Source organism: Rubellimicrobium aerolatum, assembly GCF_017872975.1.
GTDB lineage: Bacteria > Pseudomonadota > Alphaproteobacteria > Rhodobacterales > Rhodobacteraceae > Rubellimicrobium > Rubellimicrobium aerolatum.
Window position 1 is genome coordinate 385,879 of the sequence record NZ_JAGGJP010000001.1, and the last position, 90,467, is coordinate 476,345.

Here is a 90,467-nt window from a genome sequence, read left to right on the forward strand (position 1 = left end):
TGCTTGGGACCGGAGGAAGGGGGGGCTCGGACAGACTAAATCCCCGCGAAGCCTCCGGGTTCACTCCCAGGCTCGCGGGGACCAGGCGCGCGCGCGAGCGGGAGCACCGGCCGCCATTGGGCGGGCTGGGTCTCAGTGGCATCGAGGGAGAACGCCCGTGGGGCGCCTCGGCCTCCCTGGCCGGGTATCTGGCCGCTCCTGGCCCATCGCGTTCGTTCGAGCCCTCCTTGCGGATGGGCGTCCCTTCGTCCTTGTCTCTCCTTTCCGCCCCCTGCCGTCGGGGCCGGCGTCTCCGCCCCTGGGGAGCGCCGGGCCGTGCGGCGGGGAAGCCGCTGCGTGTGGTCGTGCGGGGGAGAGAATGCCAGCTAGGCGTTAACGCCGTCCGACAGCAACGAACGCTCAGCCCGCAGTTCGCGCAACGCCCCCGCCCGCCGTGCCACGCGCGCGAGGGCGGGGCGAGTCGGATCGGAGGCTCAGCGCGGGGCTGGGCGCCGGGGGGACGGGCCGCCCGCTCCGCCGGCGCGGCCGTGGCGGGCGGAGGCCCGCCCGGCGGGACAGCACGGGGCCGCACCGGGCGCGCGCCCCGCCACCGCGCGCGCTCCTGGCCTTCTTTGGCTCCAAGTATCCCGGGGGGAGGCTCCGCAGGAGACGGGGGGCAGAGCCCCCCTCGGCGGTGGACGCGGGGACTCAGGCGTCGGGCTTCAGGGCCTCCGCCTCGATCTCGATGCGGTGGCGGAGGTCGATCAGGCCGGCCTCGATCATGGTGGCGGCGGGCGGGTGGGCGGCGAAGGCGGCGCGGAGGAGCGGCCAGCAGGGCTCGAAGTCGGCGCGGTCGGGCAGGATGTAGCGGACCCGCACCACGTCGGCGAGGGCGCAGCCCGCCTCGCGCAGCGCCGCCTCCAGGATGCGGAGCGCGAGGGCGCACTGGTCCTCCACGCGCGCGGGGATCGCGCCGGTGGCGGGGTCGGTGCCGGTGGTGCCGGAGACCAGGACCCAGGGGCCCGCCACCACGGCGCGGCAGTAGCCCACGCGCCCCTCCCAGGGGCCACCGGAGGGGATGCGTCGGATCGGAGGCATGGGCGGATCTCCGGGGGATGGCTCAGGCGTGGCGGGCTCCGGCCCGCCAGCGGCCTTCGGCCTTCTGCATGAGCTTGGCCCAAAGGTCCCGGACGGTCTTGCCGAGGCGGCGGCGCGGCAGGCCCATGACCTCGCGGTAGAGCGGCAGCCCCAGTCGGTCCAAGCCCATCCGCCCCGAGGCCGCCTCGCGCGCCAACCGGCGGAAGAGCCGCCGGAAGCCCGTCCGCTTCTCGGCGGGCAAGTGCCAGACGGTCAGGGCCTCGTCGGCGGGACGGGCGTCGTGGACGCGCAGGGTCGTCCAGATGCGGCGCACGAAGGGGTTGGCGGTGCCCAGCCGGTAGCCGTTGGCGGCGTAGATGCAGCTCAGGAAGTGCGCCTCCTCGCGGATCTCCACGGGCTCGCCGGCGGCGATGGGGGCCCAGAAGGCGTCGATCTGGCCGGCGATGCGGAGGATCTCGGCACGGGTCGCCGCGAAGATCTCGCCGCCGCAGTAGCGCAGCGAGTCCGGCCCCTGCCCCGTCACCCGCCGCAGGTAGGCGGCCATGCCCTCGCCCGAGCAGCCGTTGATCGGGGCGGCCTCGGAGCCGTCGTCGAGGAGCAGGGTCAGGACGCCATGGGCCTCGATGGCTTGGGCCATGGCGCCGACCGGCCGGGGCCAGACGCAGTCGGAGTCGAGCACGACGTAGCGGTCGTGCACGGGGTCGGCGGCGATGCGATCGAGGATGTCGAGGATGTAGAGCTGGTTCCCCCAGGAGCGGACGTCGGGCCTTTCGATCCGGTGGGCGATGGGCAGGCGGACCACCTCCACGTCGAGCCGGGCAAGGTAGGCGGCGACATCTACGCCGTCGATGCGCGGCGGCGCGGCTGGAGGCGAAGAAGACGCAGACGCAGCGCCAGTAGATCGCCTGGGTCCGGGGGTCGTCCGAGCGGGTCCCGACCTGGGGGAAGAAGGTGGCGGTGGCGGGGTCGTCGGCCACGAACCAGGTGCAGATGGCGGTTCCCGCCGCGAGCGCATCCCGCGGCCTCGTCTCTGGCGACATGTGAGCTTCGTCCCCCAATCGCTTGCGCGGCCGACGGGTTTCCGGCGCCGCCAGCGCGGACTCCCTAGCGGGCGCGGGCGCGGGAGTCGAGGGCCGGGCGGGCGGCGAAGGCGGGATCGGGGGCCTGCCCAGGGGAGCGGCATCCGCATGGAAAAAGGGCGGCGAAGCCCTGCCCCGCCGCCCCGATGCTATCCGCCGGCCGGACCCTCAGCCCGCCGAGGCCACGCCCTTCTTGGCGGCCGGGTCGGTGTGGATCATCAGCGGCTTGCCGATGGGGGCCACCGCCTCCTCGTTGACCACGACCTCGCGGACCGAGGTCAGGCCCGGCAGGTCGAACATGGTGTCGAGGAGGATGTCCTCCATGATCGAGCGCAGGCCCCGCGCGCCGGTCTTGCGCTCGATGGCGCGCTTGGCGATCGCCTTGAGCGCGTCCTCGGTGAAGGTGAGCTTGGTGTCCTCCAGCTCGAAGAGGCGCTGGTACTGCTTGACCAGGGCGTTCTTGGGCTCGGTCAGGATCTTGACCAGCGCCGCCTCGTCGAGGTCGGTCAGCGTCGCGATCACGGGGAGACGGCCCACGAACTCGGGGATGAGGCCGAACTTGAGCAGGTCCTCGGGCTCCAGGTCCTTGAAGATCTCGCCCACGTTGCGCTCGTCCACGTCGCGGACCTTGGCGTTGAAGCCCATGCCCTGGCCCTTGGCGCGCTGGCCGATGATCTTTTCGAGGCCGGCGAAGGCGCCGCCGCAGATGAACAGGATGTTGGTGGTGTCCACCTGCAGGAATTCCTGCTGGGGATGCTTGCGGCCGCCCTGGGGGGGGACGCTGGCGACGGTGCCTTCCATGATCTTGAGGAGGGCCTGCTGCACCCCCTCGCCCGACACGTCGCGCGTGATCGACGGGTTGTCGGACTTGCGGGTGATCTTGTCCACCTCGTCGATGTAGACGATGCCGCGCTGCGCCCGCTCCACGTTGTATTCGGAGGCTTGGAGCAGCTTGAGGATGATGTTCTCCACGTCCTCGCCGACGTAGCCGGCCTCGGTGAGGGTCGTGGCGTCGGCCATCGTGAAGGGCACGTCGAGGATGCGGGCCAGCGTCTGCGCGAGCAGCGTCTTGCCGCAGCCGGTCGGGCCGATCAGCAGGATGTTGGACTTCGCCAGCTCGATGTCCTGGGACTTCTGGGCATGGGACAGCCGCTTGTAGTGGTTGTGCACGGCGACCGAGAGCACGCGCTTGGCGTGGATCTGGCCGATCACGTAGTCGTCGAGCACGTCGCAGATCTCGCGCGGCGTGGGCACGCCGTCGGCGGACTTCAGGCCGGAGGTCTTGGTCTCCTCCCGGATGATGTCCATGCACAGCTCGACGCATTCATCGCAGATGAACACGGTCGGACCGGCGATGAGCTTGCGCACCTCGTGCTGGCTCTTTCCGCAGAAGGAGCAGTAGAGCGTGTTCTTGCCGTCGCTGCCGGATGCGTTCGCCATGTGACTCCTCTGGCCCCGGGGGCCCTCCGCTTGCCCCTGGGGGCTCGTCCTTGCCCCGCGTGGGGGTTCGCCGGCGCCCGGCCGAGCCGCCGTCCGTCGGACAGGTTAGGCCACGCGTCCCGGCTCCACAACTCCGAAATCCACCCCCGGGTCCTTGGCCGGGGGCGGCCGTTCGCCTCAGGCGGCTGCCGCCTCGGTTCCCTGGGCGGGGTCGCGCGAGGTGAGGATGTCGTCGATCAGGCCCCAGGCCTTGGCCTCCTCGGGGTCCATGAAGTTGTCGCGGTCGAGCGCGGCCTCCACGGCCTCGATGGTCTGGCCGGTGTGCTTGACGTAGATCTCGTTCAGGCGCTTCTTGAGCGCCTCGGTGCGGCGGGCGTGGATCAGGATGTCGGTCGCCTGCCCCTGGTAGCCGCCCGACGGCTGGTGGACCATGATCTCGCTGTTCGGGAGCGAGAAGCGCATACCCTTCTCGCCCGCCGTCAGCAGGAGCGAGCCCATGGACGCGGCCTGCCCCACGACCAGCGTCGAGACCTTGGGCCGGATATACTGCATCGTGTCGTAGATGGAGAGGCCCGACGTCACCACCCCGCCCGGGGAGTTGATGTACATCGAGATCTCCTTCTTGGGATTCTCGGCCTCCAGGTGGAGGAGCTGGGCCACGATGAGCTGGGCCATCATGTCCTGCACGGGGCCGGAGACGAAGATCACCCGCTCCTTCAGGAGCCGGGAGAAGATGTCGTAGGCGCGCTCGCCGCGGCTCGTCTGCTCCACGACCATGGGAACGAGGTTCATGTAGTGTTCGACGGGATCGCGCATCGGCTGGGCCTCTCCTGGGGACGAACCCTTATCTACGGCCCGCGTCCCAGGGCCGCAAGGGAGGCCGGCGCGCGCGATGCCGTGAAGGTTGACGCCGCCGGCCGTCCGGGCGGGGCCGGGCCTTGGGGCGAAGCCGTCAGGCGGCCTCGACCTCGCCCTGCGGCGCGGGGAGGGTGACGGGGAAGGTCACGGACAGGCGGTGCACGCCGTCCCGCGCCTCGGTCTCGGCGGGACCGCCGACCTGCGCGGCGAAGGCCTGGATGAGGTGCTGCCCCAGCCCGCGCCCCGGCTGGTCCTCGGGCGCGGGGGCGCCGCCGAGGCTGTTGGCGATGGCGAGGGTCGCCCGGTCGCCCTCGCGGTGGAGCGTCACCGAGAGGGAGGGCCGCCCCTCGGCGGACCCGGCGCGCGCGAGGCCGTTCGAGACCGCCTCGGCGGCGAGGAAGGCGAGCGGCACCACCTTGTCGGGGTCGAGCACCAGGTCCTCGATGTCGAGCGTCGCCTCGACCCGGCCGGGGGCGGCGCGCAGCTCCTGCTCGACGATGGCGCGGAGCACGGGGGCGGCGTTCACGTCGCCCATGTCGGGGCTGGTGTAGAGCGTGCGGTAGATCGCGGCGAGCGTCAGCACCCGGTCCTGGAGCCGCCGCAGGATCGACCGCGCGCGCGGGTCGGGCAGCCGCCGCATCTGCATGGAGACGATGGACGAGATGAGCTGGAGGTTGTTCTTCACCCGGTGGTGCACCTCGCGCAGGAGCACGCCCCTCTCGCGGTAGGCGTTCTCCATGCGCGCCTCGTCGTGGAGGATGGAATGGGCCATCTGGCGGAAGGCGTCCTCGATCTCGCGCAGCTCGTGGGGGGCGGCGGGGCTGAAGCCGCGGTCGGGGAGGCTGCGGTCGCGACCGAAGCCGCGCATCCGCTGGCCGAGGTCGCCGACGCGGCGGATCACCAGCCGGTGGATGGCCCAGAAGGCGACGAGGAGGCTCGTGCCCCACATCAGGAGCGGGAACAGGAGCGGCGAGTCCCAGGCGCGGCCGATCCCCTGCCCCGCCTGCTCCGGCGACCAGATCGCCATGGCGTAGGCGACGCCGGGGACGATCGGCGCGACGGTGTAGACCTGCATCTCGCCCCGGGCGCTGCGCCCCTCGAAGGCGCGGGGGCGCGGGCTGGCCTGGGCGGGGAGCGGCGGGCCAGGGATCAGGAGATCCGAGAGCGGCGCCTCGGGCTCGGCGTTGGCCTGGACGGTCAGCACCTCGCCCGCCGCGTTGAAGGTGAGGAGCCGCAGGGGGCGCAGCTCGGGCACGTCCACGGGCGGCGTGGCGACCTGATCGCGCGGGATGGAGAGCGCGATGAAGCCGGGGAAGCCCCCGTCCTCGCCCGCGCCGGGCGCGACGGGGACGAGGGCCACGAGGACCGGCGCCCCGGAGACGAGCCCCCGGTCGCGGGCGTAGACCAGCGGCCGGGGGTCGTCGCGCAGGGCGCGCAGGTCGAGGTCGGCGGGCATGGGCAGCGGTCGGCCCGCCGAGGAGCAGGTGATCGGCCCCTCGAAGGGCAGGAGCCCGACGAAGGCGTAGAGCTCGCGCGAGCGGGCGAAGCGGGCGAGGTAGCCCGAGCAGGTCTCGGGGTCGTCGAGGAGGTCGGCCACCACGCCCAGCGCCTCGCCCGCGCCCAAGGCCTGCTCGATGGCCTGGCCCACGCCCTGCGCGCCCTGCTCGGTCAGCGCGAGGAGCGACAGCTCGGCGCGGGCCACCGTCTCGCGCTGGAACTCGCGCGTCTGCCAGAGCGCGATCATCCCGAGCGGCAGCAGCGCGATCGACAGGAAGGCGGCGACGCGCGGGGCCAGCCCGTCGAGGCGCGGGAGGAACCAGGGACGGGCGCGCGGCATCACAGGTGCGGCCCACCCTGGGCTGCGATCACGGCCAGGGTGGCGCCGTCGGTCAGCTCCAGCCGTTCGTTGGCGTCGAGCTGGAGGATCTGGGCGAGCCGGGCGCGGGCGCGGTTGGCGCGGCTCTTGACCGTGCCGACGGCGACGCCGGTCATCTCGGCCGCCTGCTCGTAGGAGAAGCCGGAGGCACCGACCAGGGCCAGGGCCTCGCGCTGCTCGTCGGGGAGCTGCTGGAAGGCGCGGATGAAGTCGGCCATCTGGAGGCGGCCATCGTGGGCGGGCTTCTCGGCCAGGGTCGCCACGAGGGCGCCGTCGCTGTCGGACACCTCGCGCACGGTGCGGCGGCGGGTGGAGTAGAAGGTGTTCCGCAGGATGGTGAACAGCCAGGCGCGCAGGTTGGTGCCCGGCATGAAGCGGTCGAGATGGGACCAGGCCTTCACCACGGTATCCTGCACGAGGTCGTCGGCCTGCGAGGCGTTCCGCGTCAGCGAGAGCGCGAAGGCGCGCATGGCGGGCAGATGCGTCACCAGCTCGTCCCGGGGGTCGGGATGCGGCTGGCCGGCGGCCTTGGCCGGCGACTCCGGGCCGGGCGGGCCGGGGCGGGAGGCGGGCGATCCGGCAGGACGGCCGGCGGCGGGGCCGGTCACCCTGGGCATCGCGCGGCCGGGCTGGAGGGCGCGCCGCGCCGCGCCGCGCGGGAACGGCCGCGTGGCGGCGCGTCCTCGGCCGGCGCGCGAGAGGCGCGGCGCGGGCCCGCGGCGACCGCCGCGTCCCGCCGCCCGTGAGTCGGATGCCCGTCCATGCCGAGGTGAAACCTTTCCCTCTTCCCTTTCCAGACCTAAATCCCAGGTCTAATGTTTGGTTCCAACGCAACGCAGGGACGTCCCATCACATGAGCACGAACGCCGCGCCCGACCTGTCCGCCATGATCGGGTCGGAGCTGCCCTATCTGCGCCGCTACGCCCGCGCCCTCACCGGGAGCCAGTCGAGCGGGGACGCCTACGCCCTGGCGACCCTGGAGGCGATCCTGGAGGAGCCCGCCCTCTTCGAGACCGGCGTCGCCCCGCGCGTGGCGCTGTTCACGGTCTTCCACACCATCTGGCAAAGCTCGGGCGCCCCGGTGGACGAGGGGGAGACCGGGCTCGCCAAGGCGGCGCAGCAGCATCTCGCCCGGCTCGCGCCCAATACGCGCGAGGCGCTGCTGCTGGCCACGATCGAGGACTTCAGGCCCGAGGAGATCGCCAGCATCATGCGGACGGACGTGGACGAGGTGATGCACCTCATCGGCCGCGCCCGCGCCGACATGGAGGACAGCGTGTCCGGCCGCGTGATGATCATCGAGGACGAGGCGATCATCGCGCTCGACCTCCAGAGCATCGTGGCGGACATGGGCCACGCGATCACCGGGGTCGCCCGGACGCGCGACGCCGCCGTGGCGCTGGCGGGGATCGAGCGGCCGGACCTGATCCTCGCGGACATCCAGCTCGCCGACAAGTCGTCGGGGATCGACGCGGTGAACGACATCCTGGCGGCGGGCGGGGACATCCCGGTGATCTTCATCACCGCCTTCCCCGAGCGGCTGCTCACCGGGGAGCGGCCGGAGCCCGCCTTCCTGATCTCCAAGCCCTATCGGGAGGATCAGGTGCGGTCGGCGATCTCGCAGGCCATGTTCTTCTCCTCGACGGAGACGCTGCACGCCTGAGGCGCCGGCGCGGGCATGGGGCGGCCCGGAGGGAGACCTCCGGGCCGTCGCCGTTTCAGCTCCCGAAGACGGTCAGCTCGGGCAGGCCGGTGAGGGGGGCGCCCAGCGCCCGCATGGCCTCCAGGCTGATCTGGGAGCCCGAGCCGGGCTCGCCGCCCGAAGGGCGCAACTCCAGCGACACGGACTGGCCGTTGTATTCGACGCGGCCGGGGGTCGGGGCGTCCACGAGGGCCGTCTCCAGCCAGAGGCCGGGGTTGGTGGGCGAGCCCAGCGAGGCGACGGTGGTGCCGAGCGCGCCAGTGGGGCTGACGGAGGCCGGGAGCGGCGCGAGGGGTTCCGCCGGCGCGTCGCCCAGCGCCGGGGGCGGCGCGAGGGGGTCGAGCGGCGAGGTGGTGACCGGCGCGGGCGCGGGCAGCGCGACCGGCGTCGCCCCGAGATTCGCGGGGCGGGCGGCGGGCGTGACCGAGGCGGTCACCTGCGGGGCGGGCGAGGGCGCCTCCACGGACGCGCAGGCGGCGACGGACAGGAGGGCGAGGAGGGGGAGGATGCGGGTGCTCATGCGGGGGAGGCTAGCCGAAGGGCCGTGGCGCGCGCAACGGTCGCTTGCGGGAGGGGGCGCGGCGGCCTAGGTGGGGAGCATGGACGCGCCGCCCCTCGTCGATCCCTTTGGCCGGACGATCCGATACCTGCGGGTCTCGGTCACCGACCGCTGCGACTTCCGCTGCGTCTACTGCATGGCCGAGGAGATGACGTTCCTGCCCAAGCGCGAGGTGCTCTCGCTCGAGGAGCTGGAGCGGCTGTGTTCGGCCTTCGTGCGGCACGGGGTCGAGAAGCTGCGGATCACCGGCGGCGAGCCGCTGGTGCGGCGCGGGGTGATGACCTTCTTCGAGGCGATGGGGCGGCACCTGGGGACGGGCGCGCTGCGCGAGCTGACGCTGACGACGAACGGGAGCCAGTTGTCGCGCTTCGCGGGCGACCTGGCGCGGGTGGGGGTGCGGCGGGTGAACGTGTCGCTCGACACGCTGGACCCGGCGCGGTTCCGGCGGCTGACGCGGCGGGGCGACCTGGGGCAGGTGCTGGACGGGATCGCGGCGGCGCGGGCGGCCGGGCTGCGGGTCAAGATCAACGCCGTGGCGCTGAAGGGCGACACGGAGGAGGAGATGTTCGACCTCCTCGCGTGGTGCGCGCGCGAGGGGCACGACCTGACCTTCATCGAGGTCATGCCGATGGGCGACATCGGCAACGAGATGCGGCTCGACCAGTTCTGGAGCCTGCGCGACCTGCGGGCGCGGCTGGCCGGGCGGTTCACGCTGACCGACCTGACGGAGCGGACGGGAGGGCCGGCGCGCTATGTCCGGCTGGAGGAGACGGGACAGAAGGTGGGGTTCATCACGCCGCTGAGCCACAACTTCTGCGAAAGCTGCAACCGGGTTCGGCTGACCTGCACGGGGCAGCTCCACACCTGCCTCGGGCAGGAGGGGGCGTCGGACCTGCGGGGCGTGCTGCGGGAGGGCGCGGACGACGCCGCGCTGGACGAGGCGATCCGGGCGGCGATCCGGCTCAAGCCGAAGGGGCACGACTTCGACTACTCGCGCGGGGTCGGCGGTCGGGTGTCGCGCCACATGAGCCACACGGGCGGCTGATCCGGTGCCCGCGCCCCTGCCCCGCTGGACCGCCCTCCTGCGCCTTTACGGATTTGGCGCGGACCTGCTGGCCGGGCGGGCCTGGGCGCGGGTGGACGCGCGGCTCGGGGCGCAGGGCGTGGCCGAGGCGCGGCGGCGGGAGCGGCGGGGCGAGCCCACGCGCGCGCGGCCGCCGGGGCGGCTGGTGTGGTTCCACGCGGCGAGCGTGGGCGAGAGCCTGTCGGTGCTGCCGCTGGTGCGGCTGGTCGCGCGCGAGGCCGCGGTGCTGGTGACGACGGGGACGGCGACCTCGGCCGAGGTGCTGGCGCGGCGGCTGCCGCCGGGGGCGATGCACCAGTTCGCGCCTCTGGATTCGAGTGGGGCGGTGGGGCGGTTCCTCGATCACTGGCGGCCCGATCTGGCGGTCGTGGTGGAAAGCGAGATCTGGCCGCAGACGCTGCGGATGACGGCGGCGCGGGGGGTCCCGCTGGTGCTGATGAACGCGCGCCTGTCGGAGCGGACCCTGACGCGATGGGCGCGGGCGCCGCGCAGCGCGCGGGCGGTGCTCGGGCTGTTCGACCGGATCGTGACGCAGACGGAGGCCACGCGCGAGGCGCTGGTGGCCTTGGGCGCGGACCCGGCGCGGACGGTGGTGGGCGGCAACATGAAGGCCTCGGCGGGCGCGCCGCCGGGCAACCCTGCCGAGCAGATGCGGCTGGCGGCGGTGCTGGGCAACGCGCCGGTCTGGGCCGCCGTGTCCACCCATCCGGGCGAGGAGGAGGCCGCGCTGGCGGCCCATGCGCTGCTGCGGGCGCGGCATCCCGACGCGCGGCTGATCCTCGTCCCGCGCCATCCGGAGCGGGGGGACGAGGTGGCCGCCTTGACTGACCGGCAGGGAATGGGCTGGACGCGGCGGAGCGCGGGGGGGCGGCCGACGGAGCCGGTCTATCTCGCCGACACGCTGGGGGAGACGGGGTTGTGGTTCCGCCTCGCGCCGCTGGCGTTCCTAGGGGGGTCCTTCGTGCCGGTCGGAGGGCACAACCCCTGGGAAGCCGCGCATTGCGGGGCGGCTCTGCTGATGGGGCCGCTGCGCGAAACGGTGAAGGGCGACGTGGCGGCCTTGGAGACGGCGGGGGCGGCGCGGACGGTGCGGGATGCGGAGGAGCTGGGGGCCGTGGCCTCGGAGCTGCTGGCGAAGCCGATGGAGCTGGCGGCGATGCGGGAAGCGGGGCTGGCGCTGGCCTCGGCGCAGGTGGGGCGGAGCGAGGCCTTCGCGCGGGATCTGCTGGAACTGCTGCCGGCATGAGGAACCTGCGCGACGTGGGACGGGTCGAGGTGGTCGCGCCCTGCTTCAAGCGGCGGCTATCGGGGGTGACCTCCACGGTGTTCCGGCTGGTGCCAGTGCAGGCGCGGGACATGGAGGTGGCGGTCGCGGGGCCGGCGGTGCCGGAGGGTATTCCGCAGGTGCGGCTGCGCGACCTTGTGCTGATGCCACGCCGGGGGCCGGGCGGCCCGCGCGTCTGGCACGCCCGGCGCAACTTCGAGATGCTGGGCGGGCTGGCGCTGCGGACTTTGGGGAAGGACTTGCGGCTGGTCTTCACCTCGGCTTCGCAGCGACGGCACACGCGCTTTACGAAGTGGCTGATCCGGCGGATGGACGCGGTGGTGTCCACGTCCGCCAAGACGGCGGCCTATCTGGAGCGGCCCTCGGTCGTGGTGCATCACGGGATCGACGCGGAGGCGTTCCGGCCGGTGGCGGACCGGGCGGCCTTGCGGGTGGCGCTGGGGCTGCCGGCGGAGGGACCGCTGGTGGGGTGCTTCGGGCGCATCCGGGCGCAGAAGGGGACAGACCTCTTCGTGGAGGCGATGATCGCGGTGCTGCGGGACAGGCCGGACGGCGGGGCGATCCTGCTGGGCCGGGCCACGCGCGAGCACCGGGACTTCCAGCGGGATCTGGAGGCGAAGGTCGCGGCGGCGGGGCTGGCGGGGCGCATCCGCTTCCTGGGCGAGGCGCCGGTGGGGGAGATGGCGCGGTGGTATGGGGCGCTGGACCTCTTCGTCGCGCCGCAGCGCTGGGAGGGGTTCGGGGTGACGCCCATCGAGGCGATGGCCTGCGGCGTGCCGGTGGTGGCGACTCGGGTGGGGGCCTTCGAGGAGCAGGTGGTGGACGGGGCGACGGGGCTCCTGATCCCGGCCGAGTTGGAGGCGATGACCGAGGCCGTGCGCGAGGCGCTGGCGGACCCGGCGCGGCTGGCCCGCTGGGGCGAGGCCGCGCGGGCGCGGGTGGTGGCGGAGTTCCGGCTGGAGGACGAGGCGGCGCGGCTCAACGCGCTGTATCGGGAGCTGCTGGAACGGGGGCGTCTGGCGGATGGGGCCGTGGTGGGGTGAATCCCCACCCTACGAAGGCTGCGCAGGGCGGGCTTCAACCTGCCACCGGCGCGACCATGGCGAGCTGAAGCCCGGCCTAGGGCGTGGCCCCTACCCTGCCAGCGGCATCCGTGCCTCGGCCATGCCGGCGAGCCAGGAGCAGCCGGCGGGGATCGCCTCGTCGTTGAAGTCGTATTCGGGGTGGTGGACCGGCGCGGTGGGGCCGTTGCCGAGGAGGATGTAGGCGCCGGGGCGCTCCTCCAGCATGTAGGCGAAGTCCTCGCCGCCCATGACCAGGGGGGCCTCGTCGCAGGATCCGGAGACGGCGCGGGCAACCTCGGCGGCGAAGTCGGTCTGGTCGGGGTGGTTGACCATCACCGGGTAGCCGCGCCGGTAGTCCACATGGGCCGAGGCGCCGTAGGCCATGCAGGTCGCCTCCGCGAGCGCCTTGAGCCGCGCCTCGGCCATGTCCCGGTTCTCGCGCGACAGGGTGCGGACGGTGCCGCGCAGGGTCACGCGCGAGGGGATGACGTTGAAGGCCTTGGAGGAGGACTCGATGGAGGTGACGGAGATGACGACCTGCGACACGGGGTCGGCGTTGCGGCTGACGATGCTTTGCAGCGCGAGGACGAGGTGGCTGGCGGTGAGGGTCGGGTCGATGACCTCCTGCGGCTTGGCGGCGTGGCCGCCCTTGCCCTCGACGGTGATCTCGAACTGGTCGGTGGCGGCGAAGAAGGTGCCGGGGCGGATGGAGAAGCCGCCGACCGGGCGGCCTGGCCAGTTGTGGAGGCCGTAGACCTCGGTGATGCCCCAACGGTCCATCAGGCCGTCGGCGCACATCTCGCGCCCGCCGCCGCCGCCTTCCTCGGCGGGCTGGAAGATCACGACGACAGTGCCGTCGAAGTTGCGCGTCTCGCAGAGGTATTTCGCCGCGCCGAGCAGCATGGCGGTGTGCCCGTCGTGGCCGCAGGCGTGCATCGCGCCGGGGGTCCTGGAGGCATGGGGGGCGTTCGTCGCCTCCTGGATCGGCAGCGCGTCCATGTCGGCGCGCAGGCCGACGACCCGGCCCGAGCCCGACTGCCGCCCCCGGATGACGCCGACGACGCCGGTGCGGCCCAGGCCCGTCGCCACCTCGTCGCAGCCGAAGGCGCGCAGGCGCTCGGCCACCAGGGCCGAGGTGCGGTGCGTGTCGAACAGGATCTCCGGGTGCTCGTGGAGGTCGCGGCGCCAGGCGGCGATCTCGGGCTGCATCTCGGCGAAGCGGTTCTTGGGGGGCATGGTCGGGCACTCTCTCTGATCGGACGAGTGTCGCGCGGGGCGCGGTCGGGGGCAAGCCCGGCGGCCGTGGCGTCACGGGCCGCGAAAGGGGGGTTGCGGCAGGGCGGCGCGATGGTAGCGTTTCCGGCAACGAGCGGCCCGTTTCCGGCCCAAGAACAGCACGCAACGGGGAGTTGCCGCAGATGCCCGAGGGGGCTCCGTCCGCCCTGCCCATTCCGCCCGTGCTTGAGGTCCGAGATCTCCGCACCGTGTTCCGCACGCGCGCCGGGGATGTCCACGCCGTCAACGGCGTGTCCTTCGCGGTGCGCGAGGGGGAGCTGCTGGGCGTGGTGGGCGAGTCCGGCTCGGGCAAGTCGGTCACGATGATGTCGCTCCTGGGGCTCCTGCCCTCGCCGCCCGCCGAGGTCTCGGGCGGACCGGTGCGGTTCGAGGGGAAGGACCTGCTGCAGGCCGGGCCGGAGGAGCTGCGGGCGGTGCGCGGCGGGCGGATCGGCTTCGTGTTCCAGGACCCGATGACCTCGCTGAACCCGGTCTTCACCGTGGGCTTCCAGATCATGGAGCCGCTGCGGAAGCACCTGGGCATGGGCAAGCGGCAGGCGCGGGCACGGGCAGCGGAGCTGCTGGCGCTGGTGGGCATCCCGGACGCGGGGCGCAGGCTTGATGACTACCCCCACCAGTTCTCGGGCGGGATGCGGCAGCGGGTGATGATCGCGATCGCGCTGGCCTGCGAGCCCAGGGTGCTGATCGCGGACGAGCCGACGACGGCCCTGGACGTGACGATCCAGGCGCAGATCCTGGAGCTGATGGCCGAGCTGCGGCAGCGGCTGGGAATGGCGGTGGTCTGGATCACGCACGACCTGGGCGTGATCGCCGGGATCGCCGACCGGGTGCTGGTGATGTATGGCGGGCAGGTGGTGGAGCACGCGCCGGTGGAGGCGCTGTTCGCCAACCCGCGCCACCCCTACACGCGGGCGCTGCTGACCACGGTGCCGCGCGTCCGGGGGGAGCGGGTGAAGCGCCTTCACGTGATCGAGGGCCAGCCGCCGATCCTGGAGGCCCATCCCGACGCCTGCACGTTCCGCGACCGCTGCCCGCACGCCTTCGACGTGTGCCACCGGCTGAATCCGCAGCGCTATCCGGTGGGCGAGGATCACGACGCCGCCTGCTTCCTGAACGACCCCGGCCTCGCGCCGCCGCGCCCCAGCCTGGAGGTGGTGCATGGCTGACGCATCCGCGCCGCTCGTGTCGGTGCGCGACCTGAAGGTGCACTTCCCGATCCACGCGGGCCTCTTGCGGCGGCGCGTGGGCGCGGTGAAGGCGGTGGACGGGATCGGCTTCGACATCCGGCCCGGCGAGACGCTGGGGCTGGTGGGCGAGTCCGGCTGCGGCAAGTCCACGGCGGGGCGGGCGGTGCTGCGGCTCCTGGACGTCACCGAGGGGTCGATCCGCGTCGAGGGAACGGAGATCGCGCGGATGCCGCAGGGAGAGCTGCGCCGGCTGCGGCCCCGGATGCAGATGGTGTTCCAGGACCCGCAGGCGAGCCTCGACCCCCGGATGACCGTGGAGGCGATCATCCGCGAGCCGCTCGACGAGCATACGCGCCTGACCCGGGCCGAGAAGCGCGAGCGGGTGGCCGAGCTGATGGACGCGGTGGTGCTGAATCGGGGCTTCGCGACGCGCTTTCCCCACGCCTTCTCGGGCGGGCAGCGGCAGCGCATCGGCATCGCCCGGGCCCTGGCGCTGAACCCCCGCTTCGTCGTCTGCGACGAGCCCATCGCCGCGTTGGACGTGTCGATCCAGGCGCAGGTGGTGAACCTGCTGGAGGACCTGCAGGAGCGGCTGGGGCTCACCTACCTGTTCATCAGCCACGACCTGTCGATGGTGCGGCACATCGCGACGCGGGTAGCGGTCATGTACCTGGGCCGCATCGTCGAGATGCAGGCGCGCGAGGGACTGTTCGCGGAGCCGCTGCACCCCTACACGCGGGCGCTGCTGTCCGCCGTCAACGAGCCCGACCCGGTGGCGGCACGGACCCGGCGGCGGATCGTGCTGAAGGGCGACGTGCCCTCGCCCGCCAACCCGCCCCGGGGGTGCAACTTCTGCACGCGCTGCCCGGATGCGATGCCGGTCTGCCGTGAGGTGGACCCCGCGACGCTGGAGGTGGGGCCCGGCCGCTGGGTGGCCTGCCATCTCCACGATCCCGCCGTGATGCGCGGGCAACCGACCCGGCCCTTCGGGGCGGAGGGTCCCACGCGGCGGGCCAGCCCGACCGCCTACGACACACCAGCAAGGAGCGCGACATGAGACTGAAAGCGGCCCTCTTGGCGACGGCGTCGCTGGCCCTGGCCGGCCAGGCGCTGGCCCAGGCCACCACGCGGGGCGAGGACGGGCACCTCGACATCCTGTTCTGGCAGGCGGTGTCGGTCCTGAACCCCTATCTCTCCGGAGGAACCAAGGACATCGAGGCCACGGCCCTCGTGCTCGAGCCGCTGGCCCGCTACGACGAGAACGCCAACCTGCTGCCCTGGCTTGCCGAGGAGATCCCGTCGCTGGAGAACGGCGGCGTGGCCGAGGACCTGACGGCGATCACCTGGCGACTGAAGGAGGGGATCGTCTGGGCCGACGGCACGCCCCTGACCGCCGAGGACGTGGTGTTCACCTGGCGCTACTGCACCGCCGAGGGGATGGGCTGCGCCCAGGAGGGCAAGTTCGAGGGCATCTCGAACGTCGAGGCCGTCGACGAGCGCACGGTGAGGATCACATTCGCCGCGCCCACGCCCTTCCCCTGGGTGGCGTTCGTTGGCGGCCAGTCCCCGATCATCCAGGCCGCGCAGTTCGCCGACTGCCTGGGCGCCGCGGCGGCCCAATGCACCGAGGCCAACACCAAGCCCATCGGCACCGGCCCCTTCCGCGTGACCGAGTTCCTGCCGAACGACGTGGTGAGCTACGAGGCCAATCCCGAGTTCCGCGACCCGGCCAAGCCCGCCTTCGCGACCGTGACGCTCAAGGGCGGCGGCGACGCGGCGGCGGCGGCGCGCGCCGTGCTGGAGACGGGCGAGTTCGACTACGGCTGGAACCTGCTGCTCGCGCCCGACGTGCTGGCGTCGATGGAGGCGGCGGGCAACGGGCAGGTGGTCTCGGCCTTCGGGACCAACGTGGAGCGGATCGAGGTCAACCTGACCGACCCCTCGCCCGACCTGCCGGAGGGCGAGCGCTCGACCCTGGCGCATCCCCACCCGTTCCTGTCGATCCCGGAGGTGCGCGAGGCGCTGTCGCTCGCCATCGACCGGCAGACGCTCGTGGAGGTGGGCTACGGCGAGACCGGGCGGCCGACCTGCAACCTCGTGCCCGCGCCCGAGATCTACAAGTCCGACGACGCCGAATGCGCCACGGGCTATGACCCCGAGCGGGCGATGCAGCTTCTGGAGCAGGCGGGCTTCACCGACGCGGACGGCGACGGCGTGCGCGAGAACGCGGAGGGCGTGCGGCTGTCGATGCTCTACCAGACCTCGACCAACCCGGTGCGGCAGGATTTCCAGGCGCTCATCAAGGAATGGTGGGAGGAGATCGGCTTCGAGGTGGAGCTGCGGAACATCGACGCCGCCGTCTACTTCGGCGGCGACCCGGCGAGCCCCGACACGATCGAGAAGTTCTACGCCGACGTGGAGATGTACGCGAACACCTTCGAGGGCACCGACCCGACGAGCTACCTCGCGGCCTACACCTGCGACAAGATCCCCTCGCCCGAGAACAACTGGCAGGGGCAGAACATGAACCGCGTCTGCGACCCGGCCTACGAGGAGCTGCTGGCGCAGTTCCAGGCGACCGCCGACCAGGAGGAGCGGTCGCGCCTCGCCAAGGCGCTGAACGCCTACCTGACGATCGAGAACGATATCATCATCGGCCTCGTGGACCGGGGCCGGGTGTCGGCGCACGCCAACTCCCTGGGCGGCGTGAAGCTGAACACCTGGGACGCGGAGCTCTGGAACGTGGCCGACTGGCACCGCCTGGACAACTGAGCCACCGGAGGCCCGGACTGCCGGGCCTCTTCCCGGAGGCGGCGCGTCGCGCGCCGTCTCCCGTCCCCGACAGGGAGCCCGGAGGCCATGCTCGCCTTCACGATCCGCCGCCTGCTGCTCGCGGTCCCGACGCTGGTCGTGATCGGGCTGGTGGTCTTCCTCCTCCTCGACATGGCGCCGGGGGACCCGCTCGCCGACCAGCCGCTGACGATCCCGCCCGAGGTGCGCGAGGAGATGCGGCGCGCGCTGGGGCTCGACCAGCCGTCCTGGGTGCGATTCGGGCTCTGGCTCTACCAGTTCTTCGTGGTGGAGCCGCAGGTCGCGGTGGACCACCTGTTCGGCACCAGCTTCAGCGAGGGCAAGGCGCGCGTGATCTCGTGGCAGTTCAAGCAGCCGGTGATGGACATCATCGCGCAGCGGCTGCCGCAGACGCTCTGGGTCGTGGGATCGGCCTACGTGGTGGGCGTGCTGATCGCCATCCCCATCGGCATCGTCTCGGCGGTGCGGCAGTATTCGGTGCTGGACCAGATCGGCACCTTCGTCTCGATGGTCGGCTTCTCGGTGCCGACCTTCTTCACCGGCGTCCTGCTGATCGTGGTCTTCTCGGTGAACCTCGGCTGGTTCCCGTCGATCTACGACACGCAATTGCAGGTCACGGACTGGGGGTCGTTCCTCCAGCAGCTCCGGCAGATGGCGCTGCCGGTCTTCGTTCTGGCGCTGTTCAACGCGGCGCAGATCAGCCGCTACATGCGGGCGTCGATGCTCGACAACCTGTCGCAGGATTACGTGCGGACGGCGCGGGCCAAGGGCATGGACGAACGGACGGTGGTGCTGCGCCACGTGCTGCGAAACTCGATGATCCCGGTCGTCACGGTGATCGCGCTGGGGGTGCCGTCGGTCTTTGGTGGCGCCATCATCACCGAGCAGGTGTTCAAGGTGAACGGGCTCGGGCAGCTCCTCATCACGGCGATCAACGCCAACGACCTGCCGATGGTGCAGACGCTGACCTTCATCTTCGCGGTGCTGATCGTGCTCTTCAACCTGATCGCCGACGTGCTCTACGGCGTCCTCGACCCTCGGATCCGCTATGACTGACGAGACCTCCGCCGCCCCGGCCACCGGCCCGGCCTCGGCCACGCAGATGCCCGCGCCCGGCCCCGACACGCGGCTTGCTCTGGCGGGGCAGAGCCCCTGGCGCGACGTCGGACGGCAGTTCCGCAGCCACAAGGGGGCGGTGCTGGGACTGGCGTTCCTGATCCTCGTGACGCTGTTCTGCGCCTTCGGGCCGTGGCTCTGGCCGGTGGACCCGGGCGACCTCGACGTGCGGAACAAGGACCTGCGGCCGATCTATCACGCGCTCTGGGACCGCGAGGCGCGGGTCGCCTGGGCGCATCCGCTGGGCTCGGACAACCTCGGGCGCGACCTCCTGGCCTCGCTGATTGCCGGGGGGCGGGTGAGCCTCGCGGTCGGGTGGACGGCGATGCTGCTGGCGCTGGTGATCGGGACGGGGGTCGGCGTGCTCGCGGGCTACTTCCGGCGGCTCGACGGGACGCTGATGCGCCTGACGGACCTCGTGCTGGCGCTGCCGCTGCTGCCTCTGCTCCTCGTGATGATGCTGCTGTTCCGCGACTCGCTGCGCGCCGCCTTCGGGCCCGAGACGGGGATCTTTCTCCTCATCGTCGCGGCCATCGGCGTCACCTCCTGGATGCACACCGCGCGGATCGTGCGGGGCGACGTGCTGGCGCTCAAGGAGCGGGAGTTCGTGCTGGCCGCCCGGTCCATCGGAACGCCGGCCCGCCGCATGATCCCGCGCCATATCCTGCCCAACGTCATGTCGCCGATCATGGTCTCGGCGACGCTGGGGCTCGCCTCGGCGATCATCACCGAAAGCGCACTGTCGTTCCTGGGCCTCGGGTTCCCGAGCGACTTCCCGACCTGGGGCAAGCTGCTGTTCGACCAGACCGACCGCATGGCCGACTTCCCGGAACGGGTGCTCTGGCCGGGCCTTGCCATCTCGCTCACCGTGCTGTCGGTGAACTACATCGGCGACGGATTGCGCGACGCGCTCGACCCCCGAATCCGGGGGCGCTAGAGACGAAAAGGCCCGCCGGAGGAGCGGGCCTTCGAACGATCAGATCGCCACCACGTCCAGCGGCGGGAAGCCGTTGAAGCAGACCGACGAGTAGGTCGAGGTGTAGGCCCCGGTGTTGCGGATCAGCACCCGGTCCCCGGCCTTGAGCGCCAGCGGAAGCTGCATCGGCCGCTTCTCGTACAGCACGTCAGCCGAGTCGCAGGACGGCCCGGCGACGATGCAGGGCCCCGTGGGCTCGCCGTCGTGCGGCGTCACGAACTGGTAACGGATCGCCTCCCCCTCCGTCTCGGCGAGGCCCGAGAAGCGGCCGATGGAGAGGTAGACCCAGCGATGCAGGTCGCGGTCGGACTTGCGCGAGGTGAGCACCACCTCGGCCACGATCATGCCCGCCTCGGCCACGAGGCCACGGCCGGGCTCCGCCATCAGGCGCGGCACGTCGCCGAAGCGCGCCGTCACCATCGCCATCACGCCCGCCGCGTAGTCGGTCGGGGCCTGGATCTCCTCGCCGTAGAAGGCCGGGAAGCCGCCGCCGATGTTCAGGAGCGTGAGCCCATGGCCGGCCGCCTGCGCCTCGGCCCAGAGATCGGCCACGGCGTCGAGCGTCGGCTCCCACATCTCGGCCTTGCGGGTCTGCGAGCCGACATGGAACGAGAAGCCCACCGGGTCGAGGCCAAGCTCCTTGGCATGGTCGAGCAGCCGCAGCGCCGTGTCGCGGTCGCAGCCGAACTTGCGGGTGAGCGGCCAGTCGGCCATCGACACCTCGACGATGACGCGGATGTAGACCTGCGCGCCCGGCGCATGGGCGGCGATCTTCTCCAGCTCCTCCTCGGCGTCGGCGGCGAAGAGCGTGATGCCCGCCGCGTGCGCCCAAGCGATGTCGCCCACCCGCTTGATTGTGTTACCGTAGGAGATCTGATGGGGCTGCGCGCCTTGGGCGAAGCACATCTCGATCTCCCCGCGCGAGGCGGAGTCGAAATGCGCGCCAAGCTTGACGAGGCGGCCAAGGATCGCCGGATGCGGGTTGGCCTTGACGGCGTAATGGATGTCGGCGTGGCCGAGGCCTGCCTTGAGCGCGCGATACTGCGTCTCCATCCGGTCCACGTCGAGCACCAGCGTCGGGCGGTCGAACTCCGCCGTGGCGCAGAACGCCTCAAGACGGCTGTCGTCGAAGGAACGGACGTCAAGGGTGTGCGACGGGGCCACGGCCCCCGCGTGCAGAACAGTCATCGGTCATCTCCGACAGAACAAGAAGGCCCCTCGCGGGGGCCAGGTGATTCCAAGGGAGACGTTACCGTCGCTACGTAAACACGTAAGCTGTGCTGTCCGGCCAGAGGCGCGTGCGTTGGCGTCTATGGACCCCATGTGGGGCATATCGGGATTCGGATCAAGGACTAATTCCACCGGCGCCCAACTTTTTCGCGAGCCGCCTGTGGGACGTTAACGATTTGGCAGGACTTGTGAATCCCGCGTTGCGATCACGGACTATCTTGCCCTTTGACGGCGGTGGCCAGCCGTGGAACCTTGCCGCGCATGGCCCGGCTTCTCCTCCTCAACAAACCCTTCGGGGTGCTGTCGCAGTTCACCGACACCCGCAGCCCCTCGCCCCGCCCGACGCTCTCGGGCCTCGGCCTGCCGGCGGGCGTCTACCCTGCGGGCCGGCTCGACCGCGACAGCGAGGGGCTCCTGCTCCTCACCGACGACGGGCGGACGCAGGCGCATATCAGCGACCCTCGGCACAAGATGGAAAAGACCTACTGGGCGCAGGTGGAGGGCGATCCGAGCGAGGCCCATCTGGAGCCGCTGCGCCGGGGCGTGACGCTGGCCGACGGCCCGACGCGCCCTGCCAAGGTCCGGCGGATCGCCCTGCCCGCGCTCTGGCCGCGCGACCCGCCGATCCGCGTCCGCCAGACGGTGCCGGACGCTTGGCTGGAGATCGTCATCACCGAAGGCCGCAACCGCCAGGTCCGCCGCATGACCGCCGCGGTCGGCCTGCCGACGCTGCGGCTTGTGCGCTGGCGCATCGGCGACTGGACCGTGGACGGCCTCGCGCCGGGCGAGTGGCGGGAGGCCTGACCCTTCTGCCTTTCTTTGGCTCCAAATATCCCGGGGGGTGAGGAGCGCAGCGACGAGGGGGGCAGCGCCCCCCTCCCTTCACGCCAGAAGCTTGGGCAGCAGCTCGTCCAGCGACTTCTTGGCGTCGCCATAGAACATCCGCGTGTTCTCTTTGAAGAACAGCGGATTCTCGATTCCCGAATACCCGGTCCCCTGCCCACGCTTCGACACGATCACGTGGCGCGCCTTCCAGACCTCCAGCACCGGCATCCCGGCGATGGGGGAGTTCGGGTCTTCCTGCGCCGCCGGATTCACGATGTCGTTCGAGCCGATGACGATGGCGACGTCCGTCGAGGGGAAATCGTCATTGATCTCGTCCATCTCCATGACGATGTCGTAGGGCACCTTCGCTTCGGCCAGCAGCACGTTCATGTGCCCCGGAAGCCGTCCCGCGACCGGGTGGATGGCGAAGCGCACGGTCTTGCCCTGAGCGCGCAGCCGCTTGGTGAGCTCGGACACCGATTGCTGCGCCTGCGCCACCGCCATGCCGTAGCCCGGGATGATGACGACGCTCTGCGCGTCGTCCAGCAGCGCCGCCACGCCGTCGGCGTCGATGGCCACCTGCTCGCCGGTGATCTCCATGGCGGGGCCGGTGGTGCCGCCGAAGCCGCCCAGGATCACGCTGACGAAGCTGCGGTTCATCGCCTTGCACATGATGTAGCTCAGGATCGCGCCCGAGGAGCCGACCAGCGCCCCCGTCACGATCAGCAGATCGTTCGACAGCGTGAAGCCGATCGCCGCCGCCGCCCAGCCCGAGTAGCTGTTGAGCATCGACACCACGACCGGCATGTCCGCGCCGCCGATCCCCATCACCAGATGGTAGCCGATGAACAGCGCGCAAAGCGTCATCAGCAGCAGCCAAAGGAACCAGCCGTTCGAGAGGTAGAGGAGCAGGAACAGCAGCGACAGCCCCGCCGCGCCGGCGTTCAGCATATGCCCGCCCGGCAGCTTCTCGGCCTTGCCGGTGATGCGCCCCGCCAGCTTGCCGAAGGCCACCACCGAGCCGGTGAAGGTCACGGCACCGATGAACACGCCCAGGAACAGCTCCACGAGGAAGATGTTCACCTCCGCGCCGGCCTTGTGGGCAAGCACGGCGGCGAAGCCGGTCAGCCCCTCCCGCGCCTCGGGCGCGAGCGCGGCGACCCGGCCCAGCTCGATATGACCGTTGAAGCCGATCAGCACGGCCGCAAGGCCCACGAAGGAATGTAGCGCCGCCACGAGTTGCGGCATCTCGGTCATCTGCACGCGCTTGGCGACCAGTGCGCCGGCGACGGAGCCGATGGCGACCATCAGGATCACCACCCAAAGGCGATCCACGTCCGGCCCGAACACGGTGGCCAGCACCGCCAGCGCCATGCCCGCGATGCCATACCAGACGGCGCGCTTGGCGCTTTCCTGCCCCGAGAGACCGCCCAACGACAGGATGAAGAGGATGGCGGCGGCGACATAGGCCGCGCCGACGAGTCCGATGCTCATCTCAGGACCTCTGGAACATGGCGAGCATCCGGCGCGTGACCAGGAAGCCGCCCACGATGTTGATGGTGGCGATCAGGATGGAGAGCGCCGCGAGAAGGACGATGAGCCAGGACCCCGAGCCCACCTGCAGCAGCGCCCCCAGGATCACGATCCCCGAGATGGCGTTCGTCACCGCCATGAGCGGCGTGTGCAGCGAATGCGACACCCCCCAGATCACCTGGAAGCCCACGAAGCAGGCCAGCGCGAAGACGATGAAGTGCGACATGAACGACGCGGGCGCATAGATCCCGACAAGCCCCAGCAGCACCGTGCCCGCGACCAGCAGCGCCACCTGCCGCCGCGTCTCGCCCTTGAAGGCGAGGGCCTCCTGCTCGCGCCGCTCGGCGGGCGTCAGCTCCTTGGGCTTGGGCTTGGCGACCGCCGCGGCGATGGCCTTCACCTTGGGCGGCGGCGGCGGCCAGGTGATGGCCCCGCCATGGACCACCGTCGCGCCCCGGATGACGTCGTCCTCCATGTCGTGGACGATCAGGCCATCCTTGGCCGGCGTCAGGTCCGTCAGCATGTGGCGGATGTTGGTCGAATAGAGCGTCGAGGCCTGCGCCGCCATGCGCGAGGGGAAGTCGGTGTAGCCGACGATCGTGACGCCGTTCGGGGTAACGAACTTCTCGTCCGGGACGGTCAACTCGCAGTTGCCGCCCCGCTCGGCGGCGAGGTCCACGATCACCGAGCCCGGCTTCATCGCCACGACCATGTCGCGGGTCCAGAGCACCGGCGCGGGCCGGCCGGGGATCAGCGCCGTGGTGATGACGATGTCCATTTGGGGGGCCAGCTCGCGGAACTTGGCGAGCTGCTTCTCGCGGAACTCCGGGCTCGACGGCGCGGCGTAGCCACCTGTCGCGGCCCCGTCCTGCGTGGCCTCGAACTCCAGGAACACGAAGCTCGCGCCCATGGACTCGATCTGCTCGGCCACCTCGGGCCTCACGTCGAAGGCATGGACCACCGCGCCCAGCGAGACCGCCGTGCCGATGGCGGCGAGGCCCGCCACGCCTGCGCCGACCACGAGCACCTGCGCTGGCGGCACCTTGCCCGCCGCCGTCACCTGCCCCGTGAAGAAGCGGCCGAAGTTCGCCCCCGCCTCGATCACCGCGCGGTAGCCGGCGATGTTCGCCATCGACGACAGCGCATCCATCTTCTGCGCGCGGCTGATGCGGGGCACCATGTCCATCGCGATCACCGTCGCCCCGGTGGCGCGCGCGGCCTCCAGCAGCTCGGGGCTGGACGACGGATAGAAGAAGGAGACGAGCGTCTGCCCCTCGCGCAGCAGCGCCACCTCGTCGGGCTCGGGCGGGCGGACCTTCACCACCACGTCCGAGGCCTGCGCCAGCGCGGCGGCGTCCGTGACGACCTCCACCCCCGCCGCGCGATACATCTCGTCCGAGAAGCCCGATGCCTCGCCAGCCCCGGCCTCGATCAGGCACACGTGCCCCAGCTTGCGGATGTCCCCCGCCGAGGCCGGGGTCATCGCCACCCGCGCCTCGCCCCCCGCGGTCTCCCGCAACGCGCCGATCCTCATGGGCTGTCCCCTCCCCGTTTTGCGGCTGCGGCAACGCATAGCGCAGGGGAAGGCGACTTCACAAGCGCGGGAGGAGGCGACCTTCGGATCAGAGCCAGCGCCGCGTCGCCTCGCGGTAACGAGCGAAGGCCTGCGGGAAGCGGCGGGCGAGCGCCTCCTCCTCGGGCCGGATGAAGCGCCGCTCGATCACCCAGGCGTAGAGCGGCACGAGGGCCAGCGCCGGCGCGGAGCCCAGGCGCAGCACCCAGCCCAGCAGAAGCATCACGAAGCCCAGGTAGATCGGGTTCCGAGACCGGCCGAAGACGCCATTGGTGACGAGGTGCGCCGCCTCGCGCCGGGGCAGGACGGCGGTGCGCGCCTGCCGCATCTGCACCACGGCCACCGCGACGAGGAGCGCCCCGCCGCCGATCAGCAGCCCCGCCGCGAGGTCCACGGCCGCCCCTTCCAGCCGCAGGGACCAGGGGTCCAGACGGGACAGGACGAGGACCGCGAGAGCGAACAGGAGGAGCCAGACGGGCGGCAGGTCGAGGCGGCGCATGAGGGCAGGTTGCCCCGCCGTTGGGTCGTCTGTCCATCCCTCGCCCCCGCCACGCGGCCCGGCTAGGATCGCACCCGAAGGAGACCGCGCCATGACCGACTTCAATGCCACCCGCGCCCTGTTCGACCTGCCGCCGGGGCTCGTCTATCTCGACGGCAACTCGCTGGGCCCGCTCCCCAAGGCCGCGCCCGCGCGGATGGAGCGGGCGATGCGCGACGAATGGGGCGGGATGCTGATCGGCGGCTGGAACAGGGCCGGCTGGATGGCGCAGCCGCGCAGCCAAGGCGACCGCATCGGCCGGCTGATCGGGGCCGTGCCGGGGCACACCGTCGTCGGCGACACCCTGTCGATCAAGGTCTTCCAGGCGCTCTCGGCGGCGGTGGCGCTGCGGCCCAATCGCCGGGTGATCCTGTCCGACAGCGGCAACTTCCCGTCCGACCTCTACATGGCCGAGGGGCTGATCCGCATGTTGGGCGGCTCCCATGAGCTGCGGCTGGCCGACCCCGAGGCGCTGGAGGAGGCGATCACCGAGGAGGTGGCCGTCCTTCTCGTGACCGAGGTGGACTACCGCACCGGCCGGCGGCACGACATGGCGCGGCTGACCGCCAAGGCCCACGCCCTCGGCGCGCTGGCGATCTGGGACCTCGCCCATTCAGCGGGGGCGTTGCCGGTGGACGTGGCGGGCGGCGGGGCCGACTTCGCCGTGGGCTGCACCTACAAGTATCTCAATGGCGGCCCCGGCGCGCCGGCCTTCATCTATGTGGCCCCGCGCCACGCCGAGGGGGCCCCGCCCGCGCTGTCGGGCTGGCTCGGCCACCGCGCGCCCTTCGACTTCGAGCTGTCCTACCGCCCCGGCGAGGGGATAGACCGGATGCGCGTCGGAACGCCGCCCGTGCTCGCCATGGCGGCGCTCGACGCCGCGCTCGACATCTGGGACGGCGTGGACATGGCGGCGCTGCGGCAGGAGTCGCTGCGGCTGACCGACCGCTTCATCGCCGGAGTGGAGGCCGCCTGCCCCGACCTGACCCTCGCCACCCCGCGCGAGCACGACCGGCGCGGCAGCCAGGTGAGCTTCCGCCACCCGGAGGGCTACGCCATCATGCAGGCGCTCATCGCGCGGGGCGTGGTGGGCGACTTCCGCGCGCCCGACATCCTGCGATTCGGCTTCACGCCGCTCTACATCGGCGGGACGGAAGTGAACCGCGCGGTGGAGGTCATCGCCGAGGTGATGGAGCGGCGGCTCTGGGACCGGGCCGAGCATCGCCGGCGCGCGGCGGTGACGTGAGGATGGCAGGCTGAAGCACGCCCTCCGGGTTGCGTGCAGCCAGCGGAGGGAGGGGTTTCACCCCACCAGGCGACCGGGCCGCCCCTGACCCGGAGACGTGGTGGGGTGGAGGCCCAACCTAGGACAGCCACCCCCGGTAGTCGCTCACCAGAAGCCGCAGCGGGGCCTCGTCCTCCTCGACCTCCGCGAAGCGGCCGATCGGCTCCCGGAACACGTTGTCCGTCTCGTCGTCGTTGACGGTGGAAACCTCGCCGATCAGCACCGTCCCGCCCTCGCCCCAGAAGGCGTGCCAGTCGCCGGGCAGCAGCGTCACGCTTTCGCCCGGCTCCAGCCGCAGCCGGTCGCCCGGACCGTAGGGGCGCGGCACCCCGTCGCAGAACACCGTCCCGCCGTGGTTCTCGGAGAACCGCCCCTCCTCGTCCGAGCCGAAGAGCTCCACCACCAGCGTCGCGCCGCCGCGGTTGATGATGTCTTCGGCCTTGATGACATGGGTGTGGTGGGGCGAGAGCTGGCCCTCGTGCGAGATCAGCAGCTTCTCGGCGTAGCACATCCCCCGGCCCTTCTGGAGATCCGCCAGCCGCCCGTTCCGCAGCGTGAACAGGAACAGCCCCATCTCGTCGTAGCGGCCCGCGCCATAGTCGGTGATGTCCCAGCCGCAGCGGGCGTCGATGACCGCCCGCGCCTCGTCCTTGCGCCCGACGAACTCCTCGGGCGTCCAGTTCGCGAAAGGCGGCAGCACGAAGCCGTGGGAGCGGATGAAGCCCTCCGATTCGCGGATGATGTCGTTGACGCGGCTGCGCTTCATGGTCCGTCCCCCCTGGTTCGGGCGCGACTATACCGCCGGCGCGGCCCCCCTCAACCCCGCGCGCCCCAGGAAGCGGAGCGACAGGAGGACGGCCGAGCCCACCAGCGCCACGGCGTAGCCCATCCAGACCCCGGGCGCCCCCTGCTCCAGCCCGCGCGCGAGCACCCAGCCAAGCGGCAGGCCGACCGTCCAGTAGGCGACCATCGACACGGTGGCCGGAAAAGCGGTGTCCGACAGCCCGCGCAGCGCCCCCAGCATGACCGACTGCACCGCGTCGGCGACCTGCATCGGCGCGAATACGGCGAAGATGGCGGCGGCGGCCAGGATCACCGCCGGGTCGCCGGTGATGGCCGCCGCGATGGCGCGGCCGCCCCACCACATGATCGCGCCCATCCCCGCCATCGCCACCACGACAAGGCCCAGCGCCGCCAGCGCCACCGCCCGCATCGCGTCGGGGCGGCCCGCCCCCTGTTCCTGCGCGACGCGGATCGCCACCGCGCCCGAGAAGGCCATGGGCAGCACATAGACCACTCCGCCCACCGACAGCGCCACCTGGTTCCCCGCCAGCGCCACCGTCCCGAAGGTGCCGATCATCAGCGTCGCCACCGCCATCGCCCCGGTCTCGGCGACGTTGAGCAGGCCCAGCGGCGCCCCCTCCCGCGCGCAGGCGGCGATCTCGCCGGCCACGAGGCGGCGGCGCAGGCGCAGGCGGCGCATCGCCCTGGCGCGGGTCCAGTAGGCCCAGGCCGCCGCGCAGGCCAGCGCCTCGGCCAGCAGCGTCGCGATCCCGGCGCCGGCGAGGCCCAGCGCCGGCAGCGGCCCTGGGCCGTGGATCAGCAAGGCGTTCAGCGGCACCTTGGCCCCCAGCGACACCGCCGCGACGGCGACGCCCAGCCAGGGCCGGCCCACCGCCTCGAAGGTGCAGCGGAACACCAGCGCGATCCCCAACGGCACCATGGCGAGCGACATCGCCGCCCAGTAGAGCGGAGTCGCCGCGATCACCTCGGCCGGCTGCCCGATCCCCGGCAGCGCCAGTCAGAAGAGTCCCATCGCCCCGGCGCCCGCCCCGCCCACCAGCGCCCCGAGCGCGAGACCGTTCCGCAGGATCTCGCAGATGCGGCGGCCCCGGCGCGCGCCCCGCGCCTGCCCCACGCGCACCGCCACCGCCGACAGCGTGCCATAGAGCGCCGAGGTCACGATCAGCCCCGCCGCCGCCGCGAGGCCCGCCGCCGCCAGCGGCACCGCGCCCAAGGGGCCCAGCATCACCGAATCGACCACGCCGTGCAGGGTCGAGGCGGCCAAGCCGATCATGATCGGCACCGCCAGGGCAAGGATGCCCGGCACCTCAGGGATGACCCGACCGCCCAACTCGGAACCCCGTCGCATCGGCAACGGGTCCAGCCTACCACGGATCGCGCCGCGCTCCTAACGTTGCGTCAACCGACAATTGTGGCCCCGTTCAGGCCCGGCGCAGCGCCCGCAGGTCCCGCGCCGCCCAGGCATGGACCGCCGCGCCGAAGGCCTGGAACAGCGGCCGCGAGACAGGGTCGTTGGCGGCGTTCCATTCCGGGTGCCACTGCACCGACAGCGTGAAGCCCGCCGCGCCGCGCACGTGGATCGCCTCGGGCGTGCCGTCGGGCGCGATCCCGTCCACGACGATGCGCGGCCCCGGCCGCTTGATCCCCTGGCCGTGGAGCGTGTTGGTCATCACCTCGCGCGTCCCCATCAGCCGGTGGAACGGCCCGCCCTCGGTGAAGGTCACCTTGTGGCGGAGCGCGAACTTCTCCTCCAGCGTCCCGTCGGGCGGCATCCGGTGGTTGTCGCGCCCCGGCAGGTCGCGGATCTCGGGGTGGAGCGTGCCACCCATCGCCACGTTCACCTCCTGGAAGCCCCGGCAGACGCCCAGGAAGGGCTGCCCCCGCTCCACGCAGGCGCGGATCAGCGGCAGCGTCACCGCATCGCGCGAGCGGTCGAAGCTCCCGTGCGCGGGGGTCTCCTCCTCGCCGTATTCCTCCGGGTGGACGTTGGGCCGCCCCCCGGTCAGCAGGAAGCCGTCGCAGGCCTCCAGCAGCTCCTCGACCCCCACCAGCGACGGGTCCGAGGGGATCAGCAGCGGCAGGCAGTCGGCCACATGGGCCACGGCCACCGAGTTGATCGCCGCGCCCGCATGGGCCGGATACTGATCGTTGAGGAGATGGCTGTTCGAGATGATGCCGACGACGGGGCGGGCCATGGCGGGAGGTCCTCCGGGGGTCCTTGGGCCTAGTTAAGGGCTGCGCCCGGTTAAGGAAAGGTTACCGAACGCACCGAAGCTGTGCCGGATGGCCGCTGACCGCCCCCTATGCCCTCCCGATGGACGGGCCGCCCATGCGGCGGGCAGCCGGCGCAGGCGGCCCCTTGTCCGAAAGGCCACGCCCCGGGCCGCAGCGCGCCGTCGTCCGATTGACCCGGACCCCCGCCGTCCCCATGCTCGGTCCGCGCCACCGCCCTGCCGTGCCGCGCGAACAACGAACGGGAGGCCCGACGCCCTTGCTGATCTCCGACGACTACAGGACCGAGAACCTTCGGCTCCACGCCAAGCACGTCTCCTACGGCGCCCACGGGAGCCGCTGGGCCCCGCGCGTGCGCGCCCTCTATGAGCGGGCGGGCTGCCGCGACGCGCTCGACTACGGCTGCGGCAAGGGCACGCTCGCCCAGGCGCTCCCCGACCTGCCCTTCGCCGAATACGACCCGGCGATTCCCGGCAAGGACCGTCTGCCCGAACCCGCCGACCTCGTGACCTGCACCGACGTGCTCGAGCACATCGAGCCCGATAACCTCGATTCGGTGCTCGGACACCTGGCGTCGCTGGCGCGCAAGGCCGCCTTCTTCAACATCTCGACGCGGCTGGCGGCCAAGGTGCTGGACAGCGGCCGCAACGCCCACCTGATCGTCAAGGATTCGGACTGGTGGCGGGCGCGGATCGAGCCGCTCTTCGACATCGAGGAATGGGAGATCGGCACGGACGAGGTGAACTGCGAGTTGCGGCCCAAGGACAGCGCCGCCTGGACCGGCGAGCCCTCCGGCACGGCGGGCGCCTAGCCCGCCGCCACCGCCTTCCGCTCCGCCCGACGCCGGTGCAGCACCGGCTCGGTGTAGCCCGAAGGCTGGATGCGGCCCTTGAAGATCAGGTCGCAGGCCGCCTGGAACGCCACCGAATCGAAGTTCGGCGCCATCGGCCGATACAGCGGGTCGCCGGCGTTCTGGCGGTCCACCACCTCGGCCATGCGGCGCAGCGCGGCATGGACGCGCGGCTCGTCCACCACGCCGTGATGCAGCCAGTTGGCAAGCGCCTGGCTGGAGATGCGGCAGGTCGCGCGATCCTCCATCAGCCCCACGTCGTGGATGTCGGGCACCTTGGAGCAGCCGATTCCCTGGTCCACCCAGCGCACGACATAGCCCAGGATGCCCTGGACGTTGTTCTCGACCTCGGCCGTCACCTCGGCGTCCGACAGGTTGCGCCCCGCCAGCACGGGAATCGTCAGCAGCTCGCGCAGCGTGCCCCGCGCGCCGCCCGCCGCGATCTCCTCCTGCCGGGCGGCCACGTCGATCGCGTGGTAATGCGTCGCGTGCAGCGTCGCGGCGGTGGGCGACGGCACCCAGGCGCAGTTCGCCCCCGCTTTGGGATGCGCCACCTTCTCGCGCAGCATCGCGCCCATGAGGTCGGGCATCGCCCACATCCCCTTGCCGATCTGCGCCCGGCCCCGCAGCCCGCAGGCCAGCCCGATGTCGACGTTCCGCTCCTCGTAGGACCGGATCCAGGCCTGGGCCTTCATGTCGCCCTTGGGCACCATCGGCCCGGCCTCCATCGAGGTGTGGATCTCGTCCCCCGTGCGGTCGAGGAAGCCCGTGTTGATGAAGGCCACCCGCTCCCGCGCGACGCGGATGCACTCGCGCAGGTTGACGCTCGTCCGCCGCTCCTCGTCCATGATGCCGAGCTTGACGGTCAGGCGCGGCAGGCCCAGCGCCGCCTCCACCCGGTCGAAGATCTCGCAGGCGAAGGCCACTTCCTCCGGCCCGTGCATCTTCGGCTTCACGACATAGACCGAAGCAGTGACGGTGTTGCGCGGCCCCCCCTCGGCCTTCAGGTCGTGCATCGCGCAGAGCACCGTCACCATGGCGTCCATAAGCCCCTCGCCCGCCTCGTGCCCCTCGCGGTCGAGGATGGCGGGCGTGGTCATCAGGTGGCCGACGTTCCGCACCAGCAGCAGCGAGCGCCCCTTGACCCGCAGGGGCCGCCCGTCCGCGCCGCTGTAATCGACATCCGGGTTCATGCGGCGCGTGATCGTCCGCCCGCCCTTCTCGAAGGTTTCCTCCAGGTCGCCGCGCATCAGGCCCAGCCAGTTGCCGTAGGCCAGCACCTTGTCGGCGGCGTCCACGCAGGCGACCGAATCCTCGCAATCCATGATGGTGGACAGCGCCGCTTCCAGCCAGACATCCGACAGCCCCGCCGGGTCGTCGCGGCCGATGGGCGTGGTCCGGTCCACCAGCAGCTCGATCAGCAGCCCATGGACGCGCAGGAGCACCTGCCACTCCGCGAGGTCGCCGCCCTTCCAGCCCGCGAACTGCCCCGGATCGGCCAGCGCCACGCGCCGGGCCTCGCCGCCGTCGCCCGCGACCTCCAGCGCCAGCGCGCCCTCCTCCACGGCGATCCGCCGCACGTCGCGCCAGGAGGCCCCGGCCAGCGGGGCCACGCGGTCGAGGTGGTCCTTGGCCCAGGCCACCACCTGCGCCCCCCGCGACGGATCGTAGGGCCCGCGCGGCGGCAGCGCCCCCAGCGCGTCCGTCCCATACAGCGCGTCATACAGCGACCCCCACCGCGCGTTCGCGGCGTTGAGGGCAAAGCGCGCGTTCGTCACAGGCACCACGAGTTGCGGCCCGGCGATCCGGGCGATCTCCGGGTCGGTCTCCGGCGTCTCGATGGCGAAGTCCGGCCCCTCGGGGACCAGATAGCCGATCTCGCGCAGGAAGGTCTCGTAGTCCTCGGGGTCGTGCTCGGCCCCGCCTTGCGCGATGTGCCAGTCGTCGATCTGGCTCTGGAGCTGCTCGCGCCGCGCCAGCAGCGCGCGGTTGCGAGGCCCGAGGTCGTGGATCAGGCCCGACAGCCCGTCCCAGAAGGCCGCCACCTCCACGCCCGTGCCGGGCAGGGCGCGCTCCTCCACGAAGCGGGCCAGCGCCTCGTCCACGCCCAATCCGGACCGTTCGACACGCTGTCCCATCCCCCTGCCCCCGTCTAAGCTGTTTTCCGCCACAGCCGTAGATCAGGTTCGGCGCGCAGGCAACATCAGCCCAATTGGTTAACCGACCCCCTCCGATTTGGCTTGACCCCACCCAGCAGCGGCAATACTTAGTAATATGACTAACAATCAGGGGCTCGACGTCGTCTTCCAGACCCTCGCCGATCCGACCCGCCGCGCGATCCTCGCCCGCCTCGCGCGCGGGCCTGCGACGGTGACCGACCTCGCCGCGCCCTCCGGGCTGGCGCTGCCCACCGTGCTCCAGCACCTCCGCAAGCTGGAGGAGGCGGGCCTGATCGAGACGACCAAACAGGGCCGCACGCGGACCTGCGCGCTTCGGGCGGGCGCCCTCGCCCCGGCGCGAAGCTGGATGGAGGAGCAACGCCTCCTCTGGGAGGGCCGGCACGACCGGCTCGACGACTATCTCGCCAGCCTCACCGACACGCCCAAGGAGTCCCCCTCATGAGCAACGACCTGCACCTCCACCGCGTCCTCAAGGCCCCCCGCTCCCTCGTCTGGCGCTGCTGGACGGAAGCCGAGCACATTCCCCACTGGTTCGCGCCCAAGCCCGTCGTGACGCGCGTCGTCGGCCTCGACCTGCGCCCCGGCGGCGTCTTCCACGTCGCCATGTCCATGGACGGCCAGGACTTCCCCAGCGCCGCCGGCTGCTTCCTAGAAGTCGTCCCCGAGGAGCGGCTGACCTGGACCTCCGCGCTCGGCCCCGACTTCCGGCCCGTGGAGGCGGCAGGGCAGCCCTTCCTCTTCACCGCGACCCTGACCTTCGCCGACCACCCGGAGGGCACCGATTACCGCGTCGTCGCCCGCCACAAGGACCCGGCCTCGGCCTCCGCGCACGAGGAGATGGGCTTCAGCCAGGGCTGGGGCACCGTGGCTGACCAGCTCGGCGCCCACGCGGCGGGCCTGGCCGCCCGAACGACAGAGCGCGCCTAGACGGCACGCGCGGGTCCGGCCGCGCGCCCTTTCTCGCGGCGGCAGCGGTCCGAGCAGTAGACCACCTCCGCCCAGACCTTCGCCCAGGCCTTGCGCCAGGCGAAGGGCCGCCCGCAGGTCGGGCAGGTCTTGACCGGCAGGTCGGCCTTCTTCCGCATTCTCGGCATCGCGCCCTCGTGCAGGAAGGGGCGGCCCGACGCCGCCCCCGGTCCTCGTCGAATTCGACTTTGCGTCACTCGTTCTCGGAGCCGGCGGCCGGCGCGGCGGCATCGGATTCGTCCGTCACCGGATTCAGCGGCTCGGCCGCCTGGCTCTCGCCCGGATCGGTGTCGGCCGGGTTGCCGGCGCCGCTGTCGGGCGCGACCACCGTCTCGGGCGCGACCGTGACGGCGGTCGGATCGGCGGCCGGCGCGGTCCCGGCGTTGGCGTCGTCCTCGGCGAAGTCGTTGGCGCTCGGCCCCGCCGTGTCGGCGGCGGCGGGCTCGACCGCGCCCGTGGCGTCGTTCACCTGCGCCGCCGCCCCCTCGGGATCGCCGCCGCGCCCGAAGGCCCAGAAGGCCAGCAGCCCCAGCAGGATCAGGGCGAACAGCACCACGGCGAACATCCCCCGGAGTGGCCCCCGGTGCCGATGGGCCTGCTTGTCGATGTTGGTGTTCGGTGCGGACATGGGTGCCTTCCTTCTTCGCGCCCCGCTTGCGGGCCGGTTCCAGGGCTCCTAACGTCCGAGCCCTGCGATTTGTTCACCCGAGGAGAGCGGCATGGCCGACGGCGCGACGGACCCCCGCACGATCCACCTCAAGGACTACGCCCCCTTCCCCTGGACCATCGACGGCGTGGACCTCACCTTCGCCCTCGCCCCCCGCGCCACGCGCGCGACCTCGCGCATCCGCTTCCGCCCCAACCCGGCGGCGACGGCCACTGGCCCCTTCTTCCTCCACGGGGAGGACCTGCGCCTGATCGAGGCCCGCATCGACGGCCAGCCCGTGACCCCCACCGTCACCGAGGATGGCCTCACCTGCGACGTGCCCCCCGGCCCCTTCACCTGGGAAGCGGTGGTGGAGATCGACCCCGAGTCCAACACCCGCCTCGAAGGGCTCTACCTGTCCGGGGGGATGTACTGCACCCAGTGCGAGGCCGAGGGCTTCCGCCGCATCACCTACTACCCCGACCGCCCCGACGTGATGGCCACCTTCACCGTCCGCATCGAGAGCGCCCTCCCCGTCCTCCTGTCCAACGGCGACGCCGGCGCGACCGGCCCCGGCTTCGCCGTCTGGCACGACCCCTGGCCCAAGCCCTCCTACCTGTTCGCCCTGGTCGCGGGCGATCTCATCCCCCACCGCGACACCTTCACCACGATGTCCGGCCGCGAGGTCGCCCTCGCCGTCTGGGTCCGCCCCGGCGACGAAGGCAAATGCGCCTGGGCCATGGAATCGCTCAAGGCCTCCATGCGCTGGGACGAGGACACCTACGGCCGCGAATACGACCTGTCGGTGTTCAACATCGTCGCCGTGGACGACTTCAACATGGGCGCGATGGAGAACAAGGGGCTGAACGTCTTCAACAGCTCCGCCGTCCTCGCCAGCCCGGAAACCGCGACCGACGCGAACTACGAACGCATCGAGGCCATCGTCGCCCACGAATACTTCCACAACTGGACCGGCAACCGGATCACCTGCCGCGACTGGTTCCAGCTCTCGCTCAAGGAGGGGCTGACCGTCTTCCGCGACGCGCAGTTCACCGGCGACCTGCGCGGGCGGGGCGTCAAGCGCATCCACGACGCGGCCTTCCTCCGCTCCGCCCAGTTCCGCGAGGACAACGGCCCCCTCGCCCACCCCATCCGGCCCGAGAGCTTCGTGGAGATCAACAACTTCTACACCCTGACCGTCTACGAGAAGGGGGCCGAGGTCATCGCGATGCTCAAGCGCCTCGTGGGCGACGACGGGTATCGCCGCGCGCTCGACCTCTACTTCGCCCGCCACGACGGCCAAGCCGCCACCATCGAGGACTGGCTCCAGGTCTTCGAGGACGCCACGGGCCGCGACCTCTCGCAGTTCAAGCTCTGGTATTCCCAGGCCGGCACCCCGCGCGTCCGCGTCGAGGAGTCCTTCGAGAACGGCACTTATCGGCTCGACCTCACCCAGACCCTCCCCCCCAGCCCCGGCCAGCCCGACAAGGCCCCGATGGTCATCCCCGTCGCCGTGGGCCTCCTCAACCCCAACGGCGACGAGGTGGTGCCGACCACCATGCTGGAGCTGACCCAGCCCCGCCAGAGCTTCACCTTCGAGGGGCTGGCCACCAGGCCCATCCCCTCGATCCTGCGCGACTTCTCCGCCCCCGTGATCCTCGAACGCGACGCGCCCGAGGGGGAGGCGGCCTTCCTCCTCGCCCACGACACCGACGAGTTCAACCGCTGGGAGGCCGGCCAGACCCTCGCCCGCCGCGCCATCCGCGCCGCGCTCGACGGCCGCGCCATCGACCCGGCTTGGACGGATTCGCTCCGCGCCGTGCTGCGCGACGACGCGCTCGACCCGGCCACCCGCGCCGTCCTCCTCGCCCGCCCCTCGCAGGAGGAGACGGCCCAGGCGCTCCACGCCGAGGGCCGCACCCCCGACCCCCTCGCGATCTTCCAGGCCCACGAGACGGTGGACCTCCACCTCGCGGAAGGGCTCCACGACCTCCTCCCCGGACTCCACGCCCAGGGGCAGGTGCCCGGCCCCTACTCCCCCGACCCCGGATCGGTCGGCCGCCGCTCGCTCGGCAACGCCGCGCTCTCGCTCCTCTCCCGGCTCGACGGCGGCGCGGCGGCGCGGGCTCAGTTCGCCGGGGCCACGGACATGACCCAAACCGTCGCGGCGCTCGCCGCCCTCCTCGCCGTCCAGCAGGGCGAGGCGGAGCTGCAGGCCTTCCACGACCGCTGGTCCGGCGACCGGCTGGTGATGGACAAGTGGTTCGCGCTCCAGGTCTCGCTCGCCCGACCCGAGGCGGCGGTGGCGACGGCCGACCGGCTGACCGGGCATCCGCTCTTCGACTGGAAGAACCCCAACCGCTTCCGCTCCGTCCTCGGCGCGCTGGCCGGCAACCCGGCGGGCTTCCACGATCCCACGGGCGCGGGCTACCGTCTGCTGGCCGACTGGCTCATCAAGCTCGACGGCGCGAACCCGCAATCCGCCGCCCGCAGCTCCACCGCCTTCAGCACCTGGAGACGGCTCGACGACGCCCGCCAGGCCCTCATCGAATCCGAGCTCAGGCGCATCCTCGCCGCCCCCGGCCTGTCGCGCGACCTGTCCGAGATGGTGTCCCGGATGCTGGGCTAGGCGGGGCTAGGCGAGGATCGTCCGCGTTCTGCCACAATTTCGGGCGAGGGTTGCCGAAGTCTCCGTCCCGCGATACCTGTCCCCTCACACGAATGTGGGCCGTCCCGGTCACGGGGGAACCACGTCCTTCCGCTCGGTGACCGTGAGAATGAGAGAACGCATCGACCCCCTCATCGAGGAACGCGCGCCCTGGCTGGCCAGCGGGTCCCCGCTGGTCCGGCCCACCCGGGCCCTTCTCGACAAGGCGCTCCAGTATGGCCGCACCGTCGAGCTGGGCGAACGCTACGATCCCCTGCCTGTGGCCGAGATCATGGACGACCTGGGCCGGATGCTCGCGCGCGAGGTCACGGTCTCGGGCCTGTCGAACGTCCCCCGCCACGGCCCGGCGCTGATCGTGGCGAACCACCCGACCGGCATCGCCGACGGCATCATCCTGTGGCACGCCCTGCGCGGCATCCGGCCCGATCTCTACATCTACACCAATCGCGACATCCTGCGCGTGCTGCCGCAGTTCGCCGACCTCATCATCCCCGTCGAATGGCGGGTCGAGAAGCGCACCCACGCCAAGGCGCGCGAGACGATGGCGCTGACCAAGAAGGCCGTGGACGAAGGCCGGCTCGGCGTGATCTTCCCGAGCGGCCGGCTTGCCAAGCGCGAGGGGCTGCGCCTCCACGAACGCCCCTGGATGGCCTCGGCTGCGATGCTCGCCCGCAAGTTCGACCTGCCGGTGATTCCCGTGAACATCCGCGCCCGCAACTCGGTGCTGTTCTACCTCTTCGACCTGATCCACCCGACGCTACGCGACATCACCCTGTTCCACGAGATGCTGAACAAGGCCAGGCAGCCCTATGTCGTGACGGTGGGCGAGGAGATCAGCCCGTCCTCCCTCCCCGCCTCCTCCGAGGAGGGGATCGAGATGCTGCGCCGCGCCACGCTCGCGCTCGGCGGCCGCGAGGACCGCACGATCAGCATGATCTCGGCCACCCGCAAGCCGGCGCTGCGCTTCTGACGGAAAGGGGCCCCGAACGGGACCCCGGCCAAGCCCTCCCAGACTTCCGCCTCAGCGCATCGCCAGCGTCACGCTCCGATGCGCCGGCGCCTTGGCGACGACGCCCGGCGCCTCCACCTCGGGCCGGGCCTCGGGCCGCAGCGCGGCATGGACCGCCCCCGACCTTTCGCAGTAGCTCTGCCCGCTCACCCAGTCGCGGATGCTCTCGCGCTTCTCGGCGCTTGCCATCGGCCCCCAGTCGGCGGCGATGCCGCCTCCGTCCGCCGCCACCACGCCGTCGCGCGCCACCGTCCGCGACATGATGCGGATGGCGCATTGGAGGTTCGCCTCGCCGTCCCGCAGCGCCTCGGCGCTGGTCGCCTCGCAGCCATGATGCCGCGCCGTCGCCGGCGAGATCTGGAGGAGTCCCTGCCACGCCCCGCCGCCGCCCTGGGCGCGCGGATCGAAGTTGCTCTCGTAGCGGGCCAGCGCCGAGACGGTCCCCACCCAGAACGCCGCCCGCAGATGCGCGGGGGCCCTCTCGTAGCCGGGGCACCACTGGCCGATGTCGGCGGGCACCATCTCGCGCAGGTCGCGCGGGGCCGCCTCGACAGCCTTCATCGCCGCCACCGACCACGCCGCGCCCTGTCCCTTGCCATCCCAGCGCGCCTCGGCGGTGAACACGGGCCGCGCCTCGGGGCGCAGCGCGGGCGCGAAGGCGGCGGGCACGACAGGGGCGGCCTTGGGGGCCAGCGGCTCGGCAGCAGCCGCCAGCCCCGCGATCACGGCGAAGGTTCCCCCCAGGGTCCATCGTGCCACGTGCAGCAACGCCAACATGACGGAAACCTCCCGATTCGCCAATTCGATATTTCTTGTTCCAGATCAGCTACTTGGGCGCCAAGCCTCACCTCACGGCGAAACCGTCGGCCGGCAGTAGCTCTGGCTTGACACCCAATCGGCCATCTGTTCGCGCTTGGAGGCCGAGGCGAAAGGCCCCCAGTCGGCGGCGAATCCCCCGCCGCCCGCCGCCACCACGCCGTCGCGCGTCACCGTGCGGGCGGCGATCTTCACCGCGCATTGCAGGTTCGCCGCCCCGTCGGTCAGCTCCTGCCCCGAATCCGCGTCGCAGCCGTGGCTGCGCGCCGTGCCGGGCGCGATCTGCACGAGGCCGAACCACTTCCCGCCCCCGCCCACCGCCTGCGGGTTCCAGGTGCTCTCGAAGCGGGCCAGCGCCGACAGCAGCCCCGCCCAGAAGGCGGCGCGCTGGCTGGTGTCCGCTTGCGCGTAGCCCGGGCACCAGGTCCCGATGTCCCCCGGCACCTCCGACAGCAGCGCGACCCCCTGGGTCTTGAGCGCGTCGATGGTCGCCTCGGTCCAGGCATCGGTGTGGGCGCCCTGCGAATCCCAGGCCATCGCCGGCAGCATCTCGGGCATCGGGGCCTTGGCGACCGGCGGCTCCGCGCAGGCTCCCAAGAGCGTGAGGGCTAGGAACGCGGCCCCGACCCCCAGCGTTGCGGTTCTGACACGGGTCTGATTTCGTTCATCTTGCATGGGCGCATGACGAACAGCGTTCGCGCCGTGCGTAAACCTGCATCGGCGCTTGACGCCGATTTCGGCAGATTCCGGCCCGAGTCACGGGGGCGCGATAAGCGGACTGTCGCCGGTCCAGGCCTCGGTCCCGCCCGATTCCGGTGCCGCTTGCGGATTCCGGCCTATCCTCCTACGACGCTTGGCGATTCTCCAGGGAGGCTTTCCGATGCTCGATCTCTCCGCCCCCGCGCCCAAGGCCAAGGTCATCGAAGGCGTGACCGGCCCCTGGGAGATGGTGATCGGCCTGGAGGTCCACGCCCAGGTCGCCACGAACGCCAAGCTCTTCTCCGGCGCCTCGACCCAGGTCGGCGCGGAGCCCAACTCCCAGGTGTCCTTCATCGACGCCGGGATGCCGGGGATGCTCCCCGTCCTGAACGAGGGCTGCGTGGCGCAGGCCGTCCGCACGGGCCTCGGGCTCAAGGCGAAGATCAACCTCCGCTCCGCCTTCGACCGCAAGAACTACTTCTACCCGGACCTGCCGCAGGGCTACCAGATCAGCCAGCTCTTCCACCCCCTCGTGGGCGAGGGCGAGGTGCGGGTCGAGGTCTCGGGCGGCACCCGCGTCGTCCGGATCGAACGCATCCACCTCGAACAGGACGCCGGCAAGTCGATCCACGACATGGACCCGGCCATGTCCTTCGTGGACCTCAACCGCACCGGCGTCGCGCTCATGGAGATCGTGAGCCGCCCCGACATCCGCTCCCCCGAGGAGGCGGCGGCCTACGTCTCCAAGCTGCGCCAGATCCTGCGCTATCTCGGCACCTGCGACGGCGACATGCAGCACGGCAACCTCCGCGCCGACGTGAACGTGTCCGTCTGCCGCCCCGGCGCCTGGGAGGCCTTCATGGCCGGCGACCCCTCCGGTCTCGGCACCCGCTGCGAGATCAAGAACATGAACTCGCTGCGCTTCATCCAGGCCGCCATCGAGCACGAGGCCCGCCGCCAGATCGCCATCCTGGAGGACGGCGGCACGATCACGCAGGAAACCCGCCTCTACGACCCCGCCCGCGACGAGACGCGCTCCATGCGGAGCAAGGAGGAGGCGCACGACTACCGCTACTTCCCCGACCCCGACCTCCTGCCGCTGGAGATCGATCCGGCCTGGGTGGACGACCTCGCCGCCGCCCTTCCCGAGCTGCCCGACGCCAAGAAGGCCCGCTTCATCGCCGATTTCGGCCTCTCCGACTACGACGCGAGCGTGCTCACCGCCGACACCGCCGACGCCGCCTTCTTCGAGGCGGTGGCGCAGGGGCGCGACGGCAAGATGGCGGCGAACTGGGTCATCAACGACCTGTTCGGCCGGCTGAAGAAGGACGGGCGCGAGCTGGCCGATTCCCCCGTCTCGCCCGCCCAGCTCGGCGGCATCATCGACCTGATCCAGTCCGGCGACATCTCGGGCAAGATCGCCAAGGACCTGTTCGAGATCGTCTACACCGAGGGCGGCGACCCGGCGGCGATCGTGGAATCGCGCGGGATGCGGCAGGTCACCGACACCGGCGCCATCGAGGCCGCCGTCGATCAGGTGATCGCCGACAACCCCGCGCAGGTGGAAAAGGCCCGCGCGAACCCCAAGCTCGCCGGCTGGTTCGTGGGCCAGGTGATGAAGGCGACCGGCGGCAAGGCCAACCCGGCCGCCGTCAACGCGCTGGTCAACGCGCGCCTCGGCCTCTGACGGGGGTTGGACGAACCGTCCCGCCCCGCTAGGTTCCGGGGCGACTTGAGGGTTCGACCAGAATGCACAGCCACGACTACCGCGTCGTCCCGGCCCCCCGCCGGGGCCTCAAGGCCAAGGGCCTTCGCCGGCCCGAGGAGCGGTTCGCCAACGCCCTCGAGACCGAGATGAACCGCCTCGCCCGCGAGGGCTGGGAATACGTCCGCACCGACACCCTCCCCCACGAGCACAAGCGCGGCTGGTTCAGCCGTCCGGTGACCGAGATGCGGACGGTCCTCGTCTTCCGCCGCCCCCGGCCCGTCGCCGTCCAGCCCGCTACAGTCCAGACCGGCACCGCCCTGCCAAGCTTCGCCCCGCCCCCCTTCGTCGCCCCGGCAAGGGCCGCCGCGCCCGAACCGATGGCCCCGCCGATGGCCCCCTCCGCCCCGCGCCGCGCGCCCCCGCCGCTCTCCGCCGACCCAGGGCGCCCCGCCGCGCCGGCCCTCCACGTGGTCGATCCGCCCGCCGCCCCCGGCGACCCCCGGCAGGCGGCCGAGTAACGCGCCGAACCCGGCCTACCCCCCCACCTCCAGCGCCAGCGCGTGGATGCGCCCGATCAGCTCCGGCCCCAGCGCCGCATGGATCGCCCGGTGCCGCTCCAGCCGCGTCATCGCCCCCAGCGCCGGCGCGTCGATGCGGATGCGCCAATGCGTCCCACCGCCTTCCCGCCAGCCCGCGTGACCCCTATGTCCCTCGCTCTCGTCCAGCACCTCCAGCCGCGCGGGCTGGAACGCCCCCTCCAGCCGTTGGCGCATTTCCTCCGCCAGCATCATCTTTTTTCCCGAGCCCCCTTCAATCCGCCGTCCCGATAGCTAAACTCGCGCGTCCGGAACGGAAAGAGCAGGACAGCGAGCGTTCGTGAGCATGGCAAAGACTGACCCTTTCGGCTTCGACATGTCCGTGTCGTCCGCCAAGAAGAAGAACCCGCGCGGCCGCCGGGGCATGACGGGCGCGTCGGAGACATCGACGCGCAAGTGCGACCACGCCGGCTGCGCCGAGAAGGGCGTGTTCCGCGCGCCCAAGTCGCCCGACTCGCTCGACGACTACTGGTGGTTCTGCAAGGACCATGTCCGCGAATACAATCTCAAGTGGAACTTCTTCCACGGCGTGACCGAGCAGGACTTCCTCGACCAGGTCCAGAGCGACCGGGTCTGGGGCCGCGAGACCAAGCCCTTCGGCAAGCGATCGGAGGAGCAGCGCGCCTGGGCCCGGCTCGGCATCGACGATCCGCACCAGGTCCTGGGCGAGAACGCGACCCGCAGCCCCGGCCGTGCCGAGGTCGCCGGCACCCGCCGCCTCCCCGCGCCCGAGCGGCGGGCCTGCGAGATCCTCGACGTGCGCGACACGGCGACGAAGGCCGAGATCCGCAAGGCCTACAAGGCGCTGGTCAAGGTGCTGCACCCCGACATGAACGGCGGCGACCGCTCCCAGGAGGAGCAGCTCTCCGAGGTCGTCTGGGCCTGGGACCAGATCAAGGACAGCCGCAACTTCAAGGAGTGAGACGACGCCCGCCAGCCGGGCGGGCGTCGTCCAACGCCGCACTCGTCACGCGCCGGGCCCGGAGCCCGCGCGACCCGCCCGCACCGGGCGAGGCTGCCCAAGACACGAAGGACCGGCCGGGAAGTTTCACCCGGCCCCGACTTTCACCCGGCCCCGACTTTCGCCTAGCCCCGACTTTCGCCTAGCGCTCGACCACCGAGCCCACGGCGACCACCGGCCCCGTCGCCACCCCGGTGGGCGAGCCGCCGACGGGCTCCACCGACAGCGCGAGCGTGGAGTCCTCGAATCCCCCCGCCAGCGCCGGGACGACCTCGATGGCCCCCGTCTCCGCGCGGGGGATCACGCCCAGCGAGGTCACCACCTCCCCCTGGATCAGCCACAGCTCCAGGTCTCGCCCCTCGGGCACGGCGCCCGCCGTGCGCCGCAGCTCCAGCCGGCGGGCGTCCTCGTCGTAGCGGGCCTCCACCACCAGCGATCCGTCCTGCGCCACGATTCGCGCGTCGTAGTCGAACGGCCCCGGCCGCAGCAGCCCCGGATCGAGCGCCAGCACCGCCAGCCCCGCCGCCACGACCCCGCCCAGCAGCCACGACAGGGACCGGGGCCAGGGCCGCCGCCGGGCCGGTTCGGGCCAAAGCCGCCGCTCCACCGCCGCCCGCAGCCGCGCGGGTGGCGCGACCGCCGGGATCTCGTCGGCCAGCGCCGCCAGACCCTCGCTCCAGTCCCGCACGAGGTCCCGGAACGCTGGATCGCGCCCCAGCCGCGCCTCGGCGGCCGCCAGCTCCGGCGCGTCCAGCAGCCCCAGCACGTATTCCGCCGCCAGCGCGGCGTCGTCCTCCGCGCTCATGACGCCATGCACTCCCGCAGCTTGAGAAGCCCGCGCCGCAGCCAGGTCCGCACCGTGTTCAGCGGCACCCCATAGCGCCGCGACAGGTCGGCATAGGCCTCGCCGCCCAGGTAGGCCCGGCGGATCGCGTCCGCGCGGTCGGGCGGCAGCGTCCCCAGGCAGGCCCCGATTCGTCCCCGCTCGGCGGCGGCCAGCATCGCCTCCTCGGGGTTGGGCGCCCCGTCCGCCACCTCCGCCGCCTCGTGGATGGGGGCGGCCCGGCTCGCCCGCCGGGCGCGCAGCCGGTCGATGGCGTGGTTGCGCGCCACCGTGATGAGCCAGGTCATCGGACTCAGCCCGTTCACCCGATAGCGGTCGGCGTTCCGCCACAGCTTCACGTAGATCTCCTGGAGCGCGTCCTCGGCCTCGGACCGATCGTTCAACACACGCAGCGCCACGCCGAACAGTTTCGCCGACGTGGCGTCATAAAGCGCCGACAGCGCCCGCCGGTCGCCCAGCGCCATGCGCGCGATCATGTCCTCGATGTCCGTCAGCCGCGTCATGCGTCCCCCCCGGCCGCCACAATGCCCGCTTCGGCGGATTTGGCAACGCCCCGGCGGCCCCCTTGCGGCGGGAAGGGATCGGAATAAGAAAGCCAGTGCCCGCGAGGGCCAGACCAGGCCCGGCGGACGACCGAGGAGACAGCCGCATGACCGACCCGACCGCCCGCCCCACCGAGGAGATCTCCGTCCGGGACGTCTTCGGCATCGACACCGACATGAAGGTGAGGGCCTTCGCCGACCGCGCCGACCGCGTGCCCGAGATCGACCCCACCTACAAGTTCGACCCCGACACCACCCTCGCGATCCTCGCGGGCTTTGCCTACAACCGCCGGGTGATGATCCAGGGCTACCACGGCACCGGCAAGTCCACCCACATCGAGCAGGTGGCCGCCCATCTCAACTGGCCCACGGTGCGCGTGAACCTCGACAGCCACATCAGCCGGATCGACCTGATCGGCAAGGACGCGATCAAGCTGCGCGAGGGCGTCCAGGTGACCGAGTTCCAGGAGGGCATCCTCCCCTGGGCGCTCCGCAACCCCTGCGCCATCGTCTTCGACGAATACGACGCGGGCCGCCCCGACGTGATGTTCGTGATCCAGCGCGTGCTGGAGACGGACGGCAAGCTCACGCTCATGGACCAGAACGTCATCCTGACGCCGCATCCGTCCTTCCGCCTGTTCGCCACCGCGAACACCGTGGGCCTGGGCGACACGACCGGCCTCTACCACGGCACGCAGCAGATCAACCAAGCGCAGATGGACCGCTGGTCCCTGGTGGCGACGCTCAACTACCTCAGCCACGACGCCGAGGCCGCCATCGTGCTGGCCAAGAACCCGCACTACAACACCGACAAGGGCCGCAAGGTCATCAACCAGATGGTGACGGTGGCCGACCTCACCCGCACCGCCTTCATGAACGGCGACCTGTCCACCGTCATGTCGCCCCGGACCGTCATCAACTGGGCCCAGAACGCCGAGATCTTCCGCAACGTCGGCTACGCCTTCCGCCTGTCCTTCCTGAACAAATGCGACGAGCTCGAGCGCCAGACCGTGGCCGAGTTCTACCAGCGCTGCTTCGCCGAGGAACTGCCCGAAAGCGCCGTCGCCATGGCGATGCGGTGATCCGCCGGGCGCTCCTCCTCGGGGCGCCCCTCGCGGCGGCGGCCCTCGCGGCGGCGGCCCTCGCGGCCGCCCCCGTGCAGGCAGAGGATCGCGTCCTCGCCCAGAGTCCCGCCCGCTGCGCCGCCTTCTGGCAGGGCTACGCCGACGTGCTGGGCGACGAGGGCGAGCGGGCTCTGGCCGACCGCTTCCGCGCCGCCTCCATCCGCCTGATCGGCGAGGCCGCGACCGACGCCACCATCGCCGAGCGCCGCCCCTGGATGCGCGACCTGCTCGACGCCTACATCCACGCCGGCGACGACCAGAGCCGCGACCTCTTCCGCCGCCTCGTCGCCGACTGCGGGAGGCTCGAGGCCGACCTGCCCTATCTCCGCTGACGCCGCAGCGCCAAGGCCCCGGCGCCCAGCGCCGCCGCATAGAGCGGCAACCCCCCGGGCAGCGGCACCGGCGCGGGCGCCACGTCCGTCACCACCGTGAAGTCGTCCACGCGCCCACCTATGCAGCCAATGAAGAAGTATTCCCCGCACTGGTAGGCGTAGCCGTCCGCTGGCAGGCCACCCACCGGCTGCAGGAGGAGCCGCACCCGCAGGGCGGAGAGCTGCGTGAACTCGTCCCCGAAGACATAGGTGTCGTCGTATTCGGCCAGCCCCGCCCCCAGCTCCGCCACCGCGACCGCAACCCCGTCGCGATAGCCGGTGAGCAGCAGGTAGCCGAAGTCATAGGGCTCGCCGCCCGGGCAGGTCTCGGCGCGGACGCACAGGTCCGCGAGCTGCTCCCGCTCCTTCTCATCGCATCCTGGGCAGGGGGCGCGGATCGTGTTGTTGTAGCCCCGCAGGTCGATGGAGACCGGCGTGAAGGCCGTGCCCGGATCGGCGACGAACACCGTCCCCGCCGAGAACCCGTCGTCCCCCAGGACGAGGTAGGGCGCGATATGGTCGTAGCGGTAGCGGTTCTGGTCCTCGTAGCGGACGTTGCCCACCTTGCCGCCGGTGGGCTGGTAGTCGAAATCGCCCAGCTCGTCGAAGGTGATCGTCACCGTCGCCGCCTGTCCCACGGCGGGCGCCACCAGCAGCGCGGCGAGGATGGGGCCGAGACGGGCCATGGCGTTCTCCTTTGCACGGAACTCCGCGCGGACTGTCGAATCACCCCATCCCGAAGTCAATCGTCGCCGGATCGATCAATCGTTAACGAATCGTGCACGCAACGTTCGTAGCTGTCGGAGATCGTCAATCCTTTCGTGCGAATCTCCTCGCACGGGCGGCAACAGGGCCGTCGAGAAAACGAACAGGAGGACGGACCATGCAACGACCGAACGCCGCACGACCCGCCCCCCTGGGGCACTCGCTAAGAAACCTGCTGCGCCGGGCGCTGTCGCACCCGGCCGGGACCGCCTCGGCCTCAGGCCGCCGCGCGCGCCGCCTTCAGGACGGACGCATACCAGCTCACCTGGTCCATCATGTCCTTGAGCGAGCCGCCGATCACCCCGTCCAGCGCCTCCATGGGCTCGGGGTTCGGGTTGTAGGCGCTCACGCGGTAGAAGTCGGACCCGCCGATATGGACGCCCGCGCGCACCGGGACCATCTGCAGCTCCACGGCGATCAGCCGCAGGTGCTCGATGGCGCGCGCCGCGCCGACGCTGCCGTAGCCGACGACGCCCATCGGCTTGCGGCCCCAGTTCACGTAATCCTGGTCCAGCGCGTTCTTGAGCGCGCCGGTGATCGAGCGGTTGTATTCGGCGACGATGAACACGTAGCCGTCGAAGCCGGCGATGGTCTCCTGCCAGCGCACCGCGCGGGGGTCCTCGCTCGGCACGTAGGCGTTGGACGCGACCTCGTTGAAGAACGGCAGGTCGAAGTCCTTGAGGTCGACCAGCTCGACCTCGACGTCGCCGCGCGCCCGGATCTTCTCCAGCGCCCACTGCGCGGGCTTGTCGGCCCAGCGCGCGTCGCGGGTCGAACCGATGATGAGGGCGATCTTGGGCTTGTCGGCCATGGGGGTCACTCCGGGAAAGACGTTGCCGCCCTGACTTGCGGCGGCGACGGCCGGACCGCAAGCGCCGCGCCCGCGCGCCGCCGCACAGCGCCTGCGCGGAACGCGCCTCCCGCCCTTGCCGGGGCGGGGTGCGGGTGCTTTATCTCCCCCATGTCCAAGCCCAGCGACAATCCCGCCGATCCCTTCAAGAAGGCCCTGGCCGAGGCCGCCAAGGTCATGGCCGACGACCCCGAGCTGACGGTCAGCTATTCCGTGGACCCGCCGGGCCTCACGTCCGACACGATGCGCCTGCCGCAGGTCTCGCGCCGCCTCACGAAGGACGAGGTGCTGCTCGCTCGCGGCACCGCCGACGGCCTCGCCCTGCGCCGCCGCCTGCACGACCCGGCCCTGGCCGACCGCTACCGGCCCCAGGGCCAGATGGCGCGCGACCTCATGGACGCCATGGAGACCGCCCGCGTCGAGGCGCTGGGGGCCGAGCACATGCCCGGCACCGCCGGCAACATCGACGCCCGCATCGCCTCGGACGCCAAGCGCAAGGGCTACGACCAGATCCGCGCCTCGCAGGACGCCCCCCTCGCCATCGCGGCGGGCTACCTCATCCGCCACCTCGCGACCGGCCGTCCCCTGCCGCCCGGAGCCTCCAACGTCATGGAGCTGTGGCGCGGCTTCATCGAGGACATGGCCGGCGACCGCCTGTCCGACATCCCCGACCTGCTGTCCGACCAGCGCGCCTTCGCCCGCTTCTCGCGCGACGTGATCCGCGACCTGGGCTACGGCGACCAGCTCGGCGACGACCCCGACGACCAGCAGGACGAGGCGCAGGACGAGGCCGAGCCCGAGGACGACGACACCGACGACGCCGGGAGCGAGCAGGAGAGCGAATCCGAGGAGCCCGAGGCCTCCCCCGAGCGCGCGCAGGACGAGGAGCAGGACGCCTCCCAGGCCCAGGTCTCCATGGAGGCCGACTCCGACGCCGAGGAGATGGACGCCGAGGAGCTCCCCGAGGGCGAGGCCCCGCACGAGCCGCCGCCGCCCGCGCCCGTCTCGGACGCCGACCCCACCTACAAGGTCTTCACCACCCGCTTCGACGAGATCATCGGCGCCGAGGAGCTGGCCGAGCCCGCCGAGCTCGAACGCCTGCGCGCCTATCTCGACCAGCAGCTCGACCCGCTGAAGGGCGCGGTCAGCCGCCTGGCGAACAAGCTGCAACGCCGCCTTCAGGCCCAGCAGAACCGCTCGTGGGAGTTCGACCGGGAGGAGGGCATCCTCGACGCCGGCCGCCTCGCGCGCGTCGTCGCCAGCCCGACGACGCCGCTCAGCTTCAAGGTCGAGAAGGACACCGAGTTCCGCGATACCGTCGTGACGCTCCTCCTCGACAACTCCGGCTCCATGCGCGGCCGCCCCATCTCCATCGCCGCGATCTGCGCCGACGTGCTGGCGCGGACGCTCGAACGCTGCCAGGTCAAGGTGGAGATCCTGGGCTTCACCACCCGCGCCTGGAAGGGCGGCCAGAGCCGCGAAAGCTGGCTCGGCGAAGGCCGCCCCGCCCTGCCCGGCCGCCTCAACGACCTGCGCCACATCGTCTACAAGGCCGCCGACGCCCCCTGGCGGCGGGTCCGCAACAACCTCGGCCTGATGATGAAGGAAGGCCTCCTGAAGGAGAACATCGACGGCGAGGCCCTCGAATGGGCGCACCGCCGCATGGTCGCCCGCCCCGAGGCCCGCAAGGTCCTCATGGTCATCTCCGACGGCGCGCCTGTGGACGACTCCACGCTCTCCGTGAACCCCGCGAACACGCTGGAGAAGCACCTTCGCGACGTGATCGCCATGGTGGAGCGCCGCAAGGCGGTCGAACTCATCGCCATCGGCATCGGCCACGACGTGACGCGCTACTACCAGCGCGCCGTGACTATCACCGACGTGGAGCAGCTCGCCGGCGCGATGACCGAACAGCTCGCGAGCCTCTTCGAGTCCGACCCGCGCAAGCGGGCCAAGGCCGAGCGGAGGCGCGCGTGATGTTCCAGACCTTCACCGTCACGGCCGACCCGTCCCACGGCCCCGCCCGCCTCGCCGCCCTGCGCGTCCTCATGGCCGAGCAGGGCCTCGACGCCGTGCTGGTGCCCCGGTCGGACAGGCATCAGGGTGAATACGTCGCCCCCGGCGACGAGCGCCTCGCCTGGCTGACTGGCTTCACCGGCTCGGCCGGCTTCTGCGCCGTCACGGCCCAAGAGGCCGGCGTCTTCATCGACGGCCGCTACCGCGTGCAGGTCCGCTCCCAGGTCGCCCCCGACTTCACGCCCGTGAACTGGCCGGAGACCAAGCTCTCCGACTGGCTCCTCGAACGCCTTGCCTCCGGCCACCGGATCGGCTTCGACCCGTGGCTGCACACGATGGACGAGATCGCGACCCTCCACGCGACGCTGGAGCCCAAGGGCCTCGGCCTTGTCCCCATCGAGAACCCCATCGACCGCCTCTGGACCGACCGGCCCCCGCCGCCCGCCGCTCCCTTCACCGCCTACCCGGAGAACCTCGCGGGTGAGACCCACGCGAGCAAGCGCGCCCGCCTCGCCGCGCAACTGCGAGAGGCCGGCGAACGGGCCTGCGTCCTCACGCTCCCCGACTCCATCGCCTGGCTCCTCAACATCCGAGGGGCCGACGTCGCCTGCAATCCGGTCCCCCACGCCTATGCCGTGCTGCACGAGGATGGCACCTGCGACCTCTACTGCCAGCCGGGCAAGGCCGACGCGATCCTCGGCCACCTGAGCGACGGCGTCCGCGTCCACCCCGAAACCTCCTTCGTCCCCGGCCTCGACTTCCTCCCCTCGCCCACCCGGCTCGACCCCAAGTCCTGCCCCGAGGCGATCCATGCCTTCCTGACCACGCGCGGCATCACCGTCGCGCGCGGGTCCGACCCCTGCCTCCTCCCCAAGGCGCGCAAGACCGCCCAGGAGATCGCCGCCACCACCGAGGCGCACCTCCGCGACGGCGCGGCCATGGCGAACTTCCTCGCTTGGCTCGACCGCGAGGCCCCGACGGGCAACCTCACCGAGATCGCCGTCGTCCAGGCCCTCGAAGGCTTCCGCCGCGCCACCAACGCGCTCCGCGACATCAGCTTCGACACGATCTGCGGCGCGGGCGCGCACGGGGCCATCGTCCATTATCGCGTCACGGAGGCCACGAACGCCCCGGTAACGCTGGGCAACCTCCTCCTCGTCGACTCAGGCGGCCAATACCTCGACGGCACCACCGACATCACCCGCACCGTCACCGTGGGCGATCCGCCCGAGGGCGCGGCCCAAGCCTACACCCGCGTCCTGCAAGGCATGATCGCCATCAGCCGCGCCCGCTTCCCCAAGGGCGTCGCCGGCCAGCACCTCGACGCGCTCGCCCGCTACCCGCTCTGGCTCGCCGGGCAGGACTACGACCACGGCACCGGCCACGGCGTCGGCGTGTTCCTGTCCGTCCACGAAGGCCCGCAGCGCCTGTCCCGCCTCTCCGACGTGCCGCTCGAGCCCGGCATGATCCTGTCCAACGAACCCGGCTACTACCGCGAGGGCGCCTGGGGCATCCGCATCGAGAACCTGATCCTCGTGGAGGAGGCCCCGCCCCTCCCCGGCGGCGACGACCGCGCCATGCTCGCCTTCCACACGCTCACCTGGGTCCCGCTCGACCGTCGCCTGATCCAAACGGACCTCCTCTCGCGCGATGAACGCGCCTGGATCGACGCCTACCATTCAGGCGTTCTCGACCGGATCGGCCCACGGGTGGAGGGCGAGACGCTCGCTTGGCTCCAGGCCGCCTGCACGCCGCTCTGAAACCGCTTGCCCCTGCGTCCTTCGCGCGCCCATGATCTTGTCGGGGAACGCAGGGGACCAGCATGACCGACCATATCACCATCCGCCTATCGGACGGCACCTGGACCGTCCGTGCCGGCGGCGCGATACTCGCCGAGACGACGCGCGGCCTGGAACTCCGCGAAGGCTCCTATCCTCCGGTCGTCTACATCCCGCGCGAGGATGTCGCGATGGCCCTCTTCGAGCGGTCGCCCACCCGGACCACCTGTCCCCACAAGGGCGAGGCCAGCTACTACTCCTTCGTCGGCAAGAGCGCGCGGATCGCAGACGCCGCCTGGAGCTACGAGACGCCCAAGGACGGCGTGGCCCCCATCGCCGGACACCTCGCCTTCTATTCGAACAGGGTGACGCTGGAACGGGCCTGACCTCGACCGCAGCGCGGCAGCCTGAAGACGGCCCAACCGTCGCACGGCCTCACGCCGCGTCGGCCGCGCCCAGCAACTCCCGCGCCGCGCCGCGCGCCGCCTCGGTCACCGTCTCGCCGGCCAGCATCCGGGCGATCTCGTCCACCCGCGCCGGCGCGTCCAGCGGCACCACGCGCGAGGTCGTCATGCCGTCGCGCACGTTCTTCTCCACCCGCCAGTGGTGCGCCCCGAGCGCCGCCACCTGCGGCGAGTGCGTCACCACCAGCACCTGACCCCCGTGGGCGAGGTCCGCGAGCCGCCGTCCCACCGCCGCCGCCGTGGCCCCGCCCACGCCGCGGTCGATCTCATCGAAGATCATCGTCTTGGCGTCCCCTTCGCGCACGAGGCAGACCTTGAGCGCCAGGAGGAACCGCGACAGCTCGCCCCCGGACGCGATCCGGTCCAGCGGCCCCGGCGGCGCGCCGGGGTTGGTCGCCGCCACGAACCGCACGTCGTCCTGCCCCTCCGGCCCCGGCTCGGCGGGCGTGACCTCCACGCTGAACACCGCCCGCTCCATCTTGAGGGGGGGCAGCTCCGCCGCCATCGCCGTCTCCAGCCGCCCCGCCGCAACCCGCCGATGCGCCGACAGCTCGTCCGCCGCCGCCTGCCACGCGGCGTCCGCCGCCTTCACCGCCGCGCGCAGCCGTCCCTCGTCCGCCTCGGACGCGTCCAGCGCCGCGAGCCGTCCGGCCATGTCCTCGGCGAGCGCCGCTAGATCGTCCGGCGCGACGTTGTGCTTGCGCGCCATCGCCCGGATCGCGAACAGCCGCTCCTCCGTCTCCTCCAGCGCGCGGGGATCGAAGCGCAGCACGTCCAGGAAATCGCGCACCCCCGCCTCGGCCTCGCCCAACGCCTCCTGCGCCCGCTCCAGCGCCGCCAGCGGCTCGTCGAGCCGTCCCTCGGCCTGATCCGAGGCCTGGTCGAGCCGTCGCATTGCCTCGGACACGAGCCCCTCGGCCCCCTGCGAGGAGATGGCGTTCAGCGCCTTGCCGATGCCCTCCCGGATCTTCTCCCCCGCCTGCATCAGCCGGCGCTGCGCGTCGAGGCTCGCCTCCTCCCCCGGCTGCGGGTCGAGCTTGCCCAGTTCCTCCACCGCGTGCCGCAGGAAGTCCTCCTCCTCCTTGAGCTTGGCCCGCGCCGCCTCGGTTGCGGCCAAGGCCCGCCGTGCGTCCCGCCGCGCCCCCCAGGCCGCGCGGACGCGCGCCAGCAACGCCTCGGCCCCGGCGAAGTCGTCCAGCAGCGCCCGGTGCACGCGCGGGTTCAGCAGGCCCTTGTCGTCCTGCTGCCCGTGCAGCTCGACCAGCGTCTCCGACAGCGCCCGCAGCGTCTCCCCGGAGGCGCGGCGGTCGTTGATCCAGGCCGTCTTGCGCCCATCCTGGTAGTTCACCCGCCGCAGGACCAGCGCGCCGGGATCGTCCTCGTCGGGCTCGATCCCCGCCTCGGCCAGCACGGCATGGGCGGGGTGCCCCGGCGGCAGATCGAAGACCGCCGTCACTTCCCCCCGCTCCGCGCCCTTGCGGACCAGCTCGGCCCGCCCGCGCCAGCCCAGCACGAATCCGAGCGAGTCGAGCAGGATCGACTTCCCCGCCCCCGTCTCCCCCGTCAGCACGTTGAGCCCGGACCGGAACGCGAGGTCGAGCCGCTCGATGATGAGCATATCCCGTATTTCGAGCCCGCGCAGCATCCTGGTTCCCCACCTGTTCCGCCCAGGATGTGGCTCGGGCCAAACGGGGGGTCAACCCCGCCCGTCGGGCTCCGGCATGCGGGCTCAGTCGCAGGCCATGTCGGCCATGGCCGGACAGGCGGCCAGAAGCGCGCCGATCGCCGCCGCCGACCCCCTCAGGCCGATGACGCGGGCACCAGGGATGCTGGCCGCCGCCGATCCGCTCGCGACGGCGTGGGCTCCCCCCGGCCCCTCGATGGTGAGCCGCGCGCCCGAGGCCTGACGGTCCGGCAGGCCGTCGACCGCGAAGATCCGGCTCGCGTCCCGGAAATGACCGATCTGGTGCCCGCAGGACGTGCGGTCCTCGGCGGCGACCCCGCCGTCGATGCGCCGGATGCTGGTTTCCGACCAGCCCTGGGCCAGGTCGAAGACGAAGGTCAGCCCGTCGGCCTCGAACATGTCGGCCGTCACGCGGAGCGACGCGGGCCGGGCCCGATCCGACCCGCACGCGAAGCCCATCGCACCCCATTCGGTCTGGACATGGGCCGAGAGGCCCAGGATCGGATGCGGACCATAGGTCCAGGCGCCGGTGGATGCGCTGGCGGACGACGGCGCCGCGACGACGGACCCGCCTTGGTTCCTGACACCGTTCCCGGGCTCGCCGCTGCACTGCGCCTGCACGCAATCCCCGTACGCCGGATCGTCGGCCGGGCCGAAGTTCGCAAGGCAGGCCCAGACGCAGCGCTGCTCCTCCATCACCGCTTCGACCGCCGCCTCCTGCGCTCCCGCCGGCAGGCCGGTCGCCGCCAGAAGGACGATCCCGATCAGTCTCATCGCGCGCATCCCTGCCCTTGGGCGCGGCGCCTCACCGCCCCTGGAGGCAAACTGACCCAACGTCAGGAACCCGGCAAGCCCAAGTTGCCGGCAAAAAGCTCCGGCCGCTCCACCACCAGCCGCTCCAGCCGGGTCACGAGTTGCCGCAGATGCGCCCGCGTCGCCGCCCGCGCCGCCTCCGGATCGCGCGCTTCCAGGGCGGCCAGGATCGCCCGGTGCTCCTCCAGAGTCTCGTCCACCCGCCCCGGCGTTGGCAGCAGGAGCCGCCGCGCCCGGTCCACGTGGACCCAGGCGGTGCGCGAGAGCCCCGGCAACCGCCTGTGCCCGGTGAAGCTCAGGATCAGTTCGTGAAACAGCGCGTCCGCCGCATGGAATCCGCCGATGTCCCCGTCGACCAGCGCCGCCTCCTGCAACCGCAGGTTTCGCCTGAGCTGCGCGAGCTGCTCCGCGCCCACTCGCCCGGCCACCATCTCCACCGCCGCGATCTCCAGCGCCTCGCGCAGGAAGGCCCCTTCCCGCACCTCCTCCATCGACAGCCGCGCGACATAGGTTCCAGCCTGCGGCACCACGTCCACCAGCGCCTCCTGAGCCAGCCGCGCCACCGCCTCCGCGACCGGGCTCCGCGACACGCCCAGGGCCGCGCAGACCTCCCCCTTCCGCAGGATCGCCCCGGGGCGGAGCGTCAGGTCGAGGATCGCCTCCTTGAGAGAGGCATGGACCCGTTGCGACAGCGAACCGGCAAAGGCGTCGAGCGGACGCAAAGAGGGCGGGTCGGCCTGGATCGGAGATTCAAGGACAGCCTGCGACATGCTAGCATGTTAGCTGCGGCCCGAATCAAGTCAACGACCCGAGGGGACCCCATGCTCGACCTTGCGACCTCCGCCACCATCCGCCTGCATCCCGGCGACAACGTGGTGATCGCGCTCGCGGACCTCCCTGCCGGGACGGTGCTGCCCGAGATCGGCCTGCCCCTGCCCGGCCCCGTCCCGCGCGGCCACAAGGTCGCCGTCGCCCTCATCCCGCCCCGTGGAAACGTCGTCCGCTACGGCCAGATCATCGGCGCGGCGATGCAAGCGATCCAGCCCGGCGAGCACGTCCACACCCACAACCTCGGCATGGGCGCGCACGACACCGACTACGCCTTCGGCACCGACCTCCGCCCGCTGCCGCCCGTGACCGAGGCGCGGTCCTTCCTGGGCTACCACCGCGCCGACGGGCAGGTGGGCACACGGAACTACCTCGGCGTCCTGACCTCGGTGAACTGCTCCGGCTCCGTCGCCCGGTTCATCGCGGAGGCCTGCGAGCGCGAGGACTGGCTCCGCGACAACCCTGCCATCGACGGCGTGGTGCCGATCGTCCACGGCACCGGCTGTGGGATGTCCGGCAAGGACGAGGGTTACGAGACGCTGTTCCGCACCCTCCAGGGCTATGCCCGCAACCCGAACTTCGCCGGCATCCTCCTCGTGGGCCTCGGCTGCGAGGTCATGCAGGTGCCCGACCTGATCGGTCACGGCCGCCTGCGCGGCGACGGCCTGTTCCGCTACATGACCATCCAGCAGACCGGCGGCACCCGCCGCACCGTCGAGAAGGGCGTGGCGTTGCTGCGCGAGATGGCCGAGCAGGCCGCCCGCGCCGTGCGCGAGCCCGCCGGCCTGGAGCGTCTGGTGATCGGGATGCAATGCGGCGGCTCGGACGGCTATTCCGGCATCACCGCCAACCCGGCGCTCGGCGCCGCCTCCGACCTCCTCGTGGCCCATGGCGGCACCACGATCCTGTCGGAAACCCCCGAGATCTACGGGGCCGAGCACCTCCTCACCCGCCGCGCCGTCTCGCGCGAGGTCGGCGAGAAGATCGTTGAACGCATCAGGTGGTGGGAGGACTACACCTCCCGTTGGGGCGGCGAGATGGACAACAATCCCTCGCCCGGCAACAAGAAGGGCGGCCTGACGACCATCCTGGAGAAGTCCCTCGGCGCCGTCGCCAAGGGCGGCACGGCCCCTCTCACGCAGGTCTACAAGTTCGCCGAGCCGATCACCGAGCGAGGCTTCGTCTACATGGACTCACCAGGCTATGACCCCTGCTCGGTCACCGGCCAGATCGCGAGCGGAGCCAACCTGATCGTGTTCACCACCGGGCGCGGCTCGGTTTCGGGCTACAAGCCCGTTCCCTGCATCAAGCTCGCCACCAACAGCGAGATGTATGCGCGGATGAGCGAGGACATGGACCTCGACTGCGGCGACATCGTCTCCGAAGGCGTGTCGCTGGAGGCGAAGGGCCGCGAGATCTTCGAGACCTTCCTCGCCACCGCGAGCGGGCGCCCCACCAAGTCCGAGGAGCTGGGCTTCGGCGGCGCGGAGTTCGTCCCCTGGCAGATGGGCGCCGTCATGTGAGGCCGCGCGACCGGCCCGACGGTCGCAAGATGCGTATTTGGGCCAAGTTGAGAGGCCATGCTCATCAACTTGGTCCAAATACGCCGGCGACGGCGGGGCCGAAGCGCCCCGGCGTCAGATCCACTCGCCCCGGATGACCTGCCGGTAGATCGCGCTCAGCCAGTTGTCCCCTACCGGCACCGGCCGCAGGCCCCGGCCCGTCAGCAGCGCGTAGCTGTCGCGGTACCAGTCGGTCGCCTGATAGTTGGCCCCCAGGATCGCCCCGGCCGTCTGCGCCTCGGCGTCGAGCCCGAGCGAGAGGTAGCCCTCCACCAGCCGGTGCAGCGCCTCGGGAGTGTGGCGGGTGACCTGATAATCCTCGACCACGATGCGGAAGCGGTTGAGCGCCGCCGTGTAGTGCCCGCGCGACAGGTAGTAGCGCCCGATCTCCATCTCCTTGGCGGCCAGGTGGTCGAAGGCGAGGTCGAACTTCGCCACCGCGTCGGCGGCGTAGGGGCTGTCGGGATAGACCTCGATCACCGTCCGAAGCGCCTGCAACGCCTGGAAGGTCAGCCCCTGGTCCCGCCCCACGTCGTCGATCTGGTCGTAGAAGGACAGCGCCAGGAGGTATTGGGCATAAGCCGCGTCCTCGTCCGCTGGGAAGAAGTCGAGGTAACGCTGCGCCGCCGCGCGGGCGTCCTCGTATTGCCGGTCGCGATGATAGGCGAAGGCCGCCATGATGAGACCGCGCTTGGCCCAGTCCGAATAGGGATAAAGCCGCTCGACCTCCGAGAAGTAGAAGGCCGCGTCCTCCTCCTGCCCCTGCTCGAGCAGCGACTCGCCCTGGACGTAGATCTGCTCGGGCGTCAGCGCATCGAGCTCGGCCTGATCGCGCGGCCCAGGGCCGCCGCAGGCCGCCAAGCCCAACGCCATCGCGGCCCAGATCCCCGCCCGTCCCCAGCCTCTCGCCATCCCGCGCCTCGCCGCAGTTCGTGATTGGGGGAGCCCCACGGATCCCCGTTCCGGCTCGATTAGCACGCTTCTCCGGGGGGCAAAATGCACATTCGCCGCGCGCGCCGCGCGCCTCACGCCACGGCGGGAAGGTCGGCCCGCCGGGCGCGCAACGGGCCGGCCCCGGGCAGCCGGGCCCGAAGGCCCGCATCGCAGGGCACGCGCCGCCACGCCTCGGGGCGCGCGAAGAGTTCGCGCAGCAGACGGTTGGTCATGGCGTGCCCCGCCCGCAGCCCGACGTAGCGCCCCAGGATCGGCGCCCCGGCGGTGGCGAGGTCGCCCACGGCGTCCAGCATCTTGTGGCGCACGGCCTCGTCCGGGTGGCGCAGTCCCCCCGGCGTCAGCACCCGCGCCCCGTCCACCACCACGGCGTTGAGGTAGGTGCCCCCCAAGGCCAGCCCGCGCGCGCGCATCGCCTCCACGTCCGCCTCGCGGCAGAAGGTCCGGCTGTCGGCCAACTCGCGCAGGAAGGCCGCCCCGCCGAGGTCGAGCCTTCGCTCCTGATGGCCGATCGCCGCGTCGGGGAAGTCGATGGCGAACTCCATGGAGAAGCCCGCGCCCGGCTCCAGCCGCGCCACCGCCGCGCCGCTCCGGACCTCAACCGGCTCCAGCACCTCGATGGCCTCGAGCGGCGCGTCCAGCGTCGCGACCCCGGCGGCCAGGATCGCCTCGACCCACGGCAGCGCCGATCCGTCGAGGATGGGAACCTCGGGTCCGTCGATCTCGATCAGGGCGTTGTGCACGCCCGTCCCCGCCAGCGCCGCCATCAGGTGCTCGATGGTCGAGACGGACAGCCCCCCCTCGCCGACGATGCGGGTGTTGAGCGGCGACACCTCCACCCGGTCCCAGGTGGCGGGGATCAGCGACTCGCGGCCCTCGGAGACCCGTCGGAAGCGCAGGCCGGAGCCGGCGGGGGCGTCCCGCAGCGTGACCCGCGCCGGAGCGCCGGAGTGGAGACCTGTGCCCGCGACGGTCACGGGCTGGAGGAGAGTCGTCTGCACGGCCTTGGCCCTTCTACTCGGACCTCCGAGATAGGAACCCCGGCCCGAGTCGCCAATTCACGTATTCTGACTCGGTGAAACAGTTTCCCCGGCACGCGAAAGGGCCGCCCCAGGGACGGCCCTTCCCGTTCGGCCCGAGGCCGGGATCAGTTCGCCTGGCGGCGCAGGAAGGCCGGGATGTCCGCCCGTTCCTGCTCGGCGTCGGGCTGGGCCTCGAAGGAAGGGCGCGGCTGCGGCGCGCGCTGCGCCGACCCGGAGGCGGGCGTGGCCCCCTCGGAGGGATGCCCCGTCATCCGGTTGATGAGCGAGTTGATCCCGAATCGCGCCTGCCCGGCGGCCGGCGTTGCGGCGGGACGGGCCGGCTCGGGACGCGAAGACTCGGGACGCGAAGACTCGGGGCGGGCCTCGGCGCGCGCCTCGAGGGTCTTGTTGGCGAGGCTCCGCAGGCGCGCCAGCGCCTCGGGCGTGGGCGTCCCGGCGGGCGCGCGAGCGGGGGCGGACGGCTGGGCCTCGGCCACAGGCTCGGGGCGCGGGCGATAGGCGGGCGGCGGCAGGTCGTCGGCCGACTCGAAGTCCTCGGCCGGCGCGGCGAAGGACGCAGGCTCGTGCCGCTCCTCGGCCACGGGCTCGGGGCGCGGCGGGGCCGAGGGACGGGGCTGCGACGGACGGGCGGTGGCCGTGGGCTGGGCCGGGGCCGCGCGCGTGGCGGTCGGGGCCGGCGTCGACGTGGCGCGGCGCGGCATCGGCGGCTCCATCCGGCTCGCCCCCGCGTCGATGCCGGTCGCCACGACCGACACGCGCATCTTGCCGCCCATGTCGGTGTCGAGCGTGCTGCCCACGATGATGTTGGCGTCCTCGTCCACCATCTCGCGGATCTTGTTCGCGGCCTCGTCCAGCTCGAACAGGGTCATGTCGTAGCCGCCGGTGATGTTGATGAGCACCCCCTTCGCGCCCTTGAGGCTGATCTCGTCCAGCAGCGGGTTCGCGATGGCCTTTTCCGCCGCGTGGGTGGCGCGATCCGGCCCCTCGGCCTCGCCGGTGCCCATCATGGCCTTGCCCATCTCGTCCATCACGGCGCGGACGTCCGCGAAGTCGAGGTTGATGAGGCCCGGCCGCACCATCAGGTCGGTCACGCCCTTCACGCCCTGATAAAGGACGTCGTCGGCCAGCGCGAAAGCCTCGGTGAAGGTGGTGTTCTCGGTGGCGAGCCGGAACAGGTTCTGGTTCGGGATGATGATGAGCGTGTCCACGACCTTCTGGAGAGCCTCAAGACCGTCCTCGGCCTGGCGCATCCGCTTCACGCCCTCGAACTGGAAGGGCTTGGTCACGACGCCGACGGTCAGCACGCCCAGCTCGCGCGCGGCCTGCGCGATGATCGGCGCGGCCCCGGTGCCGGTGCCGCCGCCCATGCCGGCGGTGATGAAGCACATATGCGCGCCCGCGAGGTGATCGACGATCTGCTGGATCGACTCCTCGGCGGCGGCGGCGCCCACGGACGGCTTGGCGCCCGCGCCGAGGCCTTCCGTGACCTTGACGCCCATCTGGATCTTGGCGGGCGCGTTCGATTGCTTGAGCGCCTGCGCGTCGGTGTTCGCGACGACGAACTCGACCCCGTCGAGCTGCTTCTCGATCATGTTGTTCACCGCGTTGCCGCCGGCGCCGCCGACGCCGAACACGGTGATCCGGGGCTTGAGGTCTTCCTGCCCCGGCAGGGAGAGATTGAGTGCCATCGCGCTGTCCGCCTGTCTGTTCGTGTTATCGCGCCGCGTCGCCGCGACGGCCGCCCTGTTCCGATCCGGTCCCGTTCCGGACTTTGCCAACGGTGACGCCAATTCTACCGGCGCCCGTGAAATCCGTCACGCCAAAAACACAGTCGCTCCCCAATCTCCATGGGGTCCGCCCCAGGGTCCGACCGTGGCCTGCCTGCATCGGCGGAGTTCCGCACATCGCCGTCACCAGTTGTCCTTGAACCACTTCACCGCCCGCCGGAACGACCGCGCCGACTGTCGGTCGGGCGGCATCTCGAAGTCCCACCACTCGTCCTGCGGATGCGCCGCGAACAGCGTGAGCCCCACCGCCGCCGAGAAGGCCGCCCCCGTCGCCGCGACGGGAAGCCCCTGCACCCGCAGCGGGCGGCCCATCCGCACCCGCCGCCCCAGGATGCGCGCTGCCAGCCCGTCGAGCCCGGGGATCAGGCTGGCGCCCCCGGTGAGCACGATGCTCTGCCCCGGCAGGTGGTCGAACCCGGCGAGGTCGAGCCGCGCCCGCACCTCCTCCAGGATCTCCTCCATGCGCGGGCGCATGATGCCGATCAGTTCGGTGCGCGACACCACGCGGCGGTCGTGCTCCCAGTCCCCCGTGTCGCCGCCGATGGGGATGAGCTCGCGGTCGTCCTTGCCGGTCGCCACCACGCCGCCGTGCAGCGTCTTGATCCGCTCGGCCACGGCCATCGGCACCTGCAGGCCCATGGAGATGTCCGACGTGACGTGCTCCCCGCCCAGCCGCACCGAATCGGCGTGGATCATGTGCTTCTTCATGAAGATCGACAGGCCCGTCGATCCGCCGCCCATGTCGATGCAGACCGCGCCCAGCTCCTGCTCGTCCTCGACAAGGCTCGACAGCCCCGCGACATAGGCCGAGGAGGCGATCCCCGCGCATTCCAGGTCGCAGCGCTTGAGGCAGAGGAGCAGCGTCTCGATCGCCGCCCCGTCCACCGACAGGAGGTGCAGGTCCGTCGCCAGCCGCTCGCCCACCTGCCCGCGCGGGTCCGACAGCCCGGCCCGGTGGTCCAGCAGCCAGTTCACCGGCTGGGCGTGCAGCACCTCGCGCCCCGGCCCCATGTCCGGCACCTCGCACGAGGCCAGCGCGCGGCCGATGTCCCAGCCGTCCACCATCGGCCCTTCGACCTCGGCCTCGCCGTGCAGGCCGAAGCTCTGCGGCCGCGCGCCGGACAGGCAGACGATCACGTGATCCACCCGCACCTGCGCGTCCTTCTGCGCCGCCTGCACGGCGGTGCGGATGGCGCGCTCGGTCTCGCCCATCGAATCGACCTCGCCGAAGCGCACCCCGCGCGACCGGGTGACGGCGTGGCCGATCACCCTGAACCGCGCCTGCCCCGCCATCGGCCCCACGCCGTCCGTGCGCGGCGCGGCGGCGTCGTCGAAGCGCAGCACCAGGCAGGCCGTCTTGGAGGTGCCGAGGTCCAGGATGGCGATCACCCCCCGCTGGAGCGCCGCCCGCCGCAGGCCACGCATGAGTCGCTGGGTCTCGTAAAGGGGGCGCATCAGTGATCCTCGGGGATGGGCGCGGCGGGGGGAGGGGTGGCGGCGGCCGCCGCCTGCGCCCGCAGGCTGGACAGGGCGACGGGGTTGAGGCGGAGCGTCGGCCGCTCGCCCAGGCGCAGGTCCACCACCGCCACGTCGCGGTCGAGGAGCCCCTGCGCCTGCTGGAGCGCGATCGCGCGCTCCAGGGCGGCGACCGCCCCTGAGGTGGGCAGCAGGATGCGCTGGTCGCGGTCGAGGACCATGTCCCAGCGCCGCTCGCCCATGCGGACCAGCCCGCGCACGCGCGGCGCGATGGGCGCGGCGGCCGAGAACAGGGCCAGGGCCTCGTCGATGGCGTCCTTCGCCCCGTCCCCGGCGATCAGCGGCAGGTCGGCGCGGTCGCCCCTCTCGCCGATCATGCCGGTCATCGCGCCCTCGGCGTCGATCAGCCGCAGCCCGTCGGCGTAGCGCCACACGGCCACGGGCACGCGCTGGACGACCGCGATCTCCAGCGCGCCCCCCGGCAGCACCCGGACCTGCGCCGACCGCACGGCGGTCAGGTCGGTGATCCGGGCGCGCAGCGCGTCGAGGTCGAGGTCGAAGGACGACACCGGCAGGTCGATCCGCGCCACCTCGCGGATGGCCGCCGACAGCGCCGCGTCGGCGCCGGCGATCTCCAGCGCCGTCACCATGAAGGCGTCCCGCTCCTGCACCGCGTCCTTGATCGACTCGACGCGCGTTGCCAGCGCCGCGCGGTGGTCGGCCGAGGCGAGCCACAGCGCGCCCATCAGCAGCACCAGCCCCACGGGCAGGCCCACATGGACCAGCCGCCGATAGACCGGCGTCAGCATCAGCCGCTGGTAGCGGTAGGCCCAGACCGACGGCGCCGGGTCGCGCCGCTCGCCCGGCGCGATCGCCGCCGAGCCACGCAGCAGCGAGGGCAGCGTCAGCCGCCAGAGCACGATCAGCGCCCGCACGAGGCATCCTCCACCAGCCGCCGGCACAATTCGGGAAAGCCGATCCCCACCGCGAGCGCCTGCTCCGGCGCGAGCGAGGTGGGCGTCATCCCCGGCTGGGTGTTGATCTCCAGGATCACGAGCCCGTCCAGCCCCTTCGACTCATCCCAGCGGAAGTCGGTGCGCGACAGCCCCCGGCACCCCAGCGCCTCGTGCGCCCGCAGCGCGAGGTCGAGGCAGGCGTCGAAGACCTCGCCCGGCACCTGCGCGGGCACCACGTGGCGCGAGCCGCCCGGGGCATACTTCGCCTCGTAGTCGTACCAGCCGTCCGTCAGAATGTCCGTCACCGTCAGAGCCCGGTCGCCCAGCACGGCCGTCGTCAGCTCCCGCCCCGGCGCGAAGGCCTCGACCATGACCTCCTCGGGCATCTCGTCCGACAGCGCGGGCGGTGCGTTCGCCCCCTCCGGCACGATGTAGACGCCGACCGACGATCCCTCGTTGTTGGGCTTCACGACATAGGGCGGCGCCAGGACGTGCCGGGCGCGGACCTCCTCGCGGGGCGCGATCACGCTCTCGACCACCGGCAGCCCGGCGGCGCGGAACGCCGCCTTGGCCTTCTGCTTGTCCATCGCCAGCGCCGAGGCCAGCACGCCCGAATGGGTGTAGGGGATTCGCAGCCATTCGAGGACGCCCTGCACGCAGCCGTCCTCGCCCCAGCGCCCGTGCAGCGCATTGAAGGCCACGTCCGGCCGGATCTCCGACAGCCGCTCCGCGAGGTCATCCCCCGCGTCCAGCTCGACGGCCTCAAGGCCCGCCTCCCGCAAGGCCGCCGCGCATTGGCGCCCGGAGGAGAGCGAGACCTCGCGCTCCGCCGATGGGCCGCCCATCAGCACCACAACCTTGGGACCTGTCCTGCCCGACATGCCCGCTTCTGCCCCATGCGCGGACCTTTGGTCCGTCTTTGTTTCAAATCGGCCCGATCCGGGCCTCAGCACCTTGGCGATACGACTTCAACCTACGCGGGATCGCCGACCCGCATGATTTCCCACTCTAAGCTCACCCCGGCGTGATCGTAAACCGCTTTCCGCACCGCTTCGCCCAAGGATTCAAGGTCCGCCGCCGTGGCCCCGCCCGCGTTGGTCAGGAAGTTGGCATGGAGCGGGTTCATCACCGCCCCGCCCCGCCGCGCGCCGCGCATTCCGGCGTCGTCAATCAGCTTCCACGCCTTCAACTCATGCGTGTCGTCGGCCCGCCCGGTGCTGGAGAACCCCGACGGGTTGCGGAAGGTCGATCCCGCCGTGCGGTCCTTCGTCGGCTGGGTCGCGTCGCGCTTCGCGACCTGCGCCTCCATCCGCGCGGCCAGAGCAGCGGGGTCGCCCTCCGGCGCCTCGAACACCGCCTCGACGATCACCGCCCCCTCGGGCAGCGCGCTCGACCGATAGGCCAGCCCCAGCTCCGCCGCCGGGATCGTGACCACCCGCCCGTCGCGCAGCACCAAAGTCACCTCCGCCAGCACGTCCGCGACATACGCGCCGTAGCACCCGGCGTTCATCCGCACCGCGCCGCCAACCGTGCCGGGGATGGTCCGCAGGAAGGTCAGGTCCCGCCCAGCCTCCGCCGCCCTGCGCGCCACGTGGGCATCCAGCGCCGCCGCCCCCGTCCGCACCCGCGATCCCTCCACGGCGATCCCGTTGAACCCGCGCCCGAGCCGGATCACCGCCCCCCGCACGCCGCCGTCCCGCACGATCAGGTTCGACCCCACGCCCATCGGGAACACCGGCACGTCCAAGGGCAGCGCCGCCAGGAAGGCGCTCAGGTCCGCCACGTCCGCCGGCTGCACCAGCGCCTCCGCCGGCCCGCCCACCCGCAGCCAGGTCAGGTCGGCCAGCGGACGCCCCTCGGTCAGCGTCCCGCGCAGCGGCGGCCAGTCCGTCACGGTGAGGTCCCTCATTCCGCCGGGTTCCGCTGCGGAGGCCGCGCCCGCCGCAGCAGCGGCAGCACCGGCCAGCGCAGCACCGCCGCGCCCACCGCCAGCGTCGCCACGCCCGTCACCGGTCCGTGCTCCAGCGTCACCCAGCCCAGCAGCGGCACGCCCACCGCCACCAGCAGCGCGTCCGCCATCCACTGCCCCTGCCGCGTCGGCAGCAGCGCCGCGCAGTTCGCCATCACCACCCACATCCCCGCCAGCAGGAGCGCGAGGCTCATCGCGCCCTCCCCGGAACGGCGTGGCCATCCCCGCCCATCACGCTGCCTCGCCGCGCAGCCGCGCCGGCAGCCCGTTTGCCCAGGCGCTGATGTTGCCCGCGCCCAGGCAGACCACGATATCTCCCGGCCGCGCCTGCTCCCGGACCAGCCGGGCGAGGTCCTCCTCGCCCGTCACCGCCCGCGCGTGCCGGTGCCCGTGCCGGATCAGCCCCGACACGAGGTCGTCGCGCGACGCGCCGGGGATCGGTGCCTCGCCGGCCGCGTAGACCTCGGCGATGCCCACCACGTCGGCCTCGTTGAAGCAGGTGCAGAACTCCTCGAACAGGCTCGACAGCCGCGAGTAGCGGTGCGGCTGATGCACCGCGATCACCCGGCCCTTGCTCGCCTGCCGCGCCGCCTTCAGCACCGCCGCGATCTCCACCGGATGATGCCCGTAGTCGTCGATCACCGTGACTCCGTCCACCTCGCCGACCTTGGTGAACCGCCGGTTCACCCCCGCGAAGCCCGCCAGCGCCGCCCGGATCTCGTCCTTGCCCATCCCGAGGTGCCGCGCCACCGCGATAGCCGCCAGCGCGTTGCTCACGTTGTGATCCCCCGGCATCGGCAGGGTCATCCCGTCGATGCGGTCGTCCTCGGCCTGGAGGATCACGTCGAACCGCGCCACCCCGTCCTCATAGGTCGGCCGCGTCGCCCGCACGTCGGCCTGCGCGTTGAACCCGAAGGTCCGCACCCGCCGGTCCGTCACCCGCCCCACCAGCGCCTGCACCTCCGGGTGGTCCGTGCAGCAGACCGCCAGCCCATAGAACGGGATGTTCGACACGAAATCGTAGAACCCCTTCCGCAGCGCCTCGATCGTCCCCCAGTGCTCCATGTGCTCGGGGTCGATGTTGGTCACGATGGCGATGGTCGCCGGCAGGCGGTTGAAGGTCCCGTCGCTCTCGTCGGCCTCCACCACCATCCACTCGCCCTGCCCGATCCGGGCGTTCGAGCCATAACGGTGGATGATCCCCCCGTTCACCACCGTCGGATCGAGTCCCCCCGCATCCAGCAGCGTCGCCACCATGGTCGTCGTGGTCGTCTTCCCATGCGTCCCGGCGATGGCGACGTTCGACTTCAGCCGCATCAGCTCGGCCAGCATTTCCGCCCGCCGCACCACGGGCAGGCCCTTCAGCCGCGCCTCGTCCAGCTCCGGGTTCCCCGTCTTGATGGCGGACGAGATCACCACGACCTCCGCCCCCTCCAGGTTCTCGGCCCGCTGCCCGATCCGAACCGTGGCCCCCAGCCGCGCCAGCCGCCGCGTGATGTCGCTCTCGCGCGAATCGGACCCCTGGACCGTGTAGCCCATGGTCAGCAGCACCTCGGCGATGCCCGACATCCCGATTCCGCCGATGCCGACGAAGTGGATCGGCCCCACGTCCAGGGGCAGCTTCGTGGGCCGCGGCATCGCATATCCTCCGTCCATCAGGTGCGGCCCTCCTTCTTGCCGTCGATCAGGTCGTCCACAAGGTCCGCCAGCCGCTCCGCGGCGTCCGGCCGCGCATGGGCCAGCGCCGCCCGCGCCATGGCCAGCGCGCGAGGGGCGTCCGTCAGGATCGCCCCCACGCGCGCCGCCAGCCCCTCGGGCGTCAGCCGCGCCTCCGCCACCACCTCGGCCGCCCCCACCGCCTCCAGCCCCTTCGCGTTGGCCGTCTGATGGTCCTCGGCGGCGGCGGCGAAGGGAATGAGGATCGCCGGCCGCCCGATCACTGTCAGGTCGGCGAGCGTCGAGGCCCCCGCCCGCGCGATCACCAGTTGCGCCAGCGTCATCCGGCGCGGGATGTCGTCGAAGAAGGTGCGGACCTCGGCCTCGATGGCCTCGTCGCGGTAGAACCGCTCGACCCGCTCCACGTCCTCCTCGCGCGCCTGCTGGCTCACCCGCAGCCGGGCGCGGACCTCCATCGGCAGCGCGGCGAGCGCCGGCGGCACCACGTCCGACAGGATGCGCGCGCCCTGGCTGCCGCCGATCACCAGGATCTCCAGCGGATACTCCCCCGGCGCGATGTAGCTCGCCCCGGCCTTCTCCAGCACCGCCCGCCGCACCGGGTTGCCGATATGGACCCCCCGCGCGCCCTTGGGCAGCGCCGTGGGCCAGGTCCCGCAGGCCACCAGCCCCACGCGCGGCGCGAAGACCCGGTTCACCCGCCCCAGCACGCCGTTCTGCTCGTGGATCAGGCGCGGCACCCGCAACGCGCCCGCCGCCACCAGCGCCGGGATCGACGGGTAGCCCCCGAACCCCACCACCGCCGCCGGCCGGTCCAGCGCCATCCGCGCGACGCTCGCCGCGATCCCGCCGCCGACCCGCAGCGGCACCACCGCCTTCGCCGCCGCCCCGCCCCGCGCGGGCGTGGCGCTCGCCACCACCTCGCGCGCCACCTCCGCCGGGAAGCCCCCGGCATAGCGCGCGCCACGTGCGTCCGTGCTCAGCGTCACGCGCCAGCCGCGCGCCAGCATCGTCTCGGCCAGGGCCTGCGCAGGGAACATGTGCCCCCCCGTGCCCCCCGCCGCGATGACGACGCGGCGGCTCACCCGCGCTCCCTCCGCAGCACGTCGCCCATCGCCCCCTGCGGCCGGCTCCGCGTCATCGCCAGCAGCATCCCCACCGCGATGCCCCCCGCGATCAGCGACGACCCGCCATAGCTCACGAACGGGAGCGTCATCCCCTTGGCCGGCAGCAGCCGCACCGCCACCCCCATGTTGATCATCGCCTGCACCCCGAAGGAGCAGGCCAGCCCCGTCCCCGCCAGCCGGATGAACATGTCCCGCTCCCGCGTCAGCCGCAGCAGCGACCCCACGACGATGAAGGCATAAAGCGTGATGACGGCCAGCACGAGCACCAGCCCGTATTCCTCGGCCGCCACGGCGATGATGAAGTCGGTGTGCGCGTCGGGCAGCGACCACTTCACCTCGCCCTCGCCCACGCCCACGCCGAAGAACCCGCCCTCCATGATGGCGTTGGTGGCATAGCCGAGCTGGGTGCGCGGATCGACCTCCGGGCTCAGGAAGCCGTTGATGCGGCGGGCGAAGTGCTCCGAATGCTCGTAGGCCACGGTCCCCGTGAAGCCCACCACCCCCACGAGGCCCAGGAGCAGCGCCATCGGCGCGCCCGCCACGAAGTACATCACCGCCCAGGAGAACAGGATCAGCGCCGCCTGCCCGAAGTCGGGCTGGAGCGCCAGAGTCAGCACGATCGCGCCCATCAGCCCGAAGGACCAGAGCTTCCCCGGCGGCCCGTCCCGCTCCATCGAGGCGGCGAGCAGCCAGGCCGACAGCACCACGAATCCGGGCTTGAGGAATTCCGACGGCTGGAAGCTGGCGAAGCCCAGCGAATACCAGCGCACCGCGCCCTTGCCGAAATCCGTCCCCAGGAACGGCAGCCCCATCAGCGCCACGAGGCTGAGCCCGAAGCCGATCACCGCGAGCCTTCGCACCTGCACGGGAGGCAGCATCGACACCAGCAGCATCACCACGATGGCGAGGCCGCCGAACAGCGCCTGCCGCTCGACGTAGTGGAAGGCGGGCAGCCCGTTACGGGAGGCCAGCGGCGGCGAGGCGGCCAGCCCGAGCAGCAGGCCGATCGCGAAGAGCGCGAGGATGCAGGACATCGTCCACTTGTCGATCGTCCGCCACCAACGCGGAAGGACCGGGTCGCCGGCCTTCACCGGGACCAGCCCATGAACCATTTCCGTCATGGAGCACCGCCATCTGCCTCGTCCAGCGCCCGGTTTTCCCAGGGTCTAGGGGTCAGGATACCGGATCGCGCCCCTTCACGCTAGGCGGAAAACGGCCCGCCCCCTCGCGCCCTGAAACACAAGGACGACCGCCTTCCTCGCGCCCGACGCCTCACCCCAACTCGCTCCCATCGCAGGGCGCGCGTCAGCGCACCATGGCCCCCCCCGCCCGACCCGGTGCGCTGACGCGCACCCTACGCCGCCCTTCCGTCCCTGCCTCTCAACTTGGCCCAAATACGCACATCCTCTCTCACCGCCGCGCGCCGGCCACCCATCCAAGCCCCGCCCCGTCCACCCCCATCGGGTGAGGTTCCACCCCAGCACGCCCCCGCGACACCCGGCCCCGCTTGCGTCCGCCCGCGCGCCCGCGCATCTGCGCCCCCATGGACATCGACACCCTCATCCTCGGCGCCGGCGCGGCCGGCCTCTTCTGCGCGGGCCTCGGCCCGCCCGGCGCGCTCGTGCTCGACCACGCGAACCGCCCGGCCGAGAAGGTCCGCATCTCCGGCGGCGGCCGCTGCAACTTCACCAACCTGCACACCCGCCCCGAGGCCTTCCTGTCCGCGAACCCCCACTTCGCGAAATCCGCGCTGGCCTCCTACACCGCCCAGGACTTCCTCGCGCTGGTCCAGTCCCACCGCATCCCCTGGCACGAGAAGACCCTGGGCCAGCTCTTCTGTGACCGCTCCTCCAAGGACATCGTGAACCTGCTCCTGGCCGAGGCCACCCGCGCCGGGGCCGAGGTCCGCCTCTCCACCCCCATCCACGAGGTCGGCCACGACGGCGCGCGCTTCACCGTGGCGACCGACCGCGAGACCATCCGCGCCCGCCGCCTCGTCGTCGCCACGGGCGGCAAGTCGATCCCCAGGATGGGCGCGACCGGCCTCGCCTACCGCGTCGCCGCCCGCTTCGGCCTCCCCGTGACCGAGACCCGCCCCGCCCTCGTCCCCTTCACCTTCGGCGAGGGCCGATTCGCCGACCTCGCCGGCATCTCCGTCCCCGTCGCCGCCCGCGCGCGCGGCCCCGCCTTCGAGGAGGCGCTCCTGTTCACCCATCGCGGCCTTTCCGGGCCCGCCATGCTCCAGGCCTCCTCCTACTGGCGCGAGGGCGAGGAGCTGTCCGTCGCCCTCGCGCCCGGCACCGACTGGGCCGCCGCCCTCCGCGCCGCCCGCAGGGCCTCCCCGAAGCAGGCCCTCAAGACCTTCCTGGCGTCCCGGCTCCCCGCCGCCCTGGCCTCCCATCTGTCGGCCGAGCTGGACCTCGCCGGCCCCCTCGCCACCCTCTCCGAGCCCCGCATCGCCGCCCTCGCGAGAACCCTCTCCGACTGGCGGCTCCGCCCCACGGGGACCGAGGGCTACCGCACCGCCGAGGTCACGCTGGGCGGCATCGACACGACGGCGCTCCACTCGAAGACCATGGAGGCCAAGGCCGTCCCCGGCCTCTTCTTCATCGGCGAATGCGTGGACGTGACCGGCTGGCTCGGCGGCTACAACTTCCAATGGGCCTGGTCCTCCGCCGCCGCCTGCGCCCGCGCGCTTCACGACGCCTGAGCCCTCCCGCCCTGCGCCCGCCGCATGGCCCGGCCACTTGCCCCCCGCCGCCCATGTCCCTAGGTCTGGCGGCCCGGACATGCCGTGCGACAACCCAAGGACCGACGATGAGCCCCCTCTTCTCCCCCGCGACCTTCCGCGCGCTGACCCTCAAGAACCGCCTCGTCGTCGCGCCGATGTGCCAGTATTCGGCCAAGGCCGGCCTCGCCTCGGACTACCACTTCGCCCACTACGCCCGCTTCGGCCTGGGCGGCTTCGGCGCCGTGATCGTCGAGGCCACCGCCGTCGCCCCCGAGGGCCGCATCTCCTACGGCGACCTCGGCCTCTGGTCCGACGACCAGATCGCCCCCCTCGCCCGCGTCACGGACTTCCTGCGCTCGCAAGGGTCGGCCTCCGGCATCCAGCTCGCCCACGCCGGCCGCAAGGCCTCCTCGCCGATCTGGTGGCGCGGCCGCTTCGACGAGACCGAGGCCGAGAAGCCCCTCGTCGGCTTCCAGACCTGGACCCCCGTCGCGCCCTCGCCCGTCCCGCAGATCGAGGATTCGCCCGAATACCAGACCCCCCACGCCCTGACCCTGCCCGAGCTGGACGCCCTCCGCGACGCCTTCGCCGCCGCCGCCCGCCGCGCCGACCAGGCGGGCTTCGACCTCGTGGAGCTGCACTCGGCCCACGGCTACCTCCTGCACCAGTTCCTCTCGCCCGTCGCCAACCGGCGCACCGACGACTTCGGCGGCAGCCTCGAGAACCGGATGCGCTTCCCCCTGTCCGTCGCCCAGGCCGTCCGCGACGCCTGGCCCGCCGAGAAGCCCCTGTTCGTCCGCATCTCGGCCCAGGACGGCCTCGACGGCGGCTGGACGGTCGAGGACAGCGTCGCTTACGCCCGCGCCCTCAAGGACCTCGGCGCCGACCTCATCGACGTGTCCTCGGGCGGCTTCGCCGGCGGCCGGATCCCCGTCGGCCCCGGCTACCAGGTCCCCCTCGCCCGCCGCATCCGGCACGAGGGCGGCCTGCCCACCTGCGCCGTGGGCCTCCTGACCCGCCCCCGCCAGGCCGAGGAGGTGATCGAGGACGGCGACGCCGATCTCGTGGCGCTGGGCCGCATGGCGCTCGACGACCCCAACTGGCCGCTCCACGCCCGCCATGCGCTGGAGACGACCGAGGAGGCCTACGCCGCCTGGCCCCGCCAGTCCGGCTACGTCGTCCGCCACAAGGACCAGGCCCTGCGCGAGCGCGCCTACGCCGAGGCGGGCTGACGCCGCGCAAGGGGGGCGCTGCCCCCGTCCCCTTCGGGGACTCCCCCGGGATATTTGGAGCCAAAGAAGGGCAGGAGCGCCGCGCTCCGGGCGCCGCCGTCCACTCAGGGACGCCTGCAAGGCGCCTCACCCCGCCTCCCGCTCCCCCGCCGCCAGCGCCAGCCCCTCGGCCACCGCCGTGAAGGCCGCCGTCTCCACCGGCTCGGCGCGCGGGAACAGATCCGCCAGCGCCGCCCGGACCGGCCGCAGCAGGCTCGACCCGCCGACATGGACGACGTGAGTCACCTCCTCGGGCGCCACCCCCGCCCGCGCCGCCGCCCGGCCCGCCCCCTCGGCGATCGCCCGCGCGAAGGCCCCGAGGTCCGACCCCAGCCGCTCCGCCGACAGCGCCGCGCCGAGCCCCCGCTCGACCACGCCGAGGTCGATCCGCCCGCCGCCGCCGTTGGCCGCGATCTTTCCCGCCTCCACCGCGAAGGCGAGGTCGAAGCCCAGGCCCGCTTCCAGCACCGCGTGCAGCCGCCCGATCCGCTCCGGCGCCTCGGCGAGCCGCCGCCACCGCGCCGCCTCGCGCGCCATCTCGGGCACCTGCAGGAAGCCGATCCGCTCCCAGGTCGCCAGCTCGTGGAAGGGCGCGACCGGCACCTCGTGCAGCGCCCCGCCGATCTCGGCCCGCAGCCGCGTCCCCAGGCCCAGGAGCGGCATCGCATGGGCCAGGCTCAGCGCCCGGTCGGCGTCGGTGCCGCCCACCCGCAGGCCGCCGCTCGCCAGCACCGCCAAGCGGCCCCCCTCGGCGCGGAACACCGTGAAGTCCGAGGTGCCGCCGCCGATGTCCACCACGATCCCCAGCCCCTCCCGAAGGCCGCAGGCCCGCGCGGCGGCCTCGGGCTCGGTCATCCATTCGACCTCGGCGAACCCCGCGAGCCGGTAGGCCTCCCCAAGGTCCACCGCCGCCTGTGCGTCCCGCTCGGGCTCGGCATGGAAGACCACCGGCCGCCCGGCGAGCACGCCCGCCACCGGCCCGCCCAGCTCGGCCTCGGCCCGCGCCCGCACCCGGCCCAGCACCTCGGCCACCAAATCGACCAGCGTCATGCGGCGGCTCAGGAACTGCCGCGTCTCGCGCATCAGCGGCGTGCCCAGCACCCGCTTGACCGCGCGGAGGAACCGCCCCTCGCGCCCCGCGACCAGCGCCTCCACGGCCTCGGTGCCGAACAGCATCCGCCGGGTGCCCGCGTCAAGGAAGATCGCCGTCGGCACCGAGACGCGCCCCGGCTCCAGCTCGACCAGCCGGGGCCGCCCCCCGACCATCGCCGCCGCCGAGGTGTTCGACGTCCCGAAGTCCACGCCCAGCCACCGCGCCATGCCCACCTCTCCCTGCAAGGGCAGCGCGCCTACCCCGCGAGCCCACCGGGCGCAACCCCCGCGTCCACCGCCGAGGGGGGCTCTGTCCCCCGTCTCCTGCGGAGCCTCCCCCCGGGATACTTGGAGCCAAAGAAGGCCGGGCGCGCGGCGGCGCGGCGCGCGCCCGGTGCGGCCCCGTGCTGTCCCGCAGGGCGGGCCTCCGCCCGTCACGGCCGCGCCGGTGGAGCGGGCGGCGAGCGGACGGCCCGTCCCCCCGGCGTCCAGCCCTGCGCTGGGCCTCCGATCCGACTCGCCCCGCCCTCGCGCGCGTGGCACGGCGGGCGGGGGCGTTGCGCGAACTGCGGGCTGAGCGTTCGTTGCTGTCGGACGGCGTTAACGCCTGGCTGGCATTCTCTCCCCCGCACGACCCCACGCAAGCGGCCCCCGTCCGCACGGCCCGGCGCTCCCCAGGGGCGGAGACGCCGGCCCCGACGGCAGGGGGCGGAAAGGAGAGACAAGGACGAAGGGACGCCCATCCGCAAGGAGGGCACGGACACACGCGATGGGCCAGGAGCGGCCAGATACCCGGCCAGGGAGGCCGAGGCGCCCCACGGGCGTTCTCCCTCGATGCCACTGAGACCCAGCCCGCCCAATGGCGGCCGGTGCTCCCGCTCGCGCGCGCCCCTGGTCCCCGCGAGCCCGGGAGTGAACCCGGAGGCTTCGCGGGGATTTAGTCTGTCCGAGCCCCCCCTTCCTCCGGTCCCAAGCATCCCGGGGTGAAGCCCCGACGGGGCGAGGGGCAGAGCCCCTACCGCGCGCCCAGCCGCGCCCGCACCTGGGCCACGAAGTCCTCGCCCCGCTTCTCGAAGCTGTCGTACTGGTCGAAGCTCGCCGCCGCCGGGGCCAGCAGCACCGTCTCGCCCGGCTGGGCCTCGGCCATCGCCCGCTCGACCGCCCGCGCCATGGTGGTGCAGACCTCCGCCTCGATGCCGGCCAATTGCCGCGCGAACCCCGCCGCCTCGCGCCCGATGACATAGGCCTTGGCCACCGACCCGAGAGCCGGCGCCAGCCCCCCGAGGCCCCCCTCCTTCTCCAGCCCCCCGCAGATCCAGCGGATGCGCGGGAAGGCCAGGAGCGCCTTGGCCGCCGAGTCGACGTTGGTCGCCTTGGAGTCGTTGACGAAGGCCACGCCCCCCGCCTCCGCGATCCGCTGCGACCGGTGCGGCAGCCCCGGATAGCTCCGCATCGCCGCCTCGATGGCCTTTGGGCCAAGCCCCATCGACCGCGCCACCGCCCAGGCCGCGCAGGCGTTCTGGTGGTTGTGCGCCCCCGGCAGGCCGGCCACGTCGCGCAGGTCCACCGACGCCACCTGCCGGCCCCGGCGCCACTCGGCCAGGAAGCCCTTGCGCGCGAAGACCGCCCAGGCCGTCCCTTCCAGCCTTTGCCCCGAGGAGACCTGGATCACCCGGTCGTCGCCCGCCCCCTCGGCCATCTGGTTCGCCAGGTACCGCCCCTCGTCCTCGTCCACGCCGACCACCGCGCGGTCCGGCCCGCCCTCCGCGAAGAGCCGCCGCTTGGCCGCGAAGTAGCCGCCCAGGCCACCGTGCCGGTCCAGATGATCCGGGCTCAGGTTGGTGAACACGGCGACGTCCGGCGTCAGCGCGCGGGCGAGCTCGGTCTGGTAGCTCGACAGCTCCAGCACCACCACCTCGCCGTCGCGCGCGGGGTCGAGGTCGAGCACCCCCCGCCCGATGTTCCCCGCCAGTTGCGACGGCCGCCCCGACTCGGCCAGGACGTGGTGGATGAGGGCGCTCGTCGTGCTCTTGCCGTTCGATCCCGTCACCGCGACGACGCGGGGCCGGGTGGCGAAGCCGTCCCAGTCATCGGTCGCGAAGGATCGGAAGAACAGCCCGATGTCGTTGTCCACCGGCACCCCCGCCGCCCAGGCCGCCGCGATGGCCGGGTGCGGGCGCGGGTAGAGGTGCGGGATGCCGGGCGAGGTCACGAGGAGCGACACGCCCTCCCAGGACTTGGCCCGCGTCAGGTCCAGGACCTCCAGCCCCTCGGCCTCGGCCCGCTCGCGCGCGGGCGCCCCGTCGTCCCAGACGACCGGCACGGCCCCGCCCGCCTCCAGAGCCCGCGCCGTGGCCAGCCCCGACCGCCCCAGCCCCAGCACCGCGACCCGCGTGCCCGCCATGTTCCGAACCGGGATCATCCTGCCCTCCGCCCCTTGGCCGAGGGCCTTGTGCCCGGCCGGGGCTGGACCCGCAAGGTCAGCGGACCTTCAGCGTCGCCAGCCCGATCATCGCCAGGATCAGCGACACGATCCAGAAGCGGATGACGATCTGCGGCTCGGCCCAGCCGCGCTTCTCGAAGTGGTGGTGGATCGGCGCCATCAGGAACACCCGCCGCCCCGTCCGCTTGAACCAGAAGACCTGGATGATGACCGACAGCGCCTCGACGACGAAGAGGCCGCCGACGATCGCCAGCACGATCTCGTGCTTGGTCGCCACGGCGATGGCCCCCAGCGCGCCGCCCAGGGCCAGCGACCCGGTGTCGCCCATGAACACCGCCGCCGGCGGCGCGTTGTACCACAGGAACCCCAGCCCCCCGCCGATCAGCCCGGCGCAGAACACCGTGATCTCCCCGGACCCCGGCACGAAGTGCAGCCCGAGGTAATCCGAGAAGTCCGTCCGCCCCACGAAATAGGCGATGATCCCGAAGGTCGCCGCCGCGATCATCACCGGCATGATGGCGAGCCCGTCGAGCCCGTCCGTCAGGTTCACCGCGTTGGCCGCGCCGACGATCACCAGCATGGCGAAGGGGACGAACAGCAGGCCCAGGTAGATCAGCGCGTCCTTGAAGAACGGCAGCGCCAGTTCGCCCGACAGCCCGTCCGGGTGGTAGGCCGCCGCCCAGACCCCGGCGACCGCCGCCACCAGGAAGCCGATCAGCAGCCGCATCTTGCCCGACACGCCGTCCACCGTCTGCTTCGTCACCTTGGCATAGTCGTCCGCGAAGCCCAGGAGCGCGAAGCTGAGGGTGACGAACAGCACCATCCAGACGAAGGGGTTGTCCCAACGCGCCCAGAGCAGCGTCGAGCTCAGCAGCGCGCTGATGATGAGCAGCCCCCCCATCGTCGGCGTTCCCGCCTTGGCGAAGTGCGTCTGCGGCCCGTCCGACCGGATCGGCTGGCCCTTGCCCTGCTTGACGCGCAGCCAGTCGATCAGCGGCCGTCCGAAGATGAAGCCGAAGACCAGCGCCGTCAGGAAGGCCCCGCCCGCGCGGAAGCTGATGTAGCGGAACAGGTTGAAGACGTCGCCGCCGTCCGACAGCAGGGTCAGCCAGTAGAGCATCGGATCAGCCTCCCTCGTTGGACGGGGCGCCTTGCCCCATCCGCCGGATCGCGTCAACGACGACCGAGACCCGGCTCCCCTTCGATCCCTTGACGAGCACGATGTCGCCCGCGTCCAGCAGCCGCCGCAGCCCCGCCGCCAGCGCCTCGGGCGTCTCGGCCCGCTCGCCGCGCTTGTCGCCGGGCAAGGCCTCGTGCAGCGCCCGCATCCTCGGGCCGACGCAGTGGACGACGTGCACCGCCTCCATCGCCGGATCGTCCGCAAGCCCCGCGTGCAGCGCCGCCTCGCCCGCGCCCAGCTCCAGCATATCGCCCAGGATCGCGATGCGCCGCCCGCGCCGGATGCGGCCCGTGCCGTCCTCGGGCTCCAGCCCCGCCAGCACCGCGAGCCCCGCCGCCATCGACGCCGGGTTGGCGTTGAAGGCGTCATCGATCAGCGTCACCGTCCCATCGCCCCAGGCCACCGTCTCGCGCCCGCCGCGCCCCTTGGGCGGCGCCCAGGCCGCGAGGCCGTTCAGCGCCAGCGCCCGGTCCCCGCCCAGCGCCTGCACCGCCGCCAGCGCCCCCAGCGCGTTCAACGCGAAGTGCCGCCCTTCCGTCGCGACCTTGACGTGGATCGGCGTCCGCCAGACCCGCGCCCGGCCCACCGTCGCCCCTGCCGTCACCTGCGCATCGAGAAGCCGGTGATGCGCCCCCGCCGCCATCCCGAAGGTGACGACCCGCGCGCCCGCCTTCGCGGCGCAGGCCCGCAGGATGGGAAGCTGCGGCGCGTCGGCGGGCAGCACCGCCACGCCCCCCGGCTCCAGTCCTTCGCAGACCGAGCCCTTCTCCTCCGCGATCCCGTCCAGCGAGCCGAAGGCCTCCAGATGCGCCGCGCCGACCGTGGTGACGAGCGCCACGTGCGGCCGCGCCTGCTGCGCGAGCGGCGCGATCTCGCCCGGATGGTTCATCCCGATCTCGATCACCGCCCAGCGGGCGTCCGCCGGCATCCGTGCCAGCGTCAGCGGCACGCCCCAATGGTTGTTGTAGGAGGCCTCGGCCGCATGGACCTTGCCTTGCGTCGCCAGCGCCGCCCGCAGCATCTCCTTGGTCGAGGTCTTGCCCACCGACCCCGTGACCGCCACGACCCGCGCCCCTGTCCGCGCCCGCGCCGCCCGGCCCAGGTCCTCCAGCCCCCGCAGCACATCCGGCACCACCAGCAGCGGCGCGTCCGCCGCGACCCCCTCCGGGATGCGCGAGACCAGCGCCGCCGCCGCGCCCTTGTCCAGCGCCTGTGCCACGAACTCGTGCCCGTCCCGCGCCGCACTCAGCGCCACGAAGAGGTCGCCCGGCCGCAGCGTCCGCGTGTCGATGGACACGCCCTCGGCCGCCCAGCCGCCCGTCGCCGTCCCGCCCGTGGCGGTTACGGCCTCCCCGGCTGTCCAGAGGCTCATGCCCGGCCCTCCAGCACGGCGACCGAGACGCTCGCCTGCTCCGCGTCGTCAAAGGGCAGGATGTCGGTCCCCACGATCTGCCCCGTCTCGTGCCCCTTGCCGCAGACCAGCAGCGCGTCCCCGGGGCCCAGCAGATCGACCCCGCGCAGGATCGCCTCGGCCCGGTCGGCCACCTCGCAGACCTCGCCACCGGCCTCCCGCGCGCCCGCCAGCACGGCGGCGCGGATGCTCGCGGGGTCCTCGGTGCGCGGGTTGTCGTCCGTGACGATCACCTGATCGGCGCAGCGCACCGCCGCCGCGCCCATCAGCGGCCGCTTGCCCCGGTCCCGGTCCCCGCCCGCGCCCACCACCGCCACGATCCGCCCCATGACGTGGGGCCGCAGCGCCGTCAAAGCCGTCTCGATGGCGTCCGGCGTGTGGGCGAAGTCCACGAAGACGCTCGCCCCGTTCCCCCGCCGCGCCGCGAGCTGCATCCGCCCGCGCACCGTCACCAGTTCGGGGAGCACCCGGAACACCGCCTCCGGGTCCTCGCCCGCGCCGATGCAGAGCCCCGCCGCCGCCAGCACGTTCGCCGCCTGGAACCCGCCGATGAGGTCGAGCCGGACCTGCCGCGCCTCCCCCTGCCACGCGAACCGGATGTCCTGCCCCGTGGCGTCGAACCGCTGCGCCAACAGCCGCAGCCGCGCCGCCTCGCCCGTCCCGGTCCCGATGACCTCCTGCCCGCGCGCCCGCGCGATGGCCGCCACCTCGGCCCCCCGAGGATCATCGAGGTTGACGACCGCCACCCCGTCCTCGGGAAGCACCGCCCGGAACAGCCGCGCCTTGGACTCGAAGTAGGCGTCCATCGTCGCGTGGTAGTCCAGATGGTCCTGCGTGAAGTTCGTGAACCCCGCCGCCGCCAGCCAGACCCCATCGAGCCGCCGCTGGTCGAGCCCGTGCGACGACGCCTCCATCGCCGCATGGGTCACGCCCGCCCGCCGCGCCTCGGCCAGCACGCGATGGAGCGTCAGCGGGTCCGGCGTCGTGTGCCGCAGCGGCGCGGTCCAGGCCCCCTCGACGCCCACGGTCCCGACGTTCACCGCCTCATGCCCCAGCGCCGCCCAGATCTGGCGGCAGAAGCTCGCCACGCTGGTCTTGCCGTTGGTCCCGGTCACGGCCACCACCGTCTCGGGCGCGGGCCCGAACCACAGCGCGCAGGCGCGGGCGAAGACCTGCCGCGCGTCCTCGGCCAGCACCAGAACGGCGTCGCCAAGCTGGTCCCGCGCGATCCGCGCGCCCTCGGCGTCGGTCAGCACCGCCGCCGCGCCGCGCGCCACGGCGTCCCCCGTATGGGCCGCCCCGTGCGCCGCATGGCCCGGCAGCGCCGCGAACAGGTGGCCGGGCGCGACGGCGCGGCTATCCAGCGACAGCCCGCTCACGCGCTGGTCGCGCGCGCCGGGAACGGTCAGGCCCAGCTCGGCCAGGGTCATCTCGGCCATCCTGGCCCTCCGCGTCAGTTCGCGGCAGCGGTTACACCGTCCGCCACGGCCACTTCAACCTTGGGTCGAAGCCCGAGGAGAGGGGCCGCGCGACGGATCATCTCGGCCGCCACGGGCACGGCGGTCCAGCCCGCCGTCCGGCGCGGCTCGGTGCCCGAGGTCTCGACCGGCTCGTCGAGGCTGACCACCAGCACGTATTTCGGATCGCTCGCCGGGAAGACGCCCGCGAAGTTCGCGATCACCTTGTCGTCGTAGTAGCCGCCCGAGGGGCGCGGCTTGTCGGCGGTCCCCGTCTTGCCCGCGACCTCGTAGCCCGGCACGTCGGCCAGCGAGGCCGTCCCCCGCGCCACCACCTGCCGCAGCATCTCCACCGCCTGGGCCGAGGCCTGCTCGCTCAGGACGCGCGGCCCGGGCTCGGGGTTCTCCTGCCGCAGCAGCGTCGGCGACACCGCCGTCCCGCCGTTGGCGATGGCCGCGTAGGCCGCCGCCAGGTGCAGCGGCGAGGTGGAGACGCCGTGCCCGTAGGAGATGGTCAGCAGGCTGATCTCGGACCATTGCGCCGGCAGCAGCGGCCGCCCCGTCGGCGCCTCGGCCATCTCGACATGGGTGGGCTCCAGGAGGCCGAGGCCCCCCAGGAACTCCCGCTGCCGCGCCGCGCCGATCATCAGCGCGATATGCGCGGTGCCGACGTTGGACGACTTCACGATCACGTCCGTCACGCTGTTCTCGGCGCCGTAGTGGTGGAAGTCGTTGATGCGGAACCGCCCCCAGAGCAGCGGCCCCTGCGTGTCGATCATCGTCTGCGGGTTCACGAGCCCCAGCTCCAGCGCCTGGCTCACCGCGAAGATCTTGAACACCGATCCTAGCTCGTAGACGCCCTGGATCGCCCGGTTGAACAGCGGGCTGTCGCCCGGGTCGCCCTTGGTCGCGACGGGGGGCCGCTGGTTCGGGTCGAAGTCCGGCAGCGACGCCATCGCCACGATCTCGCCCGTGCGCACGTCCATGAGGATGCCCGCCGCGCCCTTGGCGTTCATCAGCGCCATGCCGCCGCCCAGCACCTCCTCCATCGCCGCCTGGATGGTCAGGTCCAGCGACAGCGCCAGCGGCTCGTCCTGCCGCACGGGGTCGCGCAGGCGGGCGTCGAAGAACCGCTCCACCCCCGCCACGCCGATCACCTCGGCCGAATCGACCCCCTCGCGCCCGTAGCCCGCGCCGCCCAGGATGTGCGCGGCCAGCGCGCCGTTCGGGTAAAGCCGCATCTCGCGCGGGCCGAACAGCAGCCCCGGCTCGCCGATGTCGTGGACGGCCTGCACCTGCTCAGGGCTGATCTGCCGCCGCACCCACAGGAACTTGCGCGCCCCCGTGAAGTCGCGCAGCAGCTCCGCCTCCTCCAGGTCCGGGAAGATCCGCGCCAGCTCCCGCGCGGCGCGGGCCGGGTCCACCATCTCGCGCGGCTGGGCATAAAGCGCGTCCGTCGCGAGGTTGGTCGCCAGGATGCGCCCCTCGCGGTCGGTGATGTCGGCCCGCGTGCTCAGGATCGGCGCGTCGAGCGTCGCCGCCCCCCGCGGCTCCTCGGGCTCCGAGGAGGCCAGCACCGCCATCCGCCCGCCCACCGTCAGGTAGGCCAGCGCGAACATCGCCCCCAGCACCGCGAGCCGCCGCTCGGCCCGGACCCGCGCCCGCTCGGCGCTGTCCGCACCCTTGCGACGGGGCCGGGGCAGCCGCGACAGGTCCACCTTCGGCACCCGCGCCAGCATCAGCGCCGCCCGCGCCACGCCCCCCCGCGCCGCGCGCGTCGCCTCGCCACGCGCCCGGTCGATGCGCTCCCAGTCGACCCGCCGCCATTCCGCGACGGCGCGATCCCCCAGCATCCGCGCCAGCGCGGCCAGCTCCCGCCCGGTCACAGCGGCTCCTCCGTCCCGCCCGGAGCCTCCGAGGACACGATCAGCTCGGACGCCACCGCCCCCGGCGCCGGCGGCATCGCCACCTGCTCCACGCCCGCGAAGGCCTCGGGACGCAGCGGCAGCAGCTCCAGCCGCCGAAAGTTCAGCTCCGCGAGGTCGCGCAGCCGGTCGGGCCGGTTCAGGTACGCCCATTCGGCGTTCAGCCGGTCCAGGTGCGCCTGCGTCGCCGCGATCTCGGCCTTCAGCCCGCGCACGACCCCAAGGCTCGCCTGCGTGGCGTAGTTCTCGCGGTAGGCCCAGAAGCTCAGGCCCATGACCAGGAGCGCGAGCCCCACCGAGATCAGTCCCTTCATGCGTCCCGCTCCCTCATCGCCTCGTCCGCCCGCCGGTGGTCCGGCTTGTCTCCAGAACTGGCATCCCGAGCTCGCGCGGGGCGACCCGCCCCGCCGGGGCCGCCGTCCGCCGCGCCACCCGCAGCCGCGCCGACCGCGCGCGCGGGTTGGCCGCCAGCTCCGCCTCGTCGGGCTCGACCGACTTGCGCGTCACCATCTCGAAGGCCGGCGCCTCGGCCCCGACCTCGGGCGCGTAGCGGCTCCCCTGCCCCATGCGCCCGGCCCGAAGCTGGAGGAACCGCTTCACCATCCGGTCCTCGACCGAATGGAAGCTCACCACCGCCAGCAGCCCGCCGGGGGCCAGCGCCCGCTCGGCCGCCTCCAGCCCGCGCGCGAGTTCGCCGTATTCGTCGTTCACCGCGATCCGCAGCGCCTGGAAGGTCCGCGTGGCGGGGTGCTTCTCGCCGGGCTTCTGCCGGGGCAGGCAGCCCGCCACGATCCCGGCCAGCTCCAGCGTCGTCGCCACCGGCCGCGCCGCGACGATGGCCCGCGCGATCCGCCGCGAGGCCCGCTCCTCGCCATACAGATAGAGAATGTCCGCCAGCAGCCCTTCGTCCGCCCCGTTCACGAGGTCCGCCGCGCTCTCGCCCGCCTGCGACATCCGCATGTCGAGGGCCGCGTCCTTCTGGAACGAGAACCCCCGCTCGGCGGTGTCGATCTGCATGGAGGAGATGCCGAGGTCCAGCACCACGCCCTCCACCCGCTCCGCGCCCGCCTCGGCGGCGATGCGGTCCAGCTCCCCGAAGGTCCCGTCCCGCAGGACGATGGTTCCATGAAATCCCGGCAGCCACCCGGCCGCCAGCTCGCGCGCCAGCGGGTCCCTGTCGATCCCGATGACCCGCTCGGCCCCGGCCCCGATCAGCCCGCGCGCATAGCCCCCCGCGCCGAAGGTGCCGTCCACCCAGACGCCCCGCACTGGCGCGCAGGCCGCCAGCAGGGGCCGCAGCAGGACGGGGATGTGCGGAGCCGCCTCCACCTCACGCCCCCCAGACCAGCGTCATCGGGTCGAAGCCCTCGGGCTGCGCCTCCAGGAAGGCCCGCATCTCGGCCGCCACCTTGTCCTGGTAGGTCGCCGCCGCCCAGATCTCGAAATGATCGCCCACGCCCGAGAAGATCACCTCGCCTTCGGTAAGCCCCAGCTTCTGCCGCTGGCGGATCGGCATGACGATGCGCCCGTCGCGATCCACTTCCAGCCGCACCGACTGGCCCAGGATCATGCGCTGCGACATCGTCTTGCGGAGCGTCTCCTCCGGCGTCCTGGGCCGCATCGCCATAATGCCCTGAGCGACCTCGTTGAAGGCGGCGACGGTGTAGGCCTCCAGCCGGTCCTTCAGGTGCTCGCCGTAAAGAAGGTAGAGGGAGGGGTTCAGCCCGTCGGTCCAGGCGGGGTCGTTGGCCTCCAGCACGCGACGGAAATCCGACGGGATCGACATGCGGCCCTTGCCGTCGATCTTCTGCGGATACTCGCCTGTGAAGCTCGCCGTGATCACGGAACCCGCTTGCCCCTACGTCCCCCGGTGCCTGTTTTGGGGCCCGGAAACGAAAACGGCGGATCAAGGGCTGCCACACCTGATCCGCCGTTCCGTCCCTTTCGGGCATTCCGACTGCGCGCGCACCTGGGGGGATGCTGCTCGCTCGCGCGCCGGATTCGTTCGCCTGTGGCGTTTCGCTGTCCTGCTCTCGGTATCGGAAGCAACCGGGATGTGTTTGCCTGTATGACTGCGTCTCGTTCGGGTCTTGGTGCCCTTGGGTCCGTGTCGCTTCCGACGGGTTCAGGGATGCCATGGGATTTCATGGCACTCAAGGGGAATGTTGGGCACGGCGGCCCGCTTGGCCGGAAAGCCACAGGCCAAGCGACTTTCGCCTGTGGACATATCTGTGGAAAGTCCTGATTTCTTCTTGGGATCGTGGTCAAGACCCCCTGGCGCCCCACGACGATTCCAGAAAATTCGACCGGCGGAGAGTTGCCGGTAACCCTTCGTTAAGCAGTTCGTTGCAGGGGGGCGGGATGCCCGATTCTCAGGCCACCATCGCGGCTTTCAAGCAACATCAACAGCTTATCTTCCAAAGCTGCGCCGTGAGGCGAAATCGAATCGGGCGGCCTCCCGGCCGCCCCGTCATCGCCCGTTCATCAACTCTTCACTGGCCTGTCATCCTCGGGCCGCTTCGACCCGACTCGCGCGTCAGGCCATGCCGCCCGCGATCAGCCGCCGGGCGATGCCCCGCCAGGCCTCGGCCATCGGCCCCTCGCCCGTTGCCACCGGCACCCCCTCGTCGCCCGAGATGCGGGTGGGCAGATCGATGGGCAGGCTTCCCAGGAAGGGGATGCCGTCCTTCCTGGCCTCCGCCTCCACGCCGCCATGGCCAAAGACGTGGCTCTCGTGCCCGCAGTTCGGGCAGACGAAGGTGCTCATGTTCTCGATCAGCCCCAGGATCGGGGTCTTGAGCGTGCGGAACATGTCGATGGCCTTGCGCGCGTCGATGAGCGCCACGTCCTGCGGAGTGCTCACCACGATGGCCCCCGTGAGCTGCGTCCGCTGGCAAAGCGTGAGCTGCACGTCCCCCGTCCCCGGCGGCAGGTCCACGATCAGCACGTCGAGCCGCCCCCAGTTCACCTGCCCCAGAAGCTGCTGGAGCGCCCCCATCAGCATCGGCCCCCGCCAGACGATGGCCTTGTCGGGATCGACCATGAGCCCGATCGACATCATGGTGACGCCATGCGCCCGCAGCGGCTCGATGGTCTTGCCGTCCGGCGATCCCGGCCGCTGGCTCACCCCCATCATGCGCGGCTGCGACGGCCCGTAGATGTCGGCGTCGAGCAGCCCGACCCGCCGCCCCTCGCGCGCCAGCGCCACGGCGAGGTTGGCGCTCACCGTGCTCTTGCCCACGCCCCCCTTGCCCGACCCCACCGCGAGGATGCGGTCCACCCCCGTCACCCGCTGCGGCCCCGCCTGCGGCGTCGGATGCCGCCCGATGGTGAGCGAGGGCGCCTGCGGCGCGGGCGCCCGCTCGGCCGGCCCATGCGCGGTCACGACGATGGAGACCCCCGTCACCCCCGGGATCGCCCGGACCGCCGCCTCGGCCGCCGCGCGCGCCGGCTCCAGCCCCCGCGCCTCCTCCGGGCTCCGCGCCTCCAGCACGAAGCGCACGACCCCCCCGGCCACCGCGAGCCCCTGCACGAGGCCTCCCTCGGCCAGCGGCCGCCCCCCCGGCCCGGGGATTCGCGCCAGCGTCGCCATCACGTCGTCCTTGGTCGGGGCCATCCGTCACACTCCTGTCGTGTCCGCGTCGCATCCTCGCCGGTTCGTGTGGGACGGGGGCCTTGACGCGTCAAGCGGCCTTTCGTCCGTCCGCCGCCCAGGGAACGGGCAACGCGGCGTCGGCGCGATCAACCCTTCGGCAGGTCGCGTGCCCGTGCCCTCCCGGCTTGCCGTCCCGCCCCGTAGGCAGGCAACGCCGCCCCTGAATAGGTCAGCAAGCCTTATGCGATTGCTGCATGGCAGCATTGCGGGTTTCCGGCGTTGTGCAGGCGCAGCAATGCGATATCTCTGCTCCCGACAGCGCTAACGGCGCGGCCCGGACGGCACGAGGCTCCCGGGCAGACGACAGAAAGACGAAGCCATGGCCACCGCATCCTTCCCCACCTACGCCGTTGGCACGACGCTGGCGCAGCGCCTCGCGGGGCTGCGGGCGGCGCTGGCCCGGCGCATCGCCACCCACCGCCTTTACCGCGAGACGCTGGAGGAGCTGTCGCACCTCAGCGACCGCGACCTGACCGACCTCGGGCTCAGCGGCGCGGACCTCCGCGCCCTCGCCTGGGACACGGCCCTCAAGGCCTGACGATTTCCGGCCCGGCTCCGTCCTCCCCGGAGCCTGGCCACCTTCGCGGCACGCCCCTCCTCCTCCCTGGGCATGTCGCGGACGACGCGGCGGAACCGACCTCCTCCCCGGTTCCGCCGCACCCATACGCCGGCGCCCCTCCTCCTCCCTGGGTGTCGGCGGCTCGCGGCGGGGCCTCTCCTCCTCCCTGGTCCCGCCGCAGGAATTCACGGTTCGCCGGCGCCCTCTCCTCCTCCCTGGGCGTCGGACGGAAAGGCGGCGGGACCTCTCCTCCTCCCTGGTCCCGCCGCATATTGGATCGGAACGGCCGCCCTCTCCTCCTCCCTGGGTTGGCCCCTACCGACGACAAGGCGGCGCCCTCCTCCCTGGGCTGCCGCCTTTTTTTTGCCCGCGCGCGCCCTTCGCCGCCCCTTCCGTTCCCCCGCCCGCCCCGCCATGCTGCGCCCGCAAACGACGGGACAGGTTCATGCGGGCATCCCTCCTTTCCGCGGCGCTGGTGGCGGCGCTCGTGGGTTTCGGCTCGACCATCGCGCTGGTGCTGGCCGCCGCCGCCGCCGTCGGCGCGACCCCGGCGCAGACGGCCTCCTGGGTCCTCGCCGTCGCGCTCGCCAAGGCCCTCGGCAGCGCGGGCCTCAGTTGGTGGTCCCGCGTCCCCATGGTCCTCGCCTGGTCCACGCCCGGCGCGGCGCTGGTGGCGGCGACCCAGGGCCTCTCCATGGAGCAGGCGGCGGGCGCCTTCGTCCTCTCGGGCCTCCTCATCGCCGCGCTGGGGCTGATCCGCCCGCTCGGCCGCCTCGTGGCGCGCATCCCCGACGGCATCGCGGCGGGGATGCTGGCTGGGGTGCTCCTGCCCTTCGTGCTCCGCCTCGCCCCGGCGGCGGCCTCCTCGCCCCTGCTCCTCGGCCCCATGCTCCTCGCCTTCGCGCTGGTGCGGCTGCGGAACCCCGCCTGGGCCGTCCTGGTCGCCCTCGCCCTCGGCCTCGCCCTCGCCGCCCTCACCGGGGCGGCCCACGCCCCCGGCCCGGCGGGCCTGCCGACCCTCGTGTTCGTGACCCCCCACTTCGACTGGGGCACCGCCGTCGGCCTCGCCCTCCCCCTCGCCCTCGTCACCATGGCGTCCCAGAACCTGCCCGGCTTCGCCACCGTCCGCGCGGCGGGCTATGAGCCCCCCGTCGGCGCGGCCCTGACCACCACCGGCCTTCTCTCGGCAGGCGCGGGCCTGTTCGGAGCCCACCCGGTCAGCATGGCGGCGATCACGGCGGCGATCTGCCTGGGCGAAGACGTGCATCCCGACCGGACGAAGCGCTGGACGGTCGGCCTCGCCTACGCCGGCTTCTGGGTGATCCTCGGCCTCGCCTCGCCTCTGGCCGTCGCCGCGCTGGCCGCGCTGCCGCCCGCGCTGGTGGCGGGCATCGTCGGCATTGCGCTGCTCGGCCCCCTCGCCGGCGCGATCACCGGCGCGACCGCCAACCCGCTCACCCGCTTCCCGGCGGTGGTGACGCTGGCCGTCACCGCCTCGGGCGTCGCGGCCTTCGGCATCGGCGCGGCCTTCTGGGGCCTCGTCGCCGGGCTCCTCCTCCACGCCCTCGACGCGCTGGCGCTCAGGCGCGCTCGTCCTTCGGGGACTCCATGACGATGACGCTGGTGATGCTCCGCACCGTCGGCACCGTCCCCAGCACGTCGTCGTGGAAGACCTTGTAGGCCGGCAGGTCCGGCGTCTCGACCCGCAGGAGGTAGTCGAAGGTTCCCGCCGTCGAATGGCACTCCACGACCTCGGGCGTGCGCGCCATCGCCGCCTCGAAGGCCCGCTGCGCCGCCTTGCTGTGGTCCGACAGCCCCACCATCACATAGACGACGTGCCCGCGCCCGACCTTGCCCGCGTCCAGCACCGCCCGGTAGCCCCGGATCACGCCCCGCCGCTCCAGCGCGTCCACCCGCCGCAGCGTCGCCGAGGGCGACAGCCCCACCCGTTCGGCCAGCCGCAGGTTGGCGATTCGCCCGTCGCGGCGAAGCTCGCGCACTATGCGCGCGTCGATGGCATCCAAGTCGCTCATGGATTGCGAGACTACGCCTCACGGGCGCAACTTCGCAATCCCGTGCGGCCGCCCCCGCGCTAGGCTCGCCCGCATGATCCCTCTCGACCTCCTCCCCGCCCTGATCGGCTTCGCCTTCGTGTCCTCGATCACGCCGGGACCGAACAACCTGATGCTCATGGCCTCGGGCGCGAACTTCGGCGTCCGCCGCTCGCTGCCGCACCTGCTGGGCGTGGGCCTGGGCTTCACCGCCATGATCGTCGGCGTGGGCCTGGGCCTTCATGGCGTCTTCGAGGCCCTGCCCTGGACCCACGTCGCGCTGGAGGTCCTTTCGGTCGCCTATCTTCTCTGGCTCGCCTGGAAGATCGGCACCGCCGCGCCCAAGGCCTCCGACGCCCCCGAGGCGACCCATCCGATGACCTTCTGGCAGGCGGCGGCCTTCCAGTGGGTCAACCCCAAGGCCTGGATGATGTGCGTCTCGGCGCTGACCCTCTACGCCGCCGACCGCTCGCTCGGGACGGTGCTGCTGGTGGCCGCGATCTTCGGCGCGATCAACCTGCCCTGCATCTCGGCCTGGACGGTGCTGGGCCAGGGGATGCGCCGCCTGCTCACCTCCCCCGCCCGCCTGCGCGCCTTCAACGTCGCCATGGCGCTGCTGCTGGTCGCGACCCTCTGGCCGATCCTCAAGGCGTTCTGACAGGGACAGGCCCATCCATCCCGCGTAGGGCGGGCTTCATCCCGCCATGTCGCGCCGATGGCGGGCTGAAGCCCGCCCTACACCCTCGCCCGACCGATTCGCGGCCCCCAACGGCGCAGGTTAACGCCCGTTAACTTCTAAGCCTTCGGAAATAAGGGCATTTTCTCACCCCACGCAACGCCCGTCGCTGTCAGCTCCCGTTAACCCGCCCCTGCGATCCTGACCCCCTCGCGCACAGGCCAAGGGAGCCCACCATGCAGACCAGGGAGCGTTCAGAACGGCACGTCGTCCTCACCGCCCCCAGGGGCGGGCACGACGAACTTCGCCACGACCTTCTTCTCGCCCGCCTTCTCGAAGGCGATGTCGAGCTTGTCGCCTTCGGCGCCCACGATGCGCCCATAGCCGAACTTCTGGTGGAACACCCGGTCGCCCAACGTGAAGGACGAATCGGCCGTGGCGTCGATGGTCAGCCCCCGCGATTCGCCCGGCTCGCGCCCGAAACGATCCTGGGGCCGGACCTGCGCGCGGGCCTGCAACCTGCGCCAGCCGGGGCTCGCATAGACATCCGCCCGCGCCGCCCGCTCGGCGAGGTCCGAGGCCATGCCCGCCTGCAGCACGGGGCTCGCGCCTACCGCCATCCCCGCCGCCCCATAGCCGCCGCCATACAGGCCGGGCGGCGTCAGCACCTCCACGTGCTCCTTCGGCAACTCGTCGATGAAGCGCGAGGGCAGCGACGACTGCCACTGACCATGCACGCGCCGGTTCCCCGCAAAGGACACGATCGCGACCCGCTCCGCGCGCGTCAGCCCGACATAGGCGAGCCGGCGCTCCTCCTCCAACCCCTTGAGGCCCCCCTCGTCCATGCTCCGTTGCGAGGGGAACAGCCCGTCCTCCCAGCCCGGCAGGAACACCGCCGGGAACTCCAGCCCCTTCGCGGCATGGAGCGTCATGATGCTGACCTTCTCGCCCCCGTCCTCCGAGGCGTTGTCCATGACCAGCGCGACGTGCTCCAGGAAGCCCTGGAGCGAGTCGAACTGCTCCAGCGCCTTGACCAGCTCCTTGAGGTTCTCCAGCCGCCCCGCCGCCTCGGGAGACTTGTCGTTCTGCCACATCGCCGTGTAGCCCGACTCGTCCAGGATCATCTGGGCGAGCTCGACATGGGTATCGCCCTCTCGGACGACCTGATCGTGCCAGCGCTCCATCGCCTGCACGAAGACGCGCAGCTCGTTGCCGCCCTTCCCGGCGACCAGCCTGGAGTCCGTCGCGATCCGCGCCCCGTCCAGCAGGCTCACCCGGTTCTGCCGGGCGACCACCTGAATCGTCTGCACCGCCTTGTCGCCCAGGCCCCGCTTGGGCGTGTTCACGATCCGCTCGAAGGCGAGGTCGTCGTCGGGGCTCACCGCCAGCCGGAAGTAGGCCATGGCGTCCCGGATCTCCTGCCGCTCGTAGAAGCGGGGGCCGCCGATGACGCGATAGGGCAGCCCGATGGTCAGGAAGCGGTCCTCGAAGCTCCGCATCTGGTGGGAGGCGCGCACGAGGACGGCGATGCCGTCGAGCGGGATCGGGTCCATGCCGCGCGTGCCGCGCTGCATCGCCTCGATCTCCTCGCCGATCCAGCGGGCCTCCTCCTCGCCGTCCCAATGGCCGATGAGCCGGACCTTCTCGCCCTCGTTCAGCGAGGTCCAGAGCGTCTTGCCCAGCCGTCCCTTGTTCGCCGCGATCACCGCCCCGGCGGCCCCGAGGATATGGGGCGTCGAGCGGTAGTTCTGCTCCAGCCGGATCACGGCCGCGCCGGGGAAGTCCTGCTCGAACCGCAGGATGTTGCCCACCTCCGCGCCGCGCCAGCCGTAGATGGACTGGTCGTCGTCGCCCACGCAGCAGATGTTGCGGTGCCCCTGCGCCAGAAGGCGCAGCCAGAGATACTGCGCGATGTTGGTGTCCTGGTATTCGTCCACGAGGATGTAGCGGAACCAGCGCTGGTATTGCGCCAGCACGTCCTCGTGCGCCTTGAAGATGGCGATGACGTGAAGGAGCAGGTCGCCGAAATCGACGGCGTTCAGGTCGCGCAGCCGCGCCTGATAGGCGGCGTACAGGTCCACGCCCTTGCCGTCGAAGGCCGACACGTCCCCGACCGGGATGCGGTCCGGCCCCAGCGCGCGGTTCTTCCAGCCGTCGATGACATGGGCGAGCTGCCGCGCCGGCCAGCGTTTCTCGTCGATCCCCGCCGCCTGCACGAGTTGCTTCAGCAGCCGCACCTGATCGTCGGTGTCGAGGATGGTGAAGTTCGACCGCAACCCCACCAGCTCCGCGTGCCGCCGCAGGAGCTTGACGCAGATCGCGTGGAAGGTGCCCAGCCAGGGCATCCCCTCCACTGCCTCGCCGACCATGCGGCCGATGCGGGTCCGCATCTCGCGCGCGGCCTTGTTGGTGAAGGTGACGGCCAGGATCTCGTTCGGACGCGCCCGGCCGGTGGTCAGCAGGTGCGCGATCCGCGCCGTCAGCGCCTTGGTCTTGCCGGTCCCCGCGCCGGCCAGCATCAGCACCGGCCCGTCCAGCGCCTCCACCGCCGCGCGCTGCGCGGGATTGAGGTCGTCCAGATAGGGCGCGCGTGGCACGGCGCCCGCCATGGCGAGGCGGGACAGGGGCAGGTCGGGGTCGGGGTGCAGGCTCATGACCGCTGACCATAGACCGGAGGACGATTCGATGGAAGCTCTCGTTCGCGCTATGTTCCGTGAACCCGGCGTGATCCCCGCCAGCGGGGCCACCTTGCGCTGCGACGCGGCATCCGTAAGCTGCCCTTGTCCGCAGCGGAGCCTGTTCATGCCCGATTTCCAGAAGATCCTGATTGCCAACCGGGGCGAGATCGCGATCCGCGTCATGC

At 72.2% G+C, this 90,467-nt stretch carries 83 protein-coding genes; 31 read left to right on the top strand and 52 right to left on the bottom strand.

Features of this window, described 5'->3' with window-relative positions; all coding sequences use genetic code 11:
- Positions 1–687: 687 nt before the first annotated feature.
- The 6 genes from J2Z33_RS01905 to J2Z33_RS01930 form a co-directional block, all read right to left on the bottom strand.
- Complete coding sequence (locus J2Z33_RS01905) at positions 688–1,077, bottom strand: RidA family protein (protein ID WP_209837293.1); 390 nt, start codon at positions 1,075–1,077, stop codon at positions 688–690.
- Between the two features lie 22 nt (positions 1,078–1,099).
- A complete protein-coding gene (locus J2Z33_RS01910) occupies positions 1,100–1,879 on the bottom strand; it encodes a hypothetical protein (RefSeq protein ID WP_209837295.1) in 780 nt (259 codons plus the stop codon).
- A 445-nt stretch (positions 1,880–2,324) separates the two neighbouring features.
- Positions 2,325–3,596, bottom strand: coding sequence for an ATP-dependent Clp protease ATP-binding subunit ClpX (clpX, locus tag J2Z33_RS01915; RefSeq protein WP_209837297.1), 1,272 nt, complete (start codon positions 3,594–3,596; stop codon positions 2,325–2,327).
- Positions 3,597–3,773: 177 nt separating this feature from the next.
- Positions 3,774–4,412: an ATP-dependent Clp protease proteolytic subunit gene (locus J2Z33_RS01920; RefSeq protein WP_209837299.1), complete on the bottom strand. Its 639-nt coding sequence runs from the start codon at positions 4,410–4,412 to the stop codon at positions 3,774–3,776.
- A 136-nt stretch (positions 4,413–4,548) separates the two neighbouring features.
- A complete protein-coding gene (locus J2Z33_RS01925; protein ID WP_209837301.1) occupies positions 4,549–6,291 on the bottom strand; it encodes a sensor histidine kinase in 1,743 nt (580 codons plus the stop codon).
- On the bottom strand, positions 6,291–6,938 hold the full coding sequence (locus J2Z33_RS01930) for an RNA polymerase sigma factor (protein ID WP_342454106.1): 648 nt from the start codon (positions 6,936–6,938) through the stop codon (positions 6,291–6,293). Before J2Z33_RS01930 ends, J2Z33_RS01925 begins: the two co-directional genes overlap by 1 nt.
- Before the next feature lie 245 nt (positions 6,939–7,183).
- Between J2Z33_RS01930 and J2Z33_RS01935 the strand changes: the two genes are divergently transcribed.
- A complete protein-coding gene (locus tag J2Z33_RS01935; RefSeq protein ID WP_209837304.1) occupies positions 7,184–7,993 on the top strand; it encodes a response regulator in 810 nt (269 codons plus the stop codon).
- A 55-nt stretch (positions 7,994–8,048) separates the two neighbouring features.
- On the opposite strand, the gene J2Z33_RS01940 is transcribed toward J2Z33_RS01935, so the two are convergent.
- Positions 8,049–8,552, bottom strand: coding sequence for a D-galactarate dehydratase (locus tag J2Z33_RS01940; RefSeq protein ID WP_245218394.1), 504 nt, complete (start codon positions 8,550–8,552; stop codon positions 8,049–8,051).
- A 79-nt stretch (positions 8,553–8,631) separates the two neighbouring features.
- On the opposite strand from J2Z33_RS01940, the gene moaA reads away from it, so the two are divergent.
- Genes moaA through J2Z33_RS01955 form a run of 3 tightly spaced genes read left to right on the top strand, consistent with a single transcriptional unit; the run spans position 8,632 to position 12,003 of the window.
- Complete coding sequence (gene moaA / locus J2Z33_RS01945; RefSeq protein WP_209837306.1) at positions 8,632–9,636, top strand: GTP 3',8-cyclase MoaA; 1,005 nt, start codon at positions 8,632–8,634, stop codon at positions 9,634–9,636.
- Positions 9,637–9,640: 4 nt separating this feature from the next.
- The gene (locus tag J2Z33_RS01950; protein WP_209837308.1) at positions 9,641–10,921 is read left to right on the top strand and encodes a 3-deoxy-D-manno-octulosonic acid transferase; all 1,281 of its coding nucleotides are present in this window, start codon (positions 9,641–9,643) and stop codon (positions 10,919–10,921) included.
- A complete protein-coding gene (locus tag J2Z33_RS01955; protein WP_209837310.1) occupies positions 10,918–12,003 on the top strand; it encodes a glycosyltransferase family 4 protein in 1,086 nt (361 codons plus the stop codon). Before J2Z33_RS01950 ends, J2Z33_RS01955 begins: the two co-directional genes overlap by 4 nt.
- A gap of 90 nt (positions 12,004–12,093) precedes the next feature.
- On the opposite strand, the gene J2Z33_RS01960 is transcribed toward J2Z33_RS01955, so the two are convergent.
- Positions 12,094–13,260 (bottom strand): M20 aminoacylase family protein, encoded by a 1,167-nt coding sequence (locus J2Z33_RS01960; RefSeq protein ID WP_209837312.1) that lies wholly within the window; start codon positions 13,258–13,260, stop codon positions 12,094–12,096.
- Between the two features lie 182 nt (positions 13,261–13,442).
- Here J2Z33_RS01960 and J2Z33_RS01965 point away from each other — a divergent pair, with 182 nt between their 5' ends.
- The 5 genes from J2Z33_RS01965 to J2Z33_RS01985 all read left to right on the top strand — a co-directional run bounded on the left by J2Z33_RS01965 (position 13,443) and on the right by J2Z33_RS01985 (position 19,371).
- Entirely contained in the window at positions 13,443–14,486 is a 1,044-nt protein-coding gene (locus J2Z33_RS01965) for an ABC transporter ATP-binding protein (RefSeq protein WP_209837315.1), read from the top strand.
- Positions 14,479–15,564: an ABC transporter ATP-binding protein gene (locus J2Z33_RS01970; protein WP_209837316.1), complete on the top strand. Its 1,086-nt coding sequence runs from the start codon at positions 14,479–14,481 to the stop codon at positions 15,562–15,564. Before J2Z33_RS01965 ends, J2Z33_RS01970 begins: the two co-directional genes overlap by 8 nt.
- Positions 15,561–17,279, top strand: a complete 1,719-nt coding sequence (locus J2Z33_RS01975; RefSeq protein ID WP_209837318.1) for a peptide ABC transporter substrate-binding protein — start codon at positions 15,561–15,563, stop codon at positions 17,277–17,279. Before J2Z33_RS01970 ends, J2Z33_RS01975 begins: the two co-directional genes overlap by 4 nt.
- 87 nt (positions 17,280–17,366) lie before the next feature.
- Positions 17,367–18,374 carry an ABC transporter permease gene (locus J2Z33_RS01980; protein ID WP_209837320.1) on the top strand — a complete coding sequence of 336 codons (1,008 nt, stop codon included), beginning with the start codon at positions 17,367–17,369 and terminating at the stop codon, positions 18,372–18,374.
- Entirely contained in the window at positions 18,367–19,371 is a 1,005-nt protein-coding gene (locus J2Z33_RS01985) for an ABC transporter permease (protein WP_209837321.1), read from the top strand. The genes J2Z33_RS01980 and J2Z33_RS01985 overlap by 8 nt, the downstream gene beginning before the upstream one ends.
- A 39-nt stretch (positions 19,372–19,410) precedes the next feature.
- Here J2Z33_RS01985 and J2Z33_RS01990 read toward each other — a convergent pair whose 3' ends face one another.
- Positions 19,411–20,598, bottom strand: a complete 1,188-nt coding sequence (locus J2Z33_RS01990) for a type III PLP-dependent enzyme (RefSeq protein ID WP_209837323.1) — start codon at positions 20,596–20,598, stop codon at positions 19,411–19,413.
- A gap of 303 nt (positions 20,599–20,901) precedes the next feature.
- Here J2Z33_RS01990 and J2Z33_RS01995 point away from each other — a divergent pair, with 303 nt between their 5' ends.
- Positions 20,902–21,444 (top strand): pseudouridine synthase, encoded by a 543-nt coding sequence (locus J2Z33_RS01995; RefSeq protein WP_209837325.1) that lies wholly within the window; start codon positions 20,902–20,904, stop codon positions 21,442–21,444.
- 78 nt (positions 21,445–21,522) lie between these two features.
- Here J2Z33_RS01995 and pntB read toward each other — a convergent pair whose 3' ends face one another.
- The 3 genes from pntB to J2Z33_RS02010 form a co-directional block, all read right to left on the bottom strand.
- Positions 21,523–22,959, bottom strand: a complete 1,437-nt coding sequence (gene pntB, locus J2Z33_RS02000; protein WP_209837327.1) for a Re/Si-specific NAD(P)(+) transhydrogenase subunit beta — start codon at positions 22,957–22,959, stop codon at positions 21,523–21,525.
- A gap of 1 nt (position 22,960) precedes the next feature.
- Complete coding sequence (locus tag J2Z33_RS02005; RefSeq protein WP_209837330.1) at positions 22,961–24,532, bottom strand: Re/Si-specific NAD(P)(+) transhydrogenase subunit alpha; 1,572 nt, start codon at positions 24,530–24,532, stop codon at positions 22,961–22,963.
- An 88-nt stretch (positions 24,533–24,620) separates the two neighbouring features.
- Positions 24,621–25,070, bottom strand: a complete 450-nt coding sequence (locus tag J2Z33_RS02010; protein WP_209837332.1) for a methyltransferase family protein — start codon at positions 25,068–25,070, stop codon at positions 24,621–24,623.
- A gap of 91 nt (positions 25,071–25,161) precedes the next feature.
- Here J2Z33_RS02010 and kynU point away from each other — a divergent pair, with 91 nt between their 5' ends.
- On the top strand, positions 25,162–26,355 hold the full coding sequence (kynU, locus tag J2Z33_RS02015; protein WP_209837333.1) for a kynureninase: 1,194 nt from the start codon (positions 25,162–25,164) through the stop codon (positions 26,353–26,355).
- A 118-nt stretch (positions 26,356–26,473) separates the two neighbouring features.
- On the opposite strand, the gene J2Z33_RS02020 is transcribed toward kynU, so the two are convergent.
- The 4 genes from J2Z33_RS02020 to J2Z33_RS02035 all read right to left on the bottom strand — a co-directional run bounded on the left by J2Z33_RS02020 (position 26,474) and on the right by J2Z33_RS02035 (position 29,393).
- Entirely contained in the window at positions 26,474–27,160 is a 687-nt protein-coding gene (locus J2Z33_RS02020) for a D-lyxose/D-mannose family sugar isomerase (protein WP_209837335.1), read from the bottom strand.
- A gap of 27 nt (positions 27,161–27,187) precedes the next feature.
- Complete coding sequence (locus J2Z33_RS02025; RefSeq protein ID WP_209837337.1) at positions 27,188–28,162, bottom strand: MATE family efflux transporter; 975 nt, start codon at positions 28,160–28,162, stop codon at positions 27,188–27,190.
- A gap of 33 nt (positions 28,163–28,195) precedes the next feature.
- Entirely contained in the window at positions 28,196–28,546 is a 351-nt protein-coding gene (locus tag J2Z33_RS02030; protein ID WP_209837339.1) for an MATE family efflux transporter, read from the bottom strand.
- A 73-nt stretch (positions 28,547–28,619) separates the two neighbouring features.
- Positions 28,620–29,393: a gamma-glutamyl-gamma-aminobutyrate hydrolase family protein gene (locus J2Z33_RS02035; RefSeq protein WP_209837341.1), complete on the bottom strand. Its 774-nt coding sequence runs from the start codon at positions 29,391–29,393 to the stop codon at positions 28,620–28,622.
- 296 nt (positions 29,394–29,689) lie between these two features.
- Between J2Z33_RS02035 and J2Z33_RS02040 the strand changes: the two genes are divergently transcribed.
- The gene (locus tag J2Z33_RS02040; RefSeq protein WP_209837343.1) at positions 29,690–30,241 is read left to right on the top strand and encodes a methyltransferase domain-containing protein; all 552 of its coding nucleotides are present in this window, start codon (positions 29,690–29,692) and stop codon (positions 30,239–30,241) included.
- Here J2Z33_RS02040 and J2Z33_RS02045 read toward each other — a convergent pair.
- Entirely contained in the window at positions 30,238–32,418 is a 2,181-nt protein-coding gene (locus J2Z33_RS02045) for a malate synthase G (protein ID WP_209837344.1), read from the bottom strand. The two genes, J2Z33_RS02040 and J2Z33_RS02045, sit on opposite strands and share 4 nt — an antisense overlap.
- A 136-nt stretch (positions 32,419–32,554) precedes the next feature.
- On the opposite strand from J2Z33_RS02045, the gene J2Z33_RS02050 reads away from it, so the two are divergent.
- Positions 32,555–32,902 (top strand): ArsR/SmtB family transcription factor, encoded by a 348-nt coding sequence (locus J2Z33_RS02050; protein ID WP_209837346.1) that lies wholly within the window; start codon positions 32,555–32,557, stop codon positions 32,900–32,902.
- Positions 32,899–33,387 carry an SRPBCC domain-containing protein gene (locus J2Z33_RS02055; RefSeq protein WP_209837348.1) on the top strand — a complete coding sequence of 163 codons (489 nt, stop codon included), beginning with the start codon at positions 32,899–32,901 and terminating at the stop codon, positions 33,385–33,387. The genes J2Z33_RS02050 and J2Z33_RS02055 overlap by 4 nt, the downstream gene beginning before the upstream one ends.
- Here J2Z33_RS02055 and J2Z33_RS02060 read toward each other — a convergent pair.
- Entirely contained in the window at positions 33,384–33,554 is a 171-nt protein-coding gene (locus J2Z33_RS02060) for a DUF2256 domain-containing protein (protein ID WP_209837350.1), read from the bottom strand. The genes J2Z33_RS02055 and J2Z33_RS02060 overlap by 4 nt on opposite strands.
- Before the next feature lie 65 nt (positions 33,555–33,619).
- A complete protein-coding gene (locus J2Z33_RS02065; protein ID WP_209837351.1) occupies positions 33,620–34,054 on the bottom strand; it encodes a hypothetical protein in 435 nt (144 codons plus the stop codon).
- Between the two features lie 91 nt (positions 34,055–34,145).
- On the opposite strand from J2Z33_RS02065, the gene pepN reads away from it, so the two are divergent.
- Both pepN and J2Z33_RS02075 read left to right on the top strand, forming a co-directional pair.
- Positions 34,146–36,701 (top strand): aminopeptidase N, encoded by a 2,556-nt coding sequence (gene pepN, locus J2Z33_RS02070; protein WP_209837353.1) that lies wholly within the window; start codon positions 34,146–34,148, stop codon positions 36,699–36,701.
- A gap of 148 nt (positions 36,702–36,849) precedes the next feature.
- The gene (locus J2Z33_RS02075) at positions 36,850–37,710 is read left to right on the top strand and encodes a lysophospholipid acyltransferase family protein (RefSeq protein ID WP_209837355.1); all 861 of its coding nucleotides are present in this window, start codon (positions 36,850–36,852) and stop codon (positions 37,708–37,710) included.
- A 51-nt stretch (positions 37,711–37,761) separates the two neighbouring features.
- On the opposite strand, the gene J2Z33_RS02080 is transcribed toward J2Z33_RS02075, so the two are convergent.
- Positions 37,762–38,508 (bottom strand): transglycosylase SLT domain-containing protein, encoded by a 747-nt coding sequence (locus tag J2Z33_RS02080; protein WP_342454107.1) that lies wholly within the window; start codon positions 38,506–38,508, stop codon positions 37,762–37,764.
- A gap of 90 nt (positions 38,509–38,598) precedes the next feature.
- On the bottom strand, positions 38,599–39,123 hold the full coding sequence (locus J2Z33_RS02085) for a transglycosylase SLT domain-containing protein (protein WP_245218396.1): 525 nt from the start codon (positions 39,121–39,123) through the stop codon (positions 38,599–38,601).
- 322 nt (positions 39,124–39,445) lie between these two features.
- Here J2Z33_RS02085 and gatB point away from each other — a divergent pair, with 322 nt between their 5' ends.
- Both gatB and J2Z33_RS02095 read left to right on the top strand, forming a co-directional pair.
- Positions 39,446–40,951, top strand: coding sequence for an Asp-tRNA(Asn)/Glu-tRNA(Gln) amidotransferase subunit GatB (gatB, locus tag J2Z33_RS02090; protein ID WP_209837359.1), 1,506 nt, complete (start codon positions 39,446–39,448; stop codon positions 40,949–40,951).
- A gap of 62 nt (positions 40,952–41,013) precedes the next feature.
- Positions 41,014–41,490, top strand: a complete 477-nt coding sequence (locus J2Z33_RS02095; protein ID WP_209837361.1) for a DUF4177 domain-containing protein — start codon at positions 41,014–41,016, stop codon at positions 41,488–41,490.
- Positions 41,491–41,505: 15 nt separating this feature from the next.
- Here J2Z33_RS02095 and J2Z33_RS02100 read toward each other — a convergent pair whose 3' ends face one another.
- Positions 41,506–41,763 carry a BolA family protein gene (locus J2Z33_RS02100; protein ID WP_209837362.1) on the bottom strand — a complete coding sequence of 86 codons (258 nt, stop codon included), beginning with the start codon at positions 41,761–41,763 and terminating at the stop codon, positions 41,506–41,508.
- 91 nt (positions 41,764–41,854) lie between these two features.
- Between J2Z33_RS02100 and J2Z33_RS02105 the strand changes: the two genes are divergently transcribed.
- Positions 41,855–42,490: a J domain-containing protein gene (locus J2Z33_RS02105; RefSeq protein WP_209837364.1), complete on the top strand. Its 636-nt coding sequence runs from the start codon at positions 41,855–41,857 to the stop codon at positions 42,488–42,490.
- A gap of 181 nt (positions 42,491–42,671) precedes the next feature.
- On the opposite strand, the gene J2Z33_RS02110 is transcribed toward J2Z33_RS02105, so the two are convergent.
- Together J2Z33_RS02110 and J2Z33_RS02115 are read right to left on the bottom strand one after the other, a co-directional pair.
- A complete protein-coding gene (locus J2Z33_RS02110) occupies positions 42,672–43,334 on the bottom strand; it encodes an anti-sigma factor (RefSeq protein WP_209837365.1) in 663 nt (220 codons plus the stop codon).
- The gene (locus J2Z33_RS02115; RefSeq protein WP_209837367.1) at positions 43,331–43,876 is read right to left on the bottom strand and encodes a sigma-70 family RNA polymerase sigma factor; all 546 of its coding nucleotides are present in this window, start codon (positions 43,874–43,876) and stop codon (positions 43,331–43,333) included. The genes J2Z33_RS02110 and J2Z33_RS02115 overlap by 4 nt, the downstream gene beginning before the upstream one ends.
- A gap of 146 nt (positions 43,877–44,022) precedes the next feature.
- Between J2Z33_RS02115 and cobS the strand changes: the two genes are divergently transcribed.
- Both cobS and J2Z33_RS02125 read left to right on the top strand, forming a co-directional pair.
- Positions 44,023–44,997: a cobaltochelatase subunit CobS gene (gene cobS / locus J2Z33_RS02120; RefSeq protein ID WP_209837369.1), complete on the top strand. Its 975-nt coding sequence runs from the start codon at positions 44,023–44,025 to the stop codon at positions 44,995–44,997.
- The gene (locus tag J2Z33_RS02125; RefSeq protein ID WP_209837371.1) at positions 44,994–45,371 is read left to right on the top strand and encodes a hypothetical protein; all 378 of its coding nucleotides are present in this window, start codon (positions 44,994–44,996) and stop codon (positions 45,369–45,371) included. Before cobS ends, J2Z33_RS02125 begins: the two co-directional genes overlap by 4 nt.
- Here the strand turns inward: J2Z33_RS02125 and J2Z33_RS02130 are convergent.
- Together J2Z33_RS02130 and J2Z33_RS02135 are read right to left on the bottom strand one after the other, a co-directional pair.
- On the bottom strand, positions 45,359–46,096 hold the full coding sequence (locus J2Z33_RS02130) for a hypothetical protein (protein ID WP_209837373.1): 738 nt from the start codon (positions 46,094–46,096) through the stop codon (positions 45,359–45,361). The genes J2Z33_RS02125 and J2Z33_RS02130 overlap by 13 nt on opposite strands.
- Positions 46,097–46,392: 296 nt before the next feature.
- Positions 46,393–46,986, bottom strand: a complete 594-nt coding sequence (locus tag J2Z33_RS02135; RefSeq protein ID WP_209837376.1) for an NADPH-dependent FMN reductase — start codon at positions 46,984–46,986, stop codon at positions 46,393–46,395.
- Between the two features lie 150 nt (positions 46,987–47,136).
- On the opposite strand from J2Z33_RS02135, the gene cobT reads away from it, so the two are divergent.
- The 3 genes from cobT to J2Z33_RS02150 all read left to right on the top strand — a co-directional run bounded on the left by cobT (position 47,137) and on the right by J2Z33_RS02150 (position 51,205).
- Complete coding sequence (gene cobT, locus J2Z33_RS02140; RefSeq protein WP_209837378.1) at positions 47,137–49,002, top strand: cobaltochelatase subunit CobT; 1,866 nt, start codon at positions 47,137–47,139, stop codon at positions 49,000–49,002.
- A complete protein-coding gene (locus tag J2Z33_RS02145) occupies positions 49,002–50,801 on the top strand; it encodes an aminopeptidase P family protein (RefSeq protein ID WP_209837503.1) in 1,800 nt (599 codons plus the stop codon). Before cobT ends, J2Z33_RS02145 begins: the two co-directional genes overlap by 1 nt.
- A 62-nt stretch (positions 50,802–50,863) precedes the next feature.
- A complete protein-coding gene (locus J2Z33_RS02150) occupies positions 50,864–51,205 on the top strand; it encodes a DUF427 domain-containing protein (RefSeq protein WP_209837380.1) in 342 nt (113 codons plus the stop codon).
- A gap of 49 nt (positions 51,206–51,254) precedes the next feature.
- Here J2Z33_RS02150 and recN read toward each other — a convergent pair whose 3' ends face one another.
- The 3 genes from recN to J2Z33_RS02165 form a co-directional block, all read right to left on the bottom strand.
- Positions 51,255–52,928, bottom strand: coding sequence for a DNA repair protein RecN (gene recN / locus J2Z33_RS02155; RefSeq protein ID WP_209837382.1), 1,674 nt, complete (start codon positions 52,926–52,928; stop codon positions 51,255–51,257).
- An 84-nt stretch (positions 52,929–53,012) separates the two neighbouring features.
- On the bottom strand, positions 53,013–53,741 hold the full coding sequence (locus J2Z33_RS02160) for a hypothetical protein (protein ID WP_209837384.1): 729 nt from the start codon (positions 53,739–53,741) through the stop codon (positions 53,013–53,015).
- A gap of 62 nt (positions 53,742–53,803) precedes the next feature.
- Positions 53,804–54,550: a GntR family transcriptional regulator gene (locus J2Z33_RS02165; RefSeq protein WP_209837386.1), complete on the bottom strand. Its 747-nt coding sequence runs from the start codon at positions 54,548–54,550 to the stop codon at positions 53,804–53,806.
- 51 nt (positions 54,551–54,601) lie between these two features.
- Here J2Z33_RS02165 and J2Z33_RS02170 point away from each other — a divergent pair, with 51 nt between their 5' ends.
- Positions 54,602–56,131, top strand: coding sequence for a UxaA family hydrolase (locus J2Z33_RS02170; protein ID WP_209837388.1), 1,530 nt, complete (start codon positions 54,602–54,604; stop codon positions 56,129–56,131).
- Between the two features lie 114 nt (positions 56,132–56,245).
- On the opposite strand, the gene J2Z33_RS02175 is transcribed toward J2Z33_RS02170, so the two are convergent.
- The 11 genes from J2Z33_RS02175 to J2Z33_RS02225 form a co-directional block, all read right to left on the bottom strand.
- Positions 56,246–57,082 carry an outer membrane protein assembly factor BamD gene (locus J2Z33_RS02175; RefSeq protein WP_209837389.1) on the bottom strand — a complete coding sequence of 279 codons (837 nt, stop codon included), beginning with the start codon at positions 57,080–57,082 and terminating at the stop codon, positions 56,246–56,248.
- 113 nt (positions 57,083–57,195) lie between these two features.
- The gene (gene lpxC / locus J2Z33_RS02180) at positions 57,196–58,122 is read right to left on the bottom strand and encodes a UDP-3-O-acyl-N-acetylglucosamine deacetylase (protein ID WP_209837391.1); all 927 of its coding nucleotides are present in this window, start codon (positions 58,120–58,122) and stop codon (positions 57,196–57,198) included.
- A 146-nt stretch (positions 58,123–58,268) separates the two neighbouring features.
- A complete protein-coding gene (ftsZ, locus tag J2Z33_RS02185; RefSeq protein ID WP_209837393.1) occupies positions 58,269–59,852 on the bottom strand; it encodes a cell division protein FtsZ in 1,584 nt (527 codons plus the stop codon).
- A gap of 222 nt (positions 59,853–60,074) precedes the next feature.
- The gene (ftsA, locus tag J2Z33_RS02190) at positions 60,075–61,406 is read right to left on the bottom strand and encodes a cell division protein FtsA (RefSeq protein ID WP_209837395.1); all 1,332 of its coding nucleotides are present in this window, start codon (positions 61,404–61,406) and stop codon (positions 60,075–60,077) included.
- The gene (locus J2Z33_RS02195; protein WP_342454108.1) at positions 61,406–62,362 is read right to left on the bottom strand and encodes a cell division protein FtsQ/DivIB; all 957 of its coding nucleotides are present in this window, start codon (positions 62,360–62,362) and stop codon (positions 61,406–61,408) included. Before J2Z33_RS02195 ends, ftsA begins: the two co-directional genes overlap by 1 nt.
- Positions 62,350–63,264, bottom strand: a complete 915-nt coding sequence (locus J2Z33_RS02200) for a D-alanine--D-alanine ligase (protein ID WP_209837397.1) — start codon at positions 63,262–63,264, stop codon at positions 62,350–62,352. Before J2Z33_RS02200 ends, J2Z33_RS02195 begins: the two co-directional genes overlap by 13 nt.
- Before the next feature lie 92 nt (positions 63,265–63,356).
- Positions 63,357–64,292 (bottom strand): UDP-N-acetylmuramate dehydrogenase, encoded by a 936-nt coding sequence (murB, locus tag J2Z33_RS02205; protein WP_209837399.1) that lies wholly within the window; start codon positions 64,290–64,292, stop codon positions 63,357–63,359.
- Positions 64,289–64,546 carry a DUF2484 family protein gene (locus J2Z33_RS02210; protein WP_209837401.1) on the bottom strand — a complete coding sequence of 86 codons (258 nt, stop codon included), beginning with the start codon at positions 64,544–64,546 and terminating at the stop codon, positions 64,289–64,291. Before J2Z33_RS02210 ends, murB begins: the two co-directional genes overlap by 4 nt.
- A 37-nt stretch (positions 64,547–64,583) precedes the next feature.
- Positions 64,584–65,990 carry a UDP-N-acetylmuramate--L-alanine ligase gene (gene murC, locus J2Z33_RS02215; protein WP_209837404.1) on the bottom strand — a complete coding sequence of 469 codons (1,407 nt, stop codon included), beginning with the start codon at positions 65,988–65,990 and terminating at the stop codon, positions 64,584–64,586.
- Positions 65,991–66,007: 17 nt separating this feature from the next.
- Complete coding sequence (locus tag J2Z33_RS02220; protein ID WP_342454109.1) at positions 66,008–67,111, bottom strand: UDP-N-acetylglucosamine--N-acetylmuramyl-(pentapeptide) pyrophosphoryl-undecaprenol N-acetylglucosamine transferase; 1,104 nt, start codon at positions 67,109–67,111, stop codon at positions 66,008–66,010.
- Positions 67,108–68,274 carry a peptidoglycan glycosyltransferase FtsW gene (locus tag J2Z33_RS02225; RefSeq protein ID WP_209837406.1) on the bottom strand — a complete coding sequence of 389 codons (1,167 nt, stop codon included), beginning with the start codon at positions 68,272–68,274 and terminating at the stop codon, positions 67,108–67,110. Before J2Z33_RS02225 ends, J2Z33_RS02220 begins: the two co-directional genes overlap by 4 nt.
- 422 nt (positions 68,275–68,696) lie before the next feature.
- Between J2Z33_RS02225 and J2Z33_RS02230 the strand changes: the two genes are divergently transcribed.
- Positions 68,697–69,863 carry a BaiN/RdsA family NAD(P)/FAD-dependent oxidoreductase gene (locus J2Z33_RS02230; RefSeq protein WP_209837408.1) on the top strand — a complete coding sequence of 389 codons (1,167 nt, stop codon included), beginning with the start codon at positions 68,697–68,699 and terminating at the stop codon, positions 69,861–69,863.
- A 107-nt stretch (positions 69,864–69,970) separates the two neighbouring features.
- Entirely contained in the window at positions 69,971–71,116 is a 1,146-nt protein-coding gene (locus tag J2Z33_RS02235) for an NADH:flavin oxidoreductase/NADH oxidase (protein ID WP_209837410.1), read from the top strand.
- Positions 71,117–71,242: 126 nt separating this feature from the next.
- Here J2Z33_RS02235 and J2Z33_RS02240 read toward each other — a convergent pair whose 3' ends face one another.
- The 10 genes from J2Z33_RS02240 to J2Z33_RS02285 all read right to left on the bottom strand — a co-directional run bounded on the left by J2Z33_RS02240 (position 71,243) and on the right by J2Z33_RS02285 (position 84,279).
- Positions 71,243–72,475 (bottom strand): Hsp70 family protein, encoded by a 1,233-nt coding sequence (locus tag J2Z33_RS02240; RefSeq protein ID WP_209837412.1) that lies wholly within the window; start codon positions 72,473–72,475, stop codon positions 71,243–71,245.
- Between the two features lie 787 nt (positions 72,476–73,262).
- Positions 73,263–74,669, bottom strand: coding sequence for a UDP-N-acetylmuramoyl-L-alanine--D-glutamate ligase (murD, locus tag J2Z33_RS02245; RefSeq protein ID WP_209837413.1), 1,407 nt, complete (start codon positions 74,667–74,669; stop codon positions 73,263–73,265).
- 58 nt (positions 74,670–74,727) lie between these two features.
- A complete protein-coding gene (gene mraY / locus J2Z33_RS02250; RefSeq protein WP_209837415.1) occupies positions 74,728–75,810 on the bottom strand; it encodes a phospho-N-acetylmuramoyl-pentapeptide-transferase in 1,083 nt (360 codons plus the stop codon).
- A gap of 4 nt (positions 75,811–75,814) precedes the next feature.
- Positions 75,815–77,242, bottom strand: a complete 1,428-nt coding sequence (locus J2Z33_RS02255; protein ID WP_209837417.1) for a UDP-N-acetylmuramoyl-tripeptide--D-alanyl-D-alanine ligase — start codon at positions 77,240–77,242, stop codon at positions 75,815–75,817.
- Positions 77,239–78,720 carry a UDP-N-acetylmuramoyl-L-alanyl-D-glutamate--2,6-diaminopimelate ligase gene (locus tag J2Z33_RS02260; protein ID WP_209837419.1) on the bottom strand — a complete coding sequence of 494 codons (1,482 nt, stop codon included), beginning with the start codon at positions 78,718–78,720 and terminating at the stop codon, positions 77,239–77,241. Before J2Z33_RS02260 ends, J2Z33_RS02255 begins: the two co-directional genes overlap by 4 nt.
- Positions 78,721–78,734: 14 nt before the next feature.
- Complete coding sequence (locus J2Z33_RS02265) at positions 78,735–80,477, bottom strand: peptidoglycan D,D-transpeptidase FtsI family protein (RefSeq protein WP_209837509.1); 1,743 nt, start codon at positions 80,475–80,477, stop codon at positions 78,735–78,737.
- A gap of 143 nt (positions 80,478–80,620) precedes the next feature.
- Complete coding sequence (gene ftsL, locus J2Z33_RS02270) at positions 80,621–80,977, bottom strand: cell division protein FtsL (RefSeq protein ID WP_209837421.1); 357 nt, start codon at positions 80,975–80,977, stop codon at positions 80,621–80,623.
- Positions 80,978–80,990: 13 nt separating this feature from the next.
- A complete protein-coding gene (gene rsmH / locus J2Z33_RS02275; protein WP_209837423.1) occupies positions 80,991–81,992 on the bottom strand; it encodes a 16S rRNA (cytosine(1402)-N(4))-methyltransferase RsmH in 1,002 nt (333 codons plus the stop codon).
- Between the two features lies 1 nt (position 81,993).
- Positions 81,994–82,506: a division/cell wall cluster transcriptional repressor MraZ gene (locus J2Z33_RS18805; protein WP_342454110.1), complete on the bottom strand. Its 513-nt coding sequence runs from the start codon at positions 82,504–82,506 to the stop codon at positions 81,994–81,996.
- 693 nt (positions 82,507–83,199) lie between these two features.
- A complete protein-coding gene (locus tag J2Z33_RS02285) occupies positions 83,200–84,279 on the bottom strand; it encodes an Mrp/NBP35 family ATP-binding protein (RefSeq protein WP_209837426.1) in 1,080 nt (359 codons plus the stop codon).
- Positions 84,280–84,637: 358 nt separating this feature from the next.
- Here J2Z33_RS02285 and J2Z33_RS02290 point away from each other — a divergent pair, with 358 nt between their 5' ends.
- Together J2Z33_RS02290 and J2Z33_RS02295 are read left to right on the top strand one after the other, a co-directional pair.
- A complete protein-coding gene (locus J2Z33_RS02290) occupies positions 84,638–84,856 on the top strand; it encodes a DUF1127 domain-containing protein (protein WP_209837428.1) in 219 nt (72 codons plus the stop codon).
- Positions 84,857–85,322: 466 nt separating this feature from the next.
- A complete protein-coding gene (locus J2Z33_RS02295) occupies positions 85,323–86,489 on the top strand; it encodes a benzoate/H(+) symporter BenE family transporter (protein WP_209837430.1) in 1,167 nt (388 codons plus the stop codon).
- Here the strand turns inward: J2Z33_RS02295 and J2Z33_RS02300 are convergent.
- A complete protein-coding gene (locus J2Z33_RS02300; protein ID WP_209837431.1) occupies positions 86,458–86,910 on the bottom strand; it encodes an Lrp/AsnC family transcriptional regulator in 453 nt (150 codons plus the stop codon). The two genes, J2Z33_RS02295 and J2Z33_RS02300, sit on opposite strands and share 32 nt — an antisense overlap.
- Positions 86,911–86,983: 73 nt before the next feature.
- Here J2Z33_RS02300 and J2Z33_RS02305 point away from each other — a divergent pair, with 73 nt between their 5' ends.
- Positions 86,984–87,586, top strand: coding sequence for a LysE family translocator (locus J2Z33_RS02305; protein ID WP_209837434.1), 603 nt, complete (start codon positions 86,984–86,986; stop codon positions 87,584–87,586).
- Between the two features lie 272 nt (positions 87,587–87,858).
- Here the strand turns inward: J2Z33_RS02305 and J2Z33_RS02310 are convergent, their stop codons facing one another.
- Positions 87,859–90,258, bottom strand: a complete 2,400-nt coding sequence (locus J2Z33_RS02310) for an ATP-dependent helicase (protein WP_209837436.1) — start codon at positions 90,256–90,258, stop codon at positions 87,859–87,861.
- Between J2Z33_RS02310 and J2Z33_RS02315 the strand changes: the two genes are divergently transcribed.
- Positions 90,257–90,467, top strand: a 211-nt coding sequence (locus J2Z33_RS02315; RefSeq protein ID WP_209837438.1) for a hypothetical protein, incomplete at its 3' end; no start/stop codon positions are given. The two genes, J2Z33_RS02310 and J2Z33_RS02315, sit on opposite strands and share 2 nt — an antisense overlap.

Excerpts from the sequence above, each read along its gene's own strand:
- J2Z33_RS01905 (WP_209837293.1), bottom strand. The coding sequence starts at position 1,077 with ATGCCTCCGATCCGACGCATCCCCTCCGGTGGCCCCTGGGAGGGGCGC.
- clpX (WP_209837297.1), bottom strand. The coding sequence starts at position 3,596 with ATGGCGAACGCATCCGGCAGCGACGGCAAGAACACGCTCTACTGCTCC.
- J2Z33_RS01920 (WP_209837299.1), bottom strand. The coding sequence starts at position 4,412 with ATGCGCGATCCCGTCGAACACTACATGAACCTCGTTCCCATGGTCGTG.
- J2Z33_RS01925 (WP_209837301.1), bottom strand. The coding sequence starts at position 6,291 with ATGCCGCGCGCCCGTCCCTGGTTCCTCCCGCGCCTCGACGGGCTGGCC.
- J2Z33_RS01935 (WP_209837304.1), top strand. The coding sequence starts at position 7,184 with ATGAGCACGAACGCCGCGCCCGACCTGTCCGCCATGATCGGGTCGGAG.
- J2Z33_RS01940 (WP_245218394.1), bottom strand. The coding sequence starts at position 8,552 with ATGAGCACCCGCATCCTCCCCCTCCTCGCCCTCCTGTCCGTCGCCGCC.
- moaA (WP_209837306.1), top strand. The coding sequence starts at position 8,632 with ATGGACGCGCCGCCCCTCGTCGATCCCTTTGGCCGGACGATCCGATAC.
- J2Z33_RS01955 (WP_209837310.1), top strand. The coding sequence starts at position 10,918 with ATGAGGAACCTGCGCGACGTGGGACGGGTCGAGGTGGTCGCGCCCTGC.
- J2Z33_RS01960 (WP_209837312.1), bottom strand. The coding sequence starts at position 13,260 with ATGCCCCCCAAGAACCGCTTCGCCGAGATGCAGCCCGAGATCGCCGCC.
- J2Z33_RS01965 (WP_209837315.1), top strand. The coding sequence starts at position 13,443 with ATGCCCGAGGGGGCTCCGTCCGCCCTGCCCATTCCGCCCGTGCTTGAG.
- J2Z33_RS01970 (WP_209837316.1), top strand. The coding sequence starts at position 14,479 with ATGGCTGACGCATCCGCGCCGCTCGTGTCGGTGCGCGACCTGAAGGTG.
- J2Z33_RS01975 (WP_209837318.1), top strand. The coding sequence starts at position 15,561 with ATGAGACTGAAAGCGGCCCTCTTGGCGACGGCGTCGCTGGCCCTGGCC.
- J2Z33_RS01980 (WP_209837320.1), top strand. The coding sequence starts at position 17,367 with ATGCTCGCCTTCACGATCCGCCGCCTGCTGCTCGCGGTCCCGACGCTG.
- J2Z33_RS01985 (WP_209837321.1), top strand. The coding sequence starts at position 18,367 with ATGACTGACGAGACCTCCGCCGCCCCGGCCACCGGCCCGGCCTCGGCC.
- J2Z33_RS01990 (WP_209837323.1), bottom strand. The coding sequence starts at position 20,598 with ATGACTGTTCTGCACGCGGGGGCCGTGGCCCCGTCGCACACCCTTGAC.
- J2Z33_RS01995 (WP_209837325.1), top strand. The coding sequence starts at position 20,902 with ATGGCCCGGCTTCTCCTCCTCAACAAACCCTTCGGGGTGCTGTCGCAG.
- pntB (WP_209837327.1), bottom strand. The coding sequence starts at position 22,959 with ATGAGCATCGGACTCGTCGGCGCGGCCTATGTCGCCGCCGCCATCCTC.
- J2Z33_RS02005 (WP_209837330.1), bottom strand. The coding sequence starts at position 24,532 with ATGAGGATCGGCGCGTTGCGGGAGACCGCGGGGGGCGAGGCGCGGGTG.
- J2Z33_RS02010 (WP_209837332.1), bottom strand. The coding sequence starts at position 25,070 with ATGCGCCGCCTCGACCTGCCGCCCGTCTGGCTCCTCCTGTTCGCTCTC.
- kynU (WP_209837333.1), top strand. The coding sequence starts at position 25,162 with ATGACCGACTTCAATGCCACCCGCGCCCTGTTCGACCTGCCGCCGGGG.
- J2Z33_RS02020 (WP_209837335.1), bottom strand. The coding sequence starts at position 27,160 with ATGAAGCGCAGCCGCGTCAACGACATCATCCGCGAATCGGAGGGCTTC.
- J2Z33_RS02030 (WP_209837339.1), bottom strand. The coding sequence starts at position 28,546 with ATGCGACGGGGTTCCGAGTTGGGCGGTCGGGTCATCCCTGAGGTGCCG.
- J2Z33_RS02035 (WP_209837341.1), bottom strand. The coding sequence starts at position 29,393 with ATGGCCCGCCCCGTCGTCGGCATCATCTCGAACAGCCATCTCCTCAAC.
- J2Z33_RS02045 (WP_209837344.1), bottom strand. The coding sequence starts at position 32,418 with ATGGGACAGCGTGTCGAACGGTCCGGATTGGGCGTGGACGAGGCGCTG.
- J2Z33_RS02050 (WP_209837346.1), top strand. The coding sequence starts at position 32,555 with ATGACTAACAATCAGGGGCTCGACGTCGTCTTCCAGACCCTCGCCGAT.
- J2Z33_RS02055 (WP_209837348.1), top strand. The coding sequence starts at position 32,899 with ATGAGCAACGACCTGCACCTCCACCGCGTCCTCAAGGCCCCCCGCTCC.
- J2Z33_RS02060 (WP_209837350.1), bottom strand. The coding sequence starts at position 33,554 with ATGCCGAGAATGCGGAAGAAGGCCGACCTGCCGGTCAAGACCTGCCCG.
- J2Z33_RS02065 (WP_209837351.1), bottom strand. The coding sequence starts at position 34,054 with ATGTCCGCACCGAACACCAACATCGACAAGCAGGCCCATCGGCACCGG.
- pepN (WP_209837353.1), top strand. The coding sequence starts at position 34,146 with ATGGCCGACGGCGCGACGGACCCCCGCACGATCCACCTCAAGGACTAC.
- J2Z33_RS02075 (WP_209837355.1), top strand. The coding sequence starts at position 36,850 with ATGAGAGAACGCATCGACCCCCTCATCGAGGAACGCGCGCCCTGGCTG.
- J2Z33_RS02085 (WP_245218396.1), bottom strand. The coding sequence starts at position 39,123 with ATGCCCGAGATGCTGCCGGCGATGGCCTGGGATTCGCAGGGCGCCCAC.
- gatB (WP_209837359.1), top strand. The coding sequence starts at position 39,446 with ATGCTCGATCTCTCCGCCCCCGCGCCCAAGGCCAAGGTCATCGAAGGC.
- J2Z33_RS02095 (WP_209837361.1), top strand. The coding sequence starts at position 41,014 with ATGCACAGCCACGACTACCGCGTCGTCCCGGCCCCCCGCCGGGGCCTC.
- J2Z33_RS02100 (WP_209837362.1), bottom strand. The coding sequence starts at position 41,763 with ATGATGCTGGCGGAGGAAATGCGCCAACGGCTGGAGGGGGCGTTCCAG.
- J2Z33_RS02105 (WP_209837364.1), top strand. The coding sequence starts at position 41,855 with ATGGCAAAGACTGACCCTTTCGGCTTCGACATGTCCGTGTCGTCCGCC.
- J2Z33_RS02110 (WP_209837365.1), bottom strand. The coding sequence starts at position 43,334 with ATGAGCGCGGAGGACGACGCCGCGCTGGCGGCGGAATACGTGCTGGGG.
- J2Z33_RS02115 (WP_209837367.1), bottom strand. The coding sequence starts at position 43,876 with ATGACGCGGCTGACGGACATCGAGGACATGATCGCGCGCATGGCGCTG.
- cobS (WP_209837369.1), top strand. The coding sequence starts at position 44,023 with ATGACCGACCCGACCGCCCGCCCCACCGAGGAGATCTCCGTCCGGGAC.
- J2Z33_RS02130 (WP_209837373.1), bottom strand. The coding sequence starts at position 46,096 with ATGGCCCGTCTCGGCCCCATCCTCGCCGCGCTGCTGGTGGCGCCCGCC.
- J2Z33_RS02135 (WP_209837376.1), bottom strand. The coding sequence starts at position 46,986 with ATGGCCGACAAGCCCAAGATCGCCCTCATCATCGGTTCGACCCGCGAC.
- cobT (WP_209837378.1), top strand. The coding sequence starts at position 47,137 with ATGTCCAAGCCCAGCGACAATCCCGCCGATCCCTTCAAGAAGGCCCTG.
- J2Z33_RS02145 (WP_209837503.1), top strand. The coding sequence starts at position 49,002 with ATGTTCCAGACCTTCACCGTCACGGCCGACCCGTCCCACGGCCCCGCC.
- J2Z33_RS02150 (WP_209837380.1), top strand. The coding sequence starts at position 50,864 with ATGACCGACCATATCACCATCCGCCTATCGGACGGCACCTGGACCGTC.
- recN (WP_209837382.1), bottom strand. The coding sequence starts at position 52,928 with ATGCTGCGCGGGCTCGAAATACGGGATATGCTCATCATCGAGCGGCTC.
- J2Z33_RS02160 (WP_209837384.1), bottom strand. The coding sequence starts at position 53,741 with ATGAGACTGATCGGGATCGTCCTTCTGGCGGCGACCGGCCTGCCGGCG.
- J2Z33_RS02165 (WP_209837386.1), bottom strand. The coding sequence starts at position 54,550 with ATGTCGCAGGCTGTCCTTGAATCTCCGATCCAGGCCGACCCGCCCTCT.
- J2Z33_RS02170 (WP_209837388.1), top strand. The coding sequence starts at position 54,602 with ATGCTCGACCTTGCGACCTCCGCCACCATCCGCCTGCATCCCGGCGAC.
- J2Z33_RS02175 (WP_209837389.1), bottom strand. The coding sequence starts at position 57,082 with ATGGCGAGAGGCTGGGGACGGGCGGGGATCTGGGCCGCGATGGCGTTG.
- ftsZ (WP_209837393.1), bottom strand. The coding sequence starts at position 59,852 with ATGGCACTCAATCTCTCCCTGCCGGGGCAGGAAGACCTCAAGCCCCGG.
- ftsA (WP_209837395.1), bottom strand. The coding sequence starts at position 61,406 with ATGCGCCCCCTTTACGAGACCCAGCGACTCATGCGTGGCCTGCGGCGG.
- J2Z33_RS02200 (WP_209837397.1), bottom strand. The coding sequence starts at position 63,264 with ATGTCGGGCAGGACAGGTCCCAAGGTTGTGGTGCTGATGGGCGGCCCA.
- murB (WP_209837399.1), bottom strand. The coding sequence starts at position 64,292 with ATGAGGGACCTCACCGTGACGGACTGGCCGCCGCTGCGCGGGACGCTG.
- J2Z33_RS02210 (WP_209837401.1), bottom strand. The coding sequence starts at position 64,546 with ATGAGCCTCGCGCTCCTGCTGGCGGGGATGTGGGTGGTGATGGCGAAC.
- murC (WP_209837404.1), bottom strand. The coding sequence starts at position 65,990 with ATGCCGCGGCCCACGAAGCTGCCCCTGGACGTGGGGCCGATCCACTTC.
- J2Z33_RS02225 (WP_209837406.1), bottom strand. The coding sequence starts at position 68,274 with ATGACGGAAATGGTTCATGGGCTGGTCCCGGTGAAGGCCGGCGACCCG.
- J2Z33_RS02230 (WP_209837408.1), top strand. The coding sequence starts at position 68,697 with ATGGACATCGACACCCTCATCCTCGGCGCCGGCGCGGCCGGCCTCTTC.
- J2Z33_RS02235 (WP_209837410.1), top strand. The coding sequence starts at position 69,971 with ATGAGCCCCCTCTTCTCCCCCGCGACCTTCCGCGCGCTGACCCTCAAG.
- J2Z33_RS02240 (WP_209837412.1), bottom strand. The coding sequence starts at position 72,475 with ATGGCGCGGTGGCTGGGCGTGGACTTCGGGACGTCGAACACCTCGGCG.
- murD (WP_209837413.1), bottom strand. The coding sequence starts at position 74,669 with ATGATCCCGGTTCGGAACATGGCGGGCACGCGGGTCGCGGTGCTGGGG.
- mraY (WP_209837415.1), bottom strand. The coding sequence starts at position 75,810 with ATGCTCTACTGGCTGACCCTGCTGTCGGACGGCGGCGACGTCTTCAAC.
- J2Z33_RS02255 (WP_209837417.1), bottom strand. The coding sequence starts at position 77,242 with ATGAGCCTCTGGACAGCCGGGGAGGCCGTAACCGCCACGGGCGGGACG.
- J2Z33_RS02260 (WP_209837419.1), bottom strand. The coding sequence starts at position 78,720 with ATGGCCGAGATGACCCTGGCCGAGCTGGGCCTGACCGTTCCCGGCGCG.
- J2Z33_RS02265 (WP_209837509.1), bottom strand. The coding sequence starts at position 80,477 with ATGCTGGCGCGGGTGCCGAAGGTGGACCTGTCGCGGCTGCCCCGGCCC.
- ftsL (WP_209837421.1), bottom strand. The coding sequence starts at position 80,977 with ATGAAGGGACTGATCTCGGTGGGGCTCGCGCTCCTGGTCATGGGCCTG.
- J2Z33_RS02285 (WP_209837426.1), bottom strand. The coding sequence starts at position 84,279 with ATGGCCCCGACCAAGGACGACGTGATGGCGACGCTGGCGCGAATCCCC.
- J2Z33_RS02290 (WP_209837428.1), top strand. The coding sequence starts at position 84,638 with ATGGCCACCGCATCCTTCCCCACCTACGCCGTTGGCACGACGCTGGCG.
- J2Z33_RS02295 (WP_209837430.1), top strand. The coding sequence starts at position 85,323 with ATGCGGGCATCCCTCCTTTCCGCGGCGCTGGTGGCGGCGCTCGTGGGT.
- J2Z33_RS02300 (WP_209837431.1), bottom strand. The coding sequence starts at position 86,910 with ATGAGCGACTTGGATGCCATCGACGCGCGCATAGTGCGCGAGCTTCGC.
- J2Z33_RS02305 (WP_209837434.1), top strand. The coding sequence starts at position 86,984 with ATGATCCCTCTCGACCTCCTCCCCGCCCTGATCGGCTTCGCCTTCGTG.
- J2Z33_RS02310 (WP_209837436.1), bottom strand. The coding sequence starts at position 90,258 with ATGAGCCTGCACCCCGACCCCGACCTGCCCCTGTCCCGCCTCGCCATG.